The sequence below is a fragment of the Candidatus Thiodiazotropha sp. LNASS1 genome (assembly GCF_964212655.1).
Classification (GTDB): Bacteria; Pseudomonadota; Gammaproteobacteria; order Chromatiales; family Chromatiaceae; genus Thiodiazotropha.
The window spans coordinates 2,883,211-2,998,553 of sequence record NZ_OZ156465.1; the positions used below are offsets into that span (position 1 = coordinate 2,883,211).

Here is a 115,343-nt window from a genome sequence, read left to right on the forward strand (position 1 = left end):
GTCTGGTTCTGACCGCTGCGATGGTAGTGATTACCGAATACTACACCTCTACCGAGTTCTCGCCAGTGCGTCAGATTGCCCAAGCCTCCACCACAGGTGACGGCACCAATGTCATCGCCGGCCTGGGCATCTCCATGAAGTCCACAGCTGCGCCTGTGATTGCGGTGTGTGCCGCAATCTGGGGTTCATACGACCTGGCCGGACTCTACGGCATCGCCATTGCGGCGACCGCCATGCTCTCCATGACCGGTATCATCGTTGCACTGGATGCCTATGGCCCGATCACGGACAACGCCGGCGGTATCGCCGAGATGGCGGAACTGGATGAGAAGATCCGCAATATCACCGATCCCTTGGATGCCGTGGGCAATACCACCAAGGCCGTCACCAAGGGCTATGCCATCGGATCGGCCGGTTTGGCCGCCCTGGTGCTGTTCGCCGACTTCACCAGCACCCTGGAGCACGCAGGCAAGACCATCAGCTTTGAACTTTCCGATCCAGCGGTATTGATCGGTCTCTTCATTGGCGGCCTTGTCCCCTACCTGTTCGGTTCCATGGCCATGGAAGCGGTTGGCAAAGCCGCCGGCGGCATCGTCAACGAAGTGCGTCGCCAGTTCCGGGAAAAACCTGGCATCATGGATCACAGCGAGAAACCGGACTACGGACGCGCTGTGGACTTGCTGACCAAAGCGGCCATCAAGGAGATGATCATCCCATCGCTGCTGCCGGTATTGATGCCGATCGTAGTAGCCCTCGGCATCGGGTGGCTGATGGGCGGTGACGCCGGCGCCAAGGCGCTGGGCGGCCTGTTGATCGGCACCATCGTCACCGGCCTGTTCGTCGCCATCTCCATGACCGCCGGTGGCGGCGCCTGGGATAACGCCAAGAAGTACATCGAAGACGGCAACCACGGTGGTAAGGGTTCGGATGCCCATAAGGCGGCGGTCACCGGCGACACTGTAGGCGACCCCTACAAGGATACCGCCGGTCCTGCGGTCAATCCGCTGATCAAGATCATCAATATCGTTGCCCTGCTGATCGTACCTATTCTCTAGTCGAGACCGCAGAGTCAATTCACCAGGGGGAGCTTCGGCTCCCCTTTTTTCGTAACGGCCCATACCTGTTCGTACGGATAACTGACACAAAATTCACAAACCGTTAATGGGCGCCAATCACCGCAGACTAAAACAAACGCCATACCCGGACAAAAAACCGTTGATCCGCATCTCCTGAATTGAGGTAATTGACGTTCAAGGCTGCCGTAAAAATTGCTTTATCACTCATCTGACCCGGAAGCGCCTGTGTAGCCTGATTAGATGCAGAAACCCGGATAATTCCACAATCCCACTGTGGACATCAGTTTGAATATTTAGCAATCTCACACTGGCTTTGGGCTAGACACCCGACGAGGTTATCCGTAATCTTCACACCTCACACGAATTCCGGCCCGCCTGCCGGAAATAATCAGCTACGATCAACCGCAAGGGTCTCAAATATGAATCTGGACCGAGTCTCCTCAGGAAAGAATATTCCTGATGAAATCAATGTCATTATCGAAATCCCGTCCAACGCCGATCCGGTAAAATATGAGGTGGACAAGGAGACAGGCGCCATGTTTGTCGACCGCATCCTGCGCACCGCCATGCACTATCCGGCCAACTACGGGTATATTCCACACACGCTTTCTGACGATGGAGACCCCTGTGACGTGATGGTGCCCACCGCTTTCCCGTTGATCCCTGGCTCAGTGATCCGCTGCCGCCCGGTAGCCGTTTTGAAAATGACCGATGAATCCGGTGATGACGCCAAGGTCGTTGCGGTGCCGGCGGATGACGTTTCAAGTCGTTGGAGACATGTCAAATCGGCGGACGACATGCCTGAGGAACTGATGGAACGCATTGCCCACTTCTTCGAACATTACAAGGACCTCGATGAGGGTAAATGGGTACGTGTTAAGGGCTGGGAAGGTGCCGAGGCCGCCAAAGAGGAGGTCACCAACTCGGTACAGATGTACAAAGACGCACCGGAAAAACCGAACTTCTAAGCCATGAAGGGCCGTTCATGGCTAACTATACTCCCCTATGTCCTGGTACCGCAGCGAGGAAGTAGCACGCGATGAAAATCTGCATTCTCTCTGACAGCCACGATCATATTCCCTTGCTGGAAGCAGCTGTTGAGGCGGCCAAGGCCGAGGAGGCGGAAGCGGTTGTACACTGTGGCGATGTGGTCGCGCCGAGCACGCTACACTGCCTGGACAAGTTTGACTTGCCGGTACATGTCATCCATGGCAACAATAGCGGTGATCTCTATACCCTGGGGCGGCTTGCAAGCCGGGATGAGAACAACATTCACTACCACGGCATGGATGCCGCGGTCGAATTGGCAGGGCGTAATATCTTTCTCGTCCACTATCCCCACTATGCAAGGGCCATGGCTGCAACCGGTGACTGGGACCTGGTCTGTTGCGGTCATAGCCATAAATTAAAGATTGAGCGACTCGTGAATATCAAAGGCAGTGTCACCCATTTGGTCAATCCCGGTACGATTGGTGGTGTCGGTAAATCACCGGCAACCTATGTCATGGCAGACCTGGAGAATATGACCTTTGAATCGCGAGAGGTTTCTAAGCAGATTGAGCTTGACGCTGGACAATAGGGCCTGTCAGCACTGGTTCAGATCGGCTCTGTTTAGCCGGAAAAGCGCCAATCAAGGCGCACCCCAAGGGCACTTCCTTCGGGGCGCGAGGAGAGTCGTTTGGTAATTCAAACTCTGTTGTCTATGAACGACAGGAGCACCCATGACTGATTTCACTCATTTCAATGCCGCCGGTGAGGCTCATATGGTCAATGTCGGGGACAAGCCATCGACCAGGCGCAGGGCCATCACAGAGGGCCGTATCACCATGCAACCCGAAACCCTGCGGATGATTCTGGCAGGCAGCCATAAAAAGGGAGACGTGCTCGGTGTCGCCCGCATCGCCGGCATTATGGCCGCCAAGAGAGCGCCGGAACTGATTCCCCTATGCCACCCGCTTTCACTGACCAAGGTTGAGATCGACCTTCGTCCCGATGAGAGCGAGAATGCAATCCACTGCCATACCCACGTGGAAAACGTAGGCCAGACCGGTGTTGAAATCGAAGCCTTGTGCGCGACCCAGATCACCCTCCTGACTATCTATGACATGTGCAAGGCCGTTGACAGGGGCATGATAATCAGCGACATTCGGCTGACGGAAAAGAGCGGGGGAAAGTCGGGCGAGTGGAAAAAAACCGACTAAAGTTAAAAACAATCCTGCCGCACTAAGTTGTACGGCTGCGTGATCCCTGTCACAATGCCGGGATTTTCTGTTGTCAAATCAGACATTACTCGCAGGCATAGGGAAGCAGTTATGAGCAAATTCGTAGAATGGTCCGACGCACTCAGTGTCGGCATTGAAGAAATCGATGAACAGCACAAGATGCTCGTCGAGCTCGTCAACAAGATGCATGAAGCCATTCATCAACGCCATGGCAGTGATGTAGTGAAGAGTATCCTGGGTGATCTGGCTGACTACACGAGGATCCATTTTGCGGTTGAAGAGAGCTTGATGCGAATCCTCAACTACCCTGGTTATGAAGACCATAAAGAGATACATGAAGAGCTGCTCCAGTCCGTGGCAGACCTGCAAGAAAAGGTAGCCACCGGCAAGACCGCCATCGGTTTTGAGCTGATGCACTTTCTCAAGACCTGGCTGACCAAGCACATCATGGAAGAGGACATGCAATATAGCGGCTTTTTCATCAAGGCAGGCGCTCAACCCAGGTTGAGCAAAAAATCCTGGATCCAGCGACTCTGGAGCAGCTGACCCAAACAAAACAGCCGCCATGGCATTTCGAGACCTAGGGCCTGTTAACACTAATCCAATCGGCTCTGTTGTGTCTGAAAATGCGCCAATCAAGGCGCGAGGAGTGAGGTTTGGTGATTCCAAATGAGTGACGAGCAACGCCGAGTGGCGCATTTTCAGGCACAACCCGAAGGGCTGGGGCTGTTTTTCCACCCAGCGGCGTTATCATTCGCTCATTTAGCACGGCTAAACCTCGCTCATTCTGCCTTGCTGGGTAAAAAAACAGCTCCAGCAGAGTCGATTGGATTAGTGTTAACAGGCCCTAGTAGCAATGCCATGAATCCCTATTATCACCGGGCCCATTTCCTGAAAAGTGCGGCCCGACTTTCCCAATCCCCGACAGACAGCGGTTTCGAGGTGGCTTTTGCCGGACGCTCCAATGCCGGAAAATCCAGTGCCCTGAACGCCTTATGCGGACAGAAATCTCTGGCACGAACCAGTAAAACACCGGGCAGGACCCAACTTCTGAATTTCTTCTCTTTGGACAGCGACCGTCGCCTGGTAGACCTGCCGGGCTATGGCTATGCCAAGGTCGCGGAATCGATTAAAAAAGAGTGGCAAAAGACACTGGCACACTACATCGAACAACGGCAATGTCTCAGGGGCATGATTTTGTTGATGGATATCCGTCATCCGCTGACAGCATTCGATCTGCAGATGTTGCAATGGAATACCTACCATGGCCTACCGACACACATCCTCCTGACCAAGGCCGACAAACTCAAGACCGGCGCTGCCAAAAACACGCTGTTGAAGGTCAAAAAGGAACTCGGTGATCGCCCAGAGATCTCAGTCCAATACTTCTCCGCATTGAAAAAACAGGGCATTGACGAGTGTCACCGGGTGCTGGACCTATGGTTCGAACTGGAATCAGACCCAAACACCCATCCATCCCGTTGACCACTGGCAGCTTTAAAAAAAGAAAGCCCCATCAGCCTAAGGGGAAAGACTGACGGGGCCGGATCTTCCCGGATGGGGTCACCGGGAAGGATGGGTCGCAAAGGGAGGAAAAGCGACCCTCGTCGTACGACTTACAGCTAGATAGACTGGTGATTTTATATAAAGTTCAATGCGCTTGATCCCAGTTGTCGCCGACCCCCACATCCACCAGCAAGGGCACTGCCAAACTGGCCGCCATCTCCATATAATTCGCAATAATGTCCTTTGCTTCAATGACATAGGATTCCTCGACCTCCAGCACCAGTTCATCATGAACCTGCATAAGAAGTCGCGCGGGCGGCGTGCTGGCCTCTATCCAAGCGTCTACAGCCAACATGGCGCGTTTGATGATATCAGCCGCACTCCCCTGCATCGGTGCATTGATCGCCGTACGCTCCGCCGCCGTCCTGCGTTGATGATTTTTCGCGTTGATATCAGGCAGGTAAAGCCGGCGGCCGAAAAGGGTCTCGACATAACCCTGATCATGGGCCAGTTCCCGCGTCCGATCCATGAATGCCTGCACTCCGGGGTAGCGTTTGAAATAGAGATCCACATAGGCCTGGGCTGCGTTTCTCTCAATGCCCAACTGACGCGCCAGACCAAATGCGGACATGCCGTAGATCAAACCGAAGTTGATCGCCTTGGCAGAGCGCCGCTGCTCCGCAGTCACACGATCCAGCGGCTCGTCGAAAACCTCCGCCGCAGTAGCCCGATGGATATCCTTGCCTTCGGAAAATGCCCGTAGAAGCCCTTCATCCCCTGACAGATGGGCCATGATCCTCAACTCTATCTGGGAGTAGTCCGCTGCCAGCATCTTCCAGCCCGGTTGCGCTACAAATGCCCGGCGAATGCGCCTGCCCGCCTCTGAGCGTACTGGAATATTCTGCAGATTTGGGTCGGTGGAGGAGAGTCGTCCCGTTGCGGCCACCGCCTGATGGTATGAGGTGTGGACACGGCCGGTCTGCGGATTGACCATCTCAGGCAGTTTGTCCGTATAGGTCGACTTGAGCTTGGAGAGACCACGATGCTCAAGAATCACAGCCGGCAGCTCATGCCCCCGTTCCGCCAATTCGACCAACACCGATTCCGCCGTTGAGGGTGCCCCCTTGGGTGTCTTTGCAATCACCGGGAGTTCCAGTTCGCTGAAGAAGACCTCCCCAATCTGCTTCGGTGAACCCAAATTGAAACTGTGGCCGGCAAGGGAATAGGCCTTCTGTTCGAGTTGGTGCATGCTCTTTGCCAACTCATCGCTCTGCTTGCGCAACATACTGCTGTCGATAGCCACACCGGTTCGCTCCATCCTCGATAACACCGGAATCAACGCCACCTCAAGTTCCGTCAACAATGATGTTAGTAAAGGCTCACTTTCAAATTTCGGCCTGAAATAATCATGCAGGCGAAGGGTAATATCCGCATCTTCAGCCGCATATGGGGCGGCTAACTCCAGATCAATTTGATTAAAGGTCAACTGCTTCTTGCCTTTGCCGGCTATCGTCTCAAAGTGGATTGTCTCATGTTGCAGATAGCGCTTGGCCATGGAGTCCATGTCATGCCGTGTAGCCGTGGAATCAAGCACGTAGGATTCGAGCATGGTGTCATACGCAATACCTTGCATATCGACGCCGTAACGGGCCAATACACTCATATCGTATTTCAGATTTTGACCGACCTTTTTCAGCTTTGGATTCTCTAAAAGCGGCTTCAAGTGAGTAAGCACTAACTCACGTGACAGCTGCTTTGGCGCACCCGGATAGTCGTGGCCGACAGGGACATACGCTGCCTCGCCAGGGCATACCGCAAATGAGAGCCCAACCAGTTCGGCCTGCATATAGTCGAGACTGGTGGTTTCCGTATCGAAGGCGAACAAGCCATGGGCCTCCAGCTGCGCGATCCATCTTTTCAACGCCGGCTCACTCAACACTGTCTCGTAGTTTACAGAGGTTTGTTCCGCTGCCTGCTGTTGCTCATCCGTTTCCACGTCATCCAGGGTTGAGAGCAGGCGGTTCGATCCCATCCATTGATAGTGACGCCGTAATTCAGCACTGTCCCGCTCAACCGGCTGGTAATCAGTTGGGCCCATTTCAAGGCTGACGTCGAGCTTTATGGTTGCCAGTTCACGGGAGAGCGGCAGTTGAGCCAGACTGGCGCGCAGATTCTCGCCGATCTTACCCTTGATCTCATCCGCATGAGTGATCAGATTATCCAGGGTGCCGTAGGTATTCAGCCACTTTGCCGCGGTTTTAGGACCACACTTCGGAACACCCGGTATATTATCGACCGTGTCACCCACCAGGGCCAGGTAGTCAATAATCTGGTCGGGCCTGACACCGAACTTGTCCATCACCCCCGCCATATCGGTGGTGGTCTCTGACATGGTGTTGATCAGCGTGACGTGTTCATTCACCAGCTGTGCCATATCCTTGTCACCCGTGGAAATCATAGTCTCTATGCCCTGTTCCGTGGCCTGTCGCGCCAAGGTGCCGATCACATCGTCCGCCTCGACCCCGGGTACGACCAGCATCGGCAAGCCCATCGCCCGAATGATCGCATGCAGAGGCTCAATCTGGCCGCGCAGATCGTCCGGCATAGGGGGGCGATTGGCCTTATACTCCGGATAAATCTCATTTCTGAAACTGCCGCCGGGGGCATCGAATACGACCACCATGTAGTCAGGATCGAAATCGCTGATCAACCGACGCAGCATGTTCAGTACGCCGACAATCGCACCTGTTGGTTCACCATGTGAGTTACTGAGGTCGGGCAGGGCATGATAGGCGCGAAACAGGTAGGAGGAGCCATCGACCAGGACAAATGGGGATGATTTAGACATAAGCAGCGGAAAATCCATATAAAATTTTGCTTGAAGATAGTAGCTAAATCAGACCCTTTTGTCGCCAGTTTCACAAACCTGCAGAGTGGCCGCACTATGACCTACTATTTTTCTTGGTCTTTCTGAAAATCTGATCTATCTTTTTAGAGCATGGACTCAATCGAGCCCCTAAAACTATAAATGCATAAAGCTACAACGAACGACCATCACCACTGGAGACGACCATGCCCGAAATGAACCCAATGGCTGTCGAGAACAGCAACACACCGGAAGGTTTCGATGAGTGGACCGAAGAGCAGGCGATTGCCCTGGCTTCGGAAGAAAACATCGAGTTAACTGATGCGCATTGGGAGATGATCCATTTCCTGCGCCACCACTGCGAAGAGCATGGCACCACCTGCAGCGCCAGACTGGTGCTTAAGGCGATGACAACACAAGTCAAGGATCGAGGCGGCAAAAGATATCTCTATACGCTCTTTCCAAGGGGCCCGGTAGTCCAAGCGTGTAAGATTGCCGGTATTCCACTGCCACCCTACTCATTGGACCTTTCCTTCGGCAGTGTACACTGACAAAATTCTCAACACTTAAGCTTACAAGGGGCGAGCAGCCCCTTTTTTAATGCCAATCCGTTAACAGTACCTGCCAACTATTCCTCAAGATGTGGCCGCTTCGGTCGCAAACGAAGGAAACCAATAGATCCGGAACGATAATCACACCAAATAAACAGGGACAATAATAAGTCGGTACAGATTACCATGCTCAATTCACACTGCTTCAGATTGGATGCAGCGGATGAGGCCAATGAATGGCATACCCAGGCAACGGAACTGCTGATTCGTTACAACATTCCCATTACACCTGTTTGTTATCATGTTGCCTATGAGTATGCCACTCAGCGTCATGGCGAATTAACACGAATAGTCGATGCCCAGCTGAACAAAACCGGCCATCTGGACAGCCACTTTCTGTTTCATTTGTTTGAAAGTTTCTGCCTCGAGGGGGCTGAAAACGACAAACTGGACGATCACCTGGCTGACCTGCACAATCTACTATTCAAGGTTCTCGAAGGGGTGACAAACAACTGTAGCCAAACCGATCTCTTCAGCGAGACCTTGCTGAATCAGAGCCATGCCTTGGATGCCAATCCCAGTCTCGAAGATCTGCGCGGCATAGCACAAACCTTGATGCAGGCAACCGCGCAAGCCATGCAAAACAATCGCATGTTGCAAGATCACCTTGAGTCGGCCGAAGAGCAGAGTCTGTCACTGCAATCCGAAGTGAAAAAGCTACGCGATGAGATATCCACTGACGCGCTGACAGGATTGTTCAATCGGCGTGCGCTCAACAAACGTATGCTCGAACTGGTCGAGGCGCACAACGGTGCATCCACCCCTTTTTCCATTCTGATGCTCGATATTGACCATTTCAAACAGTTCAATGACAACTTCGGTCATGTGATCGGGGATGAAGTTATCCGTCGTGTCGGACTGATCATGAGAGACCAGTTGCGGGATGTGGACTTTCCCGCGCGCTATGGTGGAGAGGAGTTCACCGTGCTTCTGCCGGAAACGGATATCACCGATGCAATGAATGTCGCTGAAACGATCCACCAGTCGGTTGCGAAGCTGATACTGATTAAAAGAAGCACAAAAGAGAAACTGCCATCGGTTACGGTTTCGGTGGGCGCTGCCAGCTATCGCCGGGGAGACAGTCCCGAAACCCTGCTCGAACGTGCTGATCAGGCCCTCTATCAGGCCAAAGAGGGGGGGAGAAACCGGATAGTCAGCGAAGCGGAAATCACCTATATGTGACCCCCTCACCTACACCAGCGAGCGATATCGGCTTTAAGCTGTTTCATATGCCGCGCACGCGCTTGATCGCTCAGATAACGTCGCTCACCGTCATTGCCTAAATTATAGATACCTCTAGCCCGAAGATGGGAATTGTAACGGTCTTTGGCACGCACGCAGTTCTGCTTGCGTTTTTTCCGCTCAGCCAGTTGTTTCTGCTTTGCCTCTTTCTTCTCCGCACGCTCCTCTGCATAGACATCCAGCATGCGCTGCATCTCCATCTGCCTGTCATGTTGTCCCGCCGTTGGCTGAGGACTCTGCTGTTCCCTGATCCTTATCTCTGTGGACTCCCCCGTCACCGGCCGGTCACTGAAGTGCACACGTCCCTGCTCATCCACCCATTTATAGACCTCCGCCTGCAGTTGTAAGCCCGCCATCAACAGTACTAACAGCAGGGATTGCGTAAACAGCCGTGGTAATTTACTTTTTATATCCAACATCTGAGCAGCTCCTTGCAGATATATCTATCACCCTCGTGTCTTTACCATTCCGCTTGTGGCGCGTACTGGTTACATCGCCAGCTTAGGGCCAGTCTACCTCAATGATGACATGTATCGTACTGAATGACTCGTTCTGAATTGAGCATTTGTGAATGGGGATTATACCCTTCCATATACGGCTTTCTGAACTAACGGGATGATGAGAATTGAAGCGGATATAAAAAAAGGGCGCCGAAGCGCCCTTAAAGGGAGGATCATCCAACAGATGTTTTACAAGCCTGAACCCCGGTTTCCGGTGAACTCAGGATAGGCCTCCAGTCCACACTCGCCGAGATCGACACCTTCGTACTCTTCCTCTTCGCTGACCCTGATACCCATCACAACCTTAAGGATCAGCCATACCACGAGGCTGGCGACGAACGTCCAGGCAAAGATTACTCCCAAACCGAGTAACTGCGGTCCGATTGAGGCATCGCTATTGGTCAGAGGAACCGCAATCAAGCCCCACATGCCGACCACGCCATGCACCGATATAGCGCCCACCGGGTCGTCGATCTTGATCTTGTCCATTGTGATGATGGAGAAGACCACAAGCAGGCCGCCAACAGCGCCGATCAGGGTTGCTTCCAAAGGAACCGGTGTCAACGGCTCGGCAGTGATTGCCACGAGACCTGCCAACGCACCGTTGAGTGCCATGGTCAGATCCGCTTTACCAAACAGCGCACGCGCGGTAAGCAGCGCCGCCACTACACCGCCGGCTGCGGCTGCATTGGTGTTGACGAAAACTGCGGCGACAGCATTGGCTTCGCCGATATCGGAGATTTTCAGCTCGGAACCACCATTGAAGCCAAACCAGCCCAGCCACAGGATGAATGTACCCAACGTGGCCAATGGCAGGTTGGCACCGGGTATGGCATTGACTCGGCCATCGGCAGTGTACTTGCCTTTACGGGCTCCCAGCAGAATGACGCCAGCCAGGGCTGCTGCGGCGCCACAGAGGTGTACCACACCGGAGCCGGCAAAATCGCTGAAACCGGCAGCGTCCAGGAACCCGCCACCCCATTTCCAGTAACCCTGCAGCGGATAGATGACACCGGTCATTACCACGGCAAACAGCAGGAAGGCCCAGAGCTTCATCCGCTCGGCCACGGCACCGGAAACGATGGACATGGCGGTGGCGACGAAGACCACCTGGAAGAAGAAATCAGACATACCGGAATAGTAGGTCTCGCCATTGCTGGCCAGCACATCTTCGACACTGTTGTCGCCACCGAACATAAAGCTCAGGTCAAGCGCCGGAAAATAGCCATTGCCGTCTCCCGGATACATAATGTTGTAGCCCATCAACATATACATGATGCAGGCGATGGCGAACAGGGCGACGTTTTTGGTCAGGATTTCAGCGGTATTCTTGGCTCGCACCAAACCGGCCTCGAGCATGGCGAAACCAGCCGCCATCCACATGACAAGCGCGCCGGATACCAGAAAGTAGAAGGTATCCAGTGCGTAACTGAGTTGTGTAATCGCTTCCACGATACTCTCCAAATAAAAGTTGCTAGTGAGTTACAGCGCTTCGGGACCGGTTTCACCGGTACGCACACGAACGACCTGTTCCACGTCAGTGACGAAGATCTTGCCGTCACCGATCTTGCCGGTCTTGGCGGCATTGGAGATCGCTTCCACAACCTGATCGACAATGTCGTCATCGACGGCGATCTCGACCTTGATCTTGGGTAGGAAATCGACCACGTACTCCGCACCGCGGTAGAGTTCGGTGTGTCCCTTCTGACGCCCAAAACCCTTGACTTCGGTGACCGTGATACCTGCCACACCCACTTCCGACAAAGCTTCGCGGACATCATCAAGCTTGAACGGCTTAATGATTGCTGAAACCATTTTCATCTGATTGCTCCTCGTATAGCCCGCAACAGAACGGGCTGTACATCAAATAGTTAACTCAAGCCGACTTGTCTTAGAAGCCTTTGCTCCAAGAGATGAAGAACCGCATATCGGAATCTTCACCGGCAGCGTCCGTATCATCGAGGTCGGTATCGGAGACGCTCAGGGTAACGTCGCCGAAATCACCGGTGGCCTTGGTCAGGTCGACCTGATAATGGGTGTAGTCCTCTAAATCATCATCGCCATCGCCGTCCGGTTCGACGAAACCGACCGTCAGGCCGATGGAGAAGTCCTGCGGCAGGTCAAAGCTGGCGCCCAGGTAGTAGTAGAGATCCTCTTCGATAACCTCGACAGCATCCTCTGCAGAGAAGACATAGTTGAGACCGGCAGTGAGAAACTGCCAGCTGCCACTCACGGCAAGCTCGGTGAAATCAGATTCCGCGTCGCTTGAATAGGCGTAATGGATCAGGCCGACATCATAGCCGAAGTCACCCACCTCGCCGGCGTAACCGCCATACAGGTCGAGCTCATAATCGTCCCAGGCCTCCGACAGCCAGGTACCTGCATAGAGACCCGACTCGCCAGACCAATCGAAACCACCGGACAATGCGGTGCTGTTGCCTGTCTGGGTCAAACCACGCCAGATGTAGTTACTGGTAACACCGATATTGGTGCTGACTTCCGCCGCAGCGATGGACGATAGCCCTAACAGCGCAACGCCACAGGCCTGGGCAAGACGGTTCATCTTCATCGTTATACTTCCTCTTAATCAATTAGAAACATGGGTTAATCAGTCAACTCGACTCATAGCTTGACGAGGCGAAACTACTGCAGTCTTTTCAGACTTCGTGCCAACTTTTCCAACCTGTTGAAATTGCAGGAAATACCCAATAATTGGTAGTCAGGATACTGATCGGCTCACATGGCCGTGCATGGTTTGTGATCACAACCGATCCCCTTGCACCAGACCCGTGCACCGGCTTGGTGCGAAATGATCGGATCGATATATCAGCCGGTGGATCGATGAAACAGTGCTGTACCGTCTATTCATCGTTGTAAGGGGAATCACACCACAAAGACTATCCAATGCCGCTACCTCTTTCGCTGGACAAAGGAATCGTCACTGGCTATTGTCTGCCGCATGATTGATCCGAAACTTATCGATGAATTGACGACCCGGCTCTCCGCGACAATGCCCAGCGGTATCCAGGCATTACAGGCCGATGTGGCAAAAAATATACGCGCCACCCTGGAGTCCGGACTTGCCAGGCTCGACCTGGTGACCCGCGAGGAGTTTGAGGTTCAGCAGGCGGTTCTGGCACGTACACGTGAGAAGCTTGAGCGGCTGGAGATACAGATCAAGGAGCTGGAGGATAAAACCGGCTAGCGCTTTATCAGCATCGGACCGAACGCTATTCCAAGGAAGGAATTTATGTCACTCGCTATTCTCTATTCCCGCGCCCAAGAGGGCGTACAAGCACCCCTGGTCACCGTCGAGGTCCACCTCTCCAACGGCCTTCCGGGCCTCTCCATCGTCGGCTTGCCCGAAATGGCTGTGCGTGAGAGTAAAGACCGGGTCAGAGGGGCACTGATCAACAGCCAGTTTGAGTTTCCCGCCCGGCGCATCACCATCAATTTGGCGCCTGCCGATCTGCCGAAAGAGGGGGGGCGATTCGACCTGCCCATTGCCCTCGGCATCCTGGCCGCCTCGAATCAATTGTCGATGGACCCTTTGAGCCACTATGAGTTCAGCGGCGAGCTTGCCCTGTCCGGCGAACTGCGCCCGATCAGCGGCATACTGCCTGCAGCGCTCACCGCCCGTGATGCCGGGCGTTCCCTGATCCTGCCGCAACAGAATGCCGATGAGGCGGGACTGGTCAACGGACTCCAGTGCTATCCGGCCAGCCACCTCCTCGAAGTCTGTTCACACCTCAACAGTGTCAACCCGTTAGCGCAATACAAAAGCACGCACAATATCGAGGAAAGTGAAAAGAGCCGGCTCGATATGGCCGATGTCTATGGACAGAGTCATGCCCGACGCGCCCTGGAGATCAGCGCCGCCGGCGCCCACTCGCTGCTCTATATCGGTCCGCCCGGCACCGGCAAATCGATGCTCGCCTCCCGCCTGCCCGGAATCCTGCCACCGATGAGCGAGGAGGAGGCGCTGGAGTCCGCAGCCATTCACTCGGTGGCTAACAACAGGGCTTTCCAACCCGCCCAGTGGCGTCAAAGACCCTTCCGCGCCCCCCATCACACCGCCTCGGCGGCGGCCCTGGTCGGCGGCGGCAGTAATCCGAAACCCGGCGAAATCTCCTTGGCGCACCGCGGCGTGCTGTTCCTTGACGAACTCCCCGAATTCGATCGGCATACCCTGGAGGTGTTGCGCGAACCCCTGGAAAACGGCCGCATCACCATCTCCCGCGCCAACCGCCAGGTCGACTACCCGTCAAGGTTTCAGCTGATCGCGGCGATGAACCCCTGTCCTTGCGGCCACCTGGGGGACGGCAGCAACCGCTGTCACTGTACTCTCGACCGCATCACCCGCTACCGCAATCGTATCTCCGGTCCCTTGATCGACCGTATAGACATGCACGTGGAAGTGCCGAGACAGCCTCTGCAGCTCGATCACCAGGCATTGCAGAAAAGAGAGGAGTCGAGCGAAACCATCCGCCGCCGGGTCATCACGGCACGTGATTTACAACTCCAGCGGCAGGGCCGCACCAATCAGGCCCTGCAGGGATTGGACATCGTGAAGTTCGCCAGGCCGGACAAGGAGGGTAATGCACTGCTGCACCGGGCAATCGAAAAACTTGGCCTGTCGATGCGCGCCTATCACCGGATTTTAAAGGTGGCGCGCACCATCGCCGACTTGGAGGCAAGCCCGAAGGTGGAGACTGCGCATATCAGCGAGGCGATTGGGTATCGACGCTTGGACAGACCTTAACCCATACTAGCAACGCGTAGATTGAATCCTATACCTCAATGCGTATCCGCATGTTTTAAAAATGAATCCTGTCTACTTGGCATGATGTCCAGAATATTAAGACACCGCTGCGAATCAGCTTGATTGTCTTGTTTCGAGCATGAAAAACATGACATGTCTTGGGATAAGCACTCACCTGTATGTACGGAAATATGCTGTACAGATAACCGGATCGATGCTAAAGTAATATCAGCTCATCGTAATGAGAGAAAGGTACCTGGTATGACCACATCACGCATTGATATGCGCATTGATAACGAGATCAAGGCGGCGGCAGAGAAGGCGGCAGCGCTTCTGGGAACGAAGAGCCTGACGGAGTATATCGTGCGCCTGATCGAAAAGGACGCGCGCCGCGTCATTAGCGAGCATGAATCCATCGTTGTCAAGGACGATCTGTTCGACCGTTTTATGAGTGCCTGTGAGGCCACCGAAGGGGCCAACCAGAAACTGCGCGACGCAAGGGATTATGCGGAAGAGCGCGGTACCAGGTGACCCCGGAAACACGATTCGTCGAACTTGAAAAAACAAGGCATGATCGCGCCTCGTTCGACTGCGGCATACTAGAACTAAACAAATTTATTCGTCAATCTGCCGCCCGACACCGGGAAGCCGGGGTCAGCATGACCATGGTCTTGCCTGCCAAATCTCCCAAGAATGAGAAGGCACGTATCTGCGCTTTTTACACGCTATCCCATACCCAGATTGAGCGGGAGACGCTTCCCCCAGCTTTGGCCAAGAAACTGCCCCGATACCCCGTACCGGTGTTGCTTGTTGCACAACTGGCCGTGCACATAGAGACGCAAGGACAGGGGCTTGGCAAGGTGATGCTAATCCGGGCGCTGCGGCATTGCCTTGAGATCAATGCGCACTTGCCATCAAACGCCGTCGTCGTGGACGCGCTGGAAGAGGGTGTACAGGGGTTTTATGAACAATACGGGTTTCGTGAACTGGACCGGCACAATGGCCATATCCGACTCTATCTGCCAATGAAAACGGTGGCAGCGCTGTTTTCGTAGAGCGGGGCGCACCATCGCCGATCTGGAGGTGAGCCCGAAGGTGGAGACGGCGTATATCAGCGAAGCCATCGGCTATCGCAGTTTGGACAGTGATTAACGCACCAGCCCCTGCTCGACCTGGTCTCTCGTTTCCCTACCACTCAGTTGCTCGATCAGCTCCAGGGCAAAATCCATCGCCGTGCCCGGCCCCCGGGAGGTGATTACCCGGTCGTCGCTGACGACGCGCTCAAGCTGCACATCGACCTGGGGCAGATCCATATTGTCCAACACCCCCGGATAGCTGGTTGCTCGCCGTCCATGCAACAGGCCTGCGCCGGCCAGTACCTTGGGTGCGGCACAGATTGCGGCAGTGAATTTACCCTGTTGATTGAGGCGTTTCAGCATCTCATGGATGCGGGGATCCGCATCGAGATTGTCGGCGCCGGGCAGACCGCCGGGTAGGACCATCATATCGAACGCCTGATCCATGACGGCATCGAGGGTGGTATCCGGTACCAGGGTGATTCCTCTCGAGGCCTTTACCGGCCCGGTTTTCAGGCCGGCGGTAACCACCTCGATACCGGCCCTTGTCAGTAGATCTGTGATGGTGATTGCTTCGAGTTCTTCGCATCCTTCGGCGAGGGGGACGAGTACGCGTGCCATAGTGGCCTCCCGGTATTGATCAGTTCAGAGACGGGTACCAGCTCAATGCCCTGTAGTTTTAGTTTAGGCAACTCCTCCTGGAGCACGGCCAGGGTTTGAGGGTAGGGATGGGCAATACCGATCGCATGACCCTGAGAACGCGCCTTCAACAATAATTTATCCAACTGACGCCTGATTTCGACCTCTTCCGGTGTATTGTCGAGAAACACGTGCCGCCGGGAAGCGGCAATCAGATTTTTACCGGCAACCCGTTCAGCGACTGTGGCATCGGTGGTTCGACTATCGATGAAATAGAGCCCGCTGGCGCGCAACTCACTCATCAGCCAGCGCATGGCCGTGGGATCCCTGGTCAACAGGCTTCCCATATGGTTGTTGACCCCTGCGACATAGGGAACGGACGCAATATTGCGTTGCAGAGTATGGATGAATCGCTCCCTCGACATAGCCAGGGTCAGTGCCCCACTGCCCAGGGGATTGCCGTTGTCCGATTCCATGGGCTGGTGCAGCATGATCTCTTTATTCGAGGCGTGCGCCTTGCTCGCCAGCTGCCAGGCAAAAGGGGTTTGCGGCAGAAAGGAGTAGGTCACTGCCCCCGGCAGGGCCAACGCGCGTTCCCCCGCATCCTTCTGGTTTCCCAGGTCGTCGATGATCAGGGCTATCCTCACCGGGCTCGGTGATGTGGTATTGCCCTCATCCGCCATACCGGCAGTCGTGGTGGCAAGCAGGCCTATCCAGCAAATCAGTAACACGAGGCGATGCATCGCTGCCCTTTTTCCACTCAACTGGTGGTTTTCTTGCTACGCAGAATGGCCAGACCCTTGAGCAGGTTCAGCGCCTCACCCAACTGATAGTCTTTCTTGACCATATCCCGGTTCTCATCGGCCTGACTCTCTTTATTGTCTTCACTCTTTTCCGGCCCTTTCCCATTTCCATTTCCATTTCCATTGAGAAGATGACCGGAAAGATTTGACTCCTTGATCGGCTTGACCTGGCTATCCTCCGCTTTCGAAACGGTCAGGTCCTCCAGTTCGATGTCGGGTTCAATCCCCTCCGCCTGGATCGAACGCCCGGAAGGGGTGAAGTATCTTGCGGTCGTCAACTTGACCGCGGCAGTGTCGGTAATGGGAATGATGGTCTGAACCGAGCCCTTGCCGAAGGTGCGGCTACCCATGATGACGGCGCGATTCTGATCCTGCAGTGCGCCCGCCACGATCTCCGAGGCCGACGCCGAGCCTTCATTCACCAGAACCACAATCGGTGCGCCATCGAGGACATCATCCGGCGCCGCTTCGAAGCGTAGCTGGGAATCGTTCTCTCTCCCCTCCGTGTAGACAATCAATCCGGACTCCAGAAAGGCATCGCTGACGGAAACGGCTGCATTCAATACCCCGCCAGGATTGTTCCTCAAATCCAACACCATGCCCAGCAGTGACCCCTCCACTTCCCCTTTCAGTCTGTCCAGGGATTTCAGCATGTCACTGGTGGTATTTGTCTGGAACTGGGATATGCGCAGATAGGCAAAACGTTCATCCAGAAGACGGCTCTTGATACTGACGACCCGGATGATGTCGCGCACCACGATAATCTTGAGCGGCTTCTCTTCCCCCTTACGCACGATGGTCAATTCGAGCGAGGTGCCGGGTTTCCCGCGCATCAGAGCGACCGCTTCGTTCAAGCTGAGCCCTTTGACCGGGGTGTCATCGAGGCGAACAATCAGGTCACCGCTGCGGACCCCGGCACGCTGAGCGGGGGTGTCGTCAATGGGGGAGATCACTTTGACGAAGCCGTCTTCCATGCCCACTTCGATACCCAGGCCGCCGAATTCACCCTTGGTGCCCACCTGCAACTCTTTATAATCATCCGCATCCAGATAGTTGGAATGAGGATCGAGACCGGAGACCATGCCGCGAATCGCGTTCTCCAATAGCACCTCGTCCTCAACCGGCTCCACATAGTTGGCCTTGATGCGCCCGAAGATATCGGCAAATGTACGCAGCTGTTGCAGGGGCAGGCTCTCCAGCTCCTCTTTCGCCATTGTCTGAAATGCGGTCAGTGAGAGACTGACACAAACTATGATCAGACCAAGGCCTCGCAGAGAAGCTTGTCTTACTACTCTTATCATCTGTTTTACCTATTAACGTGCAGCTAGCTCAATGGTTGTACGGCAGTTTGTCCAATACCCAAAGGCATCACTGGCGTTGACCCTTGAAAAGTGTGAGTGATTGCATAAAAAGATAGTTCCTTTTGTCTGATTTTACGTCCCCAACCGGCAATTTTTCTGCCTTTTATGCGCTGGCACCACTGGATCGGGTTTTTCGGCTGTCCATTGTGTCTGATGCCGAAATAGACCCCGGATGATGTCCGACCGCCACTGTTGCCCACCTGGGCCACCACCTCTCCCGGCTCAACCCACTCGCCCGTCTCTTTGAAGAGGCTCTGGTTGTGGCCATACAGGCTCATGTAACCGTCGCCATGATCGATGATCAGCAACAACCCGAAACCCCGCAGCCAATCGGCGAAGGCGACCCTGCCGTGGTGAATGGCGCGAACCTCCTGCCCTTCCGGGGCTGCGATGAGCACCCCGTCCCACTTGAGTTTACCTACCTGCCGCTCCGACCCGAAGCGCGCCACCAGCCTGCCGCGAGAGGGCCAGGGCAGTTTACCTTTACGGGAGTTGAAGGGGACATGAGCGGTGGAGTCGAGGGGGATGTCGGAGAGCGCCTGCTGGATCTGCGCAAGCAGCGACCGAAGTTGCTTCTCATCCGACTTGAGACCATCCAGCTCTTCCCCTTTGTCCTTCAAGCGCTTGTTAAGACTCGCGATGATCTTCTTTCGTCCGGTCCTGGCCGCTTCAAGCTGTCGTTTCTGGTTTTGGTTCTTCGACAGCAGCTGTTGCAAACGCTGCTCCTCCTGAGCTATCTCCCGCTCGATGCTCCGTAGATGGCGCAGACTCTCTTTAATTGTGTTCATCTGCTGCACTCGAGCCGAGTTGAAATAATCGTAGTACACCATAATACGACTGACTACTGCGGGATCCTGCTGATTGAGCAGTATTTTCAACTTTTCCTGCCGCCCCATGGCATAGCCCGCGCGTAGCTGCCGCTCAAGCGAGGCACGGTGCTGATCCAGGTGAAGGCGTGCATCGGCACGCTCACTTTCAAGCCCGGCAAGACGGCGCTTCTGTCGGTTCAAACTCTGTTCCGTCACCCGGATTCGGCGGGCGAAGTCACCAATCTGCTTTTCTGTATTTTGCAGGGCCTGGCTTTGTTGCTCCCACTTGCCATGGGTAGAGCGTAACTGTTTCTGCAGGGATTGGATGCGTTTTTTTACCTGCTCCAGTTTGGTTCTGGCCTCTTGCTCGGACTCCTCTGCGATAATGGGGTGGGATAAGAGGCTAAGCATCAATCCCAATAAGAGGACCATCAGGCCACTCGCCCGCCCCATCTATCAAACCTCCCGCGTAAAGTTAATCAATGGATGACCTTGCATCTCATCAGGTTGAGCCAGTCCCATGATTTTCAGCAGCGTTGGCGATATATCGCACAAGGCGCCGCCCTCCAGCAGTTCCGCATTGCCTCGACCAACATAGACCAACGGTACCGGATTGGTTGTATGCGCCGTGTGCGGCTGATGGTTTTCATGGTCTTCCATCTGTTCGGAATTACCGTGATCCGCAGTGATCAGCAGTTCGCCGCCTGCCAGACGGATGGCCTTCAAAACCCTGCCCAGACAATGATCCAGGGTCTCGATGGCGAGTTTTGCCGCCTCATATTTCCCGGTGTGCCCAACCATGTCACTGTTGGCGAAATTGCAGATGATGACATCATGTTTGTCATCACCAATCGCCGCCACCAGATGATCGGTGACCTCCTCGGCGCTCATTTCAGGCTTCAGATCATAGGTCGCCACCTTCGGCGACGGCACCAGGATACGCTCCTCCCCCTCAAACGGCCGCTCACGACCGCCATTGAAGAAGAAGGTGACATGGGCATATTTCTCCGTCTCGGCCAGTCGCAATTGGCGCAACCCCTGCTTGGAGATGGTTTCACCGAATACATTACGCAACTTTTCCGGAGGGAATGCGACCGGTATCTCGAAGCGTTTGTGGTAGCGGGTGAGACTGACGAACTCACCCAGGCTGGGACTTTGCTTGCGTTGGAAACCCACAAAGTCCTCCTCGACGAAGGCGCTGGTCAACTGACGGGCCCGGTCTGCGCGGTAGTTGAGGAAAAACACCACATCGCCATCGCCTATGGTTACCGGTTCCTCCCCGGCAGGCACGATTGCAGTAGTCTTGACAAACTCATCGCTCTCTCCCCGTTCATAGGCATCAAGCAGACCTTGTCGGGCATCTTCCACCTGATAGTTAGCCTTACCCGCCACAAGCAAATCGTAGGCCTCTTCGGTTCGATCCCAGCGGTTGTCTCGATCCATGGCGTAGTAGCGACCGGTAAGGGTTGCGATCCGTCCTCTGCCCAATTCGGCAAAAACAGTGTTTGCCGCAATGATCGAAGCCTCGGCACTCTTTGGCGGGGTATCCCTTCCATCCAGAAAGGCATGCAGATAGACGTGTTGCGCCCTCCGCTCAACGGCCAGCTTGATCATGGCATGAATATGATCCTCGTGGCTATGTACGCCACCGGGAGAGAGGAGCCCCATGATATGTATCGACTTTTGCCTGGCAATTGCCTTATCGACCGCTTCAGTCAGGGTCTCGTTAGTGAAAAAGGAGCCCGTCCTGATCGAGCGGCTGACCCTGGTAAACTCCTGGTAGACCACCCGTCCAGCCCCCAGGTTGAGATGACCCACTTCCGAGTTGCCCATCTGCCCTCCCGGGAGACCGACAGAGGCCCCGGAGGTATTGATAAGGGTGTGAGGCTGCTCACGCCAAAGGCGATCCCAAACCGGCGTAACTGCATTGTCAATGGCGTTGGCTTCTGTGTCCTCGCTATAACCCCAGCCATCAAGGATGATCAGGGCAACCGGTTTGGGTCTCTCCGTCATTGTTTGTTCTCTGAATATCTACTACTCATGATTAGGCCAATCGCCCATTAAATCACCAATCCCCGAAGCAAGCCAGAATCCACGGGAAGTCGGGATTAGCATGCCAGAATTGCTCACTGATAAACCGGATAATATAAAGGGGTTCTCATTCGGTGGAAAAACAGCGTATTATTGTATTAGGGCCTGTTAACATTAATTCGATGGGCTCTGTCGCGCCTTGCCGGACTGACGGTCATCCCGGGAGGTCCGACTGGATTTGTATTAAGCAGGCCTAGGGCCTGTTAACACTAATCCAATACGCCCTGCTGGGGCTGTTTTCGTGCCCAGCAAGGCAGAATGAGCGTGGTGTAGTTATTCTACATGAGCGAATGATAACGCCGCTGGGGGCGAAAACAGCCCCAGCCCTTCGGGTTGTGCCTGAAAAAGCGCCACTCGGCGTTGCTCGTCATTCATTTGGAATAACCAAACTTCTCTCCTCGCGCCTTGATTGGCGCTTTTTCAGGCACAACAGGGTGCATTGGATTAGTGTTAACAGGCCCTAGTTACTGGTAAAAAGGCTGGTTTCATGGAAAACAAATACGACAAAAGCACCCAACCTCTCAATCTCCAGGAGACAGAGGGGATGGAAAATCTATTTGCCACCGATGAAGACGTCGACCGTGCTTCGCGCTCACTCAAGGCCATGTCCCATCCGTTGCGCCTGAAAATACTTTGTACCCTGGGCGGCCAGGAGGTGAGCGTACAGGATATTGTGGAGCAGGTAGGCACTTCACAGAGCAATATCTCTCAGCATCTTGCCATACTACGGGACAAGGGCATCCTCGCATCCCGAAAAGACGCCAATCGCGTCTATTACCGGGTCAGCGACTTCCGAACCCTTAAACTGATCGGGATGATGCGCGAGGTCTTCTGTACACACAGCTGAAGGCTGCATCTGTCCGACCCCGCCTCAGGCGGGCTGTCGCTGATTAAAGATGCCGAATCAATTCTCATGGTTATCGGCAATCAGCCCTTAACCCTACTGCCCTCCTGTTATAAACTCTCCCCCCCTTGATAGATTAATCTGCATAAGAGGCACCAATGCAACAGCTCATCGAATTCACGATGAATCACTGGATACTCGTCCTTACGTTTGTCGTAGTGGCCGGATTCCTGATATTCAACCTGCTTGTCGGTGACAAAAACGCCGTCGATCCCGTCGCCGCCACTGAGTTGATCAACCATCAGGATGCCGTGGTGGTGGATGTAAGACCGGCAGCCGACTTCAACAAGGGCCATATCATCAATGCGATCAGCATACCCAGTAACGGCTTCGCCAATCAGATAGGTGCGCTCAATAAATACAAGGAGAAACCGATAATTATCAGCTGTCGCTCCGGCGCCCAGTCATCGGCCGCCACTGGGCAACTGAAAAAAGCCGGATTCGAACAAGTTTACAACCTGAAAGGGGGTATACTTGCCTGGCAAAGTGCGAATCTTCCCATTACCCGGAAATCCAAGTAGCCCCACCTCATAGGAAGCAGTCATGACAGATGCCAAACAAGACGAACAGAATCGAGAATTCGCCCTGCAGCGAATCTATACCAAGGATATCTCATTCGAAACACCAAACACTCCGGCGGTTTTCCAGCAAGAGTGGAAACCGGAGACCGGCGTAAACCTCAACACTGAGGTAAACAAGCTCACTGACACCGCGTATGAAGTGACGCTCTCCGTCACGGTGACCACTAAGGTGGGGGACAACACGGCCTACCTGGTAGAGGTCAAACAGGCGGGGATCTTCAGCATCACAGGCTTTCCCGATCAGGAGATGGGCCCGCTGCTTGGCGCCTACTGCCCGAATCAGCTCTTCCCCTTTGTGCGCGAGGCCATCTCCGACATTGTCATGAAGGGAAGTTTCCCGCAGTTGGTGCTGCAACCGGTCAATTTCGATATGTTGTATGCACAGCATCAACAGGAGTTGGCGAAAAAGGCGCAGGCCCAGGCCGAGAGCGAAGCCCAGCACTAAGCGGAATGGTTGCTTGGTAACAGGCCCTTATGAACTTGAAGCGAATTCAGCACCATGGATGAGCCGAATAATACAGCCATCGCGGTACTCGGGGCCGGATCCTGGGGAACAGCCCTGGCGATACTGCTCAGCGGCAACGGCCACAGGGTCAGCCTATGGGGTCATCTGCAAGAGGAGATCGAGGCGCTGATCCGGGACCGGGAAAACAAGCAATACCTCCCGGGGGTTGGGTTTCCACCAATGCTTCATCCTGAAATCGAACTGCACAAGGCCTTACACGGCGCTTCAGAGATCCTTATCGCCGTACCCAGCCACGCCTTTCAAAGCGTTGCCTCCAACATAGCCCCCTTGCTGCAGGCCCAGCCCGGTATCACCTGGGCAACCAAGGGTTTTGAGCCGGGAACGCAACAACTTTTGAGCGAGGTGGCCGCCGAACGGCTGCCCGGACGAGAGCTGGCTGTCATCTCCGGACCGACCTTCGCCGGCGAGGTGGCGAGGGGATTACCCACCGCTGTCACTGTTGCGGCCACCACAACAGAACACGCGGAACGCATTGCCGAACTCCTCCACGCCCCCTGGTTTCGTGCCTATACAAGCGATGACCTGATCGGGGTACAGGTGGGCGGCGCCAGCAAAAACGTCCTCGCCATTGCGGCCGGTATCGCCGACGGACTCGGCTTTGGCGCCAACACCAGGGCTGCATTGATCACGCGCGGGTTGACTGAGATCATGCGGCTGGGCCTCAAACTCGGCGGCAGGCAGGAGACCTTCATGGGGCTTGCCGGACTGGGTGATCTGGTATTGACCTGCACCGACAACCAATCCCGTAATCGCCGCATGGGCCTGGCCCTTGCCGAGGGTCTTTCCATGGAAAGGGCCCGGTTGAGTATCGGGCAGGAAGTGGAAGGGGTACACGCCGCCCAGGAGGTCTACGCCCTGTCACAGAGACATGGTGTGGAGATGCCGATATCCGAGCAGGTCTATCGGGTGCTGTATGAGGGATTGGCGCCTAAAGAGGCCGTGCACAATCTGCTGGAGAGGCGGCAAAAGGCCGAGGGTCTGTAACTCAACGCCGGAAATCCCTCAATCCAAATCCTATCAAACTCCACCCTCGAAGCCCGCTTGACGCCAGGCCTCATAGAGAATCAACGAGACCGCGTTGGAGAGATTCAAGCTACGACTGTGCGGTAACATGGGAATGCGGATACGTTGAGTCGGTTCCAATCCGCCCAGCACATTCGCCGGCAGACCCCGACTCTCCGGACCGAACAACAGCGCATCACCGGGCAAAAATGCCACATCCGCATAGCAGCGCTGCGCCTTGGTGGTGCAGGCATAGAGATTTTTCGGCGCTATCCTTTCCATAAACGCCTCGATGGTCTCATACTCCCCGACATCGGCCCACTCCCGGTAATCGAGCCCTGCCCGTCGCAGCCTTTTATCATCCAGATCGAAGCCCAGGGGGTGAATCAGATGTAATTTGCTGCCACTATTGGCACACAGGCGTATGATATTGCCTGTATTTGGTGGAATTTCCGGCTCGTAGAGCACAACATGGAACACTCCTCACCCCCGGCTGGAGAAACAGAATAGATTGATGAACAATAGCGGCCCTTCAACCCTGCAGACTGCGTTCTGTGGACTTAAATTCAATTCACCCATTGTACTGCTCTCAGGATGTGTCGGTTTCGGCGAAGAGTACACAAGGGTGAGCGGTTTCAGCAATCGGGATGCCGGCGCCGTCTGCCTCAAAGGGACCACCCTGGAGCCACGCCTGGGCAATCAGCCCCATCGAGTCTATGAAACACCGGATGGCATGTTGAATGCAATCGGACTACAGAATCCCGGTGTCGATCATGTCATCGATGAGATTCTTCCCTCCCTCGATTTCACCGAGACCCGTTTCATCGCCAACGTCTCGGGCTCCACGGTGGAAGAGTATTTTGAAGTCACCCGGCGTTTCGACGACTCACCCATCGATGCCATAGAGATCAATATCTCCTGTCCCAACGTCAAGCAGGGTGGTGTCGCTTTCGGTAACGATCCGGCGATGTCGGCACGCGTGGTGGAGGCTTGCAGAAAGGCGACACGCAAGCCACTGATCACAAAACTCTCCCCCAATCAGACGGATATAGCTGCCAATGCAAAAGGGTGTATTGAGGCGGGCAGTGACGCCTTCGCCGTCATCAACACCCTGATGGGCATGGCTATCGATATCGATAGCCGTACCCCTCTGATAGGCAATAACCAGGGCGGCCTTTCCGGGCCGGCGATAAAACCGGTGGCGCTGCTGAAGGTCCATCAGGTCTATCAGGTCTGCCGCGATCACAATATTCCGATCATCGGCCAGGGGGGGATCGCTTCGGCAGAGGATGCCCTTGAGTTCATGATCGCAGGTGCCAGTGCTGTTGGTGTGGGCACAGCCCTTTTTTATAATCCGTTAATTTGTAAAACTATCAATACTGGGATAATGCGCTATATGGAACGCCACAAACTGCAGTCAGTCGATCAACTCGTCGGGACACTGCAGTTGAACCAACAACCGACCGCAAAATGTGGTTGCTGAAAAAGGATAGTCTTAAGCATGAGTGAGATTGTCGTACACCCCACACCGGAAATCCTGAAAAGGTTTCATCCCCTGGATCAACTCAACGACATTCAACTTGAGCTGCTTGGTCGTTCCATACAGATTCATTCAGCCGGGCGGGGACTTAAGATCCTTGAGCAGGGAGATATCACGCCATTCAGCCTCTACCTCATCAAAGGCAAGTTACGGCTTCTCTCCACTGACGGCCGGGTCACTGAAATCCTCGATGACTCCCCGCAGGCACAAAGCCCCATCGCCAATTTGATTCCCAGACGCTACACCGTAGAGGCGATGTCCCCAACGGACTACCTGGTGATCGAAAACAGTCTGCTTGAGGGGCTTTTGAATGACGATGAAGGGTTTACCGCGACCGAGTTAGGCAGCGATAGCCAAATCGTGGATCCGATACTTGCCGAAAGCAGGATGACACAGGTCCTGCTCGATGACCTCAATACCAACCGACTGGTGTTGCCGAGTCTGCCCGATGTGGCGGTACGTGTTGGCCGGGCTATGCGGGACGAAACAACCAATGCGAGAAAACTGGCCAATATCGTCCAGACCGATCCGGCGATTACAACCAAGCTCGTGCGTGCCGCAAACAGTCCTCTCTATGCCGGGGTGACGCCGGTCGACTCCTGTGCCGCCGCGATTGTCCGACTGGGCGCCGACACGACCCATAAACTGGTCCTGACTTTCGCCTTGAGAGAGTTGTTCAATACACATTCGAGTGTCCTGAAAGAGCAGATGCGCAGGTTATGGGAGCATAGCGTCAAGGTGAGCGCTATCTGTTATGTCCTTGCCAAATTCTCCGGTCGCTTCAACGCCGAGCATGCCCTGCTAGCCGGACTACTGCATGATATCGGCAACGTGGCAATACTCAGCTACGCGGAAAACTATACTGAAGTCGCCAACGACAATGAAAAGCTGGCGCAGGTGATGCACGATTTGCGTGGCCGCATCGGTAGTGAGATTCTGCGTAGCTGGGGCTTCATCGACGACCTGATACTGGTTACGGAAGAGGCGGAAAACTGGTTCCGGGAGCATGAAGGGGAGGGGGATTATGCTGACCTGGTAATCGTTTCCCAACTGCATACCTATATCGGCAGTGATGAGATGAAGCATCTGCCGACCCTTGATCAGGTCCCTGCTGTAAAACGGCTCAACCTGGGTGAGTTGACACCAAAACTCAGCCTGAAGATCCTGGACAAGGCAGAAGAAAAGATTGCCCGCGCCAAACAGATGTTGACGGCCTGAGATCTTATCCGAGCATGGCAGCCAATCCACGAGTGTCGTGGTTGCTGTCGAGTACGATCTTCATGGTCATAGTCAATGGCACCGAGAGAAACATACCCACCGGCCCCAGTATCCATCCCCAGAAGACCAGGGAAATAAAGACGATCAGCGGCGATAACCCCAGACCTTTTCCCATGAAGCGCGGTTCAATGACATTCCCCACCAGGCTGTTCACCACCAGGTATCCCACAGCCGTCCATAGACTCGCCTGTGGTCCGAACTGAATCAGTGCCAGCAGTACCGCCGGCACCGCGGCGATGATGGAGCCGATATTGGGCACATAGTTGAACAGAAACGCCAGCATTCCCCAGAGCACCGGATAGTCGATATCCAAAAACCACAACCAGAGCCCGATCAAAATACCGGTCAACATGCTGGTCGAGGTCTTGATCACCATATACTGCTTGATACTGGATGTGATCGCCTCCACCCTGGCCAGTGATCGTTCGGGGCTTTCCGCGTGATTTTTCAATTTTGCCTGGAATGCATTCGCCTCCAGCAGCATAAAGATCACGGTAATCAGGATCAGGAAGGCCTGGGTCAGTACATTGCCAAGGCCACCCATCAACTTGCCGGCCATCGCCATCGCCTTCGCCGGATTGAAATAGGTGGTGATGGTCTGAACATTGAGTTCCACACCCAGGGTGGAGAGCCAGGTGACAAAGTTGGTGCTTTGCAGCTTTAAACTCTCCTGGTACTTGGGCAGATTATTGGTGAAGTCATCCAACGACCCGCCGACCAGCCAGGCCATCAGCACGCCTGTCACTACGATCATACCGACGACCAGTATCATCGCCACACCGCCGGGCACACCTTTCCCCTTCAGGTAGAACAGCGGTGGCGCAGAGATAACGGCGATAAATAGGGACAGCAGAAAAGGGATGAGTAATGTGTCGGCTGCCTTCATACCCGCCACAACCACCACGAATGCAGCCATGGACAGCAGAAAACGGGATGTGGGCGAAATTTGGTGTGGCTGTTCGTTCACTGCTTAATAGTTATATCAGGCGCTTGCGGGATTGTTACTTAAATTCAGGAAGCTGGCTGTTCAAATACCACTTTTCCTGCGTTTCATCGTAGAGCCACTCCTGCTGATCCGCGATCTCCTTTACGACCTGGCTCTCCTGAAACACAAATTGAATAACTGCGGTCTGAACGGCGCGCTTATCACCCAGCATGGTCGGCCCCTGGATCACCTCATAACCGGTTACCCTGATATTCGCACGCCCCGGGGTTCTGTCCGTCGCAGCATGTTCCGGATCTTGAAACTTCGACACATGTTGCCCCGAACTCCAGCGTACGGTCGCCTCGTAGCTGCGTAATGTGTCTTGCAGCGTCTGCGCGCGTTTACGCTCCCCCAGGGTCTGGCATGCCGTGAGCAGGCTTATCAACGACATGATGAGCAATAATTTATGTGACAACGGTATTTCCTCCTGCAGGCGAAACGATCAAGACAACCGGCCGCTATACCACCTTGGTGGGTATCACCCCTCGCTGTTCCAGTGCCTCGATCAACTCATGAACGCACTCCTGTACTGTCCGATCCTGAGTCTCTATGGTTATCTCAGGTTTATTCGGTACATCATAGGGCGCGGATATTCCGGTGAAGTTTGGAATCTCACCCGATCGCGCCTTTTTGTAGAGACCTTTTACATCCCGGGATTCACACACCTCCAGAGGACAGCTTACGTAAACCTCGATAAAGTCCCCGTGAGGAAACAACCCTCTGGCGCGCTCCCTGTCTTCACGAATGGGCGAGATAAAGGCTGTAAGGGCGATCACACCTGCATCCACGAACAGCTTTGCCATCTCTCCGATTCGACGTATATTTTCACTCCTGTCCTCTGTGCTGAATCCAAGATCGCGGCACAAGCCATGACGAACGTTGTCACCGTCGAAGACATAGGTGCGACACTCCCTTTGATGCAGCTCCTCCTCCAGCGCATGGGCCAGTGTTGACTTGCCGGATCCTGAGAGCCCTGTAAACCACAGCAACTTGGCCCGGTGCCTGTTCATCTTTTCACGCCGTTCACGTGTGACCGTCGCTTCATGCCAGACAATGTTTTTGTTCATCACGCTCAATCCACCACTCCAAGTCAATTGCCTACGCTACCTGTAAATTGGAAATCAGGCAAACGCCATACAAATTTCAAGCGAATTATCCACCCTCTGCAATGAAGAGGCTGTTAGAATGGCAGGCTTTTGTAACTGAATGACATAAAACCATGCCCCAGACAGATCGGGAACCACAACGGGAAGTGATTCTTGGCGATAGCAAGATAACCCTTTTGGGCACAGCCCACGTATCGCGCTCAAGCGCGGAAAAGGTCAAACAACTCCTTGAGACCGGTGACTACGATGCGGTGGCGGTGGAGCTGTGTCCAAGCCGTTACAATGCGCTGATCAATCCGGACGACCTGGCAAAAATGGATCTGCTGAAGGTCGTCAGGGAGAAAAGGGTGATGATGGTGATGGCGAATCTAGCCCTCGGCGCCTATCAGCAAAGGCTGGCTGACCAGTTCAACATCTCCCCCGGAGAGGAGCAGAGGGAAGCTATCCGCCTTGCCCGGGAATCCCATCGCGACCTGCTGCTGATCGACAGGGAGATCAGCACCACACTCAAGCGGGTGGCTGGCAACCTTTCATGGTGGAAGCGGTTTGCCCTCTTCACCGGCATTCTCGGTACCATTCTGTCCAAGGAGGAGGTCTCTGAAGAGGAGATCGAGCATCTGAAAGAGGGAGATATTCTCGAGACAACATTCGCCGAATTCGCCGAAGACCGCCAAGATCTCTACCTGCCTCTGATCGACGAACGCGACCGATATATGGCCGCCAGATTAATGCAGGAGGTCACAAGCAAAGGGCATGAAGATCTGTTGGTTGTGGTGGGGGCCGGTCATATGAACGGTATCGCCAACTACCTGCAAAATCCTACCAGCGCTCCGGATGAGCAGATCAGGCAACTCGAACAGGAACCCAAACCAAGTCGCTGGCCGAAGCTGATTCCATGGATCATCGTGGTATTGATATTGAGCGGCTTTATTATCGGCTTTCAACGCAGCCCTTCATTGGGTTGGCAGCTGGTGGTCGACTGGGTCCTGATAAACGGCGGTTTGTCCGCCCTGGGCGCCTTACTCGCCGCCGCCCATCCGTTGACCGTCTTCACCGCTTTCTTCGCGGCGCCCCTGACCTCACTGAATCCGACGATTGGCGCCGGCATGGTGACCGCCGCAGCCGAGCTGTTTCTACGCAAACCGACAGTTGCCGACTTCGCGCGTTTGCGCAACGACACCACATCATTTCGTGGTTGGTGGAAAAACCGGGTCTCCCGAACCCTGTTGATTTTTCTATTCAGCACCCTGGGTTCAGCGATTGGTACCTACGTCGCCGGATTCAGGATCTTCGAACGCCTGGTCGATTGAACTGCAATACTCAATCGACGGCTGCTTCGAGCGAGTTCATTACGTCACTTATACGCTTAATCCTCTCTCGGCGAATCGCATCGCCTAACAGCCTGCCCATCAGCGTATGATCAAGGGTTGCCGATGACACCTCTGAAGCAGCCTGGTAGATGCGCATCAGATCATGCGCTTGAGGGTAGGGGCGTTGCCGAAAACCCAGTCGTCCCTGGTAATCTGCCTGACACACCAGGATGAATTGTTGTAAGCGCTGCGGTTGGCGAAAGGCATCCAAACCAGCAAGCAGTTTCAGAACCGTTTTCGGCTTTAAATCGTATAATCGATGCAGATATCCATGAAATGTGGCGCAACGGCAGGCCAGTTCGCGAAAACGGGTCGGCGCCTTGATGCGATTGCATATCCGTTGAATCGCCTTTACGCCACGAGCCTCATGGCCATAGTGACTTGGCAATATCCGCTCTGGGGTGGTCGCCTTACCCAAATCGTGGGTAAGCGTGGCGAACCTGACTTCCGGATCATCGCTCAAGTCAACGGCGACCTGTAGCGCCAACATGGTATGTTCACCGCAATCCACCTCCGGATGCCAGTGCTTCGGTTGGGGAACGCCCCACAGCGCATCGATTTCCGGGAACACCCGTTGCAACGCACCCACCCCTCGCAAGGTCTCGAAAAAGGATCTGGGCCGCGGCTCGCCAAGCGCCCCAGACAGCTCTTGCCAAACCCGCTCCGGAACCAGCTTGTCAAGCCTCCCGGCCACCACCATTTCAACCATCAGGGCCTCAGTCTCAGGCGCCACGGTAAAGCCGAAATCGGCATAGCGCGCCATGAAACGGGCAACGCGCAGAATGCGGATGGGATCATCGACAAAGGCATCGGAGACATGACGAAGCAGGCGCCTTTGCAGATCTTCACGGCCACCGAAAGGATCGATCAGCCGTCCCTGCTCATCCTCTGCAATGGCATTGATGGTGAGATCACGCCGGGCAAGGTCCTGCTCAAGGGTAACCGGACCATCGTCGGCGAAGTCGCCTTTGGCGCCATCCGCAGATCGTCGACTGCGGGCAAGCGCATACTCCTCATGGGTTTCGGGATGGAGATAAATCGGAAAATGGCTGCCGACCTGCTGAAATCCACGGGCCGACATGATATCGGGATCAGCGCCTACAACGACAAAATCACGCTCCTTGACCGGCATGCCCATGAGCCTGTCTCTGACGGCCCCGCCTACCAGATAGGTCTGCATCAGTAGCCGCGGATTTCCTTGAAATTTTTCCGTGCGGCCTCGACTTTGTCCTCCGCCTCTTTGATGCGGTCGAAATATTCGGGTTTGATGCGGCTTCTTCCGCCGCTCAAATATTGTCGATCATCTTCGCCAAGCTCCTTGGTCCGTTCCAGATCGGCTTCAGCATCTTCCAGCTCCTCGCGCGCCTTGGATAACCGCTCTTCTCGAGAAGCCTTCTTCTCCAGACGTTTTGCCCTGGCCTCTTCCATTGCCTTGCGGATGGCCGCATTGCGCTCCTCTGTATCGAGTTTCGATGCCTCAGAGGGACCCGGCTGAATTTCGATCTTCTCTACCGTACTGTCTGTCTTCGGCGGTGTATCGGTATAGGTCACATTACCCTCGGCATCCACAGACCGGTAGACATCTCCCGCTTGCAGCAGGGCCGGCAAGGCCGCTATCAACGATGCCAGAACTGTTATACGTATATCCATGCTAATCCTCGACTACGTGGTTGATGACCTGTCTCACGCTTGAGTGTGGACTACACACACTGCAGGCACCATGATTTTGAGCAACCACTGTTCGCGTTTGATCTGAACGTTAAGAGGCCCGTACTCATTAGACAACAATCTTTCGCTTCATTCATGAATCATTGAGTTCGGTCATGGCTATCATAGGGTCTTCCCGTGTTTGCTCACAAGAGATAACTTCAGCAACAACCGACAAGTTACTGCTGTCATTTCCCCCGGGATTGGCCTACAGTCTCTCGAAATGGCCACAGTATCCTTCGCAAGATTTTGTAAATCCAGGAAGAAAACGACTGGTTTGTGCTTGTTATCGCTACATACTGGACTCTAAATTGATAGATTAGAAATCCAGGGGTTCCATATCTGACAATGCCGAGGGGAGACATTAGATATGAATGACTTTATCGAGAAGCGCGACTTTTATCGGATGGTGGTGGATGGCGAGGTCCGATACCGTATCGAAGGCGAGCGTCAGGTCTCCACCGGCAAGGTAAAGAATCTCAGTAATTCAGGCCTGCTGATGAGCTCCGACAGGGAGCTGACACCCGGCACCAAGATAATCATTGCCATCATACCGGGTCATTCCATCACACCCCCCCTGCTGGCGGATGCAAAGGTAATTCGCAGCGATTCCGCCGAGAGCGATCAATTCAATATCGCCTGCAGTATCGACCGCATCCTGACGGAGAGCGACACAGGCCCCGATTTTCCCTGATTCAGTTCTTGTACTTCTTGTGGCAGGCCTTGCAGGCTTTGCCCGTCGTCTCCAAGGCCTTGCCGAGGGATGCCTTGTCACCATTGACCGCGGTTTCACTCAAACCCCTGGCCGCCTCTGCCAGTTTCTGGTATTTGGCTTCGAAGTCATCGAATTCCATCCAGATTTCCGGCAGCGCATCACTCTCCTCAGATTCTGAATCCTCGGGAAAGCCTGGCAACAGATTCAGCCCGGAGGCGCTTGCCAGGTCTTTTGCATGATGGGCGAACACCTTTTGGTCGAACGGAATCTTGCCTTTCATCATGTTGGACATCGCCTTCATATTCCAGCCGAAGACATTCATCACGCCCTGACGGTATTCGACCGCCCTCTCTATGTCATCGGCCCACGCTACCGGTGATGCGCATATCAACGATGACGCCAGCGTCAAGGAAAGCATACTCCCGGTGAAACTATTGTTTTTGCACTTCATTGAAAATCCCCCATGAATCGACAGGATGATGTATTGATAAATTCTATAATTGTAAACTGAAGGGCCATACTTTTTTAGGCTACAATAGTCGATCTGATTGTTACCTCGCCACACGCCTCCTGACCCTAGACCGATATGCAGCCATCGCCACGAATACGTGAGATTCCTTACAACTATACGTCCTTCTCTGACCGGGAGATCGTGATCCGGTTCCTTGGCAAACCCATGTGGGAACTGATCGAGGAGCTACGGGGAACTCGCCGCACCGGACGCTCTGCAAGGATGCTGTTCGAAGTACTAGGCGATATGTGGGTTATCAGCCGCAATCCCTACCTCCAGGACGACCTGCTCGACAATGAATCACGCCGAGAGGCCCTGATCGGGGCGCTGAAACATCGCCTTGATCAATTCGAAAACCGTGCCAACGGCAATCAGAAGGCCTTGACCCTGTTGCATGCGGCAAGGGAAGCCGTGGACAGCTTCCATCGGCGCTTTGACGAACTGATGGCGTTGCGCCGCCGCAGCAAGACCAATCTCATCGGTTTGACCCGGCCAGACAACGTGGATTTCAGTGGTTTCGCCCGTGTCTGCCATGCCACGGACGCAACCGACTGGCGGGTAGAGATACCCTTCGTTGTGATCACCCCCGACTCCGAGCAGGAGATCGCCCCCATCGTCAAGGCATGCATCGATTCCGGATTGACGCTGATCCCCCGCGGCGGAGGTACGGGGTACACCGGCAGCGCCGTACCTCTCGATCCCCATAGCGCGGTAATCAATACCGAAAAACTCGATTTCATCGATCAGATCGAGTATCGCGCATTACCCGGTGTCGATGACAAGGTCCCGACCATCCGTGTCGGCGCCGGTGTCGTTACACGCCGTGTATCCGAGATGGCGGAGGCAAACGGTCTCGCCTTCGCGGTCGATCCCACTTCCCAGGATGCCTCGACCATCGGCGGTAATATCGCCATGAACGCAGGCGGAAAGAAGGCGGTGCTCTGGGGTACTACCCTCGATAATCTCGCCAGCTGGCGCATGGTGATGCCCAATGGTGAGTGGCTCGAGATCGAGCGCCTCGACCATAATCTTGGCAAGATCCATGAACAGGAGGAGGTACGGTTCCGGCTTACCCGCTATCAAAGCGGCAACAATACGCCGGAAGCCGAACCAAAGGTCCTCAGCATGCCGGGAAGCGCCTTTCGCAAGGCGGGTCTCGGTAAAGATGTCACCGATAAATTCCTAGCCGGGCTTCCCGGTGTTCAGAAAGAGGGCTGCGACGGCCTGATCACTTCGGCGCGTTTTATCCTGCATCGGATGCCGCAACAGGTACGCACCCTGTGCATGGAGTTCTTCGGCAGCGACATCGGTAAGGCAGTACCTGCCATCATCGAAATCAAGCGCTATCTCGACAGGCACGATGAGGTTCAACTGGTGGGCCTGGAACATCTGGATGAGCGCTACTTGAAAGCGGTCAAATACTCCACCAAGGCACCCCGCCATGAGCATCCGAAAATGGTGCTGTTGGCCGATATTGCCAGTGACAATGAAGAGAGGCTGGAGCACGCGGCCGCAGAGGTCATACGCATGACAGAGGCCCGGGAAGGGGAGGCCTTTGTCGCCAGCAGTCCGGAGGCGCGCCGCAATTTCTGGCTCGACCGCGCCCGCACGGCAGCGATTTCAGCCCATACCAACGCCTTCAAGATCAATGAGGATGTGGTCATTCCACTGGACAAGCTGGCCGACTACAGCCGCGGTATCGAACGTATCAACATCGAGGAGTCGATCAAGAACAAGATTCGAATCGCCGAAGAGGTTATTGCCTATCTCGCCGGTGACCACTCAATGCGCAAACCGGATGACGATTTTGAGACGAGTGACGAAAACCGCTCCATCCTACAGGCAAAGCTCGATCTGGCGCGGGAGGCTGTGACACAGGCCCGCCAACGCTGGCACTCGCTGCTCACTCAGCTCGACGCCCCCGCCAACGCCCATGACGCACTCTTCGACGAGGCTGTGCAACGCACTGTCGAACCCGATGACCGATTGCTCGACCTGCTGCTCAGACGCGACCTGGTCGTCTCCTACCGCAATGAAATCGCCACCCGCCTGGATGAGATATTCTCCGGGCAGGAGGTACGCCGAATCCGCCGAGCGATGCGTGATATCCACGCCCGTCTGCGAGATTCCCGCCTGTTCGTCGCCCTGCACATGCATGCCGGTGATGGCAATGTGCACACCAATATACCTGTCCACTCGGATAACTATGCCATGCTGCAGCAGGCAGACCGCATTGTTGACCGCATAATGGATCTGGCGATTTCTCTCGGTGGGGCGATTTCGGGAGAACATGGCATCGGCCTCACCAAACTGCAATACCTGGCAGCGGACAAACTCACCGCATTCGCTGAATACAAACAGGAGGTCGACCCCCAGGGCCGGTTCAATCGCGGAAAGTTGATCGAGGGTGCCGATCTGGAGATGGCCTATACGCCCTCGCTGCGCTTGCTGGAACAGGAGGCCATCATCCTCGAAGAGAGTGAATTGGGCACGCTCAACGACGAGATTAAGCACTGTTTGCGATGCGGCAAGTGTAAACCGGTCTGCATGACCCACATACCCCGCGCCAATCTGCTCTATTCTCCGCGTAACAAGATCCTTGCCACCGGTCTGATCGTGGAGGCCTTTCTCTACGAAGAGCAGACCCGTCGCGGCATCTCCATGCAACACTTCGCTGAGATGAACGATGTCGCGGACCACTGCACGGTCTGTCACAAATGCGAAATCCCCTGCCCGGTAAATATCGATTTCGGTGAAGTGACGACGATGATGCGAAAAATCCTCGTCGACCGGGGTAAAAAGCGCAGAAACCTCGGTACAGCCGCCGCAATGACCTTTCTCAACATCACTCACCCCGCCGCCATCCGCTGGCTGCGCAAGGGACTGGCGGAGTGGGGCTTCAAAGGGCTCAATCTCGGCTATGCACTGGCTGGCAAGGCCGGTATGCGCAAGCCCAAAAACCAACCGCCCAAAGCCACCACAGGAACACCAAAGCCCCAGGCAATGGTGGTGGAGATGGTGCAAAAACCGATTCGGGTCGAACCGCCCAAACTGACCCTGCGGGATGCCCTGAAGCTGGAAACAACAGACTCTGTGCCGATCCTGCGCAACCCAAGAAAGGTCAATGAAGAGAGCGATGCGATTTTCTATTTTCCCGGTTGCGGTTCTGAACGTCTGTTCAGTGAAATCGGTTTGGCTACCCTTGCCATGCTTTGTGAACTGGGGGCGGAGACGGTCCTGCCACCCAGCTATCTCTGTTGCGGCTATCCGCAAACCGCAGCCGGCCTCCACGAACGTGGACATCGCATCACCACCGAGAACCGGGTCCTCTTCCACCGTATTGCCAACACCCTGAACTACATGGATATCAAGACCGTGCTGGTCTCCTGCGGCACCTGTATGGACCAACTGCTGAAATATCAGTTCGAGAAGATCTTTCCCGGCTGTCGCCTGCTCGATATTCACGAATACATGGTGGAGCGAGGAATCTCGTTACCGGGTAATCAGCAGACCGAGTATCTTTACCACGATCCCTGTCACACCCCGATCAAACACTACACACCGCAACAGGTTGCCGGCAAACTGATGGGCAAACCCGTACTGCTGAGCGACCGCTGCTGCGGCGAAGCAGGTACATTGGGAACCAGCCGCCCCGACATCGCTAATCAGTTACGCTTCAGGAAATCGGAAGAACTCCACAATGGCATAGATAGGCTGCTTAAAAATGACCCGGCTGCCACACCGCAGATTAAGCTTTTGACAAGCTGCCCTGCCTGCCTGCAGGGACTCAGTCGCTACACCGACGAGACCGCCTTAAGGCCTGATTATCTGGTGCTTGAAACCATCCGTCAGCTGCATGGCGAGGCGTGGCAACAGCGTTTCATCGATCAACTAATGCAGGATGGCATTGAGCTTGTATTGGTCTAGCCAGACGCTATCCCGCCAGCGGTAAATTAGGGGATGTTTCAATATTATTTGAGTGGTTCCGGCGCAATCATGTGCGCCTTACTTCTGCTACTGTTTACTCATACTCAATACAATAATAAGCATACTGAAGGTGAGTTTAATGACCGATACATTCGCGAAGGCCTGCATCAAACATGATAAGGCACTGCGCCAGCGCGTTCACTTGCTCGGCGTACTGCTGGGTGAAGTCCTGCGCGAGCAGGTGGGCAAGGAGACTTACACAGTCGTTGAACGATTGCGCAAAGGCTACCTGAAACTGCATGCAAAACCTGATCGTGCGCTCTATAACCGCCTCACCCGACTGATCGAATCCTTACAACCGGAGATGCTGAGTGCCGTGGTACGTGCCTTCAGTATCTATTTCATGTTGGTAAACATCGCCGAAGAGGCGTTTCTGCATCGTCAACGCCGGCGTATTGCAGGCAAGGGAAGCGAGCTTTGGGAGGGATCTTTCGATCACACATTACGTGGCTTCCGCAAGCAGGGCATTGCACCACAGCAACTGCAAAACATTCTTGATGATGCAGCCTATATACCGGTTTTTACCGCCCACCCGACAGAATCGAAACGCCTGGTCGTCATGAAACTGTTACGGCGTATATTCCTCACAAGCGAGGTGCTGGATGCACCGAAACGCGGCCTAAACCAACGGCAAGCGGCGATTAAATCGCTCAAGACGCAAATCCAGATCCTATGGAAAACCGAAGAGGTGAGGGCGGTGCGACCCGAGGTTCGGAATGAGATACGTCTTGGGCTTTACTACTTCCAAAACAGCCTGTTTGAGGCTATTCCCCAGGTTTTTCGCCGCCTTCAGAACGGTATCGACCGGGTCTATGCCGACCATCAAGAGTATCATGGTATCCAGTTACCATCCTTTATTCGATTCGGTTCCTGGATCGGCGGAGACCGTGATGGCAATCCCTTTGTCACAGCGGAAGTCACCCGCCTTGCGCTGAAACAGCAACAGCAAACCATACTGGGTGAGTATATTCGTCGTGTCGACAAGCTGATTGCGGAGCTGACCTTCTCCGACAGATTCTGTACGCCCAACTGGTCGTTCAACGAGAGCCTCAAATCCGACAACGAACGCTACCAGGCCTTCTTCCAAGACAATCCCAGACGCTTCGAGGATGAACCTTACCGGCGTAAATTGTTCATTGTTCGTGAAAGACTGAAACAGTCACTGCAATCCGTTGAGGCGACGACAACTCCAATACAAGATTCGAATCCGGAAGCCTACACCACCGAGACAGCCTTCCAACGTGATCTAAAGCTGATATCCCATTCAATGCTCAGCCATGGCGATGAAGATGCCGCAGAGGGTGAGCTACAGGACCTGATCCATCTTGCCGAAACCTTCGGCTTCTATCTGGCACGCCTCGATATCAGACAAGAGTCGTCCCTGCACACGGATGCCGTGGCTGAGATTCTCGGCATTACCGGCGATGCGACCGCGTATCACAACCTGAACAGTCAGCAGCGCATGCAATTGCTCGACAGCGTGATTACCGAGGGTACGACACAACCGTTGCAGGTGGATAAACTCACCCAAGAGACCCGTGACATACTAGAGGTGTTTGACCTTATTGCGGACAGTAAACGCGATATCAGTCCCCTCGCGATTGGACAGTACGTAATTTCCATGACCCACCATGCCAGCGACATCATGGAGGTCGCATTCCTTGGCAGCCTCTCGGGTCTTATCGGTCTGCAGAACGGCGCCTGGTTCTGTCAGCTTGAGATTTCACCCCTGTTCGAAACCATCAACGACTTGAAGAACAGCGAATCGATCCTCGACGAACTGTTTTCCAACACTTGTTATCGGCAACTGCTTAACGCCAATAATGATCGACAGGAAGTCATGCTCGGCTACTCAGACTCCGCGAAAGATGGCGGAATCATGGCCTCAGCCTGGAATCTCTATCAAACCCAAAAGCGTATTATCGCACTTGCGGAAAAACAAGGTATTCAGTGCAGACTCTTTCACGGTCGCGGTGGCACGGTAGGCCGTGGTGGCGGCCCCACCCATCAATCCATTCTTGCTCAGCCCGGCAATACGGTTAAAGGGGAGATAAAATTTACCGAGCAGGGCGAGGTGCTTTCAAATAAATACAGCAATTTCGAAACTGCCATCTTCGAACTGACCATGGGCATCACCGGGCTTTTCAAAGCCAGTCTTGGTGAAGTACGAGATATCAGGGAGGAGAAACAGCAATACCTCGAAGCCCTGGAAGAGATCGCAACCATCAGCGAACACCATTTTCGACAATTGACCGAAGGCACCGACGGCTTTCTCGACTACTTCTATGAGGCCACACCGGTTAACGAGATCGGAATGATGAATATCGGCTCACGCCCCTCGCATCGTAACAAGGGTAATCGTTCCAAATCATCGGTCAGGGCTATTGCATGGGTATTCGGTTGGGGACAAGCAAGGCAGAACATTCCCGGTTGGTATGGCATTGGCTTTGCGCTTGAGCAATGGCGCAAGCAAAAGCCAGGCCGCATGAATACCCTGCAGGCTATGTATAGGCACTGGCCCTTTTTTCACGCGCTACTGAGCAATGCACAGATGGCGCTGTTCAAAACCGACATGACCATCGCCTGGGAGTACGCCAACCTTTGCGGTGATAACTCCACACGGGATCGAATCTTCAGCGAAATTGAACTCGAATACGAGCGGACCAGGAAGCAGATTCTTAAGATAGCCCGAATAGATAATCTGCTGGATGACATGCCAGTACTGCAAAAATCCCTCAGTCGTCGCGACTCCTACCTCGACCCCCTCAACCACATACAGCTGGGTCTCCTCAGACACTATCGCCACACCGATCTCCAGGAGGAAGAGGAAGAGATGTGGTTGCGTCCGTTACTGCGCTCAATCAACGCCATTTCCGCTGGACTGCGAAATACCGGTTAGACGTATCGCAAAGGATAGGATGCCCTGCAGCTGATCTTACCATCGAACCTTCCGGTCTCAGCCGGACATGTTTGTGAAGCTGCTTGCATATTTGTGAACTCAACCATTGGTCATAACATTTCACTACTGTAGTTTTCGAACCGTGCGCCGATTAAAAAGAAGCGATTCGGCAGATGTCGTCTGTTCGCGCAACAAACAGAAATGCAGATTAAGAATATGTTGTTGATCAAGAATAAAACTCTGGTGGTGATAGTCATAGCACTGGGAATTACGCTGAGTGCCTGCGGCGGTGGCTCGAGCAGCGATACTTCGAGCACCAACAGTACAGATCAGAACAACTCTCAAGACCAGGCAGAGCAGGATACTCCAGTTGCCAGTGATGAACCCCCTTCTGATCCGGTCCAGACAAACCAAAGGCCCACCGCTCGCGTGACTGCCTCACAACAGGTCACTTCGGGTGAGACCGTGACTTTGGACGGTTCCGGCTCAAGCGATCCTGATGGAGACACCCTGAATTTTATCTGGAGTCAGACCCAGGGATCATCGATCGGCTTGGTGAACGTGGCAAATCCAACCCTCAGCTTCATAGCCCCAAGCGTCGAACAGGCAACCAGCTACAGTTTCCAGCTGCAGGTAAACGATGGCGAGCTCTCTGACAGTGCGGCGATATCCATCACCGTAACACCGATGGTGGACAGCACACCACCCACCATCGTTGCAAGAGTACCACAACCAAACACCACGGATGTCTCTGTCACAACCAGTATCAGTTTAGATTTTGACGAACCGCTGCTGGAATCCCTGATCAACAGTCAAAGCCTGCAGCTAAGTGTCGATTCCTCCCCTGTTTCGGCAAGCGTCAGCTACGACGATCAAAACAACCGCCTATCGCTGACCCCAGATGCTGCACTTACCGCGGCAACAACATACACGGTCACCCTTGCCGGTAACCTGCAGGACCTGGCTGGCAATCCAGTGGCAAGTGTCAGTTGGAACTTCACTACGGGATCGCAATACAACCTGGGAGAGACACCACAAAGCACCATCGATCTCTGTATGAGCACAAGTGATAAGGTGATGCTGAGCCTGATCAACAACGCCAGGGCCGTAGCAAGGTCCTGCGGCACGACCAACTATCCGACAGCGCCGTCGCTTGCCTGGCACTGCAGCCTCGAACAGGCAGCTCAAGGCCACTCCACATCGATGGCCGACAACGATTTTTTCAACCATATAGGACTTGACGAATCAGATCCGGGAGACCGCATCACAGCTACCGGCTACATCTGGCGCACCTATGGCGAGAATATCGCGGCCGGTTACCCTGATGAGGAGAGCACCGTCTCCGCTTTGCTGGACAGCCCCGGTCATTGCGCCAATATCATGAATCCCGGTTTTAGCGAAGTGGGTACCGCGGTTGCTGAAAACTCCGCATCTACCTACGTCATCTACTGGACGCAGAATTTTGCCGACAGATTCTAGGGCCAGTTTAAAACAAGCTGAAGATCAGACCGGTAAAAACCCTCATCGAACAGGCCGCGGATAGGCGCAAATCACCACAAAATAACCGCTACTCTGCCGTTCCACTATTCCACCTACCGCATACGTTCCCACGCAGAGCGTGGGAACGAGAAGAAAATGATATAACGCTCGTTCCCATGCTCTGCGTGGGAACACATACCGTTAGATGTTCATGCCCATTCTGTTATGCCGCCTGCTGCATACGTCTCTTCTCAGCTTTTAGTCGATTGTCTGTCAGCTTACTCTCTAACCGACACGGCATGGGCCAGCATCTGCGAATTTATTCGACCTGAAGTGATTTGACCCGTGTTTTTATCTGTTCCATACGCGCAACTCCCTGTTCAAAAATCTCTCCGCACGCATCGGGAATAGGGTGACTTTCCGCCTGGGTGAGCAGCGCCTCCAGCTGGATCGGATCAAACAGGGTGACTGCGGCCTCGAACTCGGCCTGATCGGCACTCAACAGGGCAGGCAGCAGCTCATCCTGGGCAATCGGTGACTCGGGATCCAGAAGGTCCGCCACCAGAGGGCTTTCAAGCAACTCATAATGTGCCTGGCGAGCAATCTCTTCTTGTTCCAACTCTTGATGCGCAAGGGTGTCATTTCCCGAACCCTTCCACACCGATCGCATGATCACTTCCACCAGTTTTTTTATCGCCTCTTTGTTGGGCGTCTGATCATCAGCCAGGCGACATGCTGTTTCATAGGCCTGGTCGAGCCGTTCCTTCAATCCCAAAATGACATCGCTCTGCTCATGTGGACCTAGCGCCACAGCCTCTCCGACCAGGCCGCGTAAATCTCCGATATAGGCCACCAGCTCCTCATGATCACGGCGCTGGGCCTCCCTCAATTGCGCTTGTGTCAGCTCTCGGGCCGCCTCGGGGAAGAGGGGATTATCATGTTTTCGCAGCAGATGGCGTTCATGCCTTCCAGGGCGCTCACTAAACAACAAACTCATATTCAACTCTGTCAAAGAAGAGGTCTAAATGGAGAGTTTTACCATGAAAAGGCGGTCAATGGGCATATTCCTGGCCTACACAGCGTTCACCATCGGAAAGTCTCAGGAAAGGAGAAATAGTCCAAATTTTACTCGTGAAGCGCCTGTTAATAGCTAATTTATTGATATTAATCAGTTGTTTCTGCGTCAAGAGCAATTACCCTACTCGGCGCAGTGTTAATGCTGCACAACGTTTACATCGAGTTGCGTGAACTTTTATGGTCAGTGTCAAACTTGGAGGACATCACCATGTTAGGTAGTGAAAAGGCAATCGTTGGAGCAATAGCCATTTTGGTACTCGGAATTGTCGCCGCAGTACTGCTTGGCTAAATGAAAAAGGGCGGTGGAGTAGCCTCTACCGCCCTGGCCTCTGCAAATCAATCGATAGGTGTTACATCACCTGGCTGAGAAACTGTGCGGTAACCATGTCCATGCTCTTCACATGCTGGTCAAACCAGGCCCGCCATTCAACAAAGATATAGTCGGCAAGCTGCTGTAATCCCTGCTCCCTCAACCACTGATCCTGCACTGACTCGATTCGTGTTAGCACCTCTGCATGCTCCGCCTTATGTACAGGGTAGGGCGGAAAGGCATAGCTTTCCATCAATCTGTTTTCACCCTCGAAATGGGCACGAGTATGCTCCACCCACTCAGCCAGCAGATGGCTGATCTGTTCAGGGTCCAGAGCGCCATCAATGGCTTGCAACACCATCTCACCCAGCCGGTTGATCAGGCCGACCTCCTCCATGTGGACTTCGTTCATGGATGTCAGGGCCACACTTGGCAACTCAGCAATATCAACCACGGGCAAATGATATGGACTCACGATGGACTCTCGTAGCGGCTGTCGGAAACCGTGGCATGCTACTCGATTGACCTGTACAGACCTTTGATTTCGATCAACACTCTGCCAGATAAGCCATGGGGATCTACCGATTGTTTGTCTGCAGGTAAACCATATTATTCAACAAATCATCGATATAGATATCACAAGGCTTAATACCTTGTAATTATTATGGTATTTGATTGCAAATATTGAAATTCAATCTTTTCACACCAAGTGTATACATGAAACCAGATCCAAGGGACTGGTTGTGAGGCACGACAAAACGACTCTTTTTTAAGCTGTTTGTTAAAGGAGGCTACACTATGTTAGGCAGTGAAAAGGCCATTATCGGCGCGATCGGTCTCATTCTGCTCGGTATTATTGCATCGGTACTAATCGGATAAGCGGCATCGCCTGGTGATTGAACTATCTCAGTCGCCGGGTGTATCTGCGACATCTGTCATGGAAACAGGCTGTAGTTGTAGAATCGTCTGTTAACAACCGATGTCTGTTTCTGCATCGAATCCCGGATTGATCGCTTCATAGAGGGATGAGTAGTCTTCATCCCCGTAACCTGCATCCTGACCGTTTAGAAGAACCTTCAGCGTGGCATTTGAAATCTCACTGTTCATACCCGATGCCTCTGTCACCTGCTGAAACAGGGCGATATCCTTGATCAGGTGCTTCAAGGGAAAGTTAGGATTGCTGTAGTCGTGCTCCATGAATTTCTTCAGTTTCTTGTCGAATGTGGGCGCATAGAGGGCACTCTGGCGCAATAACCCCATGAACTGCTCCACCTCCACACCCTCTGCGCGGATCAGGCCAAGACTCTGTGAGAATCCTACGGTAAGCGAGGCGATCAATTGGTTCATTGCCAATTTCACTGCAGCGCCCTTGCCTACAGGCCCAAGGTGCTCAACCTCCTTTCCAAGCCCCCGCAGCATCAGCAGGGTCTGGTGGTATGCGCTCTCTGAACCTGCCGCCATGACAATCAGTTCGCCGGATTTTGCTTCCGGAATACTCCCCAATACGGGTACCTCGAGATAGTCTCCGCCCGCCGCCTCCACACTTGCGCCGATGTCACGACTCTCATCGGGAGAGATGGTGCCCATCTGCAGTATCGACTTTCCCTTTATCAACGGCTTCACCGAGCTATCGAACAGCACATCTTTGATCGCTTTGGCATCACTGAGGGTCAGAATCAATACATCACCGGCAGTCACTGCTGCAGTGAGTGATGATTCCACGCTCAATCCCTCCTCCTTCGCGATCTTCAATCGTTCTTTCGAGCGGTTCCAGGCAATCACATCATGGCCACAATGAACCAGTCTGTGGGCAATCGGAAGACCCATCAAGCCAAGCCCCAGCAGTGCTACTTTCATCGTCTTTCCCTCACGGATTACTCTTCAGCATGGTAGACGCGACTCAGATCATGCACCGCCTCCACAAACACGCCCGCATGTTCAGGGTCGATCTCGGGATGAATACCATGGCCAAGATTGAACACATGGCCGCTACCCTTGCCGAAACTGGCCAACACCTGAGCCACCGCTTCCCTGATCCGTTGCGGTGATGCATATAAGGTACAGGGATCGAGATTACCCTGCAGGGCAACCCTATCGCCTACACGACGTCTTGCATCGGCCAGGCTCAAGGTCCAGTCGATACCCAATGCGTCACATCCGCTGTCAGCCATCTGTTCCAGCCATAATCCACCGCCCTTGGTAAACAGGATAGCGGGCACCTTGCGACCCTCCGTCTCACGCTTCAATACCTGCAGTATCTGCCGCATGTAGGCAAGCGAGAAGGCCTCATAGTGCTGCGGCGTCAGCACACCACCCCAGGTATCGAAGATCATCACAGCCTGTGCGCCGGCATCAATTTGCGCATTCAGATAGGCAGCGACTACATCAGCGATTTTGCTCAACAGTCGGTGCATCAAATCCGGGCGGTCAAACATCATCCCTTTTACCTTTGAGAAATTCTTGGTGCCGCCACCCTCTACCATATAGGTCGCCAGGGTCCATGGGCTGCCACTGAACCCGATCAGCGGCACCCTCCCCTGCAATTCACGGCGAATGGTACGGACGGCATCCATGACATAGCCCAGGTCATCCTCCATATCCGGCACTGCCAATCCTTCGATAGCGGCTTCATCCCGTACCGGCCGCTCGAAATGGGGGCCTTCGCCTTCGGTGAAATAGAGGCCAAGTCCCATGGCGTCAGGTACGGTAAGAATATCGGAAAAGAGAATGGCCGCATCCAGCGGGTAGCGGTCCAAAGGTTGAATGGTGACTTCACAGGCCAGATCCGGGTTACGGCACAGATCCATGAAACTTCCCGCCTTGCTGCGGGTGGCCCGGTACTCAGGTAGATACCGACCGGCCTGGCGCATCATCCAGACTGGGGTCACATCCACTGGTTCACGGCAGAGCGCCCGCAAAAATCGGTCATTTTTCAATCTAGCCACAGAGATATCCTTCGAAACGGTTTTGCTATAAACAGCAGCCGATTGTACACGCAAAACAGTGCCCGTAGACACTCGATGTTTAATACGCAGAATCTGCAACTCACCATTTTAGCCAATATCCGTGTATGGGATACTATCTCCGTAAAAGCAATGCTGTACGAGAAATCTATGACACCCGTAAAACAGATCATCCTTGCCAAGAAAGACGCCCTTGCCTCGACCGTGGCTGAGCCGTTATCGCTGCTGGCCAGACGTTGTATTGCTGTCTGGGATGATATCGACGCACTGGACCGGGTACTGCTCGAACACATCGATCAGATCACCAACTGTGAATTTCTCTATGCCTGGGACCTGGAGGGACAAGAGATATCATCACTGATTCTGCCCGGCCAGGCGGACAAAAGCTGGCGGGGGAGGGACCTCTCCAAACGTCCTTATCTGAAAAACAATCTGCCGTTCAAAGGCATCATGCTCTCTTCGGTCTACCACAGCCAATTCTCTGACAGGGAGTGTGTCACCGCCCTTCAGGCCGTCAGGAGGGATGAGGCGCTACTGGGTTTCATTGCAGCCGATTTCTCCCTCGACAAACTGGTTGCCGATGAAGAGCACATCAAGGAACCACAACATTGGCAGCAGTTCAAAGGCGATCCCGCGGTGCGCGGCACCCTGTTCATGCAGCAGAGGATCCAGAGCCGGTTGGATGAAAATATCGATTCGGTTCATGCGACCATCTATGACCTGATGACGCAACATGGGATTTTTCACTGTAAGATCCACTACTCCAGCGGCCGTTGCTCATTCTGGGTGCTTAACGATCCGTATACTTACCAGGTACATGGCGTTGACGAGATCGTCGACCCGGATATCGTACTGGCCTATCCTCTCCACCGTTATCCGGAAAGGGCCAAAGTATCGCCACAGCAGATACGCGAGGTATTCAGTGAGTTCAAGGCTCTGCGCTTTGCCGACGAAACCATCTATCTGCGCAGTGCCTCAATCAATATCATGAATGGCATGTTGGGCCTCACATTCTCCTGCGACGGTTCGCACTACATGCCCGTGGAGGAGTTTATCGAGAAGAATCTGGGATTCTGGATCGGCGAACTTGCCTCAGACCGACAATCAACGGGGGACTAGGGCAAGCGATAGTTGTTTTGCGTCACCAGATCGACACCGCACTCAAGGCTATCGATCCAATTGATGAACTCATTGACAACCTTTTTACCCAGAAACGACCGGCCGTGCTGCGGCACTATCATGTCGATATCGAGTTGACGAACCATGTTCGCCCACAGATTGCACACCTTGTTCGAGTTCATATAGCGCCTGTGGAAACCTTCCATATAAGGCATTATCTCCGATAACTTCTTCACCGGGGCATTCAGATCACCCGGGGGGAGATTGGCGCCGAGATCACCTGAAAAGAGGATGCGGCTGACCGGATCATAAAACTGAAAATTACCCTCTGCATGGAGAAAATGCGCAGGCAAGGCCATCAAGCGAATATTGCCCAGTTCCAGATTGATCCCCTCATCGGGAATCGGCACAACCCGATCCTGTAACCTGCCGGGTCGGGTAAAATGGGGTATGAAACGTTCCCACAATGCGGGAACCACCACCTTGCAGTCGGTGCCCACCAGCCATTTATTCACCGATGCGACGATATCCGGATCCTGATGCGACGCGATGACATAGTCCAGTCTCTTGACATTCATGTAATCACTGATGGCCATGAACAGGCGGGAATAGGTCAATTCACCGCCTGGATCGATCAAAGCCGCGTGTTGATGATCATAGATCAGAAACTGATTCGCCTGGACGGCTTCACCCGATACCAGATCTCTGAATGCCACACAGATGTGACTACCATTATTAAATAACTCAACTGACATAATCTTTGCTACATCTTAATTTCATGTGTCTAAAAGATCGGCTGGTGATGAATTCAATGGCCAATATGAGACAATTATCGACAGAACTCGGAAAAGCTTAACTGGATCATAGTATATTTCAAGAAAAATCAGCCGACTATTGTAAAACTACTCTATAAACCAATGGTGGAATCCGAGATGCTGTCCCATAGTTGGAACCTCTCACCAAGTGAAGCGGTTGTCCTACAGAATAGCTTGAGGCGGCAGGTCGTCGACCGAAACTGTTACACTGAACTGCAGCGCATTGCCGGTGTGGATGTGGGATTCGAGGCCCATGGCAGCATCACACGTGCCGCAATTGTGGTCTTGAGTTATCCCCAGCTGCAGCCCCTGGAACAGTCGATCGCCAGGCTACCCACCTCTTTCCCCTATATTCCAGGCCTGCTCTCTTTCCGGGAAGTACCGGCCATTCTGCAAGCGCTGTCCAAACTCCAGCAACCTCCCGATATTTTTCTCTGCGATGGGCAGGGTATGGCGCATCCACGACGCTTCGGGCTTGCGTGCCATCTCGGGGTGTATACCGACATACCCAGCGTGGGTGTCGCCAAAACCCGTTTGATCGGAAGCCATGCCGCTGTCCCTGTGGAGAAGGGGAGATGGGTTCCGCTGATTGACAAGGATGAGATGATAGGTGCCGTTTTACGTACGCGTAACGGTGTGAAACCTCTCTATATATCCATCGGACACAAGATCTCCCTGGAGCGCTCGATCGAGCTGGTGCTGGCTTGTACAACCCGTTATAAATTACCTGAAACAACCCGTGCCGCCCATCGCTTGGCATCTGGTTGATAGCAACCGAACTCCCAATAATCTCTTCCGGGTTTTCTAGGTCCACACCAACCCTTTTTCAACAAAGCACCTGCAATAAAATAGTTGAAAAGGCCGTGACCAACCAAGACTACATGGTTATCGCCTGTTGCCAGCTCCATCAGCTTCTCTGCCGCCTGTTCTGCCCGAAATCGCGTTTTTGACAGCGCTTCTCCGTTTGCGGCGAAACCCAGTAACCATAGCAGCCTCAACAGACCAACCCAGATCCCAACGGGCAGTGCTGTCGAACCGCTGTCAAAGTGTGGAATCATGGTTTCAGCAAACAGCGGATCCGAGAGATGTATATCACTGATACCAAGCGCACTAACCGACTCCAGGGAGCGCTTAAGGTGGCTGCAAACGACAATATCATGTCCTGCTATTGCATCGATTGTCGTTGCGGGCGGGGTGTCCAAGATGCCTGATGCGTCATATCGTTCGGCAATCGATGGCAACTCATCGGCTCTGACACGGCCGCTCAGCTGATATTTGGGTCTACCGTGTCTGATTAAGGTAATTTGCATGGCAATAGATTGTGTGAAGCCTCAACAACACGGCCAATTCACCGCAACGATCTCAATAGTCAAACAGTTTCAGCTTCATCAATACCGGCTTCAAACTCTATAAATACCCATTTGAGTATTCATGGGCATACCTGGAATAGTTACCGATGCACCTGCTAAACAAGCCTATTTTCCAAAACAAATTCAGCCAATGCCTTACCAAGGATCTTGTGATGAGGTTCATCAAGATGAATCCCATCGACTTTACTGCTTTGTGTCACCTTGCCCGCATTGAAAAAGTGCGTTGATGATTCAGTTGCAACTTTGGCAAGTTCATCGCCTAAACCTCCGAATCGCTTCTCTGCATCTCTGAATTTTTCTGCAATCGGGCCTTTAGGTTGAGTAATTCTGGGCGGTGCGACAATCAGGATTTCCGGTACGGGCATCCCTGGCTCAATGGGAGACTGCCTGATGATGTTGATCAGCTTTGCCATACCCTGCGAGGATAACCATGCACTATTGCCATGTGTACATTGGAAATCGTTGGTGCCGAGCATTAAAACCACCAACTTCAGAGGGGAGTGCATCTCAATCACTTGGGACAATCCTTCAGCCCCATTTCTCCCTGGTTTGAATGGATCAGGCCAAACTGTACGACGTCCGTTAAGGCAGTTCTCAATAATACGAACCTCTTTTCCTGCCGTTAGAAGTGTATTCTCAAATATACCTGGCCAACGCCGGTCGAAAGGAAGCCGCTCTCTTGTATTGGGTATAATTCCCCAGGTCAAGCTGTCGGAATAAATTAAAACCTGCTCCATGTCCATCCTATATAGATACGCTGACCGTATAATCAAGACAATACACGATTAGCGAGTTGATTACTGAAGCAGTCACCCTTTACCTGTCAATCTTATTGAGTTTCGAAGCGTATTTTCGAATATCAATCTGAATTACGTATATGTTCGATATAGTGCGGACGATCATCCATCACCAATCTGACGCCCTCGGCCCAGGCCTGGAGCCGCTCATCACTCTTATCAAACTTCAGATCACAGCGGGCCCGGCCCTGACTGTTGAGAGGGATCGGGATCATATCCCGGTAGGTGTAGACGTTCTCACCCACATCACCACCTTCACAGGTGCAGGGAGACACGGGTATATCTGATTCGAGCTCTGCACCTTCATACACCAAGGCACCCGCCTGCCACCATCGGGTTCGTTCATCTGAACCACTCATGGTTTTAATGATAATGGCGCGTGAGAAACGTATTGTAAGGGTGCCGTTTTCAAATACGATTGATTCGACTTCACTGCCAGGCAGGTCGACTGAACTGGAATCCATAACTGTTTACCTAAGGCCTGTTAACACTCATCCGATCGGCAGCCACCGATTTGAATCAATCGCCGCCTGAATCAGTCTTGAATCATAACGTCATGCTCACGCCAAGCAAACATATTGATAGCGGGTTAATAGTAAGGGAGGCGTACCAATGTTGAGACATTTACGACTCAAGACTCCTCCAAACCAAGCTCCTTTATTTTTCGGGTCAAGGTATTGCGCCCCCAGCCAAGTAAGCGGGCCGCATCCTGCCGTCTGCCGGCGGTGTGCTCCAGGGCTATTTCGATCATTGCCGATTCGAAATCCGGTTCTGCTTCGTTGAGTATGCCTTCACCACCTTCCTGAAGCCTTTTTCTCGCCCAGTCGCGCAATTGTTGTCGCCAGTCCTCAGGGTAGGCGGATTGCGTGTCATTGCTTTCTTTCAATTCGCTCGGCAGATCATCAATGTGTATCTCTTGCCCGGAGGCCATTACCGTCAACCAGCGAGCCGTATTTTCCAGTTGGCGAACATTGCCCGGCCACTCCAACTGGCTCAGGTAGGCTTCAGTCTCCGGTAACAGCAACTTCGTCTCAACCGCAAGTTCTTCTGCGGCGCTTTTGAGAAAATGTTTCATCAGCAACGGAATATCCTCCCGCCGTTGACGCAATGAGGGAATATGAATACGTATGACATTCAAGCGGTGGAACAGATCTTCCCTGAAGGAGCCCAGTTTTACCAAACCTTCCAGATGCTGATGGGTGGCGGCGATGATACGTACATCCACTTTGACCGGCTCATGACCACCGACCCGATAGAACTCACCATCGGCTAACACCCTAAGCAATCGCGTCTGCAATTCCGCCGGCATGTCCCCGATCTCATCCAGGAACAGGGTACCGCAATCCGCCTGCTCGAACCGTCCCGTACGGCGCGTCTGCGCGCCGGTAAAGGCCCCGCGCTCATGACCGAACAACTCCGATTCCATCAGGTCCTTCGGTATTGCGGCCATGTTCAATGCGATGAATGGCCCAGTGGAACGAGTGCTGTGACGGTGCAAGGCATGGGCCACCAACTCCTTTCCGGTACCGGACTCACCATTGATCAATACGGTAATGTTTGATCTCGCCAGGCGCCCGATGGCACGGAATACTTCCTGCATCGCCGGTGCTTCACCGATAATCACCTTCTCCTGATCCAGATTGTCCTGAGTTGGTTTCTCATCCTCCGATATTTGCTGACGGCATGCCCGTCTGATCTGTTGTACGGCCTCATCCACATCAAAGGGTTTGGGCAGATACTCGAAAGCACCGCCATGGTAGGCGGATACAGCACTCTCGAGATCAGAATGAGCGGTCATGATGATCACCGGCATATCCGGAAAACGCGTATGAAGCAACTCCAGCAGTTCCAATCCATCCATTCCCGGCATGCGGATATCCGAGACCACAACATCCGGCTGTTCTCTATCCAGATAGTTCAACACCCGGTCCGCACTCTCGAAACAGGTGACATCCATATCCGCTTTTTCCAGGGTCTTCTGCAGCACCCAGCGAATCGAGCGATCGTCATCGATGACCCATACCCGGCATGATCTATCCATCTACCTGCTCCAGTGGAAGTAATACTCTAAAAACCGTATGTCCCGGCTTACTGGTGAACTCGATCAAACCCTGATGCCTGTTGATCAGGGTTTGGGAGATTGAGAGACCCAAACCCATGCCATCGCTACCCGATACCAATGGAAAAAAGACTCGCTCCTGAAGCTCAACCGGTATACCCGGTCCGTTATCCGAGATCTCGATCGACACCACAAGGCGATGGCGTATATTGCCGATTGTGAATTGACGAAGGATTCTGCTGCTTATCCCCATGGTCCCCCTGGGCCCGGCAGCTCGAACGCCATTCCTCAATATATTGAGGAATGCCTGGATCAATTGATCCATATCCCCCTTTAAATCAGGAATGCTCGGGTCGTAGTCTTTGATGATCTCCAGCCCCGGACCGGTCTCCACCCGTACCAGACTGCAGACACGTTCAAGCACCTGATGAATGTTGACCCACTTCATCACCGGAATCTTGTTCGGCCCCAACATCCTGTCCACCAGGTTCTGCAGCCGGTCGGCCTCTTCTATGATTATCTGGGTATATTCCGCCAGGGCGGCATCGGGAAGCTCTCTCTCCAACAGCTGTGCTGCACCCCTGAGTCCGCCCAGGGGATTCTTGATCTCATGGGCAAGGCCTCTCACCAATGCCCGACTGGCCTGGTTACGTGCCAGTAACTGTTCCTCCCGCGAAATTCTCAGTTGCCTGTCGACCTGTTGAATCTCGACCAGAAATTCATTGACATTCTGATCCAGCCTTATAGGTATCACAGTGCAATCGACCATGATCTCCTTGTCCTCACGTACAATTATCTGGTGTTCCCGCTCAGTGAATGGCTGGCCGGTCTGCAATGACCTTTCAAGTTTTCATGAACCACATTTCCGGAGCAGCTGACCAGTTCGCCAGCGGGTGTGCCGATCACCTTACGGGCACTGACACCAAACATCATCTCAGCTGAAGAGTTGATATATTGCAGTCTGAACTCCCTATCAAACAGCAGAATGGCGGTACTCAGATTATCGAGTACCCGTTTCTCCATGCCTGTGATTGCCTGATCAGAATTCATGGCCTAATTTGAGCAATTTGCGGGCCAACACTTCCGAGTCTAAGCATATTCTTTTCCCATCGGTAGTGACTGTCCGCTTGATCTGTTAAATGATTGATTTTAGAAGGCAGAAATTCCGCTTAGGATCACAGTCTGGCTATCTGATCACAATTATGCATGCTGGTACGCCATCGGGTGCGACTGCAACTCAGTACAACAAGAATTACCAAATCCAACTTATGCACCATTATAGTGCACAGCTGGCGGGCAGGCTTGCTCCTGTAGGTGATTTGAGCGTTTCACAGACGCCTGGATACAGGGCCTGTTAACACTACTCCAATCGACCCAGCCAATAAGCGGGCCAAATCATTAATAATTGAACAAGATGGTATTAATTAACCGCCGGCTGGCGCAGGTGAAAGGTGATGCTATTGGACTCTTTGAGGGACTCCCCTTCACTGGTGACGATCTTTGCCTGCAAAGAGTGGGTGCCACGACTCAATTGCTGAAGGATTAGTTGAGTCTGCTTGATATCCGATTCGAGTTTGGTGCCATCCACATAGAGGTGAATCACATGGCCCTCTGCAAGATCGGGCGAGAGGGTGATGCCCACCGGAACCGAACCATCCTCATTGCGAATGGTTTCATCATCATTCGGCTGGACGATTGAAAAGGTGGCATATTCACCTGCCGCCGCACGGGCCTCATCACTCTGCTCATCCGGTGGCAGCGCGGTTGTCTTCTTGCTGTCGGTGACCTTAATGCGTTCCGCATCCGGATGATAGCGTTCGGAATAGATCACCTCGCCGTCTTCGGAGATGTACTTGTAGACATCCCGGGCGAACAGGGGCAATGCCAACAACAGAATCATTATCAGTACGACAATACGCATGCACAAAGAATAGACCAGTCATACCCAACAAAACAAGCGACTGTGTTCGCATAACCACAAAAAAGCGCCCCCACAGGGGGCGCTCTTGCTACACATCAAAACAAATCGAGACACTTTACAGGCTGAAGTACATATCGAACTCAACCGGATGCGTAGTCATACGCATGGTAGTGACCTCTTCCATTTTCAGATCGATATATCCGTCAATCAGGTCGTCGGTGAATACACCGCCCGCCGTGAGGAAGCCACGATCCGCATCCAGCGCCTCAAGTGCCTGGTCGAAGCTGTGACAGACAGTCGGGATACTGGCGGCCTCTTCAGCAGGCAGGTCATACAGATCCTTATCCATGGCATCGCCGGGATGGATCTTGTTCTGGATGCCGTCGATGCCGGCCATCAGCATGGCGGCGAAGGCCAGGTAGGGGTTGGCGGTCGGATCGGGGAATCGTACCTCGACGCGGCGGGCCTTGGGGCTGGAGACCCATGGTATACGGATGGAAGCGGATCGGTTACGGGCGGAGTAGGCCAGCATGACCGGGGCCTCGAAGCCGGGCACCAGGCGCTTGTAGGAGTTGGTGGAAGCATTGGTGAAGGCATTCAGGGCTCGGGCATGCTTGATGATACCACCGATGTAGTAGAGAGCCGTCTCGGAAAGACCGCCATACTGATCACCGGCAAAGATATTCTCGCCACCCTTGGCCAGGGATTGATGCACGTGCATACCGGAACCGTTGTCACCCACCAGCGGCTTGGGCATGAAGGTGGCGGTCTTGCCGTAGGCATGAGCCACATTCCAGGTACAGTACTTCTGGGTCTGCACCCAGTCGGCACGCTCAACCAGTGTGCTGAACTTGGTGCCGATCTCACACTGGCCGGCTGTGGCCACCTCGTGGTGGTGTACCTCGACAGGTACGCCCATCTCCTCCATGGCAAGGCACATGGCGCCACGCAGATCGTGCAGTGAGTCAACCGGGGGGACCGGGAAGTAGCCGCCCTTCACACCGGGACGATGACCGATGTTACCGTCTTCGTAAACACGCTCGGAATTCCAATCAGCCTCTTCGGAGTCGATTTTGACCATGGAGCCACTCATGTCGATACTCCAGCGCACATCATCGAGGACGAAGAACTCGGGCTCAGGGCCGAAGAAGGCCGCGTCGGCGATCCCGGTGGAGGCGAGATAGGCCTCGGCACGCTTTGCCAGAGAGCGGGGATCACGCTCGTAACCCTGCATGGTGGAGGGTTCCAGGATATCGCAGCGGATGATCAGGGTGTTTTCGTCGGCGAAGGGATCGATGACCGAACTATCATCTTCTGGCATCAGGATCATGTCCGATTCGTTGATGCCTTTCCAACCGGCGATGGATGAGCCGTCGAACATCTTGCCGTCGGTGAAAAAGTCCTCATCGATCTGATTAGCAGGCAGTGTTACGTGCTGTTCCTTACCACGAGTGTCGGTGAAACGCAGATCGACGAATTTCACGTCATTGTCTTTGATCATCTTCAGGGCTTTTACGGCCATCTTAATCTCCAGGATTTTCAGTTATTAAATGCTGAGCATAATCAGCCATTCGTAGCTTTATGCAGCCGGCCAAGGATACCGGACGCTTTGGATAACGCAGAAAAGCAGATTTCATGCCACTCGAATAAAAAAGTCTTACAATGTCGATCCCAAGCAGTTCCATCTCCAATAAAAAGTCTTGAAACGCAATAAAAATTAGAGAGTTAATCTAACTCTACGGCCTCTTCCACCGGAATGGGCTTCAAGCTGCCAACAGATAAGACAAATGATGCTGACAATTAAGGCGAGAGGGCGCGCACCATTATAGTGCGAGTCAATTATTTCACGCACCATAAAAGTGCTAGCCGAACCAGATGTGGACATCCCTGAATATCTCCGATCCCTTGACCGCCGCCTGATAATCGCTATGTAACTGCTCTGCTTGCTGATTAGAGACGAAGCAGTGTAATGGCAAGTAAAGCTCGATATCAATGCGTCCTGAAAGATAGTGAAGAACCACGCGCGCTTTCTGGTCATAGCAGGAAACACCACGGCAGACCCGGTCGAGTGCGGCCTCTGCCTCCGACCTAAGCGGCAGGTGGGTACAGGAGGGCCCAGCCTCATCATCCTCCGGGTCGATATGGACGGTGACATCTTCCAGTACATCCACCCGGTCGATCAATCCGTACTGGACCACTTCGGCGATTCGGTGCCCCTCGGAGACACTCACCCAGGGATCGACCTGGACATGAACATCGGCCATGGCATGACCTCCCAGCTTCCGGGTGCGCAGCATATGTACACTCTTGACCCCTGAAATATTGCCGATCACTTCGCGAATCTGCGTTAAAGATTCCTCTTCAAGACCCGCATCCGCCAACTCCTGGGATGCCGTCCAGCCCAGATCCCAACCGATTTTGATTATCATCAAACCGACAAGTACTGCTGCGATGGCATCCAGATAGGGAAGGCCCATCATGGTGCCGCCAATACCTACGAACACCACTACCGAAGAGACGGAGTCGGTTCGGTGGTGCCAAGCATTAGCCCGCAGCAGGTTTGAATTGATCTGGTTGGCGAAGTAGCGGGTGTAGAAGAAGAGCCCCTCATTGGCAAGAATGGAAAAGGCGGCCACATAGAGGGTAAAGGTTTCCGGCTGTAACAGCTGCTCGGGTGTAAACAACCGATCTGCGGCATCCCAGACGATCCCGACACCAACCGCGATCAGAAAACCGCCCAGCACCAGGGTGCCGATGGTCTCGAATCGACCGTGACCGTAGGGATGCTCCTCATCGGGGGCCTCTTTTGCATGCCGTGCGGTAAACAGCACCAGGGCATCTGTCAGCAAATCGGATAGCGAATGCACGCCATCCGCCAATAGGGATTGGGAATGACCCAACCAACCGAATAACAATTTGACGATAGCCAGTATTGTATTGGTCAATGCGCCTGCTACGGCAACCCGGCGACTGACATCATAGCGTTCTTCCCGACTCATGATTCGCTGTCCTGCACAACTTCCACTATCACAATGTACTCCCCGTCATGGCTCTTTGCCTCTATGACAAGATGTCCATTGATGCGCGACCACGCCGGGATATCCTTAAGCACGCCCGGATCGGTACAAACTGCCTCGACCTGGGCACCGGCAGGAAGGCCTTCGACGGCATCTTGCACCCTGATCACCGGCATCGGACAAAGCAGACCGCGACAGTCGAGTATCCTGCGGTTCAAATCAACCACTCCTTCGGGACCTCGTGAGCCGGCATCGGCACTACCTTCAGTGACCGGCTATCACCCGCTAGATCGGTAAAGCGCAGTTCAACCTCCGCCGCGTTTCGTCCCTGGCTGTAGCGGGCCACTACACGCCCAATCAACTCGATATCCCGCTCATTGATTTCGCCATCGATCAAGGCCAGCGGACCGCCATGACTCACTGTATTGATATGCGGATAATGCTTCCGATAGCCTTGAAGGAAATTGGCCTCGCCCTCTTCACGGGCGATGATCACCTTGAAACGGCTCGATGGCCGCAAGTGCCTGCCTACCTTCAGCAGCATGATGTCATCCAACTCATACTGTTTACTTCCGCGGGCGTTCCAAAGATCCTTCAGCTTCACTGTGTATTGTTCATCGGTAAGAAAACAGCAGCCGCCGGCAGGCTGAGCATAGTCCTCAATACCGAATTGCGCCGCCAGCGCCATTTGGGGTTTGCGGCTTCGTCCGGAAAAGTCATATAGCCGGTTTCGATCAACCCAGCCCTCTCTCTCAGGCCGTGTCATGGGCAGATTCCTGGCGCATAGCGGCCTTAACAACAGGTCATGGGCGCCTGATTCTTCGGAGACGATAGGCATGGTCTCCTTACGTTGCGACATCGGTCGTTGACCGATCACCTCTCCCGTGATGATGAAATCGAAATCCTTGGCCTTAATCCATTCATAGGCCTTGTGCACCATGAAAACCTTGCAATCGAGACAGGGGTTCAGATTGGCCCCATATCCATGCTTGGGATTGAGCAGTATCTGTTTGTACTCCTCGATGATATCGACGATGTGCAGTTTCATACCCAGTTGCTCCGCAACCCAAAGGGCATTGTTTCTTTTTTCCTTTTTCTGGTCGCGTTTGCGTATGGCATGCGTATGGCCTTCGACGCAGAAACCGGTGAAGAAGTTGATGCCCTCCACATGGATGCCCTGTTCCTGGATCACGCGTGCAGCCAATAGGGAGTCCAACCCTCCGGAAATCAATGCTACTGCTTTTCGTTGTTCGCTCATCGATATGCGCTGTATAAAAAGTGCGGAATTATACCTTAACTATGCTCGCTATACGCGGGATTAACGGCCTCACAATAGTTTACAAAAGAGTATAAAAAGCAATGCAGGGTATAAGGATATAATGGTCCCATTCTAACACTTGAAGCGATTCGTAAACATCGAAAAACGTTGACTTTAATCGGAGTACACCATGGATGTCGTTCGTAACCTGGCCCTTGTGTGCCTGCTTTTTCTCTCCTCCACTGCTGTATCCGCCGATAACCTGTTGGATAGCCTGACCAGCCAATTGGGTATTACCACCGAACAGGCTGCCGGAGGCGCCGGTGCCTTGTTCGAACTGGCAAAAAATCGTCTGGCCGACGAGGATTTCTCCCAGATCGCCGCAGTGGTGCCCGATATAGACAGCCTTATCGCCGCCGCACCCTCATTGAGTGACTCCACAAGTGGACCCGGCGCCGTGGCATCCATGTTGGGAGGAGAGAGTGGATTGGGCAATCTGGCTAGTCTGGCCACATCGTTCAGTCAGCTGGGGCTGTCACCGGATATGATCGGTCAGTTCACACCCATCTTACTCGAATACCTGCAACAGGCGGGCGGCGGCACAGTGATGGAAGTGATGAAAGGAGCGCTAGCCATGTAGATCAAACCTTCCTCACAGGCCTTCAATCTGTGCAGTGGCCCTCGCTGAGGCCAATACCGTCCCAGGGCCGGTACGCAACACCCAAACCACCGACACCATCCACAACCCTGCACCTGCAGACCATGCTGTAGCCCAGCTGCGATCAGACGCTCCGACAATGCTCGGGTTAGCCATTGACTGAGAGCATCGTTATACTTACGCGGTTTTCTACCGCATCAATCGGGGTTTCGATGTGAATCAAGTGACAGAATCGAATCGAAGTGAAATCAGGACCTTTCAGGATCTGCTCATCGCTTTGCAAGACTATTGGGCAGACAAAGGCTGCGTCATCCTGCAACCCTACGACATGGAGATGGGTGCCGGCACATTCCACACTGCAACCTTTCTGCGTTCAATCGGCCCTGAACCCTGGTACGCCGCTTATGTGCAACCCTCCCGTCGACCCACCGACGGTCGCTATGGCGAAAATCCAAACCGCTTGCAGCACTATTATCAATATCAGGTCGTACTGAAACCCTCACCCAAGGATATCCAGCAACTCTATCTCGGTTCCCTCGAGATGCTCGGGCTCGATCTCAATAGCAACGACATTCGTTTTGTGGAAGACAATTGGGAATCTCCCACACTCGGCGCCTGGGGCCTGGGCTGGGAGGTCTGGCTGAATGGCATGGAGGTAACCCAGTTTACCTACTTCCAGCAGGTAGGCGGGTTGGATTGTCGTCCCGTGACCGGAGAGATCACTTACGGGCTGGAGCGTATTGCCATGTACCTTCAGGGGGTGGAGAGCCTGTTCGACCTGGTTTGGACCGAAAGTCCTCAGGGTATTGTTACCTACGGTGATGTATTCCATCAGAACGAAGTGGAGCAGTCCGCTTACAATTTCGAACATGCCGATGTGAACTTCCTGTTCGGTCATTTCGACCAGTGTGAGAAGGAGTCCAAAAAGTTGATCGAACTGGGTCTGCCGCTACCGGCCTATGAGCAGGTTCTCAAAGCTTCCCACACCTTCAATCTGCTGGATGCCCGCCATGCCATCTCAGTCACCGAGCGTCAGCGCTACATCTTAAGAGTCCGTGGCCTGGCCCGGGATGTGGCACAAGCCTATTATGACGCCCGCGAACGACTCGGCTTTCCTATGTTGACGTCAACAAAGGAGGCCGCCAATGGTTGATCAGGCCCACCTGCTGTTCGAACTCGGCACCGAAGAGTTGCCTCCGAAAGCACTCAGGCAGTTGTCTGCCTCACTCACAGAGAATTTTACTCTCGGACTCGAACAGGCCAATCTCGGTCACGCAGAGGTCGAGAGTTATGCCACTCCACGTCGATTGGCATTGCTGATCCGAGACTGCGCCATACGTCAACCCGATCGTGAAATCGACCGGCGTGGCCCAGCGATCAAGGCCGCTTTCGACGAGGCCGGTAAACCGACCAAGGCTGCGGAGGGCTTTGCCCGTTCATGCAATACCACGGTAGATCAGTTGCAACGCCTGGAAACCGACAAGGGGGAGTGGCTGAGCTATCGTATTCATGAGACTGGAAAACCGGCCGTCGACCTTCTGCCGGAGATCGCAACTCAGGCGTTGAACAAGCTTCCCATACCCAAGCGCATGCGCTGGGGTGATTCCGAGGCGCAATTCGTGCGGCCGGTACACTGGTTGACATTTATTCATGGTGAACAGGTTGTACCCTGCGAAATACTCGATGCACAGTCTGACCGCCTGACTTATGGTCATCGTTTTCATCACCCGGAAGCAATCACCATCTACAATCCGGAAGACTACAGCTCGGTGCTGCAAGACCTTGGATATGTAATTCCCAGCTTTGAGGAAAGAAGAGAGAAGATACATAGCTTGGTTGAGAAAAGCGCAGCCGAAGTCGCCGCCACAGCCGATTTCGATCCGGACCTGCTCGACGAGGTGACCGCACTTAATGAGTGGCCGGTGGCGATATCCGCCAGTTTTGAAGAGCGTTTTCTCGAGGTGCCCCAGGAAGCCCTGGTCGCCACCATGAAGGGTAATCAGAAATATTTCCCCCTGTTCAATAGTGATGGCGAACTGATGAACCAGTTTGTCACCATTGCCAATATCGAAAGCCCGAAGCCGAAAATCATTCGGGAAGGAAATGAGCGCGTCATTCGCCCAAGGCTGGCGGATGCGATGTTTTTCTGGCAACAGGATGGCAAGGTCAGACTCGAGGATCATCTGCAATCCCTAAAAAAGGTGGTCTTTCAGAACAAGCTTGGATCCATGTATGAAAAGTCAGCGCGTGTAGCTGATCTTGCCAAGCAGATCTCAAGCCATATACAGGGTAATCCCGATCTCGCACAACGGGCCGGACTGTTGAGCCGATGTGATCTCATGACACATATGGTTGGCGAATTTCCATCCATGCAGGGTGTCATGGGACGCTACCAGGCATTGCGAGACGGCGAGGACCCGGAGCTGGCACAAGCCTTGGATGAGTTCTATATGCCGCGCTTCTCCGGTGACCAACTGCCACAGACAAAGACGGCATCGCTATCTCACTGGCGGAAAAACTCGATACGCTGATCGGTATTTTCGGGATAGGTTTAAAGCCGACCGGTGATAAGGATCCCTTCGCATTGAGACGCACCGCGCTCGGTGCGCTACGCATCATACGTGAGCACTCACTTACGCTTAATCTACGAGAGCTGCTCGATACAGTTTCACAATCCATGTCAGACAAACTGACAGAAACAGCTGTGGTGGATGAAGTCCATCAGTTCATGATGGACAGACTCAGAGGCATTTACATCGATGACGGTGTGAGTATCGATCTATTTCAGGCGGTAGCCGAAGTAGAACCCGGCAACCTGGCTGATTTCGACCGACGAATCAATGCCATGAACGACTTCAGCAAATTACCGGAAGCGGAAAGCCTCTCCGCGGCGAACAAACGCATACGCAATATCCTGAAAAAGAGCGAAGAACAACTGGCGCAACGCGCCGATCCTTCACTCTTCCAAGATGACGCCGAACGCACCCTCGCCAACAAACTTGATGAACTGACACCCCAGGCCAAACCTCTGTTCGAGCGCGGCGAATACACGCAGGGACTCAAAATACTGGCGGGCCTCAAGGAACCGGTTGATCATTTTTTCGATCAGGTCATGGTCATGACCGATGATACTACTGTGCGAAACAATCGCCTGACACTGTTGAAACAACTGGAAGGTCTGTTCCTCAGCGTGGCCGACATCTCCAGACTGCAAACTCAGGAAGGGCACAAATGAACCGGGACTCATACCAGGAAATGCTCGCGGAGGTGAAGGCATTCCACAAAAAACATCGTTTTCATGAGACAGGCGGGGAAGAGCTAACCTATCGTGTCGCCTTGATGGCGGAGGAGCTGGGCGAGATCTCCAGTTGTGTCACCAAGGGTAAGAGTAAACAGGCATTGGCGGAAGAGGTGGCGGATCTTCTAATACTGGTCATGGGGACTGCCATCGCCGAGGATTTCGATCTCAATCAGGCATTTTGGGACAAAATGGAAAAACTCAGTATACGCGAATCCCGTATGATCAACGGTCGTATCCGGGTCTCAGAATTTCGTGATGCGGATTAAAAGTAAGTACTTACTTCTGTGAAACTTGTCATATTAGATCGGGATGGTGTAATCAATCAGGATTCGGACGCATATATAAAGAGCCCCGAAGAATGGATACCCATCGACAACAGCCTGCAGGCCATCGCCAAACTCAGCCGGGCTGGTTACCGTGTATTTGTAGCCACAAATCAGTCCGGTCTTGCCCGCGGCATGTTCGACATCGAGACATTGAATGCCATTCATCAAAAAATGATTGGTGCAGTGCAAGCGGTGGGCGGAAGCATCGAAGCCATACTATTTTGTCCCCATGGACCGGATGACCACTGCGACTGCCGAAAACCCAAAACAGGCCTCTATGAGGAGATAGGCCAGCGCACCCAACAATCACTCAAGGATGTACCGGTGGTTGGAGACTCATTGAGGGATATTCAAGCTGCGATCAGTATCAAGGCAAGCCCAATCCTGGTTCGCACTGGCAACGGCGAGAAAACGGTCGAAAAACTTAGAGCAACCTATCCTCAAGTACCTGTATTTAAGGATCTCTTTAGCGTAACCGAGCATTTGATCGAACAACAAAGAACTAACCAATGATCCTTTTCAAATCCATTCTCTATTTTGTCCTGCTGTTGACCAGCACCATTACAATTGCAACCGTCGGTACACTGATTGGTTGGGCGCTTCCGAAGAACGGCATCCATTGGTTCGACCATGCCTGGAGTCGGATCAATCTGTGGGGACTGGAACACATCTGCGGTTTAAAATACAGACTGCAGGGTGAAGAGAATATCCCCGAAGAGAGCTGCATAATCTTCGCCAAACACCAATCAGCCTGGGAGACGATTGCACTTATCAGTCTTATACCAGGCCCAAAGTCATGGGTATTGAAGCGAGAACTACTTTTCGTACCCTTTATGGGCTGGGTAATGTACTACTTCAAACCCATCGCCATCGATCGTAAATCGGGGCGCAAAGCCGTCGAACAGATCATCGAACAGGGTACAGAACGACTCGAATCGGGAAAGAACGTATTCGTATTTCCCGAAGGTACGAGGGTTGCCCCGGGGACACGCAAACGCTATGGAATAGGCGGTGCGCTGTTGGCAGAAAATTCAGGTTATTCGGTACTGCCGGTCGCGCATAACGCAGGGGTGTTCTGGCGCCGGCGCGATATCAGAAAATACCCCGGTACCATCGATGTCCGCATAGGGCCTCTCATCCAGACAAAGGGTCTTAGCGCCGCGAAGATCAATCAAGCGGCTGAGGAATGGATCGAGTCTACGGTTGAGCATCTGCCTCAGAGCCGAGGCTGATGGGTATACTGAGTCCGCAAATGAACGCTAATAAACGCAAATAAAGAAAGATAAGGGCATATTGCGCGTGTAATGTGCTGCTTGCAGTAACACGTTTATCTTATTATTGCTTCTATTAAACAAGTCCTGAAAAGATCTAGCTAGCTTGGATAAAGCGCTTAAATATCAAAAATGAAATTTGCGTTTATTAGCGTTCATTTGCGGACTTTCAAAACAATCAAACATCAAGATTTTCGACGGTCAATGCATGTGTCTCGATGAAGTCACGTCGAGGCTCGACCTGATCGCCCATGAGGGTTGAAAAGATCTGATCGGCTGCCACTGCATCTTCAATACTGACCTTCAACAGACGTCGGCTGTCGGCATTCATGGTAGTCTCCCACAACTGGTCAGGATTCATTTCGCCGAGACCCTTGTAACGCTGAACATGCTGCCCCCGTTTAGCATCATCCATCAGCCAATCCAGGGCTTGTTTGAAACTTGAAATCGGTCGTTCCTTCTCACCCCGTTTGACCACGGCGTCATCACTTAGCAGCCCATTCAACTGACTACCCAATTCGACTATCTTACGGTATTCTACACTGCTGAAAAAATCGAACGGGATTAGATGTTCAGTACCGATTCCATGTACTTTTCGGGTCAGTAATATACCCGCTTCATCGGCAACCGTTTCATCAACCCGATTCAATGTACAAGATTCCGAGATTCCCAAATCTGTATTGAGCCTAGACTCTAACTCATTGATCCAAATAGAAATTTCACTATCGCTTTCGATCATTGCCTCATCCATTTTCGGCATATAGATCAGTTTTTCAAGCAAGACACCGTCATATCTGAGCGAGAGACGCTGAATACTGGCCATCACCGCAAGAAAGGCACGTGACAGGGTTTCAAGACTCTCACCCGTCAACGGAGGTGCACCACTGGTAACCACTAATGATGCATTGTCGAGGGCACTCTGCAGAAAATAGTTGTTCAAGTCCTGATCATCTTTCAGATACTGCTCCTGCTTACCCTTTTTCACTTTGTAGAGCGGCGGCTGAGCAATATAGATATGTCCCCTGTCGATCAGCTCCGGCATCTGACGATAGAAAAAGGTCAACAACAGAGTACGAATATGGGCGCCGTCCACGTCGGCATCCGTCATGATAATGACCCGATGGTAACGCAACTTATCGGGGTTGAACTCCTCTCGGCCAATACCACATCCCAGTGCGGTGATCAGGGTACCCACTTCTGCGGATGAGAGCATCTTGTCGAAACGGGCCTTCTCAACATTCAGGATCTTTCCCTTCAAGGGCAATATAGCCTGATATCGTCGGTCCCTGCCCTGTTTGGCGGAGCCCCCGGCTGAATCACCCTCAACCAGGTAGAGTTCGGAGAGTGCGGGATCTTTTTCCTGGCAATCGGCCAATTTACCTGGCAGACCGGCTATGTCCAGGGCGCCTTTGCGCCGCGTCATCTCCCTGGCCTTCCTCGCGGCCTCCCTGGCGCGGGCTGCCTCCAACATTTTACCCGCGATATTTTTGGCTTCAGCGGGATTCTCAAGAAGAAAATTATTAAGATTTTCAGCGAGGAGTGTTTCTACAATACCCTTCACCTCTGAAGAGACAAGTTTGTCCTTGGTCTGAGATGAAAATTTGGGATCCGGTACCTTCACGGACAGCACGGCTGTCAGACCTTCTCTGGCATCATCACCTGAAGTGTTGACCTTCTGTTTCTTTGACAATCCGGTTTGCTCAATATATTGATTGAGGGTACGAGTCAGTGCTGCACGAAAACCGGCCAGATGGGTACCACCATCCCGTTGTGGAATATTGTTGGTATAGCAGAAGATATTTTCCTGATATGACTCATTCCACTGCATTGCGATCTCGACCGTTACATCGTTGCGCTCATCACAGAAACTGAAGACTTTTTCATGCAACGGTGATTTGTTTCGATTGAGGTGCTCAACAAACGCGAGAATCCCGCCCACGTATTTAAAAATATCCTCTCTTCCGGAAGCCTCCTCTTTCAAGATTATCTTGATTCCAGAGTTGAGAAAAGAGAGCTCCCTGAGGCGCTTTGCAAGAATATCGTAATGAAATTCAATATTGCTGAAGGTCTTACCACTCGGCATGAAGGTAACGCTGGTGCCAGTCCTCTCCGTCTCACCGATCACTTCCAGGTCGGATTGAGGAACACCATGTTTGTAGATCTGTCGCCAGATCTTCCCTTGACGACGGATCTTCAGTTTAAGCTCTTCGGATAAGGCATTGACCACTGAGACACCTACACCATGGAGTCCACCAGATACTTTGTAAGAGTTATCATCGAATTTACCACCGGCATGGAGGACAGTCATGATGACTTCAGCGGCGGATTTTTTCTCTTCTGGGTGCTCGTCAACGGGTACGCCACGACCATTATCGCTCACTGTCACACTTTGATCAGAGTGGATAGTGACCTTGATTTCATTACAGTAACCGGCAAGTGCTTCATCTATGGAGTTATCGACAACCTCGAATACCATGTGATGAAGACCTGTACCATCATCGGTATCACCGATATACATACCAGGACGCTTGCGTACAGCATCTAAACCTTTCAAAACCTTAATATTCGATGAATCGTAACTCATAAAAATTCCGTGAATAGATCAGTAACCCAGGAAACGGGATCCAACGCGCTATTATACCTATAAATTCTCAATCCATACGAACCATTTCTATATTTGAGAAGGCTTGGTCAATACAGAAAAGAAATATCGCCATGTTCCACGTGGAACATTTGACAAGCATCTGCAGAAATTAGATTTTTTGACCTATCTGAATCGAGTGTTGTCACAAAACTCTGAACATTCATGTCCTCAATCAACTTGAGTAAATTTGCGTATCTTTCACTATCCAGTTCTGAATGCAGATCATCGACTAATAGAACCGGACTTTCCCCTGTTCTATCTTCTAATATTTTCGTCTGAGACAGCAGCATGATGGCTGCTGCTATTTTTGTCTCACCTCTTGAAAATATATTTTTTATCGGTTTTCCATCCTGCAATATTTTCAGATCAGACCTATGAGGCCCACAACTGGTAAAACCGCGTTCTTTGTCTATTTTGCTATTTCTATCTAATGCCTCAGCTAATGTGAATTCCTCTTTCCATCCCTGTTTTACTTTCAGTGAGATAGGTTTAATTAAGCCTGTTACATCGATTATGGTGTTGACCGTTTCATTCCAGCTTTTCGTATATTCCGACATTCTCCGATCTATCTCATTACCCAACTGGATCAGCTGCCTATCCCAAACCTTTATCTGTTCTCTCGATCCTCGTAGTGCATTGTTTCTCTGAATCAGTGCTTTCTTATACCTATTTACCAGGTTTGCATATTCGTGTTCCACGTGGAACATTCCCCAGTTTAAGAGTCTTCTCCTGTTTTTGGGATCATCCTCAATAATGCGTTGTATATTGGGTGTGATGATTGAAAGTGGTATTGATTTAGCAAGATCTGAGCGTTTTTTCAGATTCTCGCCATCTTTGCGTATCAGAGTGCCGCTGACTGTTTTTCGCAAGCCTATGTGATGTCTGTTATTTGTTGCCGTCTGTAAGGACGTAAATAGGTTGAGGTGCTCCTCGCCCTCTCTTATCAGACGTCCTGTTTTTTGTTGTCTGAAAGAACGTGCTCTGGCAAGCAGATAGATTGACTCTAATAGGGTTGTCTTTCCAGCTCCATTGCACCCGACAATGATATTTATTTTTTTATGTGGGGATAGTTCCGCGTTGGCAATATTTCGCAGATTTTCGATCTTTATTGTTTCTATGTGCAATTTGTTGTGTTACTACCTTTCAATCCTAAATTATTTCTAGATCCTCATAGGCATTACAACGTATCTGCTTTCTTCGTTTTCCTTACCATAGATCAGGGCACTGCTGTTTGTATCCTTGAGTTCTATGATTATTGCCTCCTCTCCTATCGCATTGATTGCGTCTAACAGGTATCCAACATTGAATCCGATTTTCAATTCATCACCACTGTATTGCACTTCGAGCTCCTCTTCCGATTCTTCTTGCTCCGGATTGTGGGCCTGAAGTTGCAACAGGTTTTCTCTTAATTCAAATCGTATACCTCGATATTTTTCATTAGACAGAATCGATGCACGGGTAAGTGATTGTCGGAGACTGTTTTTGTCTGCCTCGACTTCTTTGTCTGATCCAGTAGGCATCACCCGTTGATATTCAGGAAATCTGCCGTCGATCAGTTTTGATGTGAAAACAGCATTATCAAGTAATACGCGAATATAGCTGTTGCTCAACTCTATTTTGATGTCATTGTCATTGTTTGTGAGTAAACGGCCTAATTCCAATACCGCCTTTCTCGGTAGAATGATCTGCTGGTTGATCTCTTCTGGCGCAGCGTTCATAGCCTGGCTCATAGCCAGTCGGTGCCCATCCGTTGCAACTGTCCTTAAGTCGCCCTTGTTTATCTCGAACAACATGCCGTTGAGGTAATAACGTACGTCTTGTTGAGCCATGGCAAATTGCGTCTTTTCAATCAGTCGATTGAGTGTTGCCTCTTTAATGGTCATTATGTTGTTACTGGGTGTTGGCTCTATGACCGGATAGTCTCTTGCTGGAAGCAGGCTAAGTGAAAAACGGCTTCTGCCTGACTGTAGGCGAACCTTGTCTTCACTGACATCAAGTGTAATCGGTGCAGATTCAGGGAGTGCTTTACAGATGTCCAGAAGCTTTCGGGCAGGCAGCGTGAAATCGGCCTCTCCCTCACATTCAACTTGAGCCTCTGTTCTCAATTCGACTTCGAGGTCAGTGGCTGTGAGTTGGATCATGCCGTTTCCGGCATTGACAAGAATATTGGCGAGTATAGGTAGTGTTTGGCGTCTTTCTACGACACCGGCAATCTTCTGCATTGGTTCGAGAAGGTTTTCCCTATCTGTCTTTATCTTCATGTTTATCCACTCAGCATTTAATTAATTCTTTTTAAGAAAGTAGAACTGTTATTATTATTAGACCTTGGGTCAGCATGGGGGTAAGTTTTTAACCGATTGTTTTTTATAGTATTTTTTCATTTTCTTTTGTGATTTACCGTATTCTGTTCTTGCCAATTATCTGTTGATGGTTTGTGGATAGCTCAGCATTTCAATCTTACCCGATTTTCTCAACATTTTATCCACATTAACTGCTGAGGGTTCTCAACAGATTGGAATAGTCTTCAGAAATACGGGGGTCGCTCTCACGCAATTCCTTGACCTTGCGATTGGCGTGAATGACTGTTGTATGGTCTCTTCCGCCAAAGGCATTGCCAATCTCCGGAAGACTGTGATTTGTCAGCTCTTTGGCAAGTGTCATGGCGATCTGTCTGGGCCTGGCTATGGATCTGCTGCGTTTTGATGAGGTTAGATCAGATGTGCGGATTTGAAAATACTCCGCAACCGTCTTTTGAATGTTCTCAATCGTGATCTGTTTGTCATGAGCTGCGAGCATGTCGCGCAAGGCATTCTTGGCAAAGTCGAGATTGATCTCACGTCCTGTAAAGGTGGCGTTGGCAATGACTCTGCGTAGTGCCCCTTCCAACTCCCGGATATTGGAGCGGATCCGCTTGCCCATGAAAAAAGCGACTTCATTTGGCAGTTCGACATTCAATTGCAGCGCTTTGCTTTGCAGGATGGCGACCCGTGTCTCCAGATCAGGGGGTTCTATGGCGACGGTCAAGCCCCAACCAAATCGCGACTTGAGCCTCTCTTCCAGTCCGCTGACCTCTTTCGGGAAGCGATCGCTGGAGAGGATGATCTGTTGCTGGGATTCGAATAGTGCATTGAATGTGTGGAAAAACTCTTCCTGAGAGCGCTCCTTGCCGGCGAAAAATTGTATATCGTCGATCAACAGGGCATTGACTGAGCGATAGTGCTTCTTAAATTGTTCGATGGTGTTGTGTTGTAACGCCTTTACCATCTCGGCGACGAATCGTTCCGAATGAAGATAGACTACACGTGCCTGCGGATTTTTCTTCAGCATCATATTGCCCACCGCATGCATGAGATGGGTCTTTCCCAGGCCCACACCCCCATAGATAAAGAGCGGGTTATAGGCCTTTCCGGGATTTTCACCGATCTGAATGGAGGCAGCGCGTGCGATCTGGTTCGATTTTCCTTCGACAAATGTATCGAATACGAAGCTTTGATTGAGGTTGCTGTCGATCGAAGGGGTCTTCTCCTCGGATGCGGTAAGCTTGTTGGAGTTAACCTGATTGTTCTGTTTCTGTGTAGGCCGTCGTTTGCTGCCGATCTCCACTTTGACGGTCGGCGGATTGCCATCACACAAACTATTCAGATGATCCTGAATTGTATCCAGGTAGTGATTGCGTACCCAATCCAGTACGAATCGGTTGGGTGCGAGAAGTTTCAGATGGTTTTGATCTTCAACGATTTGCAGCGGGCGTATCCAGGTGTTGTACTGTTGAGGTGATAACACCTGCTCAAGATGTTCTGTACATCGTTGCCAAAGGTTCAAGTTCTCTCTCCAGCAGCGTTGGATGAGTTGAGATCGATTCCTATAACCAGCTAACCGGCTCTGTGACGCCCTCTGGCCATACCCTTTCGAACTGTCAAGTCTACCTGCGGTCGGAGCAGTTATCTATAGCCGAATGGGAGTAGGCGTCCACTTTTTTTAGCGGATTGTCTATTGACAGGGACTGGTGTTTAGGACTAGGCTACGCGTCTTTTTTTCGACCATAAATTATTTTTCAATTTATTGGCGGATCTACCGGTAAGCAGCTATGAAAAGAACCTTTCAACCAAGTAATCTGAAGAAGGCGCGTACCCACGGTTTCCGTGCGCGTATGGCAACACGTAACGGCCGCAAGGTGCTGAAGGCACGTCGGGCCAAGGGACGTGCACGCCTGGCACTCTGAATATATACGCTCCTTGCCAACATCCGAAGGGACTTTTCCCCGTCGTTGCAGACTTGTTAAGCCCGGCGACTACCGTCGGGTTTTTGGTGATGGGGAACGCTCTTCCGATAGCTTGTTTCTGGTGCTGGCCGGATCCAATCAGCTTGATTGCGCACGACTCGGTTTGGCGGTTTCAAAAAAAAGCTGTCCCAGTGCCGTACATAGAAACCGCATCAAGCGTCTGATTCGGGAAAGTTTCAGACTAAACCAGGCGCTGCTCACCGGACTCGATCTGGTGGTTGTGTCTAGACATGGCGCTGTAAATGCCGAGAATAGGCAATGTTTGAATTCCCTTGAACAACATTGGCGAAAGATGGTGGAAAAATGCGCCGCATCGTGATCTCTCTGATCAAGCTCTACCAAACGATCCTGAGCCCGTTTGTGGGACAGCATTGCCGTTTTTATCCCAGTTGTTCCACCTATGCGTTGGAGGCCTTGGAAAAGCACGGTACCCTGCAGGGTCTCTGGCTCTCTATCAAACGAGTCTCCCGCTGTCATCCTTGGCATGAAGGCGGTGTAGATCCGGTACCCGAACCCCGAAAAAAGCAGTTACATGGATAATATACGACTGATCCTATTCTTTGTTCTCGCCTTCGTTGGTTTGCTGCTCTATCAAGCCTGGCAACAGGACTATGGTCCGCAAACCCAGCAGAAACCACAGAGCGCATCTACTCCGGCAAGCGTTGACACTTCGGCTGATGCCGCTGCTGTACCGACAGTAGAGGTAACGGCTGAATTGCCTGCCGCCGCCGGGCCTGTGAACGCGGATGGCTCCGCCGGATCCATCCAGGCGAAAATCGTAAACGTCGAAACGGATTTGATGAAGCTGGAGATATCCACCCGGGGTGGAACGGTGCAGAAGGCGCTGCTGCTCGATTACCCCATATCCCTTGAGCAACCTGAAGTGAAAGTCGAGCTTCTGAGTCCTCGGGAACCCGACATCTTCATCGCCCAATCAGGCCTGATCGGCAGCGAAAAAGGGAAGGCGCCCGACCATGAAGCGATATACCAGGTTCAACAGGGCCACTACAAAATGGTTGATGGCAGCGATGAACTGGTGGTGCCATTGGTCTGGACACATAGTGATGGCATTCAGGTCACCAAAGAGTTCATATTCCGCCCCGGCAGTTACCTTGCCGATGTTCGCTATCAGATAGATAACCAATCCGCCGTGGGATGGGCAGCCAGGGATTACGGTCAGTTACAGCGAATGGAACCAAGTAGTGACGGCAACGGTTTTACCACCTACACCTACACGGGCGGGGTCTTCTATAACCCTCAGGACAAGTACGAAAAGGTGGACTTCGACGATATGGCGAAGAAGAAGCTGAATGTCGAATCGGATCAGGGGTGGCTGGCGATGATTCAGCACTATTTTCTGAGTGCTTGGATACCGCCCAAGGATCAGGTTGAGCATTACTATACCAATGCGCTCGCTGGTGGAAAATATTTGATCGGTAGTTACTCTCCCACAGTAACCGTGCCGGCTGGTGAAAGCACCACTCTGACCCGCAGACTCTATGTTGGTCCGAAGCTGCAGGATCAGCTGGAGGTTATTGCGGAAGGACTCGAACTGACCGTCGATTACGGCTGGCTCACCGTGATAGCGAAACCGATCTTCTGGCTTTTAAAGACTATCCACACCTGGGTCGGCAACTGGGGTTGGGCGATTATCATTCTCACCCTGCTGATAAAGGCGGCTTTTTTCAAGCTGTCGGAAACCAGCTACAAGTCGATGGCGAATATGCGTAAGTTCACGCCCAGGATACAGGCGATAAAGGATCGCTATGGCGATGACAAGCAACGCGTTCAGGCCGCCATGATGGAGCTCTATAAAAAGGAGAAGATAAACCCACTCGGCGGTTGTCTGCCCATATTGGTTCAAATACCTGTTTTCATCGCCCTCTACTGGGTGTTGCTGGAGAGCGTGGAGTTGCGACAGGCACCGTGGGTTCTGTGGATTGAAAGCCTGTCGGAAAAGGATCCCTATTTCATATTGCCATTGATCATGGGTGTCTCCATGTTCGTGCAACAGAAACTCAATCCGGCGCCACCTGATCCGATGCAGGCGAAGATCATGATGACACTGCCATTTGTGTTCACCATATTCTTTGCTTTCTTCCCTGCCGGGCTGGTGCTCTATTGGGTGGTCAACAATCTGATATCGATTGCTCAACAGTGGTATATCACGCGCAAGATCGAACAAGCGGCGAACTGATCAGGGTTTGTTAACACCATGCAGCCGGTTGATACCATCGCGGCTGTAGCGACCCCCCAGGGGCGAGGGAGTGTGGGCATCGTCCGCATCAGTGGGCCCGCATGCAGAGATATCGCCGACGCGCTGTTGGATACAATACCATCACCCAGACAAGCGTGCTTTATGCCGTTTCTCGATCAGGATCGCGCGGTGATCGATAGTGGTCTGGCCATTTTTTTCCCCAAGCCCCACTCATTCACCGGTGAGGATGTGCTTGAATTGCAGGGGCACGGTGGTCCGGTTGTTATGGATCTGCTGCTCCAACGCACACTTCAGTTGGGCGCACGCCTCGCACGACCGGGTGAGTTCAGCGAACGGGCCTTCCTAAACGGCAAGCTCGATCTGGTGCAGGCCGAAGCGATAGCAGATCTGATCGATGCGGAAAGCCAGGCTGCGGCTCGATCGGCCACGCGTACCTTGCAAGGAGCATTCTCAAACAAGATAGACCGGCTGGTGGAGTCATTGATCGAATTGCGTCTCTATGTGGAGTCAGCGATCGACTTCCCAGAGGAGGAGATCGACTTTCTCACCTGCAGTAATGTCAGTGAGCGTTTACATTCAATCCTCGATGAGATCGAATTGACTCGTCAAAGCGCACATAGCGGCAGATTGCTGAGAGATGGATTGACCCTGGTAATCGCGGGCAGACCGAATGCCGGTAAATCGAGCCTGTTGAACGCTCTGGCCGGCGCCGAGGCCGCGATCGTCAACGATATACCCGGCACCACCAGGGATCTGCTGCGTGAACGTATTACCATCGATGGCATGCCGCTGCATATTATCGATACCGCAGGTCTGCGGGAGAGTCATGACCCGGTTGAAGCAGAAGGGATTCGTCGCGCAAAAAAGGAGATCGAGCAGGCTGACCGGGTACTTTGGGTTTTTGACGATTCTATTGATCCGCATCACCTCGCCATCGATCGAGATCAATTGCCAAAGGGTGTCCCGGTCACTCTGATCCGCAATAAAATCGATATTGCCGGCAACACTCCCGGCATACTTGAGGATGAGTCAGAGGTTGAGGTTGCCTTGTCGGCCACCCGTGGCGATGGCATCGATCTGCTGACTACCCACCTTAAACAGTGTGTGGGTTACCGGCATCTGGGAGAGGGTGATTTTATCGCCAGACGCCGTCATCTGGATGCCCTGGAACGTGCCATCGGGCATCTCCGTCAAGGGGAGTTGAGCCTGCAACGAGACCAGGCGGGCGAATTGCTGGCTGAAGATCTGCGCCTGGCCCAACAATCGTTATCTGAGATTACCGGTGAATTCACGGCTGATGACCTGTTAGGGCGTATCTTCAGTAGCTTCTGTATCGGAAAATAGGGTATGACTTCAGGCAGTGGGTAATTGAAGCCGCATCATTGACGTTTTTTTTGATCAAGCACATTGCAGCCATGGTAAAGTCGGGGCTAACTGTGGTGCAATAGGTTAACGTAATGAATGAGGAGGCGAAATTATGTTGGGTGAACCCCATGATCTGTTACATGAATTTCCGGAATATGCCGATAAAATTGCCGAATTACGCGCCAGTAACGATGTCTTCCACAATTTGATGGATGAATATGACTGGCTGGATGCGCACATCCGCAATCTTGAGGAGTTGCACAACCCTGTTTCGGATTTCCATATGGAGGAGATGAAGAAGCGCCGGGTATTGTTGAAAGACAGGCTGTATGCCTTCTTACATGGCTGATTGAGGCTATCTTCGTCGCGGGCGAAACTGACGAACCTGTCGCGCAAATGTACGCTGTTGTTCATAGTCCCTCGTTTGAGAGGCATAGCGCAGCCTGATGTAGAGATCGATGATCGTCATAATCTGGTCCGCCAGATCCGGACGGTTACGAGCAGCCCGCTTTGCATAATCCATCGGACCCTCATAGGCTCTGCGGGTGATGCCAAGGTTTGACAGCTTTTTGCAAAAGCGTTGATAGAGTTGTTGTGTTGGGGTGAGCCGTAACCTGCCCTGGTGGATGGTTATAAAGGCTATAGTTATTAATATGGTCAACACCAGTCCCAGTGTGATCAGGCTCCTTTGTATCGTGGAATAGTTTTCTAGTTCGAATTTACGCATCAGGGTGAACTGGTGTTCCTTACTGTAGCCGATAATCCAACGACGCCATTGGATATTGAAACTATCAAGGACATTGGCAAACTGACGTACTATCGATGCAGCCAATCCACTTCCTCCTATCTCAAATAGGGCCGGTGCACCCTCTTCACCGAATGTCAGTCGTAAGGGGTATTCTATGCGCTCCGGGGCGACGGCTGCAGTGGGGTCGACTCTTACCCAACCCTGATCCTCCAACCATATTTCTGACCAGACATGGGCATGATATTGGCGGATAATGAAGTAGCCACCTAATTCGTTGTACTCACCACCGTGATATCCCAAAATCAGACGTGAAGGTATACCTGCAATTCGCATTAATTGACTGAAGCTCGTGGCATAGTGTTCACAAAAGCCGGACTTGTCTTCAAATAGAAACTCATCCACGGGATTGATGAAATATGTAGGTGGAGAGAGTGTGTATACAAATGGGTTTGTGTTGAAATAGCGCAATGCCTGTCCAACAATCTCCTTGTTGTTTCTAGATTCAGCCTGCCAACTGGCAACCAATTCACGCTGTCGTGTCGTCACCGTATCGCCAATTTGTAATGCCCTTTTACGTAACTTTTTTGACAACTTTTTCATGCGATACTGGGTCATGGATTGAAGGCTGTAGTTTATTGGTTGAGATACCGGCTTGTTGTGAACCAGTTGAAAGTCATATGTAAGTCTGCTACTTGCTGGCGCTTCAAGAGGTACATCGAGAGCAATAAGCCAATCTTCATCATGTGGTTCCAGGAAGATTTCATATTTGACTGGTTGGCCAGATATAATTAACTTTGTGTTGTTATGTGTTTTAGGCCATGCTTTATCCGAGTACCAACTGTATCCGTCGGTATCCCACAGAACCAAACCACGCCAATAGCGTTGCTGGACTGGTGGTGGGTTATGTTTGAATTCCGCTCTGAATGCCACCTCTGATGACTCGATAAGGTTACTGACTGAACCAGGTGTGACTCGATCACTGAGACCGGTCCGAGCTGCCGATTCTGGCCCAAAGCTCCACAGCGGTTGAGTGATACGTGGAAATACTATGAACAGGATAATTGCTATGGGTAGTGCCTGGGTAGTTATTTGAAACGCTTTGATGAGAGGTTGCAGGAAATAGGATGCCGGTATTACCTGGTTCATCTCCGATAACAGCGCTGTGAGACAAGTAACGATGATGATGAGATAGAGTGTCAACAGTAATGATTGGCTGAACAGGAATTGTGTAATGATGACAAAATAGGAGATAAATACTGAAATATAGATTTCCCTGCGCTTTTTTATCTCCATTACCTTCAGCATTAACATCATTCCCAATAGCGCGACACCCGCATCTCGACCCAGCAGGGTCTGGTATTGCGAATAGACGATAGCGATTGAGACGAGAGTAACCGCCATAAGCAACCAGCGTCCGGGTTGCAGCCTGCTTGAATAGAGACTGGCTATGCGCCATATGAATATTAGAGATAAATAGAGTGAAATGTTTAGCGGGATGTTGCTGACGTGCGGCAATAACGCCAAGCCCATGATCAGGGTGAGCTTCGACAAGAAAGCCGGCGTTACCGTGTAGTCAACCGGCTGTTTCATTGTCAGTGCCGTAGCGGGCAAGCAGTGAGAGACAACGTTGTTGATGTAAGGGTCCCGAGCCGGTAGGAATCTTTTCACCAGGCATCTGCAGACTGTAAGATTGCTCCTGTTCCTCAGCCTGTAAAACAAATCGACAGAGCAGGCTGAGACGGTGTTCGGTTTCGAACGCTTTCAGCAGCTCCCAATCGAGACTGACCTGTTCACTCCTGTCACCACCAAACTGCTTGCTCAGCAGCCCCCGCTCCCTGGCCTGTGCCTTCCAGTCGATTTGACGTGGCGAATCACCTACACGGTAGCTGCGCAAACCTATGAAGTCGTCGGCACCAACGCCTCTGTCACCACTGTCGCTGTGACTGTAGATCGCCGTAGTTGGTGGTTCACCCTGTTTGGCCGGTTTGGGATAGACAAGACAGCTTTGCTCAAGCTGAGCATAACTCCAGGCTCGAAAGAGACCGAGTGGATAGGTGGTCTGTATGATGATTTCAGGTATTGGCAGAAGACCGCGCCGTTCTGTCTTGATCGGTAAATGCAGCTCGCCATGCGAGCCGGCTTTGACATCGACACTACCACCAAGCTGGTTTCTGGATTTGATGGCAATCCCATAACGATCGGCCGTACCGTCATTCATTACCCGGAGGGTAAAATCGGCGGTTTGGCCGGCAAAGACCGATGCAGCCTCACCTGGCTGTATCATCAGGCCGAGTAGATTACGCCAGGTATGCAGTATGCATATCAGCCAGATACCGCCGAGCAGAAAAGTCATCAAGTGACCCAGATTACTGCCATAGTTGATAGAACCGGCCAGCATCAACATCAGTAACAGGGCCAATAGCATTCCCTGGCGGGTCGGCAGGATATAGATGCTGCGCGCTACTATGCGGACCCTGCCGCGGGATTCCGGCCGCCCGCGTCGGCGAAAGCTCTTCAGCCACTGTCCTGTCGTTATCGTTGTCATCTCAAGGGATCGGTACGGAACTGATTAGGTTCATCACCAGGCTGTCACCCTGAGGCTCAGCGCTATCGCCCGCCGGTTGAAGCCGATGGCCTACGGTGGCGGGCAGAATGGCCTGCAGATCTTCGGGTAAAACCATGTTGCGGCCTTCGATCATTGCCCATGCCCGTGCGCCCTGCAAGATAGCCAAACCGGCTCGCGGGGAGAGACCGTGGCGGTAGTCCGGAGATGTGCGGCTAAATGAAAGAATGTCCTGGCAGTAGTCGATCAAGGCGTCCGCCACATGAATCTGTGAAACCCGTTGCTGATATGCTGTCAGTCTCTGATTGTCTATCACTGCAGGCATCTTATTGAGCATTTGCCGTCGGTTCTCGCCGCCTAGCAGTTCTCTCTCCGCCTCTCTTTCGGGATAACCTATGCGGATGCGCATAAGAAAACGGTCAAGCTGGGATTCCGGCAGGGGGAAGGTACCCACTTGATGGGCCGGGTTTTGCGTGGCGATGACAAAAAACGGTTCAGGCAGGCCATGGGTGACGCCATCAGTGGTGACCTGCCGCTCCTCCATGGCCTCCAATAAGGCACTTTGCGCCTTGGGTGTGGCGCGGTTGATCTCATCGGCCAGGACCAGCTGGGCGAATACCGGTCCGTGATGGAATTGAAAACGCTGTTCGCTTCGCTCATAAATCGACACACCGATGATATCCGAGGGCAGAAGGTCACTGGTAAACTGGATGCGTTGATAGTGGAGTCCCAGCATGTGTGCCAGGGTATGGGCCAGGGTGGTCTTGCCAACGCCGGGCAGATCCTCGATCAAAAGGTGTCCCCGTGCCAGCAGACAGGCAATGGAGAGTTTAATCACCTCCTGTTTGCCCAGCAGGATCCTCCCGGCGGCTTCGATAATCTTTTTTAGTTCAGAACTCATAGATTTCCGTGGTGTCTGTGGTATCGGCTAAAATAGCCGATTCGCGATTAAAGAATTTTTGCTCCAGCACCGAATATGGAGACCCATGTTTTATACCAACAGTTATGATGTGATTGTAGTGGGCGGCGGGCATGCCGGTACCGAGGCGGCATTGGCTGCAGCGCGAATGGGTGCCCGGACTCTGCTGCTCAGTCACAACATCGAGACCCTGGGTCAGATGAGCTGTAATCCCGCCATTGGCGGTATCGGCAAGGGCCATCTGGTCAAGGAAGTGGATGCCTTGGGTGGAATTATGGCCCATGCGGCGGATCTCGGCGGGATTCAATTTCGCATCCTCAATTCTCGCAAAGGCGCGGCGGTGCGCGCCACCCGTGCCCAGGCAGATCGGGTGCGCTACAAGGCGGCTGTTCGGTATGCCCTGGAGAATCAAGCCAACCTGGAGATCTTTCAGCAGGCGGTGGATGATCTTCTGGTTGAGCAGGAACGGGTGACCGGTGTCGTCACCCAGATGGGGTTGAAGTTTCGCGCCGATGCAGTGGTTTTGACCGTGGGCACCTTTCTCGGTGGCCGAATCCATATCGGGATGTCCAACTATGAAGGTGGTCGAGCAGGCGATCCTCCCGCCAATGCACTTTCCCAGCGATTGCGAGAACTTCCTTTTCGTGTCGATCGCCTGAAGACCGGCACCCCGCCCCGAATCGATGGCCGCAGCATCGACTATTCACAGCTGCAGGCTCAGCCAGGCGATACACCCACACCCGTATTTTCATTTCTGGGGTCGCCCGAGCAGCACCCCCGGCAGGTCAGCTGCCATATCACCCACACCAATCGGGAAACCCATGAAATCATCCGTGGCGGTCTCTCCCGCTCACCCATGTATACCGGCGTCATCGAAGGTGTCGGGCCTCGCTACTGCCCCTCTATCGAGGACAAGATCGTACGTTTCGCGGATAAGGAATCGCACCAGATCTTCATTGAACCCGAGGGGCTGGATACCCATGAAGTCTATCCCAACGGTATCTCCACCAGTCTTCCGTTCGATATCCAGTACCGCCTGGTTCGTTCCATGAATGGGTTCGCGAAGGCGCATGTGACGCGGCCCGGTTATGCCATCGAGTATGATTTCTTCGACCCCCGCGACCTGCAGGCGACACTGCAGACAAAATATCTGCAAGGCCTCTTCTTTGCCGGTCAGATCAATGGCACCACCGGATATGAAGAGGCGGCGGCTCAGGGGCTGCTGGCCGGAGTTAATGCGGTGCTCTACTGCCGGGAACAACCCCCGTGGACACCGCGAAGGGATGAGGCCTATCTCGGGGTGATGGTGGACGACCTGATCACTCAGGGTACCCTGGAGCCGTATCGCATGTTTACCAGCCGAGCCGAGTACCGGCTGTTGTTGCGTGAGGATAATGCCGACCTGCGCCTGACCGAAACCGGCCGCCATCTCAGTCTGGTCGATGATCGTCGTTGGGAGGCATTCTGCCGCAAACGTGATGCCATCGAACGTGAGCAACAGCGCCTGAAGGGGATCTGGCTTACCCCCGGCGATGTCGAACCGGCTCAGGCGGAAGCCATCTTGGGGGGCGTGCTTTCCAAAGAGGCCTGTGCCATCAATCTGCTCGCCAGACCGAACGTAGCCTATCGGCAACTGATGGGCTTGGCCAAACTGGGCCCGGGCGAAACAGACCCGCAAGTCATCGAACAGCTCGAGGTGCAGGCAAAATATGCCGGTTATATCGATCGCCAGCGGGGCGAGATCGAGAAACAGCGCACCAATGAGGCGGTTTTACTGCCTGATGGACTCGATTATGCGACGGTACGCGGACTCTCTTCGGAGGTGATGGAGAAACTGCAGCGGTACCGGCCCCAAACCCTCGGGCAGGCAGGGCGTATTCCCGGTGTCACGCCTGCCGCTATCTCCCTGTTGTTGATTCATCTGAAAAAGCGGTCAGCCTGATGGTTGATGAGATGTATGATAGTGCTGCCTGCCGGCAACGACTCGTGGCGGGCGCCTCCGAGATGGGGCTGGATCTCGATGCGCGGCAACAAGCCCTGATGATGGAATTTCTGGCACTGCTGGTGAAATGGAACAGTGCTTATAATCTGACGGCGGTTCGTGAGCCCCTTGAGATGGTCGGACGACACCTGTTGGACAGTTTGGCACTCTTGCCTCACCTGAAACCCGGGCCCTGCCTCGACATGGGTACCGGTGCCGGCGTACCGGGGATACCCTTGGCGATTATGCGGCCCGATTCAGATTTCGTGCTGCTTGACAGTAACAGCAAAAAGATCCGTTTTGTGCGACAAGCCAAGCTGGAATTGGGATTGGTGAATGTCCAACCGGTGCATGCCAGGGTGGAGCAATATCAAGCCGACAGACCCTTTAAGACCCTGATTGCCAGGGCCTTTACCGCCTTACCGAATATGTTCGCACTGAGTGCCGGCCTGCACCAGCCGGGGGTAGAAATCCTGGCCATGAAAGGGAGTATTCCAGAGCAAGAGATCGCACAACTGCCGGCCCATGTGATGACTGATGTCATCCCACTGAGGGTTCCCTTCGAGGCGGGTGAACGCTGCCTGGTGCGGATCGGCCAAGTCGCCGGATTTCATGCAAAGTGACAGAAAGGGTACCACCTTCAACGGCACTACCGTTATGATAGGCAGTTCCTGTTATCGCGGAACCGAAATACGCCATGGGTTACATCATCTCAATCGCCAATCAAAAGGGCGGCGTCGGTAAGACCACGACCACCGTCAATCTGGCGGCCTCCCTCGCTGCCATGAAGAAACGGGTGTTGCTGGTGGACATGGATCCACAGGGCAATGCCAGTATGGGCAGTGGTATCGACAAACATAGCCTGGAGAACTCCTGTTGTGAACTGCTGCTGGGGGATTCGACCCTGCGTGAAGCGGTGCAACGGGCACCCGAGGCAAACTTCGATGTGCTGCCCTCCAATGCGGATCTTACGGCGGCGGAAGTCGGCTTGATGAACAGTTCGATGCGGGAAAAGCGGCTTAACATCGCGCTGGCACCCGCGAAGGCCAGCTATGATTATATCCTGATCGACTGTCCGCCATCCCTGAATATGCTGACCCTCAACGCCCTGGTGGCGGCGGATGGCGTACTGATTCCGATTCAGACCGAATACTATGCCCTGGAAGGCCTGACAGCACTGATGAATACGGTGGAACAGATACAGACCCATCTCAATCAGGATCTGCAGATAGAAGGTTTTCTGCGCACCATGCATGATCCACGAAACAATCTGGCGATCGATGTCTCCGGACAGTTGCTTTCCCATTTTAAGGATGCCGTGTTCAACACAATCATCCCGCGCAACGTGCGTGTTGCCGAGGCGCCTAGCCATGGCGTACCGGTGTTGCTGTATGACAAGAGCTCACGCGGCGCCACTGCATATCTGGCCCTGGCCAGTGAGTTGCTGAGACGGCATCGCATGCGCGATGTGCAAACCCAAACCGCCTGACGGACAGAGAGATATGGCGACAAAGAAAAGAGGATTGGGTCGCGGTCTCGATGCCCTGCTGGGGGGTGTGCAGGCCGAGGCCGAGAGCAAACAGACGACATCAACCAAACACGATAATCTGCATCGACTACCGGTGGATCTGATCCAGCGCGGTCGCTATCAGCCGAGACGGGAGTTCGATGCCGACAGCCTGCGCGAACTGGCAGACTCCATCGCCGCCCAGGGGGTGATCCAGCCGGTTGTGGTACGTCCGGTGGAGAATGAGCGCTACGAACTGATTGCCGGTGAGCGGCGCTGGCGCGCAGCCCAGCAGGCGGGCCTGGATGAGATCCCGGTGGTGATCAAGGAGGTCACCGAAGAGGGCGCCATGGCGATGGGTTTGATCGAAAATATCCAACGGGAGGATCTCAATCCCCTGGAAGAGGCGAATGCCTTGAGCCGCCTGCTGCTGGAGTTCGGACTGACCCATCAGGAGGTGGCGAAGGCCGTCGGCAAGTCACGTACAACCGTGACCAACCTTTTGCGCCTGTTGGAGCTCAACGAAGAGGTCAAGGCACTGGTTGAGAGCAGGCGCCTGGAGATGGGCCACGCTCGATGCCTGCTTGGACTGAAAGGAGAGGACCAGACCCGGGCGGCAAACCAGGTGGTGGCCAAGGGACTCTCAGTGCGTGAAACGGAGCGCCTGGTGCGCCGCTTACAGAATCAGGAGGAGAAGCCGAAACCCGCCCGCGCCACTCAGGTGATGGATCCCGATATTCGCCGCCTGGTCACTGATCTGTCGGAGAAGCTGGGGGCCAAAGTCGATCTGCAACAGGGGAGCAAGGGTAAGGGTAAACTGGTCATCGGCTATAACAGTCTCGATGAACTCGAAGGGATCCTCGATCATATAAAGTGAAGCAACGAAATTAGCCACAATACACAGCCACTGAATCGGTGACTTGATGATTGTGAGTTGTATCGGAAAGCCGTAAATAGACGCGAATGATTATTTAAGTCCGCAAATGAAAGCGAATAAGCACAAATATATCTATTTACTGGACAACACTCACCGTGTAGACGAGGTAGAGTGACCCCGAACAACGGCAGGCGCAACAACTTGGCAGCAACCCTACTTCAGGGAGTAGTAGTTGAAATTATCCTTGCCGACTTGATGAAAACCGGTGCGGCGCTGGATCTTTCCCGCAAGCAGATTGCCATCAATGGTATTGAGACGAGGCTTGAACGGATTGCCTGAATCGACCTTTTCTATGAGAAAATGGTGCTGGCGTGTGGCAACGGCACCGATGTCCGCCAGTTTGATGTTTTGTACGAACTGAGGGCTCCAGGTATTCAGTCCTATATTTCCTCTGGGCGCGCCGACAGCGATATCCCACCGGATAGTCTTTAGCCCGGCCTTTCGATAGCAGTAGACACAGAAAATACCGCACCAGCTTTTTTTCTTTCCGCCGACGAATGGCTGTGGACTCCAGGCCTTGCTGTGGGGATCCTTGAAGTTGGCATCCTGCAGGGTGACGTTCGCGGCCTCTTTGAAGATGGTCTTAACGATATCGATACCTTTCGGCCTACCGCCTATGAGCTGAGTGAAATCCACCTTTCCGACAAGTTTACCCGCTTCCGACAAAACCCTTTTTCGTATTTCCGCATGCTTGCCCTTATCAACGGGTGGAATACCCAACAGGTTCTTCAATAATGCGATCAGCTGTGCCCATGTGTTCGGCCCGACGATACCGTCGGCAACGAGTTGATTGTCGCGTTGAAACTGCTGGGTTCTGGCAGCTGATTTTGCACCGAAGATACCGTCTGTAACCAGTTCTGGTTTAGCGGATACGGCTTTGTTGAGATATTGCTGAACCCGAATGACGTCATCTCCTCTAGAGCCGTATTTTATTACTCGTGATAAAGTCGTTTCCATGGTCTTGCCCCAATCGCAATGATTTTGTATTGCATAAAGTATAGGGGTGAAATTTATACGTATTTGTTACTTATTTACATTGACTTTATGTGTATTCAACCGGTACTAAAAAGGATTCATCCGATTTAAATTCCATTTGGTTGTGTCATGTTATTCAATGTGGTCGAGAACAATTATGAAGTTTTCGGCACTTGCAGATTTTTATGACGATACTTACGAAGTCGGATACGAAATATTGTGGCAGGGTGTGCCCGACGGATGGATGTAGAGTGGTATCGCGTCGTCTATGCTTGGACCTGACACAGGATTAAGTAAACGACTGTGTTCAATACCGGAATAGGGAGAATGGAGTGATCGAGAGATTCAGGCTGGTTTCATTGTCGCTTGTGTTGTTTTTTTTGACAAATGCGGGGATGGCAAAAGATATCGACAACAATCCTCCGGGTCCGGTCGGTGGCCCCGGTACCAATTGGGAGAATCCCCCAGGACCTGAGGGTGGGCCGGGAGCCTCACCCGACCGGCGCTATCGCTATCGCACCAATCCACCCGGGCCGGTGGGAGGCCCGGGGTCAGGGTGGTATTACAAGCGGCCCTATCGCCACTACCGCTATGACAGGGATAACAATCCACCGGGACCGAAAGGCGGACCTGGGACCAATTGGGAAAACCCTCCGGGACCCAGGGGTGGTCCGGGCGTCTCTCCCAACCGCAGATATCGCTGAAACGGTCGATGGCCGATCCAATATAGAAAAGGGCCATACGGCCTGATAATCTCCGACCGATCCATATTCCGGGTTGGTGCGGTTGGTTATGGCCGAAAATTGATGTCTTATGAAAAAATTTATGCATCTATCCTTTGACCTTATATCAAAGACCCCTTATACTCCTCCCTCCTTGCTGGTTAGGCTCATATAAAGGGTACCGGGAAACCGGAATGCAGCTTACCGGAAACAGCCAGATCCGCACTATTGTAGCGCTCCAACTTGGAGCGGCGGTGGTGGTCGGTTTGATACTTCTGGCATTCGGTAAGACCTTTGCATTGTCAGGATTTATCGGTGGTCTGATTGCTGCAGTGGCGAATGGCTATTTTGCCCACAGATCCTTTACGCACTACCGCGCACAGGATCCGCAAAAAATAGCCGGCCGCATGTTTGGTGCCGAAATCCAGAAGTTGATCATCACGGGATTGATGTTCGGATTGGCAATTGTCACCATCACTCCGCTGAGTATTGGTGCATTATTGGGCAGTTATCTGTTCGTGCAGGTAGCGGTTCCGCTGATTGTATTGGTTATTGAAGATAGACAGCATTCATAGGTTTTTAAGTATGGCTGGCGACACGCTCACCTCCAGTGGATATATCAAACACCATTTGACCAACCTGACCTTCGGTAAATACCCGGATGGTAGTTGGGGTATGGCGCATTCTGCTGCTGAAGCCAAGGAGATGGGCTTCTGGGCGATCCACGTGGATACCATGTTCTGGTCCATCAGCCTCGGAATACTGTTTCTCTATTTCTTCAGCAAGGCCGCCAAGCAGGCCACTGTCGGGGTTCCCAACGGTCTGCAGAATTTCGTCGAATGGCTGGTCGATTTCATCGATGACAGCGTGCGTGGTTCCTTTTCCGCCCGCAACGCCCTGGTGGCGCCCCTGGCGCTGACCATCTTTGTCTGGATATTCCTGCAGAACCTGATGGATCTGGTGCCGGTGGACGTGATCCCGGAACTCGCCAAGCTGCTGGGTATCCACTACATGAAGGTTGTGCCTTCGACCGATCCCAATGCCACCTTCGGTATGGCTATTGGGGTTTTCATTCTGGTTCTTTTCTACAGCATCAAGATCAAGGGCATCGGCGGGTTCGCCGGTGAGCTGACCCTGCAGCCCTTCTCATCCAACAATGTCCTGGTCAACATACTTTTCATTCCGGTCAACTTCATTCTTGAGTTTGTCAGTCTGATCGCGAAACCCATCTCACTCGCCCTGCGTCTGTTCGGTAACATGTACGCGGGTGAAATGATCTTTATTCTGATCGCCATCATGTACAATGCCGGGCTGATTCTCGGTTTGTTCGGTGGCGTGCTCCAGCTCGGCTGGGCGATTTTCCATATCCTGATCATCACGTTGCAGGCGTTCATCTTTATGACCCTGACCATCGTCTATCTGGATATGGCGCATCACGAACACTGATTTAACCTTTAACTATCTAGTTCATTAAACGGGAGACCAATAATGGAACAAGCACTGCTGTACATTGCCGGCGCGATCATGATGGGGCTGGGCGCCCTGGGTGCCGCGGTAGGCATCGGCGTACTGGGTGGCCGCTTTCTTGAAGGCGCCGCACGTCAGCCTGAACTCATTCCTATGCTGCGTACCCAGTTCTTCATCGTCATGGGCCTGGTCGACGCCGTGCCCATGATCGCCGTGGGTCTGGCCATGTACGTACTGTTCGCTGTCGCCTGATCCGGGCCATTGAGCGAACTCTCTATCATCTCGTCCAACGAGAGGTAATTCCGGGATGAACATCAATCTGACGCTTATAGGTCAGCTGCTCGCTTTTGCGGTGTTCGTGTGGTTCACGATGAAGTATATCTGGACCCCGATCATGGGTGCGCTGGAGACCCGCAAAAAAGAGATAGCCGATGGCCTGGCCGCCGCCGAGCGCGGGCAGCACGAACAGGAGCTTGCGAAAGAGCGGGCCAAGGATGTTCTGCACGAAGCCAAATCGCAGGCAGCTGAGATCGTGGCTCAGGCGCAGAAACGGGCAGCTGAAATTGTCGATGAGTCAAAGGACACCGCACGCACAGAAGGCGAGCGTATCCTGACCGCTGCGCAGGCAGAGATCGAGCAGGAGTCGAACCGCGCTCGTGAACACCTGCGTGAAAAGATCGGCGAACTGGCCGTGGTCGGTGCTGAGAAGATCCTTAGAAAGGAGATCAACGCAGCGGCGCACAAAGATATCGTCAACGAGCTGGCACAAGAGATTTAAGGCGGAATCATGGCAGGTGAAGCAACCACTATTGCCCGACCCTACGCCGAAGCGGTGTTTGCGCGCGCTGAAGAGAGCGGCAAGCTCGACGTCTGGTCCGATATGCTGAGCTTTCTTACCTCGGTGGTGGAGAGCCAGGAGATGGCCCCGATCGTCGGTAATCCGCTGATCGAGCAGGACGCCCTGGTGTCACTGCTGCTGGAGATCGCGGGCGACAAGGTCGACGAAGAGGGCGGCAATCTGATCAAGGTGTTGGTCGAGAACGGCCGACTCACTGTGCTGCCGGAGATCGATGCACTCTTTGAAGAGCTGAAAGCGGACAAAGAGCGTGTCAGCAAAGTACATGTCACCTCCGCCTTCGCCCTCGATGCGGCGCAGGAAAAACTCATTGCCGAAGCCTTAAAGGCCAAGTTGGGACGCAACGTCACCATCACCAGTGAAAAAGACCCCGAGCTGATCGGCGGTATTCACATCCGTGCGGGCGACATGGTTATCGACGGCTCCGTCCGTGGACAACTGCAGCAACTGGCGAACGAATTGGGAATCTAAGCGAGAAGCCATCATGCAACTCAATCCATCCGAGATCAGTGACCTGATCAAAAGCAAGATCGAAAAATTCGATCTTAAGACCGAGGCCCGAAACGAGGGTACGATCATCAGTCTGACCGACGGCATTGCCCGAATCCACGGTCTCGAGGACGCCATGTCCTACGAGATGCTGGAGTTTCCCGGGAATACCTACGGTCTGGCACTCAACCTGGAGCGCGATTCAGTCGGCGCCGTGGTATTGGGTGACTACAAGCACCTGAGTGAAGGCGATGCCGTTCAATGTACCGGCCGCGTACTCGAGGTGCCGGTGGGCGAAGCTCTGCTGGGCCGCGTGGTCGACTCGCTGGGCAACCCCCTGGACGGCAAGGGCGACATCACCGCCGATGAGACCTCTCCCATCGAGAAAGTCGCGCCGGGCGTTATCGAGCGTAAGTCGGTTGACCAACCGGTGCAGACCGGCCTCAAAGCGATCGACGCCATGGTGCCGATCGGCCGTGGCCAGCGTGAGCTGATCATCGGTGACCGTCAGACCGGTAAGTCGGCTGTGGCCATCGACACCATCATCAATCAGAAAGGCACCGGCATCAAATGTATCTACGTCGCCGTCGGCCAGAAGAACTCCACCATCGCCCAGGTGGTGCGTAAGCTGGAAGAGCACGGCGCTATGGAGCACACCATCATAGTGGCGGCGCCCGCGGCGGATTCCGCGGCCATGCAGTTCCTGGCCCCCTACTCCGGCTGCACCATGGGCGAGTACTTCCGCGACAAGGGCGAAGATGCGCTGATCATCTACGACGATCTGACCAAGCAGGCCTGGGCCTATCGTCAGGTCTCCCTGCTGCTGCGACGTCCGCCTGGCCGTGAAGCCTATCCCGGTGATGTCTTCTACCTCCACTCCCGTCTACTCGAGCGCGCCGCGCGCGTCAACGCCGACTATGTGGAGAAGATGACTGAAGGCAAGGTGAAAGGCCAGACCGGTTCACTGACCGCCCTGCCGATCATCGAGACCCAGGCGGGTGACGTGTCGGCCTTCGTACCGACCAACGTTATCTCGATTACCGACGGTCAGATCTTCCTCGAGGCGGATCTGTTCAACGCCGGTATCCGCCCAGCGATCAACGCCGGTCTTTCAGTCTCCCGTGTGGGTGGTGCCGCGCAGACCAAGATCATCAAGAAGCTGGGCGGCGGTGTGCGTCTGGCCCTGGCCCAGTATCGTGAGTTGGCGGCCTTCTCCCAGTTCGCTTCCGATCTGGACGAGGCGACCCGCAAACAGCTGGAGCGCGGTGAGCGTGTTACCGAGCTGATGAAGCAGGCCCAGTATTCGCCGCTCTCCATTGCCGGCATGGCGGTCTCGCTGTTTGCCGCCAATGAGGGTTATCTGGACGATGTCGATGCCAGCAAAGTGGTCGACTTCGAGGCCTCGTTGCACGGCTACATGAAGAGCAGCCAGAAGGAGCTGATGGACAAGATGAACGAGACCGGTGACTACAACACCGAGATCGAGCAGGCGCTGCACGATGCGTTGAAGGACTTCAAGGCCAACCATACCTGGTAAGCCGAGTACGTAACACGAGATAAGGTTCAGAGTTATGGCAGGCGCAAAAGAGATACGCACACAGATTGCCAGTATCAAGAATACGAGCAAGATCACCAAGGCGATGGAGATGGTGGCGGCCTCGAAGATGCGTAAGGCGCAGAACCGGATGGCGGCCACGCGGCCCTATGCGGATAAGATGCGCAACGTCATCGGGCATCTGTTTCATGCGCATCCAGAGTATAAGCACACCTTCATGATCGAGCGTGAGGTTAAACGGGTTGGGTATATCATCGTTTCCTCCGATCGAGGGCTCTGCGGTGGTTTGAACAATAATCTGTTTCGCAAGCTGGTCAAGGATATGAGGGTCCATAGGGACAGCGGTACAGAGGTCGATTTCTGCACTATCGGCAACAAGGCGCTGGGGTTTTTCGGCCGTTTCGGCGGTAATGTGGTCAGTCAGGCGACCCATCTGGGGGACACGCCCCACATCGAGGATCTGATCGGCACGGTCAAGGTGATGCTGGATGCCTATGCCGAGGGCAAGATCGATCGTATCTACATCGCCTACAACCACTTCGTCAACACCATGACCCAGAGTCCTACTGTCGAACAGCTGGTGCCCATAGCCTCCACCATGGAGGAAGAGTTGAGGCACCACTGGGACTACATCTACGAGCCGGATTCGAAAGATGTACTCGACAACCTGCTGAGCCGTTATGTGGAGTCCCTGGTCTACCAGTCCGTGGTGGAAAACGGTGCCAGTGAGCAGTCTGCACGAATGGTGGCGATGAAGGCGGCCTCGGACAATGCGGGTGAGCTGATCGACGAGCTGCAGCTGATCTACAACAAGGCGCGCCAGGCCGCGATTACCCAGGAGATCTCGGAGATCGTCGGCGGTGCGGCGGCTGTCTGATGACAGCCTGGAAAAAGAATTAGTTTTTATTATTTTGAGAGTCGCCTGGAGCGGCAAGAGGAACCAGAAATGAGTTCGGGCAAAGTGGTTGAAATCATCGGCGCTGTGGTGGACGTACAGTTCGCACGCGGTGAGATGCCGAAGGTCTACGAGGCACTCAAGATTGAAGATGCGGGCCTCACACTGGAAGTCCAGCAGCAGCTGGGCGACGGGGTGGTGAGAACCATCGCCATGGGATCGACCGATGGACTGAAGCGCGGTGTCACCGTGGAGTCCACCGGCGACCCGATCAGTATCCCGGTCGGTCAGGGTACTCTGGGCCGTATCATGGACGTACTCGGCAATCCGGTGGACGAGGCCGGCGAGGTCAAGGCCGACAAGCTGATGCCGATCCACCGTCTGCCGCCAAAGCTGGAAGATCAGGCGGCCACCACCGAGATCCTCGAAACCGGCATCAAGGTAATCGACCTGATCATGCCCATCGTCAAGGGCGGTAAGATCGGTCTGTTCGGCGGCGCCGGCGTGGGCAAGACCGTTACCCTGATGGAGTTGATTCGTAACATCGCGGTGGAACACTCCGGTTTCTCCGTATTCGCCGGTGTGGGTGAGCGTACCCGTGAGGGCAACGACTTCTACCACGAGATGCAGGAAGGCGGGGTACTCGACAAAGTGGCCCTGGTCTACGGTCAGATGAACGAGCCCCCGGGCAACCGTCTGCGTGTGGCCCTGACCGGTCTGACCATCGCCGAGAATTTCCGTGACGAAGGCCGTGACGTACTGATGTTCGTGGACAACATCTATCGTTACACCCTGGCCGGTACCGAGGTATCCGCCCTGTTGGGCCGTATGCCCTCCGCGGTGGGTTATCAGCCGACCCTGGCCGAGGAGATGGGTGCGTTGCAGGAACGTATCACCTCTACCAAGACCGGCTCCATCACCTCCTTTCAGGCGGTCTACGTACCGGCAGACGACCTGACCGATCCCTCGCCCGCGACCACCTTCGCGCATCTGGATGCGACGCTGGTGCTCTCCCGTCAGATCGCCGAGCTGGGTATCTATCCGGCGGTGGATCCTCTCGATTCCACCTCCCGTATTCTCGATCCCAATGTGGTGGGCCAGGAGCACTACAGCGTGGCCCGCGCCGTGCAGGGCACCCTGCAGCGCTACAAGGAGCTGAAGGACATCATCGCCATCCTCGGTATGGACGAACTCTCCGAAGAGGACAAACTGGTGGTGCAGCGTGCACGTAAGATACAGCGCTTCCTGTCTCAGCCCTTTTTCGTGGCCGAGGTCTTCACCGGCACCCCCGGCAAGTATGTCTCGCTGAAAGACACTATCGCCAGCTTCAAGGCAATCGTCGAAGGTGAATACGATCATCTGCCGGAGCAGGCCTTCTATATGGTCGGTGGTATCGACGAAGCCGTCGAACGCGGTGGCAAGGCCTGATCGGCTGGGAGTAGAATAGATGGCCATGACAATCCATGTGGACATCGTCAGCGCCGAGGGCGAGATCTTCAGCGGTCTCGCTGAGATGGTATACGCCCCTGCGGTAATGGGTGAGGTGGGAATCGCTCCCCGCCACACGCCGCTGGTGACTCAACTGAAACCAGGTGAGATTCGGGTCGACACCGGGAATAATCAGGAGATGCAGCACTTTTATGTCTCCGGCGGTATTCTCGAGGTTCAGCCCCATGTGGTTACCGTACTCGCCGATACGGCGATTCGTGCCACAGACCTCGACGAGGCGGCCGCCCAGGAGGCCAAGCGCCGTGCCGAAGATGCCATGGCGAACCGAACCTCCGAGTTCGAATACGCCAAGGCACAGGCTGAACTGGTGGAGGCAGCAGCACAGTTGCGAGCCATCGAGCGCATCCGCAAGGGTAAGGGCGCCTGATTATCCCATCCTAAAATAATAGGGCCTGACTCGTCAGGCCCCACGCCATACCGCTATGTCCAAAGAAATCATCCAGAACGGAAAATTCGTCTCCCTCACCTACTCCATTGCCGATCCGGATGGCAATACCCTGGAGCAGAGCGATCTTCCGGTCAGCTATATCCATGGCGGCGAAACCGAACTGATTGGCGGTATGGATCGCGCGGTAGCCGGTAAGTGCCAGGGTGATGAAGTCACTCTTACCATCCCCTCCAGTGATGCCTTCGGTGAGTATGATCCGGACCTGACCTTCACCGATGAAATCGATAATGTGCCCCCGCAATTTCGTCAGTTGGGTGCAGAAGTACAGATGCAGAATGAGGCCGGCGAGGTAAAAAGTTTCTACGTCACCAAGATCGAGAATGGTAAGTTGACGGTTGACGGCAACCACCCTCTCGCAGGCAAGACACTGGTGGTTAAGGTCAAGATTCTCGAGGTTAGGGAGGCGACCAAGGAAGATGCCATGTCAGTGGGTTTGCCGGGCCAATCCCATACACTGAATTGACACCTCCATACTTTCATCTCCCCGCAAGCGTATAAAGCTTACTCTGATCCGGCGTGTGATTTTTTTACCTGGAAGCTGGTACTGCCGAATGGTATTAAGCTATCCTCGGGATTGGTTACAGCATTGAGGTGAGTTGATGGATCTGGGGGCACTGATTTTGGCTGCGGGCGAAGGTACGCGAATGCGTTCCAGGCTTCCCAAGGTTCTGCACCAGTTGGCCGGCAAGGCGCTGCTCGGTCATGTGATCGATACGGCACGCTCGGTCAATCCTGATGAGATCACTATTGTCTATGGCCACGGGGGTGAGTTGGTGCCTACTCAGCTCTCCGCCCAGGATCTGACATGGGTGGAACAGACCGAACGCCTCGGTACCGGCCATGCGGTGATGCAGGCGTTGCCTTCCCTGCGAAAAGTCGACCAGGTGCTGATTCTGTACGGTGATGTACCCTTGATCAGCAGTTCGACACTGACCGGTCTGCTGAGTTGCTTGAGACTGAGCGACCTGGCGCTGCTGACGGTCGATCTACCCGATCCCACTGGATATGGGCGGATCGTGCGTGACGGTATGGACCGGATCATCCGCATCGTCGAACAGAAGGACGCCAGTCAACGCGAGCAGGAGATTACCGAGATCAATACGGGGATCCTGGCGGTAAAACGGGAGAGACTCGAGAAGTGGCTTGCACAACTCGATAACAACAATGCGCAAAAAGAGTACTATCTGACCGACATCATCGCCATGGCGGTTGAGGACGGGGTCAATATCCAGGCGGTCCATCCGGACAGTGAAGAGGAGGTCATGGGGGTCAATGACCGCAAACAACTGGCCTATCTCGAACGTTACCATCAACGCCAGTTGGCCGAGTGCTTGATGCACAACGGCGCCACCCTGGCGGATCCCTCGCGCATCGACATTCGCGGTCGCCTGACCACCGGACAGGACGTTTTCCTTGATTGCAATGTCATCATCGAGGGTAACGTCAGCCTTGCGGACGGGGTCAGGGTCGGTCCGAACGTGGTGCTGAAAGATTGTTCAATCGGCGAGGGGACGGAGATCTTTGCCAACAGTGTATTGGAAGCCGCCGAGATCGGCAGCGAATGCCGTATTGGCCCCTTTGCCCGGATTCGGCCGGAGAGCAGTCTGGCCGATCATGTCCATATCGGTAATTTCGTCGAGATAAAGAAGAGCCTGGTGGCAGATGGAAGTAAAATAAATCACCTCAGCTACGTCGGTGACAGCGAGATCGGTGAACAGGTCAATATCGGCGCCGGCACCATCACCTGCAATTACGATGGCGCCAACAAGCACAAAACGGTCATCGGTGATCGCGCCTTCATCGGTTCGGACACCCAGTTGATCGCGCCGGTGGTGGTCGGTGAGGGTGCGACCATCGGTGCCGGTTCAACCATCAGCAAAGACGCACCATCGGAACAGCTGACCCTGACACGGGCAAAACAGATCAGCATCGATGGCTGGCAGAGACCGGTCAAGAAGCCGAAAGCGTAACATCCAGGGGGAGTTAGAGCATGTGTGGCATTGTCGGTGGAATCGCACAACGGGATGTTGTTCCCATCCTGATGGAGGGTCTGAAACGCCTTGAATATCGGGGTTATGACTCGGCCGGTGTTGCGGTATTGGATGAGCGTCAGCACATTCAGCGAATTCGTTCCGTAGGCAAGGTCGCCGCGCTCAAGGACCTGATCGATGGCGCCGCACTTTCAAGCAGTCTGGGTATCGCCCATACCCGTTGGGCTACACACGGTATGCCGGCGGAGCGCAACGCCCACCCTCATATGAGCGGCGAGCGGGTGGCGATCGTACACAACGGTATTATCGAAAACTATGCCGATCTGCGTCAGGACTTGAGTACCAAGGGTTTTACTTTTACCTCTGAGACCGATACCGAGGTCATCGCCCATCTGCTGGCGGATGTGCTGGCATCGGAACCCGATTTCATCAAAGCCATACGAAAGGCGAGCAGTAAACTGGTCGGTGCCTATGCGCTGGCTGTTGTCAGCCCGGATGATCCCGATCAGATGGTGGTCATCAGGGCTGGCAGTCCTTTGGTCATCGGGCTTGGTGTGGGAGAGAACTTTATCGCTTCGGATGTGTTTGCCCTGTTGCCGGTAACACAGCGTTTTATCTTCCTGGATGAGGGCGACCTGGCTCATGTCTCGAGGGATGAGGTGAAGATTTTCGATGACCAGGGCCGTCAGGTAGAGCGTGAGGTCCGCACCTCTCGGGTTTCCGCATCGAGCGCGGAAAAGGGACCCTACCGGCACTATATGCTGAAAGAGATCTTCGAACAGCCGGCAGTGATCGCAGAGACCCTGGAGGGACGGATTCATAAGGGCAAGTTGCTCGAAGATTCATTCGGTTTCGAAGCGAAACAGCTCCTGGACAAGACCCAAAACGTACACATCATCGCCTGTGGCACCAGTTACCACGCCGGCCTGGTTGCACGCTATTGGCTGGAAGAGGTCGGCGTTCACTGTAGCGTCGAGGTGGCGAGCGAGTTTCGCTATCGGCAGGTGGTGGTGCCCGACAACACCCTGTTTGTCACGATCTCCCAATCGGGCGAGACCGCGGATACCCTGGCCGCGTTGCGTGGCGCCGAGACCCAGGGCTATCTGGGAAGCCTGACCATCTGCAACGTACCCGAAAGCTCGCTGGTGCGGGAATCCAATGTGGCCCTGATGACCCGGGCAGGTCCTGAGATCGGTGTGGCATCCACCAAGGCCTTCACCACCCAGCTGGTAGCTCTGAGATTGCTGGTCCTTGCCTTGGCAAAGCGCCGCGGCATGAGCACCGAGAGAGAGCGCGAGCTGGTAGAGGAACTGCATGCACTGCCACGTCAGGTTGAAGTGATCCTGGAGCTGAACGACGCCATCAAAGAGATGGCGAATGCCTTTGCGGAAAAGAACCACGCCCTGTTTCTCGGCAGAGGCAGCTTCTACCCAATCGCCATGGAGGGTGCGTTGAAACTGAAAGAGATCTCCTACATCCACGCCGAGGCCTACCCTGCCGGCGAACTCAAACACGGCCCCCTGGCGCTGGTCGATGCTGAGATGCCGGTGATCTGCGCGTTACCCGACGATCCGCTTTTAGAAAAAGTCATATCGAATCTGCAGGAGGTACGCGCCCGTGGCGGTGAACTGTTCCTGTTCAGCGATCAGAAGGTAAAGATCGGCCTGGACCGATACCAGAACCTGACCCTATCCGACATCTATCCTTCCACGGCGCCGATCGTCTATACCGTTCCGTTGCAGTTGCTTTCCTATCATGTTGCCATATTGAAGGGGACCGATGTGGATCAGCCGCGGAATCTGGCGAAATCGGTGACGGTAGAGTAGGTGATGTAGATGGATGTAACTGTTGAACGGGAACAAAGTCCGTCACGGTAACCTGCGAGTAGCATGTTGCGGGTGACGGTTAGGTTATTTGCCTCAGGCCAGTATCTTCATCAATTGTCATTCGACGCACGGTGTCTGCCACATCTCTATACATTGGTCCGTATTACCGCAAAGTGGAAGTTTTTATTTGACCGATTGTCTTATATAGTTCCCTATACCTAGTAGGCACCTGTTACTATGGTGAAAATGATGGATGCGAATGGAGAGGCTAACTTAGTAGACTCTCGATTCATCAAGGGATGTATTATATGGAGTATGATATGAGGACATTTCTCTTTTCTTTTTTTCTATTCTTTCTCCTTCCTGGTTGCGGCGGTGGCAGTGGCGGCGGCGCGGGTGATACTACTCCGGATATAACTACTGTTCCCTTTAACCAGCAGGCTAAAGTCAATTTCTCATCGGTAGGAAATTATTTAGTTGCCATTCGGCTGGATATTGCCCGCACCTTGATCATAGATGTGGTTGATTTCTTTACTTATAACACACTCACCTATCAGACTGGCGATGTCGATATTATCATAGATAACCCATGCGGAGGCTCGGTTCAGATTTCCGGTTCTCTCGATGAAGCGCTTTCGTCAGGATTGCTTACCCTAGATTTTTCGAATTACCAAGATTGTTCATCTCACTCTACATTAACTTTCACCGGCTCAATCGATCTGTCTATTTACAATACGGAAACCTATACGGGTAGCGGGAATATCACCATACCCTCTGGGTTTCTTTTTTCGACAAGTAACTTACAAATTACTTTAGGATCAGAGTCTGTAATAATGGATGGAACGATTGAATTCTATCATGATACTAGCGACCCAGAGTTCAACTGGCAGAATACCACAAAGAATTTCACCCTTTCTAATTCAACGGGCTCAGGTACTTTTACAAATTACATCCAAAAAGATTACACGCATAAGGGGGATCTTTACTTTTCGAAATATTATTACGGATCCAGCTATTCCGGCAGAATATATGACTCTGATTTTGGTTATGTAGACGTAACAACCGTCAACGCGGTTGCCACCTGTAATAGTATGAGCGATATCTGCCCTCTGGATCCGACAGAAGATGGAAGAATCAAGTTGAGCGGCGACTATAGTTCGGCTTTGATCCAGTTAGGCTCGGGTCTTGATACTATAAGTATGGACGCTAATGGAGATGGCTATTACGAAGAAGTCTTGGATTGTGATTACTATCGTTGCTATTAGCTCTTAAAAGAAAGTAAACAATACTGTACAAACAGCTCTGTCTCGTGTAGTTAGCCACCGAAGTGGAGAGCCTTGCTGATCATTTCGATCATCTATTACACAACGCGGAATGCGAGTGTTGTGGCAGGTTATCGATAGCAGCGAAACCAAAGTGCGTATTTTGCGATGTTGAGATTTTCGATTCGTATTTTCACTTCGTCGATCAATCGGTGGATTAAGAATTTATAACCATAAGCTCCAGTGGAAATGGGGTAAAACCTGTATTGGAACTCTGAGGTGTTGATTTGCATTCATTACTGGGCCGGTAGTTGCACTGAATATTACCCCAGCCTGAGTTGAATAAGTATCTGAATAAAGTGAATCTAGTTATCAATACATAGGATCTGTAATCCAATGTGAATCAATTAGTAAAGGATCAATATCATATGCTAATCAATATGCGTCCCTGAATCCCGCTCAGGGACGCATATTAAATCCGGCTCAAGCCCGGGTTGACTCACGGCCACTGCCAAAGCACGGTGCTAGCCGGGTAAAGCATATGATCAATACGGCAAGCAAGATCGCTGCGCCGATCACCAATAACAACCAGCCCAGCATCACATCGCATCGGGCCAGAATCAGCCATATCAACACAATGGTGACCAGTAAAGCGATAAGGAACGGCAGCGTGGCAGACTTAATGCCACAAAGCAAACGTGCCAACCACAACAAAGTGGCAATCACAGCAACCGCCAAGACCAACAATATCCAGCAACACCATAGCGGACCACCACAGAGTGTTGGCGGTACATCGACTGTACCAGTCGGTGCTGCCGCACCCTCGCGACAGTCGTCTTCCTCCAAGACCACCTCAGTCTCCCAACGTCCCGGTTCAGCGACACTGAGGGTGTCAACGTAACAACCATGCTCATCGGTTGTTACATAGTGGACTTGGGTGGTGCCGTCCGGTGCAGTGTACACCACCGCCACCTGAGTGTTGGGCAAGGCAGGATCCGTACAGCCCTGGGTATGTATGACGCACTCTTGGATATACACTGGTCTGTACGTCAAAGCTTCGGTACTCTTCGGATCGGCTTGTCCGCACACCAGTCGTGATTCCGCCGTGATGCTGGCCGGATTCTTGAGACCGACCTGAAGCGTGATGGCGCCTAGTTGTTTCAAGGTGTCGACCCGTGGTGTGTAGGCAGCTACGGTAATCGCTTCGTTTGAGCACAATGGTGCTGTCTCATGAGGTTGCAATGTGATCTGTGCGCTGCCGATGCCATTTGCCGGTATAGTCAGACGCTCGGGCGTCACAATGTAACTCCAACTCGACGGTAGTCCATCGAGCTTGAAGATCACCGTAATCGTCTCGGTATAGGGGTTTTCGACCTCGAAGCGCGTCGTTACCGGCTCGAATGGACTGCCCCTCGTGGTAGTGAACTGACTGATGTTCTCCTGGGTCCAGTTGTTAGCCAAATCTACGTCATTGGCCACACCTTCCACCGACAACCTGACACATGAGTGGATATCGCCCACGGGGTACCAATCAGCGCTGATCAGATGGTAGGCGGTATCATCGGTGTCTGTGCCCTGCAGTAGCGGTACGTTCTCAATTCTCAACGAGCGCCACGGGCCCCCCGCCCCCAAAGGCTCACGAATCTCGAGATGGACCTCGAAGTTGGTCGCATCCGCGTGACCCTGGTTACGCACCCGGCCATAGACTTTATTCAGCTCACCGACCACAGGCTGTTCGTCTGTATCGATAACCGCTAAAGGATCGGCTTCAAAGTTACCACCGACATCGGGTGCATCGACACAAACATCTTCACTCTTCCAGCGCTCATTTATGTCCGAGACGTAGACGTCGTTTTCTGTCGGCGGCAGCGCATAGTTGAGTCGGATCTGTGCTTCATTGGCATCCATCGATGTCACTTCGATGTTGACCCCGGAGCCGATGTCGTCAAAGAGGTTGCGCGGTGCGTTGATGGTAAACGGTGCATCATCCAGGTTACCCGCCGTCACATCCGACTCCTGCACGATCACCGGCCCCTCGCCCTGATTGATATGCTCGTTGGCTTTGGTGATCACCACGCCGGCATCGGGCAGATCCGTGTCCAAGTTGCTCTGCCGCCGATACTCGGCCGTGTAGTACGGCCGGTCGCCGACCTCGATTGCCACCAGCTTGACCGTATCGCTATCGGCATCCGTCGCACTGATGGTGTAGTCACTGTCGACAATCGGTGTCGCAACTGTCGGCTTGGTGACCCGAGTGAGGGTCTTACCGGTCGCATCACCCGTCTCATCCAACCAACCCACACGCCACTTCTCCCAACCGAGTACGTGTATAGCATTGTCCTTGTCGCTCATATGGCTCCACGGTCCGACGAAGGGTCGCGTCACCGTTACTTCGGGGTAGGCGAACAGGTCAATAAAGAATAGATAAGACACCCAATCAAAAAAGATCAATAACATCTCAGTAATAAGAACAGACCAAATAATATTCGTTGTTGCTGAGTGACGACCAATCGTTAGAAATAGTGGGAAAAAAGCCGGTAATCGGGTTAAAGATAGAAATTCTATAGGGGAATGGCCAGCCACAGACATATCAACACCTCAGCCTGCGCTGATCCATGGCCTGCTGGGGTTTTTACGATTTCGCTAGGCGAGCAACTGTAACACTGCACCCAGGTTCGGCGTTCGCTGATACTCAAGTTTTCGACAAACCGCTTTCAACATATAACTGGCACCGACCAGTCCTTTGAAGCGGCTTTCAAAATGCTGTGTCATGTAGAGCCAATACTTGGGTTCGATTTGTAAACGTTCAAGAATAGGTGGCTGATGCGCGGGTATATAACCATGCTTATTTTTCAGGATGGCGTGGGCTGTCCAGTCGAGCAGTTCGAGATAGTCTTTGAGTCGAAATGGCAGCCCCTTGGGCATATCCTGACGCGGGTAGCCAGCAAAAGGTAGCAGACCGGTGGGTGAATCGGATTCGCCTGCTTGAGTAGGGTTGTGTTTGAAGTGATGAGATCGTTCCTTGATGGACGTATATGTAGAATTGCATGCTAAATTGACCCATATTTCAAAGTATTTGCATCGAATACCTGGTCCATAGTTTTCTTACATGTTAACGAGCTTCACAGAGAGATTATGGGTCACTATTCAATGCAAATCCCGGGTCTAATTTAAGTGCAAATCAACAAGCTAGTGGATTTTTGTGACGGACTTTACAGTGAATATAGGTGTATCAATAATCAACCTGATTACTCATGAAGCTCAGCTATTGAGCCTGTGGTGCAAGCATAATGGAACCTACTGAATAAAAGAGGATTTCATCATGCCGAGAAATACCATTCAATTTCAAAAAGGCCTTGGTTTGCACGATTTTCTTGAACAATACGGGACCGAGGATCAGTGTCGTCAGGCATTGTATGATCTGCGCTGGCCGACGGGCTATGTCTGCCCTGAGTGCGGCAACACAACAGGCTGTGAACTCAAAAAGCGTCAGATATATCAATGTCACAAGTGCCATCATCAGACTTCCCTGACCGCCGGCAGCATCTTCCATGGCACCAAGCTGCCGCTGAGAACGTGGTTTCTTGCGATCTATCTGTTGACCCAACGCAAGAAAAGTATCTCGGCGCTGCAACTTTCCCGCAAAATCGGGGTGAACTACAACACTGCCTGGCGACTCAAGCATAAGTTGATGCAGGTGATGATGGAACGTGAGCGTGGAAAAAAACTGGCCGGTCGCATCGAATTGGATGATGCTTATCTGGGAGGCGAGCAAGCCGGTAAGCGTGGTCGTGGATCGCGCAACAAAATCCCTTTCGTGGCTGCTGTTGAGACGACGCGGGACGGCAGGCCCATGAAGATTTCTTAATGGGACATCCGCCTGTAGCAGATTAAGCGACCCAGTTGCATCTTCATCTTTGGTTGTAAGTCCCCAGCCGGTAACAAGCAGATTCGTACCATCAGCAAGCCCGTCATCAAATTGAATTGACGCTGTGTTGATCGGCCGTTTACTTGAAGGCGTTGCAAGTTGCAGCAGTGCGATATCGTGATCACCACCATATTCAGAATGTATATGGATATAACTGATATCATGTACTTCACCATTACTGCGATCGGTCAGGCTGGTTCCCCCGATATAGGCTTGAATGTCACCGGCGGATTCGGATTCAACACAATGCGCAGCTGTTAGCACCCATCGTTCTGCAATCAGGCTGCCACCGCAGAACTGTTCATTGTCAGTTTTGTTTATCAACGCAGTCATCCATGGGAATGTATCAGCCTGTGCGGGCTTTCCACCAATAATGCGGTGATTAATTAAACCTTTCCGTTTGCCGTAATCAGCGGTTGCATGATTGATGCTGATGGCAGACAGAGCGATCATGAGAAATAGGATTTTTATAAATTTCATTGTATGCCCCAATTTGAATATTGGAGTCTGTATTGAATTATTTAGGCATGTATCTATCTATTCACTTAATGTATCTTTCTGTATCAATCTGTTCTGGAAGTCGTTGAGATCAGGGATTGATGGGACAGATTCCATATACTGCCGACAAACGCCAGGACGTCTGTCGGAATACAGAGCGGGAATTGAGTAGGGTTGTTTATAGGAGTGATGATGGACTTGGCCAGTCCCTTCAGCCTCCATCACTCCTTATCTGTCGACCGATTTTTCATGTAGTAGACAGGAAGATGGCTGCTTTCCACCGATCCCGTTTGCCTCAGTGTTTAAGCGTGCAGAAAAGGATGTAAGAATCCTATACTCGATTGTTGGTGTAATTGCACGGTAAATTTCACTTTGAAAGGTTTACATGGTCCTTCTACACTGGGATTTATATTCCTGTGTACGCTCTCCTAAGTCGTCGCAAGTTCGGCGCCCCTGGTGGCTCATAGGGAAAGGATTTCCGGCCTCAGTGTTTCGTAACCTCTGGGGTATCTTAGACCCGGCAAAGGAGTAAGCCAGTCAACATGTCATCAATCTCGGATAATCTCGAAATTTCATAGTTGTCTGAGGACAAAGAAAACTGAGTATCAATAGTTTTTACGAGGGAAGTTGAAAGGGTGCTTATTTGTTCCGGGTGTTCAACAAGTTTGATTGTCCCGATACATGGAGGAGAGCGATGAAACACCGTCTCGAAGCAGATCTGAACGCCACGATTACCCGCGATGACAAGGGCGTCATAAGGGCAATCACTTTTGCGGATACCGGCTCGGCAACGCAGATCGCCGCTTCGGCGAAATCCCATGTCCGCCAACTCGCCGGCAAAATCGGCATTGACATCGCGGAGCTCAGCGAGCTTGACCGCAAAGCGACCCATGTGGAGCCCAAAAAATCAGGCCCCTCCTTTCATCTTGCCGATGAAAAGACCTTTTTCGATACCACCACCTACGTCTATGCCCAGACCTACCTCGATACACCGGTCTGGGGCGCCGGGATCACGGCGACCAGAAATGATGAAAGCGGCCGCATCATCTCGATCGTCAACACAAGCATAGCGGGCATTGACGCCAAGCTCCCGCCTGCACGCGACATCAACCGCTACCGTAAACTTTTCTCCGCCGGCGAGTCAGGCCCCGGCGCTGAGGAAAGCGTATCTAAACAGGCGCTAGGCGCGGCAAAGGCGCAGCTCAGCGACATTCTCGGCTCATGCCTCGACAGCTACGGCAAGGGCAAAGACCGCTTGACGCCTGAACTCATCTCCGGGCGATTCTACATCTACCAGCTCGACCGCGCACGGCGCCAGCACGACCACCCGGAGCCACCGGAAAAGCAGGAGAAGTATCCCGTAGAGCCGATCGAGGGAGAACACCTCCCAACCCTGCCCCTCGCAAAACTTCCCGATTCCCTCGAGGACGGAAGCTGGCATCTCGTGGCCGAACTCATCATCCGGCTTCCCTACGAGGGGCATCGGATGAACTGGCGGTTCCTGGTCAGCGTCGCGACGGGGGACATTCTCTATCTGCGGGCGCTCACCTCCCACGTGAACGGGCTCGTCTTCACCTACGACCCGATCATTTCAACGGGTGACACGGCAAACGATGCCAGCCAAAGCAATGCGGTGCTCAATCCGTTGCGGGACGACGTAGAACTGCTCGGGCTGGATCCAGCCGTAGCCGGCACACAATCGCTTTCGGGTGAATACGTCCAAGTGATAAATGTGCACAATCCCAACATCTCGCCACCCACCCGGCCCGAGGGTGCGGATTTCGATTTCGACGTGCGCACCGACGAGTTCCTCGCCGTCAATGCCTACTATCATAACGACCGATTTTTCCGTCTGGTCGAGGATCTCGGTTTTCCCCTCAATACCTATTTCGATGGCACGAGCTTTCCGATCAGCGTTGACCACAGGGGGTTCGGCGGCAGCAACAACGGCCATTGCATCGGCGACGGGGACGGGATCGACCATACCTGCTACGGCCGGATCGACAACACCGGCGGGACGCCCACAGGCAATGCCTCGGACTGGTATCTGGTGCTGCACGAGCTTGGCGGGCACGGCATCCTCTATGACCATGTGAACTCCGCGAATTTTGGCTTTGCGCACAGCGTCGGCGACAGCTTCGGCATGATTCTGAACGATCCCTATTCCGGGTGGCACAATGGCGGTAACAACGACCGCTTCATGCTCTGGCCCTATTCCGCCCTGGGACGACGCTCAGACCGCGATCCCGCCGCCGGCTGGGGCTGGGGCGGTACCAATGATGTGGGCAGCTACTCGTCCGAGCAGATCCTGTCGACGACGCTGTTCCGCGCCTATCGCAGCATCGGCGGCGATTCCACGGCACTGACCCAACGCGAATTCTCGGCTCATCTCATGGCCTATCTGATGCTCCGCGCTGTCGGCACCCTATCGCCTGCCACGAACCCAAACTCCCCGGCAGGTTTCCTCGACGCGCTGCTGACGGCCGATGCGGGCGACTGGACGGCCCGCGGCCTCTCGGGGGGCGCCTACGAGAAGGTCCTCGAATGGTCCTTCGAAAAACAGGACCTGAACGACGGCGATCCGCCCCTCGTCGATGTCTATATCGATGACGGTCGCGGCGGCGAATACGAGTATCTCGCCGACCACCGGGCCACTACAGCAATCTGGAACCGGCATCAGCCCGATAACGGCGGTGCGCACCAGGATCCGGTGATCGGCACCAACTACGCCTATGTCCGGGTGAAAAACCGCGGCAGCTCGACCGCCAACCAGGTCAATGTCCGGGGCTTCCACTGCAAGCCGCTCGCGGGACATGTCTGGCCCACGGACTTCAAAACCATGGACACTTCTGAGATCGGCGCGCCCTCGATCCAGCCGAACGATGGAGAGGAGATCGTCGTCGGCCCCTTCGCATGGGTTCCGAACCCGAACGAAGATAGCGATGACAGCATGATGATGGTGGTCTCGGCCGAGGGCGATCCGGACAATGCGGACAAATACCATGCGGTACGCACCATCGAAGACTGGCGGCTCGTACCCAACGACAACAACATCGCGATTCGCACTGTGCAACTCCGCCCGCGGCTTGTCACCGTGCTGCCCGACGCCGGGGCCTTCATGAATGTATGCGTCGGTACATCAAAGGATATGATACTGACGCTCTCCAATAGCGGATTTGGCTTGCTTTCGATCACCAACATTGTTTCGAATTCGGGCGAATTTGTTGCGCCCGGTGTCAACGCCTACCCGATCGTGATCGATTCGGGAGACAGCATCGACATCCCCATACGTTTCCAACCCACCTCCTTCGGCAACAAGGCAGCGTTGATCAGAGTCTTCTCGAACGACCCCGGCGGGGTTCGCGTGCTCAACGTCTCTGGCAAAGCAGAACCGCCACGCCTAGTTTCGGTAATCGCGGACAATGGCGATTTCGGGAACACCTGCGTCGGGGACTTCACCGACAGGATGTTGACCCTTTCTAACAGTGCCCGCTGTCCGCTGACGATCCAGAGCATCGCTACTTCAAGTGCCGAATTTGTCCTGCCAAGCGTCCTGAGCTTCCCTATCGTGATCGGCCCAGGCGACAGCCTTCAACTCCCGATCCGGTTCCAGCCGTCCGGCTTCGGCGCCAAGGCGGGCACGCTCACGGTCAAGAGCGACGATCCGCAGGGACCAAAGACGATCCGTGTCAGTGGCACTGCGCCTCCGGGACGTCTCTCGATCACCGGCTCGACCTGCATTGGCGGCGTCAAGGCCTGCTGCGCAGGAGAGCGTACGCTCACCCTTGCGAACGTCGGTCCCTGCCCGCTTCACGTGGCGCATGTCGGCCTCGCACGGCCGAGTAAGTACTGGAAGCTGGTCAACAATCCCTTCCCTGCGACTCTCCAGCCGGGCGCAAGCCTCGATATCCTCATACGCTACAAAGCCGAGGAGAAATGCCCTCGCGCCCAGGGGCTCGTGATCAAGACCGACGATCCGGAGCACCCGAAAATAACCCTCGACCTTCTCGCCTACACCGTCTGGAAAAAGGCCCCGAGCAAGGATTGCGGCGAGTGCGGCTGCAGTGAGTGCTGCTGTGATCGAGGTTGTACCCCCCAAAGCCTCGATGCCTGTTGCTTCGACGAGGGTAGCACTGAGGAAGACGACGCTTGTTAACCCGCACTGCGGGGACCGTGTCTACGCGGTCCCCGCTGCTCAGACATCATCAGGTACTCTCTACGGCTTCTACCACAGATTCAATCTAAGTCATCGCGATATCGCCAGGTGCTCGTACACAAGCTGTGTATATCTGCTATTTTTTTTCTTCCGCAAACATGGTTCTAATTTGTATTGTGACAGGTTCCTCGCCGCCCTTAAGTATCCATTAAAAAACTTATGCTTGACTTGTCTGCTGCCAGCTGTCGGCTATCATTCTTTTGGTACCGAATCCGCGCAGCTATGGCGGTCAGAGGCGCTTGACGGGCCGGTCCGATGGCGGGTATAGATGCACAGGGAGCAGATGGCCGTGCCAGAGGATGAGAAGGGAGTTAGGGTACTAATCATAAAGAGGTATTCTGTCAGCACTATGACATTACGCGGTATTTAGAGTGGAGTGATCGAAAATGAGCGAGAATGACCCAACCTATCGTCGCTATGAAGATGGCGATGATGAGCACTATGACTGGGATAGCGATGTGGTGATTCAAGGTGAGTCCTACATCTGCCCGACCTATATCCAGCGCACGCCCCCCTGTCAGAATGCCTGCCCGTCAGGTCACGATATCCGTGGCTGGTTGTCGATCGTGCGTGGTTTGGATAAACCACAAGGCGACAAGCCTTGGCAAGCACATGCCTTCGAGCGCATGACATTGGCAAATCCCTTTCCTGCAATCATGGGTCGCGTATGTCCGGCTCCCTGTCAGAAGGGTTGTAATCGTAACGGCCTTGATGGCTATGTCGGAATAAACTCCATTGAGCAGTACATTGGCGATTGGGCACGGGCGAACAATCTCGCCTTTGCCAAACCTGAAACCGATAGCGGTAAGCGGGTCGCAATTATCGGGGGCGGGCCTGCCGGTCTGGCCGCAGCGCTGTTTCTGCGTCGCCTCGGTCATCGCTGTACCATCTTTGAGGAGCACAGCGCCCTTGGCGGCCAGATGGTATTCGGTATTCCCGGCTACCGCATACCCCGGGATGTGCTTGAACATGAGATCCAGCGTATCCTGGACGTGGGCGGTATCGATGCGAAACTGAACACGCGCGTGGGACGCGAGGTGAAGGTCGGGGTGTTGGAGAAAGCGTACGATGCCATCTTCTGGAGTGTCGGCACTGTGGTCGGTAAGCCGCTGCGTGTCGAAGGCGGCGAGGCCCCGAACTGTGTGGATGGGATGACCTTTCTGAAGGCCTTCAATGACGGTGCCCTGAAATACCTGGACGGACGTATCCTGGTAATCGGTGGTGGCGACACGGCGATGGATGTGGCCGCCGTGGCCAAGCGAATTGGCGAAGTGGCAAACCTCGAGGACTCGGAGCGCCCGGAAGCGGTGTTTGACGGTACCGGGAGCCAGAGTGACGACAAGACGGCCGAACGAACCGATTCCGCATGCTGGCTGGTCTATCGTCGTCCCATTGCCAAGGCCCCCTGCACCAAACACGAACTGGAGGCCTGCATTGCCGAGGGTGTGGAGATTCACGACGGTTTGGCGCCACTTGAAGTGATGCTGGATGAGCAGGGCCATGCCTATGCCCTGAAAGTGCAACCGGTCGACTGGTCCTCAGGCAAGATGGAGGCCGATGGCGAGCCGTTCGAGATCGAGTGCAAACTGATTGTCGCCGCCACCGGCCAGACAGGTGACTACGAAGGGATCGATGGCATCGCCAATGACTGGAATCTGATCGATGCCGACCGGAGCATGCAGGTCAAAGGGAAAGCAGGAAATTTCGTGGGTGGGGATGCGGTAAACCCTCACCTGCTGACAACCGCTATCGGCCAGGCCTCGATTGCGGTACAGAGCATCGATAATCACTTGCGTGGCCAAGCGGTCGATGAGCGCCCCAAAGTGGAAGGCCATCACTTTAATCTACTGCAGGAATTGTCTCAGAAAGATCTCTCACCGGAAGAGTACAATCATGGCCCGACCTGGGGTACCAACAGTGCCAAATGGTCTGTGCACAATTTTGAGAATCGTGCCGATGCGGATGTGGTCAAGAGTAATGCCATGTTCACGGGGCATTTTGCTTACGAGCCGTTGAACGCCCGGGATGAGATGGATGTGAATGCTTCCAACGTGCTGGGAAGCATGATCGAGCGCTTCACGGGCCTTTCCGAGGAGACAGCCGTCACTGAGGCAAAGCGCTGTATGAGCTGCGGTTTCTGCTTCGAATGCGACAACTGTGTCATCTACTGCCCGCAGGACGCCGTCTATCGCGTGAACAAGAATGAACGCGCCATGGGGCGCTATGTGGATACGGACTACGCCAAGTGTGTCGGCTGTCACATCTGCAAGGAGGTCTGCCCCACCGGCTACATCGAAATGGGTCTGGGTCAATACTAGGACCTGACGGTGACCGGTGTATTAATGGCCTGGAGCATTCCAGGCCGTGACTCTGGTCTGTAGTTGGGCCGTGTGTTGCGTTACTGCTTTTTAGGCTTCTCGATGCCCAGACGCTTCATGCGTGATGCCAGCGTGGTAGGTTTCAGGCCCAGCAGGTCCGCCGCCCCATCTTTGCCGAATACCTTACCGCCGGCCTGATTCAGTGCTTGCATAATCATCAAACGGTCACGGGCCACACGCTCATTCTCTGTCATTAATACGTTGCCCACCGCCTCCGGTTCCTCGTCCGGCGTCAACGCCGTCTTGACGATGGTCTCAGGAACCGGCAGGTCCAGGTGGAGACGCCCTGTTTGGGTGACGATGACCGCCCGCTCGATGATGTTTTCCAGTTCGCGGACATTACCCGGCCAGCGATGGCTTTTAAGGCGTCTGACGTCACTTTGGCTGAGATGAATATCCCGCTTGTTGAGTTTACGGCATATGGTGTGCAGGAAATGGCTTGCCAACAAGGGAATATCCTCGGGACGTTCCCGCAGGGGAGCCAAGTGGATGGGGAACACCTGCAGGCGGAAATAGAGATCTTCGCGAAAGTTTTTTGCAGTCACCTCGGCTGCCAGGTCCTTATTGGTGGCGGTGATGATGCGCACGTCCACGCTACGGGTCTTCTCCTCGCCGATACGCTCGTACTGTCCCTCCTGCAACACCCGCAACAACTTGCCCTGTAACTCAAGAGGTATCTCGCCCACCTCGTCAAGAAACAGGGTGCCGCCGTCGGCCAGTTCGAACCGCCCTGCACGGTCCCGTGTGGCGCCGGTGAAGGCGCCCCGTATATGGCCGAAGAATTCGCTTTCGAACAGATCGCGGGGTATGGCTGCGCAGTTGACCCGGATCAGAGGCCGATCGCTACGTTCGCTGCTGACATGTATGGCTCTGGCTATGAGTTCCTTGCCGGTGCCCGACTCGCCTGTGATCAGGGTGGTGGAATTTGTCGGTGCGACCAACTGAATCTTTTGGATAACCTGACGTATGGCTGAGCTGCTGCCGATTATCTCCCGGTAGTTGTGCTCGGTGCGGATTTCTTCCTGCAAATAGGCATTCTCTTCCTCCAGCCGCCGCTGCAGGGATTTGACCTGCTCGAGGGCGCTGCGCAGATTGTTTTCAGCCTCCTTGCGATCACTGATGTCGCGAAAGATGATCACCGCTCCGATGAGCATGCCATGTTCCACGATGGGTGTGCTGGTGTACTCCACGGGAAATACGCTACCGTCCTTGCGCCAGAATACCTCATCGTCCACGTGGTGCACGGTACCATCATTGAAAGCGGCGTAGATAGGACAGTGTCTGACGGAGTAGTGGGAACCGTCAGGATGTCTGCAGTGCACCATCTGGTGCATATTCTTACCCACAAGCTCATCGGCATTGTAGCCAAGCAGGCGTTCGGCGGCTGGATTGATGAAGGTGGTGATACCATCCGCATTGACACCGTAGATACCGTCACCGGCTGCCTGCAGGAGTAGTTGGTTGCCCTGTTCGATCTCATGGAATAGCTGTTCGTACTTGCGCCATTCCGCGAGGCCCCGGCGCACATAGTCGTTGGCGTCGGCTTGTTTACGCAGTCCCTCCACAACCTCTCGATCTTGCAGGGTGGCGCTCAGCAGTACCTGGTCATTGTGGGTCACAGATCGGGCGTTGCACTCTACCGGTATCACTCTGCCACTGCGGGTCCGGCAGCTGAGTTCATTGGTCCAACAAAACCCTTGCACCATGACCGATTGGGTGAACACGACCAGTGCGCTCAACCCCCCGTTGAATAACCAGCTGGGTTTGCTTTGCAGCAGTGTTTCCATTGGAAATCCCAGTAGGTCCATAGCTGCTCGATTAGCATCGACCATACGATTCTCAACCGGATCGAATACAAGTGTTGCCGTGGGGTGCTGGTCAAAGAAGTTGTAAAACATCGGCCATCCGGCATCTTTGGAATGCCTGGTATCCGGGAGGTTGTGGGTTTTAACCTCTGTATCCGATAGGTTCATATGAACAGACCTCAATATTCACTGAGATACTACAAAATCTCGTGTTTTCGATTACGTGTTTTCGTGATTTACGTATTTTCGTAGTCCCGTAAGTCACCGCTATTTCTGATGTATTTCCCAACTAAACAGCAGCTTACGTTTGAATTTTATAGTTGGCACGGTAGCTGCAATTCTCTTGTAAAGACGGGTGCGCTTCGGAATTGATTCAGCGCCGTCAGTCCGTCCAGGTACGCACAAATTTTGTGCGGTTTTGGTAGAGGTTGTGCGTCCCTGCACCAGTATCGTCCCTGTTTCGCGTTCAACGGCGGGTTTGTGAACCCGCACTTCGAAAAGGGCAGGAACCGTGCCATGCAGGTGGCTGACCGCATCGCCGACGTTTGAATCGAACAAGCTACAAGGGGTTTAACATGGCAAACAAAAGTCTCGGCAATCCGTTTGATGCGGATACCGATCTTCAGCACGGTCCTGCGTGCAACTGCCCCATCTGTGTTTTTCAGAAGGAGCAGATCCAGAGTAACTACGAATGCAGTGAAACCGAGTTGACCGAGCGATTGGAACGGGTGGTCTTTGAAGGCATCGCCACACCCGGGATGCATGAGTTGGCGGCTGCGGAACAGGCCGAGATCGCTGTCGACGAATCAGCGCAGACGGCAGTTGAGGATCCCAATCCTCTCGAGAGCTCCGAAGATGTCCTGGACCGGGTCGTCGAGAGTGCGGTGGTGCGTGGCATCTTCGGACACGACGATATGAGCCGCAGGGATTTTATGCGCCTGGTGGGTGGTGGCGCCTTCGCAGCCATGCTCGGCAGCATGCTGCCCATGGATGAGGTCAAAGCGGCAATCAAGGACAATCTGGGCAAACCGGAAAAGTCGAAGCTGAAGGTCGGATTCGTGCCGATCACCTGCGCCACGCCTATCATCATGGCTCATCCCATGGGCTTCTATGCCAAATACGGCCTGGATGTGGACGTCATCAAAACGGCTGGATGGGCGGTGGCCCGGGATAAATCCTTGGCCAAGGAGTATGACGCCAGCCACATGCTGACGCCGATGCCACTGGCCATCACCATGGGTTCCGGCTCCACGGCGGTACCATTCCGTATGCCTGCGGTAGAGAATATCAACGGCCAGGCCATCGTGCTGCACGTCAAACACAAGGATAAACGCGATCCTAAGGATTGGAAGGGCTTCAAATTCGGTGTGCCGTTCGACTACTCCATGCATAACTTCCTGTTGCGTTACTACGTGGCGGAACACGGCATCGATCCTGACAAGGATATACAGATCCGTGTGGTACCGCCGCCGGAAATGGTGGCTAACCTGCGGGCCGGCAATCTGGACGGTTACCTGTCGCCGGATCCATTCAACCAGCGGGCGGTATGGGAGAAGGTGGGATTCATTCACACCCTCACCAAGGATATCTGGCCGGGCCATCCGTGCTGCGCTTTTGCCTGCTCCGAGGAGTTCGCCACCACTCTGCCGAACACCTACGCGGCGTTGCTGAAGTCCATAGTGGATGCCACCGCCTACTCCTCAAAGCATGAAAATCGCAAGGAGATATCTAAGGCCATCGCACCAAAGAACTATCTCAATCAGCCGGTGCCTGTTATCGAACAGGTGTTGACCGGTAAATACGCAGATGGTTTGGGTAAGGTGCATAACGTCCCAGATCGAATCGATTTCGACCCCTTCCCATGGCACTCCATGGCGGTCTGGATCCTGACCCAGATGAAGCGTTGGGGCTATGTGAAAGGGAATGTGGATTACAAGAAGATCGCGGAAGAGGTCTATCTGGCCTCCGATGCGGGACGCATGATGAAGGAGCTGGGTTATCCGGTACCGGATCATACCTATGAGTCCTACGAAATTATGGGTAAGGCGTTCGATCCGGCCAAACCCGACGCATATGTCCAGAGCTTCGCCATTAAACGTTAGACCGTGAGTCGGCGGGGTCGGGGGGTCTCTTCCACCCGGCCCCTTAACAAAACAGAGGGGAAACCGAAGTTATGCTGCAGTCTCTAAACATGCGAGCCACAGTGCTGGCCGTCACTTTCCTGGCCGTCATGCTCGGCCTCTGGGAAATGGCCAATCAAGCGCCGCAAGCGAAGAAGGCATTGACCGAATATGAGATCCTCATGGGCGGTGCCGACCAGGAGGCGCGAGTACCGCCACCGTCCAAGGTCATTGGTCTGGCAGTGGATGAATTGTCCGATCCCTTCTACGACAAGGGTCCCAATGACAAGGGTATCGGCATCCAGCTTGGCTACTCCATCTATCGGGTCCTGGCCGGTTACTTCATGGCGGCCGTTATCGCCATACCGGTCGGCTTCCTGATCGGCATGTCGCCGTTGATCCAAAAGGCATTGAATCCCTTCATTCAGGTGTTGCGTCCCATCTCACCGCTGGCCTGGATGCCGCTGGCCCTTTTTATCATCAAGGATTCGGAGGCCAGCTCTATCTTTGTTATTTTCATCTGTTCCATCTGGCCGATGTTGATCAACACGGCTTTCGGCGTGGCCAATGTGCGCAAGGACTGGCTGAATGTGGCCCGTACACATGAGCTGTCGCCCGTGCGTACCGCATTCACCGTGATCCTGCCGGCGGCGGCACCCACAATTCTCACCGGCATGCGTATCTCCATCGGCATCGCCTGGTTGGTCATCGTCGCTGCCGAGATGCTGGTGGGTGGCACGGGGATCGGGTATTACGTGTGGAACGAGTGGAACAACCTCGATCTCACCAGCGTTATTTTCTCCATTCTGATGATCGGTATCGTAGGCATGCTGCTAGATATGGCGTTGTCCGGTGCCACCCGTCTGGTCACCTATAAGGAATAACGAACCTATGACAACAAAACATTTTTTTGTCGAGGCGGAAAACCTTTCCAAACGATTCAAGACCAAGGATGGGGAGTTAACGGTATTCGAGAATGCCAATTTCGGCATTCATAAGGGTGAGTTCGTCTGCATAATCGGCCACTCCGGGTGCGGTAAGTCCACCATCATGAATATCCTGGCCGGCCTTGACGGCGCCAGCGACGGCGTCCTGTTCATGGACAGCAAAGAGGTGGGAGGTCCGGCCTTGGAACGGGGTGTTGTATTCCAGAACTATAGCCTGCTGCCCTGGCTGAGCGCCCTCAAAAACGTCACATTCGGGGTACGCGCCCGCTGGCCCCAGTGGAGCCGCGAGCAGGTGCGGGAACATGCCTATAAATATCTGCAGATGGTGGGCCTGGGGGATGGCGCTGAGGAACGCAAACCGTACGAACTCTCCGGTGGTATGCGCCAGCGGGTCTCCATCGCCCGCGCCTTTGCCATAGAGCCCAAACTGTTGCTGCTGGATGAGCCTTTTGGGGCGCTGGATGCGCTGACACGCGGCAATATCCAGGATGAGCTGCTGAAGATCTGGAACGAGACCCATCAAACGGTGTTCATGATTACTCATGACGTAGACGAGGCGATCCTGCTGGCCGATCGCATATTGCTGATGACCAACGGTCCCTATGCGCGTATCGCCGAATCGGTGAAGGTGGCTATCCCGAGACCCCGGGACCGCACCTCGATCATCCACGACCCGGCTTACTACCCGATTCGCAATCATTTGGTGGATTTCCTGGTCATGCGATCCAAGGAGCTTGCAGGTGCTCCTGTCGCTGAGCGGAAGACACAGGACGAGAGTGGTAAGCCGGATGGTTATATCAGGGTGTTTCCGGAAGAGGTCAACCCGGCCCGGGGAATTTGTACCGTGCAGGACGCACAGACAGTGAATCGGTATGCAGACAAGGAGCGCGTAACAGTATGACAGCTTGTCTCCAGGAAACCTGTAACGAACACAGCAACGGCACAACGTCGGTTGAACGCGATGGGCGTGTGCCGGTAACGGTGTTGACCGGATTTCTCGGTTCAGGAAAGACTACCCTGTTGAACCGGATTCTCACGGAGCAACATGGAAAACGTATCGCGGTCATCGAGAACGAATACGGCGAGATCGGTATTGACCATGAGCTGGTGGTTCAGTCCGACGAAGAGATCTTCGAGATGAACAACGGTTGCATCTGCTGCACGGTGCGGGGTGACCTGATCCGCATCCTGGGCCGTCTGATGCGCCGCAAGCACAAGTTCGACCACATCCTTATCGAGACCACCGGTATGGCTGACCCAGGTCCGGTGGCCCAGACCTTCTTCATGGACGAGGAGATGAAGGAGAAACTGCGCCTGGATGCCATCGTCACCCTGGTGGATGCCAAGCATGTGGCGCAGCATCTGGACGAGTCTGACGAGTGCGAGGCGCAACTGGCTTTTGCCGATGTGGTCCTCGTTAATAAAACGGACCTGGTTAGTGCCGAGGCGTTGAGCACGCTCACTGAGGCCATACAGGGTCGTAACCGCCTGGCGCGAATCTATCAGACACAACATGGTGTTATCGATCTGGATCGGATTATGGGTATCCGCGCCTTTGATCTGGAGGCCAAGCTCGAGGAGATCCCCTCTTTCCTGCAAGAGGAACTCCCCTTCGAGTGGTCCGGCATCTTCTCTTTGCAGGTGGGTGATTACGAATTGAGTTTCCAGCCGGGTCCCGATCCCGCCATCGATGTTGTGTTGGGGGCGATTGAAGATGGGCAAAGTTTCGAAGATTGGAAGCACAGCAGTATCCTGCTCTATTCCGATGACACGGCGCCACTGACCGAAACCGGTCTCACCCCGGCTAAAGCCCTCTATCGACTGCAGGTGGACTCAGTGTCAGGCAGTCGGTATCGGATTTGCATACCCAGGCCTG

The 115,343-nt window shown here is 53.5% G+C and carries 104 protein-coding genes and 5 pseudogenes (2 of these 109 only partly in view); 64 read left to right on the forward strand and 45 right to left on the reverse strand.

The annotated features are described in order from the left end of the window. From AB8516_RS12605 to yihA, 6 genes are all read left to right on the forward strand, one after another. A protein-coding gene (locus AB8516_RS12605) for a sodium-translocating pyrophosphatase (RefSeq protein ID WP_108295405.1) crosses the window boundary here: on the forward strand, positions 1-1,055 show its 3' portion. The gene continues 985 nt to the left of window position 1, outside the view; 1,055 of the gene's 2,040 nt are visible here — the last part of the coding sequence; its start codon lies off the left edge, out of view; it ends in the stop codon at positions 1,053-1,055. A gap of 440 nt (positions 1,056-1,495) precedes the next feature. Continuing rightward, entirely contained in the window at positions 1,496-2,044 is a 549-nt protein-coding gene (gene ppa, locus AB8516_RS12610) for an inorganic diphosphatase (protein ID WP_369161115.1), read from the forward strand. Positions 2,045-2,115: 71 nt separating this feature from the next. Continuing rightward, positions 2,116-2,655 (forward strand): metallophosphoesterase, encoded by a 540-nt coding sequence (locus AB8516_RS12615; RefSeq protein WP_369161117.1) that lies wholly within the window; start codon positions 2,116-2,118, stop codon positions 2,653-2,655. 142 nt (positions 2,656-2,797) lie between these two features. Further along, positions 2,798-3,277: a cyclic pyranopterin monophosphate synthase MoaC gene (gene moaC, locus AB8516_RS12620; RefSeq protein WP_369161119.1), complete on the forward strand. Its 480-nt coding sequence runs from the start codon at positions 2,798-2,800 to the stop codon at positions 3,275-3,277. A gap of 111 nt (positions 3,278-3,388) precedes the next feature. Next, positions 3,389-3,844, forward strand: coding sequence for a bacteriohemerythrin (locus tag AB8516_RS12625; RefSeq protein WP_108295409.1), 456 nt, complete (start codon positions 3,389-3,391; stop codon positions 3,842-3,844). Positions 3,845-3,967: 123 nt separating this feature from the next. Then, positions 3,968-4,783, forward strand: coding sequence for a ribosome biogenesis GTP-binding protein YihA/YsxC (gene yihA, locus AB8516_RS12630; protein WP_369161121.1), 816 nt, complete (start codon positions 3,968-3,970; stop codon positions 4,781-4,783). A gap of 166 nt (positions 4,784-4,949) precedes the next feature. On the opposite strand, the gene polA is transcribed toward yihA, so the two are convergent. Beyond that, positions 4,950-7,652: a DNA polymerase I gene (polA, locus tag AB8516_RS12635; RefSeq protein ID WP_369161123.1), complete on the reverse strand. Its 2,703-nt coding sequence runs from the start codon at positions 7,650-7,652 to the stop codon at positions 4,950-4,952. A 224-nt stretch (positions 7,653-7,876) separates the two neighbouring features. Between polA and AB8516_RS12640 the strand changes: the two genes are divergently transcribed. From AB8516_RS12640 to AB8516_RS12650, 3 genes and pseudogenes are all read left to right on the forward strand, one after another. Further along, a complete protein-coding gene (locus tag AB8516_RS12640; RefSeq protein ID WP_369161125.1) occupies positions 7,877-8,221 on the forward strand; it encodes a TusE/DsrC/DsvC family sulfur relay protein in 345 nt (114 codons plus the stop codon). Positions 8,222-8,407: 186 nt separating this feature from the next. Then, positions 8,408-9,463, forward strand: a complete 1,056-nt coding sequence (locus AB8516_RS12645; protein ID WP_369161127.1) for a diguanylate cyclase — start codon at positions 8,408-8,410, stop codon at positions 9,461-9,463. A 21-nt stretch (positions 9,464-9,484) separates the two neighbouring features. Next, positions 9,485-9,529: pseudogene (locus AB8516_RS12650) on the forward strand (hypothetical protein); the annotation flags it as partial. A gap of 221 nt (positions 9,530-9,750) precedes the next feature. On the opposite strand, the pseudogene AB8516_RS12655 reads toward AB8516_RS12650, so the two are convergent. From AB8516_RS12655 to AB8516_RS12670, 4 genes and pseudogenes are all read right to left on the reverse strand, one after another. After that, positions 9,751-9,942: pseudogene (locus AB8516_RS12655) on the reverse strand (DUF4124 domain-containing protein); the annotation flags it as partial. A gap of 270 nt (positions 9,943-10,212) precedes the next feature. Continuing rightward, the gene (locus AB8516_RS12660; RefSeq protein WP_369161129.1) at positions 10,213-11,475 is read right to left on the reverse strand and encodes an ammonium transporter; all 1,263 of its coding nucleotides are present in this window, start codon (positions 11,473-11,475) and stop codon (positions 10,213-10,215) included. Positions 11,476-11,505: 30 nt separating this feature from the next. Further along, the gene (locus AB8516_RS12665; RefSeq protein ID WP_108289855.1) at positions 11,506-11,844 is read right to left on the reverse strand and encodes a P-II family nitrogen regulator; all 339 of its coding nucleotides are present in this window, start codon (positions 11,842-11,844) and stop codon (positions 11,506-11,508) included. A 70-nt stretch (positions 11,845-11,914) separates the two neighbouring features. Next, positions 11,915-12,592, reverse strand: coding sequence for a TorF family putative porin (locus AB8516_RS12670; protein ID WP_369161132.1), 678 nt, complete (start codon positions 12,590-12,592; stop codon positions 11,915-11,917). A gap of 390 nt (positions 12,593-12,982) precedes the next feature. Here AB8516_RS12670 and AB8516_RS12675 point away from each other — a divergent pair, with 390 nt between their 5' ends. From AB8516_RS12675 to AB8516_RS12690, 4 genes are all read left to right on the forward strand, one after another. After that, positions 12,983-13,228: a ubiquinone biosynthesis accessory factor UbiK gene (locus tag AB8516_RS12675; protein WP_108289907.1), complete on the forward strand. Its 246-nt coding sequence runs from the start codon at positions 12,983-12,985 to the stop codon at positions 13,226-13,228. Between the two features lie 45 nt (positions 13,229-13,273). Next, on the forward strand, positions 13,274-14,785 hold the full coding sequence (locus AB8516_RS12680) for a YifB family Mg chelatase-like AAA ATPase (RefSeq protein WP_369161134.1): 1,512 nt from the start codon (positions 13,274-13,276) through the stop codon (positions 14,783-14,785). Between the two features lie 261 nt (positions 14,786-15,046). After that, positions 15,047-15,316 carry a DUF1778 domain-containing protein gene (locus AB8516_RS12685; protein ID WP_369161136.1) on the forward strand — a complete coding sequence of 90 codons (270 nt, stop codon included), beginning with the start codon at positions 15,047-15,049 and terminating at the stop codon, positions 15,314-15,316. Next, the gene (locus AB8516_RS12690; protein WP_369161138.1) at positions 15,313-15,840 is read left to right on the forward strand and encodes a GNAT family N-acetyltransferase; all 528 of its coding nucleotides are present in this window, start codon (positions 15,313-15,315) and stop codon (positions 15,838-15,840) included. Before AB8516_RS12685 ends, AB8516_RS12690 begins: the two co-directional genes overlap by 4 nt. A gap of 93 nt (positions 15,841-15,933) precedes the next feature. Here AB8516_RS12690 and AB8516_RS12695 read toward each other — a convergent pair whose 3' ends face one another. From AB8516_RS12695 to gpmI, 5 genes are read right to left on the reverse strand one after another with little or no spacing between them, the layout of a single operon-like run. After that, a complete protein-coding gene (locus AB8516_RS12695) occupies positions 15,934-16,482 on the reverse strand; it encodes a DJ-1 family glyoxalase III (RefSeq protein ID WP_369161140.1) in 549 nt (182 codons plus the stop codon). Beyond that, positions 16,410-17,243: a divergent polysaccharide deacetylase family protein gene (locus tag AB8516_RS12700; protein WP_369161142.1), complete on the reverse strand. Its 834-nt coding sequence runs from the start codon at positions 17,241-17,243 to the stop codon at positions 16,410-16,412. The genes AB8516_RS12695 and AB8516_RS12700 overlap by 73 nt, the downstream gene beginning before the upstream one ends. A gap of 17 nt (positions 17,244-17,260) precedes the next feature. After that, a complete protein-coding gene (locus AB8516_RS12705; protein ID WP_369161144.1) occupies positions 17,261-18,604 on the reverse strand; it encodes a S41 family peptidase in 1,344 nt (447 codons plus the stop codon). Positions 18,605-18,627: 23 nt separating this feature from the next. Continuing rightward, complete coding sequence (locus AB8516_RS12710) at positions 18,628-19,926, reverse strand: murein hydrolase activator EnvC (RefSeq protein WP_369161146.1); 1,299 nt, start codon at positions 19,924-19,926, stop codon at positions 18,628-18,630. A gap of 3 nt (positions 19,927-19,929) precedes the next feature. Beyond that, entirely contained in the window at positions 19,930-21,486 is a 1,557-nt protein-coding gene (gene gpmI, locus AB8516_RS12715; protein ID WP_369161148.1) for a 2,3-bisphosphoglycerate-independent phosphoglycerate mutase, read from the reverse strand. Between the two features lie 622 nt (positions 21,487-22,108). Here gpmI and AB8516_RS12720 point away from each other — a divergent pair. The 4 genes from AB8516_RS12720 to AB8516_RS12735 all read left to right on the forward strand — a co-directional run bounded on the left by AB8516_RS12720 (position 22,109) and on the right by AB8516_RS12735 (position 24,559). Continuing rightward, the gene (locus AB8516_RS12720; protein ID WP_108275606.1) at positions 22,109-22,411 is read left to right on the forward strand and encodes a helix-turn-helix transcriptional regulator; all 303 of its coding nucleotides are present in this window, start codon (positions 22,109-22,111) and stop codon (positions 22,409-22,411) included. Between the two features lie 155 nt (positions 22,412-22,566). Next, entirely contained in the window at positions 22,567-22,989 is a 423-nt protein-coding gene (locus tag AB8516_RS12725) for a rhodanese-like domain-containing protein (protein WP_369161150.1), read from the forward strand. A 22-nt stretch (positions 22,990-23,011) separates the two neighbouring features. Further along, complete coding sequence (secB, locus tag AB8516_RS12730) at positions 23,012-23,494, forward strand: protein-export chaperone SecB (protein WP_369161152.1); 483 nt, start codon at positions 23,012-23,014, stop codon at positions 23,492-23,494. Positions 23,495-23,548: 54 nt separating this feature from the next. Next, positions 23,549-24,559: an NAD(P)H-dependent glycerol-3-phosphate dehydrogenase gene (locus AB8516_RS12735; protein WP_369161154.1), complete on the forward strand. Its 1,011-nt coding sequence runs from the start codon at positions 23,549-23,551 to the stop codon at positions 24,557-24,559. A 33-nt stretch (positions 24,560-24,592) separates the two neighbouring features. On the opposite strand, the gene AB8516_RS12740 is transcribed toward AB8516_RS12735, so the two are convergent. Next, entirely contained in the window at positions 24,593-25,057 is a 465-nt protein-coding gene (locus AB8516_RS12740) for a tRNA (cytidine(34)-2'-O)-methyltransferase (RefSeq protein WP_369161156.1), read from the reverse strand. 34 nt (positions 25,058-25,091) lie between these two features. On the opposite strand from AB8516_RS12740, the gene AB8516_RS12745 reads away from it, so the two are divergent. Both AB8516_RS12745 and AB8516_RS12750 read left to right on the forward strand, forming a co-directional pair. Next, entirely contained in the window at positions 25,092-26,060 is a 969-nt protein-coding gene (locus AB8516_RS12745) for a dihydroorotate dehydrogenase (protein ID WP_369161158.1), read from the forward strand. A gap of 18 nt (positions 26,061-26,078) precedes the next feature. Then, positions 26,079-27,335: an HDOD domain-containing protein gene (locus tag AB8516_RS12750; RefSeq protein ID WP_369161160.1), complete on the forward strand. Its 1,257-nt coding sequence runs from the start codon at positions 26,079-26,081 to the stop codon at positions 27,333-27,335. A gap of 4 nt (positions 27,336-27,339) precedes the next feature. On the opposite strand, the gene AB8516_RS12755 is transcribed toward AB8516_RS12750, so the two are convergent. From AB8516_RS12755 to cysC, 3 genes are read right to left on the reverse strand one after another with little or no spacing between them, the layout of a single operon-like run. Then, positions 27,340-28,362: an AI-2E family transporter gene (locus AB8516_RS12755; RefSeq protein ID WP_369161162.1), complete on the reverse strand. Its 1,023-nt coding sequence runs from the start codon at positions 28,360-28,362 to the stop codon at positions 27,340-27,342. Positions 28,363-28,396: 34 nt separating this feature from the next. Continuing rightward, complete coding sequence (locus AB8516_RS12760) at positions 28,397-28,795, reverse strand: asparagine synthetase (RefSeq protein ID WP_369161164.1); 399 nt, start codon at positions 28,793-28,795, stop codon at positions 28,397-28,399. Between the two features lie 43 nt (positions 28,796-28,838). Continuing rightward, a complete protein-coding gene (gene cysC / locus AB8516_RS12765) occupies positions 28,839-29,447 on the reverse strand; it encodes an adenylyl-sulfate kinase (RefSeq protein WP_108289879.1) in 609 nt (202 codons plus the stop codon). 152 nt (positions 29,448-29,599) lie between these two features. Here cysC and AB8516_RS12770 point away from each other — a divergent pair, with 152 nt between their 5' ends. Next, positions 29,600-30,796, forward strand: a complete 1,197-nt coding sequence (locus AB8516_RS12770) for a TraB/GumN family protein (RefSeq protein ID WP_369161166.1) — start codon at positions 29,600-29,602, stop codon at positions 30,794-30,796. Between the two features lie 10 nt (positions 30,797-30,806). Here AB8516_RS12770 and AB8516_RS12775 read toward each other — a convergent pair whose 3' ends face one another. Together AB8516_RS12775 and AB8516_RS12780 are read right to left on the reverse strand one after the other, a co-directional pair. Further along, entirely contained in the window at positions 30,807-32,036 is a 1,230-nt protein-coding gene (locus AB8516_RS12775; RefSeq protein WP_369161168.1) for a multifunctional CCA addition/repair protein, read from the reverse strand. Beyond that, positions 32,036-32,506: a DUF4124 domain-containing protein gene (locus AB8516_RS12780; protein WP_108289882.1), complete on the reverse strand. Its 471-nt coding sequence runs from the start codon at positions 32,504-32,506 to the stop codon at positions 32,036-32,038. Before AB8516_RS12780 ends, AB8516_RS12775 begins: the two co-directional genes overlap by 1 nt. Before the next feature lie 427 nt (positions 32,507-32,933). Between AB8516_RS12780 and AB8516_RS12785 the strand changes: the two genes are divergently transcribed. Next, positions 32,934-33,257: a PilZ domain-containing protein gene (locus AB8516_RS12785; RefSeq protein ID WP_369161170.1), complete on the forward strand. Its 324-nt coding sequence runs from the start codon at positions 32,934-32,936 to the stop codon at positions 33,255-33,257. Position 33,258: 1 nt separating this feature from the next. Here the strand turns inward: AB8516_RS12785 and AB8516_RS12790 are convergent, their stop codons facing one another. Continuing rightward, entirely contained in the window at positions 33,259-33,729 is a 471-nt protein-coding gene (locus AB8516_RS12790; protein ID WP_369161172.1) for a cytochrome c, read from the reverse strand. Between the two features lie 135 nt (positions 33,730-33,864). Between AB8516_RS12790 and AB8516_RS12795 the strand changes: the two genes are divergently transcribed. The 3 genes from AB8516_RS12795 to AB8516_RS12805 all read left to right on the forward strand — a co-directional run bounded on the left by AB8516_RS12795 (position 33,865) and on the right by AB8516_RS12805 (position 42,154). Then, positions 33,865-37,716 carry a DUF3683 domain-containing protein gene (locus AB8516_RS12795; RefSeq protein WP_369161174.1) on the forward strand — a complete coding sequence of 1,284 codons (3,852 nt, stop codon included), beginning with the start codon at positions 33,865-33,867 and terminating at the stop codon, positions 37,714-37,716. 139 nt (positions 37,717-37,855) lie between these two features. Then, positions 37,856-40,675 (forward strand): phosphoenolpyruvate carboxylase, encoded by a 2,820-nt coding sequence (ppc, locus tag AB8516_RS12800; protein WP_369161176.1) that lies wholly within the window; start codon positions 37,856-37,858, stop codon positions 40,673-40,675. A 201-nt stretch (positions 40,676-40,876) separates the two neighbouring features. After that, positions 40,877-42,154 carry an Ig-like domain-containing protein gene (locus AB8516_RS12805; protein ID WP_369161178.1) on the forward strand — a complete coding sequence of 426 codons (1,278 nt, stop codon included), beginning with the start codon at positions 40,877-40,879 and terminating at the stop codon, positions 42,152-42,154. 319 nt (positions 42,155-42,473) lie between these two features. Here AB8516_RS12805 and AB8516_RS12810 read toward each other — a convergent pair whose 3' ends face one another. The 4 genes from AB8516_RS12810 to hemE form a co-directional block, all read right to left on the reverse strand. Beyond that, positions 42,474-43,151 (reverse strand): hypothetical protein, encoded by a 678-nt coding sequence (locus AB8516_RS12810; protein ID WP_369161180.1) that lies wholly within the window; start codon positions 43,149-43,151, stop codon positions 42,474-42,476. Between the two features lie 430 nt (positions 43,152-43,581). Continuing rightward, entirely contained in the window at positions 43,582-44,016 is a 435-nt protein-coding gene (locus AB8516_RS12815) for a bacteriohemerythrin (protein ID WP_369161182.1), read from the reverse strand. 494 nt (positions 44,017-44,510) lie between these two features. Next, entirely contained in the window at positions 44,511-45,416 is a 906-nt protein-coding gene (locus AB8516_RS12820) for an NAD(P)-dependent oxidoreductase (protein WP_369163278.1), read from the reverse strand. Continuing rightward, positions 45,416-46,486 (reverse strand): uroporphyrinogen decarboxylase, encoded by a 1,071-nt coding sequence (gene hemE / locus AB8516_RS12825; protein WP_369161184.1) that lies wholly within the window; start codon positions 46,484-46,486, stop codon positions 45,416-45,418. The genes AB8516_RS12820 and hemE overlap by 1 nt, the downstream gene beginning before the upstream one ends. Positions 46,487-46,654: 168 nt before the next feature. On the opposite strand from hemE, the gene AB8516_RS12830 reads away from it, so the two are divergent. Beyond that, complete coding sequence (locus AB8516_RS12830) at positions 46,655-47,623, forward strand: hypothetical protein (RefSeq protein WP_369161186.1); 969 nt, start codon at positions 46,655-46,657, stop codon at positions 47,621-47,623. Here AB8516_RS12830 and AB8516_RS12835 read toward each other — a convergent pair. After that, positions 47,620-48,339, reverse strand: coding sequence for an MBL fold metallo-hydrolase (locus AB8516_RS12835; RefSeq protein WP_369161188.1), 720 nt, complete (start codon positions 48,337-48,339; stop codon positions 47,620-47,622). The two genes, AB8516_RS12830 and AB8516_RS12835, sit on opposite strands and share 4 nt — an antisense overlap. 216 nt (positions 48,340-48,555) lie before the next feature. Here AB8516_RS12835 and nfi point away from each other — a divergent pair, with 216 nt between their 5' ends. Beyond that, positions 48,556-49,206, forward strand: a complete 651-nt coding sequence (nfi, locus tag AB8516_RS12840) for a deoxyribonuclease V (protein WP_369161190.1) — start codon at positions 48,556-48,558, stop codon at positions 49,204-49,206. Here the strand turns inward: nfi and AB8516_RS12845 are convergent. From AB8516_RS12845 to AB8516_RS12895, 11 genes are all read right to left on the reverse strand, one after another. After that, on the reverse strand, positions 49,155-49,748 hold the full coding sequence (locus AB8516_RS12845; protein ID WP_369161192.1) for a histidine phosphatase family protein: 594 nt from the start codon (positions 49,746-49,748) through the stop codon (positions 49,155-49,157). The genes nfi and AB8516_RS12845 overlap by 52 nt on opposite strands. A gap of 155 nt (positions 49,749-49,903) precedes the next feature. Next, positions 49,904-50,545, reverse strand: a complete 642-nt coding sequence (locus AB8516_RS12850; protein WP_369161194.1) for an SGNH/GDSL hydrolase family protein — start codon at positions 50,543-50,545, stop codon at positions 49,904-49,906. A 122-nt stretch (positions 50,546-50,667) separates the two neighbouring features. Beyond that, positions 50,668-51,069, reverse strand: coding sequence for a hypothetical protein (locus AB8516_RS12855; protein WP_369161196.1), 402 nt, complete (start codon positions 51,067-51,069; stop codon positions 50,668-50,670). Positions 51,070-51,236: 167 nt separating this feature from the next. Continuing rightward, the gene (gene ntrC / locus AB8516_RS12860) at positions 51,237-52,646 is read right to left on the reverse strand and encodes a nitrogen regulation protein NR(I) (protein WP_369161198.1); all 1,410 of its coding nucleotides are present in this window, start codon (positions 52,644-52,646) and stop codon (positions 51,237-51,239) included. Next, positions 52,639-53,499: a nitrogen regulation protein NR(II) gene (glnL, locus tag AB8516_RS12865; protein ID WP_369161200.1), complete on the reverse strand. Its 861-nt coding sequence runs from the start codon at positions 53,497-53,499 to the stop codon at positions 52,639-52,641. Before glnL ends, ntrC begins: the two co-directional genes overlap by 8 nt. Then, positions 53,457-53,714, reverse strand: a complete 258-nt coding sequence (locus AB8516_RS12870; RefSeq protein ID WP_369161202.1) for a PAS domain-containing protein — start codon at positions 53,712-53,714, stop codon at positions 53,457-53,459. Before AB8516_RS12870 ends, glnL begins: the two co-directional genes overlap by 43 nt. Before the next feature lie 370 nt (positions 53,715-54,084). Beyond that, positions 54,085-54,585 carry a DUF4124 domain-containing protein gene (locus AB8516_RS12875; protein WP_369161204.1) on the reverse strand — a complete coding sequence of 167 codons (501 nt, stop codon included), beginning with the start codon at positions 54,583-54,585 and terminating at the stop codon, positions 54,085-54,087. 115 nt (positions 54,586-54,700) lie between these two features. Further along, positions 54,701-56,107 (reverse strand): glutamate--ammonia ligase, encoded by a 1,407-nt coding sequence (gene glnA, locus AB8516_RS12880; protein WP_369161206.1) that lies wholly within the window; start codon positions 56,105-56,107, stop codon positions 54,701-54,703. Between the two features lie 340 nt (positions 56,108-56,447). Next, complete coding sequence (locus AB8516_RS12885) at positions 56,448-57,584, reverse strand: cation diffusion facilitator family transporter (RefSeq protein ID WP_369161208.1); 1,137 nt, start codon at positions 57,582-57,584, stop codon at positions 56,448-56,450. Beyond that, positions 57,581-57,820 (reverse strand): sulfurtransferase TusA family protein, encoded by a 240-nt coding sequence (locus AB8516_RS12890; RefSeq protein ID WP_369161210.1) that lies wholly within the window; start codon positions 57,818-57,820, stop codon positions 57,581-57,583. Before AB8516_RS12890 ends, AB8516_RS12885 begins: the two co-directional genes overlap by 4 nt. After that, entirely contained in the window at positions 57,817-58,860 is a 1,044-nt protein-coding gene (locus AB8516_RS12895) for a tRNA (5-methylaminomethyl-2-thiouridylate)-methyltransferase (RefSeq protein WP_369161212.1), read from the reverse strand. The genes AB8516_RS12890 and AB8516_RS12895 overlap by 4 nt, the downstream gene beginning before the upstream one ends. Positions 58,861-59,050: 190 nt before the next feature. Here AB8516_RS12895 and AB8516_RS12900 point away from each other — a divergent pair, with 190 nt between their 5' ends. The 7 genes and pseudogenes from AB8516_RS12900 to AB8516_RS12930 all read left to right on the forward strand — a co-directional run bounded on the left by AB8516_RS12900 (position 59,051) and on the right by AB8516_RS12930 (position 64,377). Then, positions 59,051-59,500, forward strand: coding sequence for a DUF2780 domain-containing protein (locus tag AB8516_RS12900; RefSeq protein WP_369161214.1), 450 nt, complete (start codon positions 59,051-59,053; stop codon positions 59,498-59,500). A gap of 232 nt (positions 59,501-59,732) precedes the next feature. Further along, positions 59,733-60,671 (forward strand): glycine--tRNA ligase subunit alpha, encoded by a 939-nt coding sequence (glyQ, locus tag AB8516_RS12905; protein ID WP_369161216.1) that lies wholly within the window; start codon positions 59,733-59,735, stop codon positions 60,669-60,671. Beyond that, positions 60,664-62,255, forward strand: a pseudogene (gene glyS, locus AB8516_RS12910) (glycine--tRNA ligase subunit beta); the annotation flags it as partial. The gene glyQ and the pseudogene glyS, both read left to right, overlap by 8 nt. A 108-nt stretch (positions 62,256-62,363) precedes the next feature. After that, entirely contained in the window at positions 62,364-62,753 is a 390-nt protein-coding gene (locus AB8516_RS12915) for a DALR anticodon-binding domain-containing protein (protein WP_369163280.1), read from the forward strand. After that, complete coding sequence (locus AB8516_RS12920) at positions 62,750-63,085, forward strand: MazG nucleotide pyrophosphohydrolase domain-containing protein (protein ID WP_369161218.1); 336 nt, start codon at positions 62,750-62,752, stop codon at positions 63,083-63,085. Before AB8516_RS12915 ends, AB8516_RS12920 begins: the two co-directional genes overlap by 4 nt. An 18-nt stretch (positions 63,086-63,103) precedes the next feature. Further along, a complete protein-coding gene (gmhB, locus tag AB8516_RS12925) occupies positions 63,104-63,658 on the forward strand; it encodes a D-glycero-beta-D-manno-heptose 1,7-bisphosphate 7-phosphatase (RefSeq protein ID WP_369161220.1) in 555 nt (184 codons plus the stop codon). Beyond that, positions 63,655-64,377 (forward strand): lysophospholipid acyltransferase family protein, encoded by a 723-nt coding sequence (locus AB8516_RS12930; protein ID WP_369161222.1) that lies wholly within the window; start codon positions 63,655-63,657, stop codon positions 64,375-64,377. The genes gmhB and AB8516_RS12930 overlap by 4 nt, the downstream gene beginning before the upstream one ends. A gap of 217 nt (positions 64,378-64,594) precedes the next feature. Here the strand turns inward: AB8516_RS12930 and gyrB are convergent, their stop codons facing one another. From gyrB to dnaA, 4 genes are all read right to left on the reverse strand, one after another. After that, positions 64,595-67,000 carry a DNA topoisomerase (ATP-hydrolyzing) subunit B gene (gene gyrB, locus AB8516_RS12935; RefSeq protein WP_369161223.1) on the reverse strand — a complete coding sequence of 802 codons (2,406 nt, stop codon included), beginning with the start codon at positions 66,998-67,000 and terminating at the stop codon, positions 64,595-64,597. A gap of 107 nt (positions 67,001-67,107) precedes the next feature. Next, positions 67,108-68,184: a DNA replication/repair protein RecF gene (gene recF / locus AB8516_RS12940; protein ID WP_369161225.1), complete on the reverse strand. Its 1,077-nt coding sequence runs from the start codon at positions 68,182-68,184 to the stop codon at positions 67,108-67,110. A 36-nt stretch (positions 68,185-68,220) separates the two neighbouring features. Further along, positions 68,221-69,321, reverse strand: a complete 1,101-nt coding sequence (gene dnaN / locus AB8516_RS12945; protein WP_369161227.1) for a DNA polymerase III subunit beta — start codon at positions 69,319-69,321, stop codon at positions 68,221-68,223. Positions 69,322-69,547: 226 nt separating this feature from the next. Next, entirely contained in the window at positions 69,548-70,882 is a 1,335-nt protein-coding gene (gene dnaA, locus AB8516_RS12950) for a chromosomal replication initiator protein DnaA (RefSeq protein WP_108293767.1), read from the reverse strand. Between the two features lie 265 nt (positions 70,883-71,147). Between dnaA and rpmH the strand changes: the two genes are divergently transcribed. From rpmH to AB8516_RS12980, 6 genes are all read left to right on the forward strand, one after another. After that, positions 71,148-71,282 (forward strand): 50S ribosomal protein L34, encoded by a 135-nt coding sequence (gene rpmH / locus AB8516_RS12955; protein ID WP_069121016.1) that lies wholly within the window; start codon positions 71,148-71,150, stop codon positions 71,280-71,282. Positions 71,283-71,295: 13 nt separating this feature from the next. After that, positions 71,296-71,661, forward strand: coding sequence for a ribonuclease P protein component (rnpA, locus tag AB8516_RS12960; protein ID WP_369161230.1), 366 nt, complete (start codon positions 71,296-71,298; stop codon positions 71,659-71,661). Next, positions 71,646-71,882 (forward strand): membrane protein insertion efficiency factor YidD, encoded by a 237-nt coding sequence (gene yidD / locus AB8516_RS12965; protein WP_069121018.1) that lies wholly within the window; start codon positions 71,646-71,648, stop codon positions 71,880-71,882. The genes rnpA and yidD overlap by 16 nt, the downstream gene beginning before the upstream one ends. Next, entirely contained in the window at positions 71,875-73,539 is a 1,665-nt protein-coding gene (gene yidC, locus AB8516_RS12970; RefSeq protein WP_369161232.1) for a membrane protein insertase YidC, read from the forward strand. The genes yidD and yidC overlap by 8 nt, the downstream gene beginning before the upstream one ends. Positions 73,540-73,557: 18 nt before the next feature. Then, the gene (gene mnmE / locus AB8516_RS12975; protein WP_369161234.1) at positions 73,558-74,904 is read left to right on the forward strand and encodes a tRNA uridine-5-carboxymethylaminomethyl(34) synthesis GTPase MnmE; all 1,347 of its coding nucleotides are present in this window, start codon (positions 73,558-73,560) and stop codon (positions 74,902-74,904) included. Positions 74,905-75,037: 133 nt separating this feature from the next. Next, the gene (locus AB8516_RS12980) at positions 75,038-75,274 is read left to right on the forward strand and encodes a YdcH family protein (RefSeq protein WP_069121021.1); all 237 of its coding nucleotides are present in this window, start codon (positions 75,038-75,040) and stop codon (positions 75,272-75,274) included. A gap of 6 nt (positions 75,275-75,280) precedes the next feature. On the opposite strand, the gene AB8516_RS12985 is transcribed toward AB8516_RS12980, so the two are convergent. From AB8516_RS12985 to AB8516_RS12995, 3 genes are read right to left on the reverse strand one after another with little or no spacing between them, the layout of a single operon-like run. Continuing rightward, entirely contained in the window at positions 75,281-77,341 is a 2,061-nt protein-coding gene (locus AB8516_RS12985) for a DUF3488 and DUF4129 domain-containing transglutaminase family protein (protein ID WP_369161236.1), read from the reverse strand. Continuing rightward, the gene (locus AB8516_RS12990; protein WP_369161238.1) at positions 77,247-78,218 is read right to left on the reverse strand and encodes a DUF58 domain-containing protein; all 972 of its coding nucleotides are present in this window, start codon (positions 78,216-78,218) and stop codon (positions 77,247-77,249) included. Before AB8516_RS12990 ends, AB8516_RS12985 begins: the two co-directional genes overlap by 95 nt. A gap of 1 nt (position 78,219) precedes the next feature. Continuing rightward, positions 78,220-79,137, reverse strand: a complete 918-nt coding sequence (locus tag AB8516_RS12995) for an AAA family ATPase (protein WP_369161240.1) — start codon at positions 79,135-79,137, stop codon at positions 78,220-78,222. Positions 79,138-79,222: 85 nt separating this feature from the next. Here AB8516_RS12995 and mnmG point away from each other — a divergent pair, with 85 nt between their 5' ends. The 4 genes from mnmG to AB8516_RS13015 all read left to right on the forward strand — a co-directional run bounded on the left by mnmG (position 79,223) and on the right by AB8516_RS13015 (position 83,520). Next, a complete protein-coding gene (mnmG, locus tag AB8516_RS13000; protein ID WP_369161242.1) occupies positions 79,223-81,097 on the forward strand; it encodes a tRNA uridine-5-carboxymethylaminomethyl(34) synthesis enzyme MnmG in 1,875 nt (624 codons plus the stop codon). Positions 81,098-81,108: 11 nt separating this feature from the next. Further along, on the forward strand, positions 81,109-81,759 hold the full coding sequence (gene rsmG, locus AB8516_RS13005) for a 16S rRNA (guanine(527)-N(7))-methyltransferase RsmG (protein WP_369161244.1): 651 nt from the start codon (positions 81,109-81,111) through the stop codon (positions 81,757-81,759). Positions 81,760-81,833: 74 nt separating this feature from the next. Then, positions 81,834-82,625, forward strand: coding sequence for a ParA family protein (locus AB8516_RS13010; RefSeq protein ID WP_369161246.1), 792 nt, complete (start codon positions 81,834-81,836; stop codon positions 82,623-82,625). Between the two features lie 13 nt (positions 82,626-82,638). Continuing rightward, positions 82,639-83,520 carry a ParB/RepB/Spo0J family partition protein gene (locus AB8516_RS13015; protein ID WP_369161248.1) on the forward strand — a complete coding sequence of 294 codons (882 nt, stop codon included), beginning with the start codon at positions 82,639-82,641 and terminating at the stop codon, positions 83,518-83,520. A 213-nt stretch (positions 83,521-83,733) separates the two neighbouring features. Here AB8516_RS13015 and AB8516_RS13020 read toward each other — a convergent pair whose 3' ends face one another. Beyond that, the gene (locus tag AB8516_RS13020; protein ID WP_369161250.1) at positions 83,734-84,537 is read right to left on the reverse strand and encodes a peptidoglycan-binding protein; all 804 of its coding nucleotides are present in this window, start codon (positions 84,535-84,537) and stop codon (positions 83,734-83,736) included. 350 nt (positions 84,538-84,887) lie between these two features. On the opposite strand from AB8516_RS13020, the gene AB8516_RS13025 reads away from it, so the two are divergent. The 14 genes from AB8516_RS13025 to AB8516_RS13090 all read left to right on the forward strand — a co-directional run bounded on the left by AB8516_RS13025 (position 84,888) and on the right by AB8516_RS13090 (position 97,578). Further along, positions 84,888-85,259, forward strand: coding sequence for a hypothetical protein (locus tag AB8516_RS13025; RefSeq protein WP_369161252.1), 372 nt, complete (start codon positions 84,888-84,890; stop codon positions 85,257-85,259). Positions 85,260-85,471: 212 nt separating this feature from the next. After that, positions 85,472-85,852: an ATP synthase subunit I gene (locus tag AB8516_RS13030; protein ID WP_369161254.1), complete on the forward strand. Its 381-nt coding sequence runs from the start codon at positions 85,472-85,474 to the stop codon at positions 85,850-85,852. 10 nt (positions 85,853-85,862) lie between these two features. Then, positions 85,863-86,723 (forward strand): F0F1 ATP synthase subunit A, encoded by an 861-nt coding sequence (gene atpB / locus AB8516_RS13035; protein WP_369161256.1) that lies wholly within the window; start codon positions 85,863-85,865, stop codon positions 86,721-86,723. 42 nt (positions 86,724-86,765) lie between these two features. After that, on the forward strand, positions 86,766-86,996 hold the full coding sequence (gene atpE / locus AB8516_RS13040; protein ID WP_068994713.1) for a F0F1 ATP synthase subunit C: 231 nt from the start codon (positions 86,766-86,768) through the stop codon (positions 86,994-86,996). 55 nt (positions 86,997-87,051) lie between these two features. Beyond that, the gene (locus AB8516_RS13045; RefSeq protein ID WP_108293791.1) at positions 87,052-87,522 is read left to right on the forward strand and encodes a F0F1 ATP synthase subunit B; all 471 of its coding nucleotides are present in this window, start codon (positions 87,052-87,054) and stop codon (positions 87,520-87,522) included. 9 nt (positions 87,523-87,531) lie between these two features. Then, positions 87,532-88,071 (forward strand): F0F1 ATP synthase subunit delta, encoded by a 540-nt coding sequence (locus AB8516_RS13050; protein WP_369161259.1) that lies wholly within the window; start codon positions 87,532-87,534, stop codon positions 88,069-88,071. A gap of 13 nt (positions 88,072-88,084) precedes the next feature. After that, positions 88,085-89,626: a F0F1 ATP synthase subunit alpha gene (gene atpA / locus AB8516_RS13055; protein ID WP_108293795.1), complete on the forward strand. Its 1,542-nt coding sequence runs from the start codon at positions 88,085-88,087 to the stop codon at positions 89,624-89,626. 34 nt (positions 89,627-89,660) lie between these two features. After that, positions 89,661-90,521, forward strand: coding sequence for a F0F1 ATP synthase subunit gamma (atpG, locus tag AB8516_RS13060; RefSeq protein ID WP_108293797.1), 861 nt, complete (start codon positions 89,661-89,663; stop codon positions 90,519-90,521). Between the two features lie 69 nt (positions 90,522-90,590). Continuing rightward, positions 90,591-91,967 carry a F0F1 ATP synthase subunit beta gene (gene atpD, locus AB8516_RS13065; protein WP_369161262.1) on the forward strand — a complete coding sequence of 459 codons (1,377 nt, stop codon included), beginning with the start codon at positions 90,591-90,593 and terminating at the stop codon, positions 91,965-91,967. A gap of 19 nt (positions 91,968-91,986) precedes the next feature. Further along, entirely contained in the window at positions 91,987-92,415 is a 429-nt protein-coding gene (locus tag AB8516_RS13070; RefSeq protein ID WP_108293799.1) for a F0F1 ATP synthase subunit epsilon, read from the forward strand. Between the two features lie 55 nt (positions 92,416-92,470). Then, entirely contained in the window at positions 92,471-92,959 is a 489-nt protein-coding gene (locus AB8516_RS13075; protein ID WP_108293801.1) for a peptidylprolyl isomerase, read from the forward strand. Positions 92,960-93,095: 136 nt separating this feature from the next. After that, entirely contained in the window at positions 93,096-94,466 is a 1,371-nt protein-coding gene (gene glmU / locus AB8516_RS13080; RefSeq protein ID WP_369161265.1) for a bifunctional UDP-N-acetylglucosamine diphosphorylase/glucosamine-1-phosphate N-acetyltransferase GlmU, read from the forward strand. 20 nt (positions 94,467-94,486) lie between these two features. Then, on the forward strand, positions 94,487-96,313 hold the full coding sequence (gene glmS, locus AB8516_RS13085) for a glutamine--fructose-6-phosphate transaminase (isomerizing) (RefSeq protein WP_369161267.1): 1,827 nt from the start codon (positions 94,487-94,489) through the stop codon (positions 96,311-96,313). A gap of 320 nt (positions 96,314-96,633) precedes the next feature. Beyond that, positions 96,634-97,578: a hypothetical protein gene (locus AB8516_RS13090; protein ID WP_369161269.1), complete on the forward strand. Its 945-nt coding sequence runs from the start codon at positions 96,634-96,636 to the stop codon at positions 97,576-97,578. A gap of 480 nt (positions 97,579-98,058) precedes the next feature. On the opposite strand, the gene AB8516_RS13095 is transcribed toward AB8516_RS13090, so the two are convergent. Together AB8516_RS13095 and AB8516_RS13100 are read right to left on the reverse strand one after the other, a co-directional pair. Then, a complete protein-coding gene (locus AB8516_RS13095) occupies positions 98,059-99,927 on the reverse strand; it encodes a hypothetical protein (protein WP_369161271.1) in 1,869 nt (622 codons plus the stop codon). A 291-nt stretch (positions 99,928-100,218) separates the two neighbouring features. Further along, the gene (locus tag AB8516_RS13100) at positions 100,219-100,500 is read right to left on the reverse strand and encodes a hypothetical protein (protein WP_369161273.1); all 282 of its coding nucleotides are present in this window, start codon (positions 100,498-100,500) and stop codon (positions 100,219-100,221) included. A gap of 397 nt (positions 100,501-100,897) precedes the next feature. On the opposite strand from AB8516_RS13100, the pseudogene AB8516_RS13105 reads away from it, so the two are divergent. Further along, positions 100,898-101,437 (forward strand): annotated as a pseudogene (locus tag AB8516_RS13105) (IS1595 family transposase); the annotation flags it as partial. Positions 101,438-101,452: 15 nt separating this feature from the next. Here AB8516_RS13105 and AB8516_RS13110 read toward each other — a convergent pair. Further along, a pseudogene (locus AB8516_RS13110) lies at positions 101,453-101,983 on the reverse strand (trypsin-like serine protease); the annotation flags it as partial. A gap of 712 nt (positions 101,984-102,695) precedes the next feature. Here AB8516_RS13110 and AB8516_RS13115 point away from each other — a divergent pair. After that, on the forward strand, positions 102,696-106,157 hold the full coding sequence (locus AB8516_RS13115) for a choice-of-anchor D domain-containing protein (RefSeq protein ID WP_369161275.1): 3,462 nt from the start codon (positions 102,696-102,698) through the stop codon (positions 106,155-106,157). Between the two features lie 446 nt (positions 106,158-106,603). Next, positions 106,604-108,535 carry an NAD(P)-binding protein gene (locus AB8516_RS13120; RefSeq protein WP_369161277.1) on the forward strand — a complete coding sequence of 644 codons (1,932 nt, stop codon included), beginning with the start codon at positions 106,604-106,606 and terminating at the stop codon, positions 108,533-108,535. A gap of 80 nt (positions 108,536-108,615) precedes the next feature. Here the strand turns inward: AB8516_RS13120 and AB8516_RS13125 are convergent, their stop codons facing one another. Next, positions 108,616-110,568 carry a sigma 54-interacting transcriptional regulator gene (locus AB8516_RS13125; protein WP_369161279.1) on the reverse strand — a complete coding sequence of 651 codons (1,953 nt, stop codon included), beginning with the start codon at positions 110,566-110,568 and terminating at the stop codon, positions 108,616-108,618. 407 nt (positions 110,569-110,975) lie between these two features. On the opposite strand from AB8516_RS13125, the gene AB8516_RS13130 reads away from it, so the two are divergent. The 4 genes from AB8516_RS13130 to AB8516_RS13145 all read left to right on the forward strand — a co-directional run. Continuing rightward, complete coding sequence (locus AB8516_RS13130) at positions 110,976-112,502, forward strand: CmpA/NrtA family ABC transporter substrate-binding protein (protein ID WP_369161281.1); 1,527 nt, start codon at positions 110,976-110,978, stop codon at positions 112,500-112,502. Positions 112,503-112,573: 71 nt separating this feature from the next. After that, complete coding sequence (gene ntrB, locus AB8516_RS13135) at positions 112,574-113,404, forward strand: nitrate ABC transporter permease (protein ID WP_369161283.1); 831 nt, start codon at positions 112,574-112,576, stop codon at positions 113,402-113,404. 7 nt (positions 113,405-113,411) lie between these two features. Continuing rightward, a complete protein-coding gene (locus AB8516_RS13140; protein WP_369161285.1) occupies positions 113,412-114,368 on the forward strand; it encodes an ABC transporter ATP-binding protein in 957 nt (318 codons plus the stop codon). Beyond that, on the forward strand, positions 114,365-115,343 hold the 5' portion of the coding sequence (locus tag AB8516_RS13145; protein WP_369161287.1) for a GTP-binding protein. Its footprint extends 413 nt past the window's final position; only the first 979 of its 1,392 coding nucleotides appear in the window; it begins with the start codon at positions 114,365-114,367; its stop codon lies off the right edge, out of view. Before AB8516_RS13140 ends, AB8516_RS13145 begins: the two co-directional genes overlap by 4 nt.

What these genes read in the sequence shown, in the direction of transcription:
- ppa (WP_369161115.1), top strand. Translation starts at nt 1,496, where the DNA reads ATGAATCTGGACCGAGTCTCCTCAGGAAAGAATATTCCTGATGAAATC.
- AB8516_RS12615 (WP_369161117.1), top strand. Translation starts at nt 2,116, where the DNA reads ATGAAAATCTGCATTCTCTCTGACAGCCACGATCATATTCCCTTGCTG.
- moaC (WP_369161119.1), top strand. Translation starts at nt 2,798, where the DNA reads ATGACTGATTTCACTCATTTCAATGCCGCCGGTGAGGCTCATATGGTC.
- AB8516_RS12625 (WP_108295409.1), top strand. Translation starts at nt 3,389, where the DNA reads ATGAGCAAATTCGTAGAATGGTCCGACGCACTCAGTGTCGGCATTGAA.
- yihA (WP_369161121.1), top strand. Translation starts at nt 3,968, where the DNA reads ATGAGTGACGAGCAACGCCGAGTGGCGCATTTTCAGGCACAACCCGAA.
- polA (WP_369161123.1), bottom strand. Translation starts at nt 7,652, where the DNA reads ATGTCTAAATCATCCCCATTTGTCCTGGTCGATGGCTCCTCCTACCTG.
- AB8516_RS12640 (WP_369161125.1), top strand. Translation starts at nt 7,877, where the DNA reads ATGCCCGAAATGAACCCAATGGCTGTCGAGAACAGCAACACACCGGAA.
- AB8516_RS12645 (WP_369161127.1), top strand. Translation starts at nt 8,408, where the DNA reads ATGCTCAATTCACACTGCTTCAGATTGGATGCAGCGGATGAGGCCAAT.
- AB8516_RS12665 (WP_108289855.1), bottom strand. Translation starts at nt 11,844, where the DNA reads ATGAAAATGGTTTCAGCAATCATTAAGCCGTTCAAGCTTGATGATGTC.
- AB8516_RS12670 (WP_369161132.1), bottom strand. Translation starts at nt 12,592, where the DNA reads ATGAAGATGAACCGTCTTGCCCAGGCCTGTGGCGTTGCGCTGTTAGGG.
- AB8516_RS12675 (WP_108289907.1), top strand. Translation starts at nt 12,983, where the DNA reads ATGATTGATCCGAAACTTATCGATGAATTGACGACCCGGCTCTCCGCG.
- AB8516_RS12680 (WP_369161134.1), top strand. Translation starts at nt 13,274, where the DNA reads ATGTCACTCGCTATTCTCTATTCCCGCGCCCAAGAGGGCGTACAAGCA.
- AB8516_RS12685 (WP_369161136.1), top strand. Translation starts at nt 15,047, where the DNA reads ATGACCACATCACGCATTGATATGCGCATTGATAACGAGATCAAGGCG.
- AB8516_RS12695 (WP_369161140.1), bottom strand. Translation starts at nt 16,482, where the DNA reads ATGGCACGCGTACTCGTCCCCCTCGCCGAAGGATGCGAAGAACTCGAA.
- AB8516_RS12700 (WP_369161142.1), bottom strand. Translation starts at nt 17,243, where the DNA reads ATGCATCGCCTCGTGTTACTGATTTGCTGGATAGGCCTGCTTGCCACC.
- AB8516_RS12705 (WP_369161144.1), bottom strand. Translation starts at nt 18,604, where the DNA reads ATGATAAGAGTAGTAAGACAAGCTTCTCTGCGAGGCCTTGGTCTGATC.
- AB8516_RS12710 (WP_369161146.1), bottom strand. Translation starts at nt 19,926, where the DNA reads ATGGGGCGGGCGAGTGGCCTGATGGTCCTCTTATTGGGATTGATGCTT.
- gpmI (WP_369161148.1), bottom strand. Translation starts at nt 21,486, where the DNA reads ATGACGGAGAGACCCAAACCGGTTGCCCTGATCATCCTTGATGGCTGG.
- AB8516_RS12720 (WP_108275606.1), top strand. Translation starts at nt 22,109, where the DNA reads ATGGAAAATCTATTTGCCACCGATGAAGACGTCGACCGTGCTTCGCGC.
- AB8516_RS12725 (WP_369161150.1), top strand. Translation starts at nt 22,567, where the DNA reads ATGCAACAGCTCATCGAATTCACGATGAATCACTGGATACTCGTCCTT.
- secB (WP_369161152.1), top strand. Translation starts at nt 23,012, where the DNA reads ATGACAGATGCCAAACAAGACGAACAGAATCGAGAATTCGCCCTGCAG.
- AB8516_RS12735 (WP_369161154.1), top strand. Translation starts at nt 23,549, where the DNA reads ATGGATGAGCCGAATAATACAGCCATCGCGGTACTCGGGGCCGGATCC.
- AB8516_RS12745 (WP_369161158.1), top strand. Translation starts at nt 25,092, where the DNA reads ATGAACAATAGCGGCCCTTCAACCCTGCAGACTGCGTTCTGTGGACTT.
- AB8516_RS12750 (WP_369161160.1), top strand. Translation starts at nt 26,079, where the DNA reads ATGAGTGAGATTGTCGTACACCCCACACCGGAAATCCTGAAAAGGTTT.
- cysC (WP_108289879.1), bottom strand. Translation starts at nt 29,447, where the DNA reads ATGAACAAAAACATTGTCTGGCATGAAGCGACGGTCACACGTGAACGG.
- AB8516_RS12770 (WP_369161166.1), top strand. Translation starts at nt 29,600, where the DNA reads ATGCCCCAGACAGATCGGGAACCACAACGGGAAGTGATTCTTGGCGAT.
- AB8516_RS12775 (WP_369161168.1), bottom strand. Translation starts at nt 32,036, where the DNA reads ATGCAGACCTATCTGGTAGGCGGGGCCGTCAGAGACAGGCTCATGGGC.
- AB8516_RS12780 (WP_108289882.1), bottom strand. Translation starts at nt 32,506, where the DNA reads ATGGATATACGTATAACAGTTCTGGCATCGTTGATAGCGGCCTTGCCG.
- AB8516_RS12785 (WP_369161170.1), top strand. Translation starts at nt 32,934, where the DNA reads ATGAATGACTTTATCGAGAAGCGCGACTTTTATCGGATGGTGGTGGAT.
- AB8516_RS12790 (WP_369161172.1), bottom strand. Translation starts at nt 33,729, where the DNA reads ATGAAGTGCAAAAACAATAGTTTCACCGGGAGTATGCTTTCCTTGACG.
- AB8516_RS12795 (WP_369161174.1), top strand. Translation starts at nt 33,865, where the DNA reads ATGCAGCCATCGCCACGAATACGTGAGATTCCTTACAACTATACGTCC.
- ppc (WP_369161176.1), top strand. Translation starts at nt 37,856, where the DNA reads ATGACCGATACATTCGCGAAGGCCTGCATCAAACATGATAAGGCACTG.
- AB8516_RS12805 (WP_369161178.1), top strand. Translation starts at nt 40,877, where the DNA reads ATGCAGATTAAGAATATGTTGTTGATCAAGAATAAAACTCTGGTGGTG.
- AB8516_RS12810 (WP_369161180.1), bottom strand. Translation starts at nt 43,151, where the DNA reads ATGAGTTTGTTGTTTAGTGAGCGCCCTGGAAGGCATGAACGCCATCTG.
- AB8516_RS12830 (WP_369161186.1), top strand. Translation starts at nt 46,655, where the DNA reads ATGACACCCGTAAAACAGATCATCCTTGCCAAGAAAGACGCCCTTGCC.
- nfi (WP_369161190.1), top strand. Translation starts at nt 48,556, where the DNA reads ATGCTGTCCCATAGTTGGAACCTCTCACCAAGTGAAGCGGTTGTCCTA.
- AB8516_RS12845 (WP_369161192.1), bottom strand. Translation starts at nt 49,748, where the DNA reads ATGCAAATTACCTTAATCAGACACGGTAGACCCAAATATCAGCTGAGC.
- AB8516_RS12850 (WP_369161194.1), bottom strand. Translation starts at nt 50,545, where the DNA reads ATGGAGCAGGTTTTAATTTATTCCGACAGCTTGACCTGGGGAATTATA.
- AB8516_RS12855 (WP_369161196.1), bottom strand. Translation starts at nt 51,069, where the DNA reads ATGGATTCCAGTTCAGTCGACCTGCCTGGCAGTGAAGTCGAATCAATC.
- ntrC (WP_369161198.1), bottom strand. Translation starts at nt 52,646, where the DNA reads ATGGATAGATCATGCCGGGTATGGGTCATCGATGACGATCGCTCGATT.
- AB8516_RS12870 (WP_369161202.1), bottom strand. Translation starts at nt 53,714, where the DNA reads ATGAATTCTGATCAGGCAATCACAGGCATGGAGAAACGGGTACTCGAT.
- AB8516_RS12875 (WP_369161204.1), bottom strand. Translation starts at nt 54,585, where the DNA reads ATGCGTATTGTCGTACTGATAATGATTCTGTTGTTGGCATTGCCCCTG.
- glnA (WP_369161206.1), bottom strand. Translation starts at nt 56,107, where the DNA reads ATGGCCGTAAAAGCCCTGAAGATGATCAAAGACAATGACGTGAAATTC.
- AB8516_RS12885 (WP_369161208.1), bottom strand. Translation starts at nt 57,584, where the DNA reads ATGAGTCGGGAAGAACGCTATGATGTCAGTCGCCGGGTTGCCGTAGCA.
- AB8516_RS12895 (WP_369161212.1), bottom strand. Translation starts at nt 58,860, where the DNA reads ATGAGCGAACAACGAAAAGCAGTAGCATTGATTTCCGGAGGGTTGGAC.
- AB8516_RS12900 (WP_369161214.1), top strand. Translation starts at nt 59,051, where the DNA reads ATGGATGTCGTTCGTAACCTGGCCCTTGTGTGCCTGCTTTTTCTCTCC.
- AB8516_RS12915 (WP_369163280.1), top strand. Translation starts at nt 62,364, where the DNA reads ATGAACGACTTCAGCAAATTACCGGAAGCGGAAAGCCTCTCCGCGGCG.
- AB8516_RS12920 (WP_369161218.1), top strand. Translation starts at nt 62,750, where the DNA reads ATGAACCGGGACTCATACCAGGAAATGCTCGCGGAGGTGAAGGCATTC.
- AB8516_RS12930 (WP_369161222.1), top strand. Translation starts at nt 63,655, where the DNA reads ATGATCCTTTTCAAATCCATTCTCTATTTTGTCCTGCTGTTGACCAGC.
- gyrB (WP_369161223.1), bottom strand. Translation starts at nt 67,000, where the DNA reads ATGAGTTACGATTCATCGAATATTAAGGTTTTGAAAGGTTTAGATGCT.
- dnaN (WP_369161227.1), bottom strand. Translation starts at nt 69,321, where the DNA reads ATGAAGATAAAGACAGATAGGGAAAACCTTCTCGAACCAATGCAGAAG.
- rpmH (WP_069121016.1), top strand. Translation starts at nt 71,148, where the DNA reads ATGAAAAGAACCTTTCAACCAAGTAATCTGAAGAAGGCGCGTACCCAC.
- yidD (WP_069121018.1), top strand. Translation starts at nt 71,646, where the DNA reads ATGCGCCGCATCGTGATCTCTCTGATCAAGCTCTACCAAACGATCCTG.
- yidC (WP_369161232.1), top strand. Translation starts at nt 71,875, where the DNA reads ATGGATAATATACGACTGATCCTATTCTTTGTTCTCGCCTTCGTTGGT.
- mnmE (WP_369161234.1), top strand. Translation starts at nt 73,558, where the DNA reads ATGCAGCCGGTTGATACCATCGCGGCTGTAGCGACCCCCCAGGGGCGA.
- AB8516_RS12980 (WP_069121021.1), top strand. Translation starts at nt 75,038, where the DNA reads ATGTTGGGTGAACCCCATGATCTGTTACATGAATTTCCGGAATATGCC.
- AB8516_RS12990 (WP_369161238.1), bottom strand. Translation starts at nt 78,218, where the DNA reads ATGACAACGATAACGACAGGACAGTGGCTGAAGAGCTTTCGCCGACGC.
- AB8516_RS12995 (WP_369161240.1), bottom strand. Translation starts at nt 79,137, where the DNA reads ATGAGTTCTGAACTAAAAAAGATTATCGAAGCCGCCGGGAGGATCCTG.
- mnmG (WP_369161242.1), top strand. Translation starts at nt 79,223, where the DNA reads ATGTTTTATACCAACAGTTATGATGTGATTGTAGTGGGCGGCGGGCAT.
- rsmG (WP_369161244.1), top strand. Translation starts at nt 81,109, where the DNA reads ATGTATGATAGTGCTGCCTGCCGGCAACGACTCGTGGCGGGCGCCTCC.
- AB8516_RS13010 (WP_369161246.1), top strand. Translation starts at nt 81,834, where the DNA reads ATGGGTTACATCATCTCAATCGCCAATCAAAAGGGCGGCGTCGGTAAG.
- AB8516_RS13015 (WP_369161248.1), top strand. Translation starts at nt 82,639, where the DNA reads ATGGCGACAAAGAAAAGAGGATTGGGTCGCGGTCTCGATGCCCTGCTG.
- AB8516_RS13020 (WP_369161250.1), bottom strand. Translation starts at nt 84,537, where the DNA reads ATGGAAACGACTTTATCACGAGTAATAAAATACGGCTCTAGAGGAGAT.
- AB8516_RS13030 (WP_369161254.1), top strand. Translation starts at nt 85,472, where the DNA reads ATGCAGCTTACCGGAAACAGCCAGATCCGCACTATTGTAGCGCTCCAA.
- atpB (WP_369161256.1), top strand. Translation starts at nt 85,863, where the DNA reads ATGGCTGGCGACACGCTCACCTCCAGTGGATATATCAAACACCATTTG.
- atpE (WP_068994713.1), top strand. Translation starts at nt 86,766, where the DNA reads ATGGAACAAGCACTGCTGTACATTGCCGGCGCGATCATGATGGGGCTG.
- AB8516_RS13045 (WP_108293791.1), top strand. Translation starts at nt 87,052, where the DNA reads ATGAACATCAATCTGACGCTTATAGGTCAGCTGCTCGCTTTTGCGGTG.
- AB8516_RS13050 (WP_369161259.1), top strand. Translation starts at nt 87,532, where the DNA reads ATGGCAGGTGAAGCAACCACTATTGCCCGACCCTACGCCGAAGCGGTG.
- atpA (WP_108293795.1), top strand. Translation starts at nt 88,085, where the DNA reads ATGCAACTCAATCCATCCGAGATCAGTGACCTGATCAAAAGCAAGATC.
- atpG (WP_108293797.1), top strand. Translation starts at nt 89,661, where the DNA reads ATGGCAGGCGCAAAAGAGATACGCACACAGATTGCCAGTATCAAGAAT.
- atpD (WP_369161262.1), top strand. Translation starts at nt 90,591, where the DNA reads ATGAGTTCGGGCAAAGTGGTTGAAATCATCGGCGCTGTGGTGGACGTA.
- AB8516_RS13070 (WP_108293799.1), top strand. Translation starts at nt 91,987, where the DNA reads ATGGCCATGACAATCCATGTGGACATCGTCAGCGCCGAGGGCGAGATC.
- AB8516_RS13075 (WP_108293801.1), top strand. Translation starts at nt 92,471, where the DNA reads ATGTCCAAAGAAATCATCCAGAACGGAAAATTCGTCTCCCTCACCTAC.
- glmU (WP_369161265.1), top strand. Translation starts at nt 93,096, where the DNA reads ATGGATCTGGGGGCACTGATTTTGGCTGCGGGCGAAGGTACGCGAATG.
- glmS (WP_369161267.1), top strand. Translation starts at nt 94,487, where the DNA reads ATGTGTGGCATTGTCGGTGGAATCGCACAACGGGATGTTGTTCCCATC.
- AB8516_RS13090 (WP_369161269.1), top strand. Translation starts at nt 96,634, where the DNA reads ATGAGGACATTTCTCTTTTCTTTTTTTCTATTCTTTCTCCTTCCTGGT.
- AB8516_RS13095 (WP_369161271.1), bottom strand. Translation starts at nt 99,927, where the DNA reads ATGAGCGACAAGGACAATGCTATACACGTACTCGGTTGGGAGAAGTGG.
- AB8516_RS13100 (WP_369161273.1), bottom strand. Translation starts at nt 100,500, where the DNA reads ATGCCCAAGGGGCTGCCATTTCGACTCAAAGACTATCTCGAACTGCTC.
- AB8516_RS13115 (WP_369161275.1), top strand. Translation starts at nt 102,696, where the DNA reads ATGAAACACCGTCTCGAAGCAGATCTGAACGCCACGATTACCCGCGAT.
- AB8516_RS13120 (WP_369161277.1), top strand. Translation starts at nt 106,604, where the DNA reads ATGAGCGAGAATGACCCAACCTATCGTCGCTATGAAGATGGCGATGAT.
- AB8516_RS13125 (WP_369161279.1), bottom strand. Translation starts at nt 110,568, where the DNA reads ATGAACCTATCGGATACAGAGGTTAAAACCCACAACCTCCCGGATACC.
- AB8516_RS13130 (WP_369161281.1), top strand. Translation starts at nt 110,976, where the DNA reads ATGGCAAACAAAAGTCTCGGCAATCCGTTTGATGCGGATACCGATCTT.
- ntrB (WP_369161283.1), top strand. Translation starts at nt 112,574, where the DNA reads ATGCTGCAGTCTCTAAACATGCGAGCCACAGTGCTGGCCGTCACTTTC.
- AB8516_RS13140 (WP_369161285.1), top strand. Translation starts at nt 113,412, where the DNA reads ATGACAACAAAACATTTTTTTGTCGAGGCGGAAAACCTTTCCAAACGA.